Below are 114,347 nucleotides of genomic sequence, written 5' to 3' on the forward strand. Positions count from 1 at the left end.
CGGAGATGGAGAATACGTCTTCGATTGGCAGCAGGAATGGCTTGTCAATCGCACGCTCTGGTTCTGGGATGTAAGAATCCAGGTAGCCAGCCAGTTCGATGATTTTCGCTTCCCACTCTGCATCGCCTTCCAGCGCTTTCAGCGCGGAACCACGAACGATTGGAGTGTCGTCGCCTGGGAAATCGTACTGAGACAGCAGTTCACGAACTTCCATCTCTACCAGTTCCAGCAGCTCTTCGTCATCAACCATGTCGCACTTGTTCAGGAACACGATGATGTAAGGAACGCCTACCTGACGACCCAGCAGGATGTGCTCACGAGTCTGAGGCATAGGGCCATCAGTCGCAGCAACAACCAGGATCGCGCCGTCCATCTGCGCAGCACCGGTGATCATGTTTTTAACATAGTCGGCGTGGCCTGGGCAGTCTACGTGTGCGTAGTGGCGAGTCGGGGTGTCATACTCAACGTGAGAAGTGTTGATGGTGATACCACGAGCTTTTTCTTCTGGTGCGTTATCGATCTGGTCGAAAGCACGAGCAGCACCGCCGTAGGTTTTAGCCAGTACGGTAGTGATTGCAGCGGTCAGCGTTGTTTTACCATGGTCAACGTGGCCGATAGTACCGACGTTAACGTGCGGTTTTGTACGTTCAAACTTTTCTTTAGACATCGATTGTCCCTCTAAGACACGGATAAATCGGTGATATCACCACATCAACCAGGCGAAAATGCCTGAACTGTTGAATACATTTACATTGAAACAGAGAGAAAGGGAGGGAGAAGTGAAGTGGTGCTGATACCCAGAGTCGAACTGGGGACCTCACCCTTACCAAGGGTGCGCTCTACCAACTGAGCCATATCAGCACGTATTGGAGCGGGCAGCGGGAATCGAACCCGCATCATCAGCTTGGAAGGCTGAGGTAATAGCCATTATACGATGCCCGCATCCTGAAACTCGGCTACCCAGTTCTTTCTGTAACAAAAAAAGAGATTTCTCTCTTTTCTGTTCGAGCTGGTCAATTTTTCCAACCAGCTCCGGCGGCGTTGACGCTGCCAGAAAGTGGTGGTGGGGGAAGGATTCGAACCTTCGAAGTCTGTGACGGCAGATTTACAGTCTGCTCCCTTTGGCCGCTCGGGAACCCCACCGGACTTGATGGTGCCGACTACCGGAATCGAACTGGTGACCTACTGATTACAAGTCAGTTGCTCTACCTACTGAGCTAAGTCGGCATCAAGTAGCGCGCATTCTATGGAGACCTGCGCAGTCATGCAACTAAAAAATTGCATAAAACGTTCTTTCGCTCACATTTTATTCGAAACCAGGGCTAACCGCTGTAAATTCATCCGCTCACGGTTAAAAATTCAACATGAACGCCTGATTTCGGCACGCTATAGCCCCACGTGATACCTGCCCGGTTAAGCATCGCTTTCCCATATTTTTTCTTATTATTCCTCTCATCTGGTGTTAACCTCCTGCCCATTGTCCAAAATTAATTATGTGATGAGCCCGCACCCGCCGTTTCGTGATGGTTCACAGAAGCATGCTTATGAGCAAAAAAGAGCAAACGTTAATGACGCCCTATCTTCAGTTTAACCGTAGCCAGTGGGCAGCCCTGCGTGACTCCGTCCCTATGACACTGACGGAAGGTGAAATCGCACGGCTAAAAGGGATAAACGAAGATCTCTCCCTGGAAGAGGTGGCAGAAATCTATCTCCCCCTCTCTCGCTTGCTTAACTTCTATATCAGCTCCAATTTGCGTCGTCAGGCCGTCCTGGAACAGTTCCTCGGCACGAACGGTCAACGTATTCCTTATATCATCAGTATTGCGGGCAGCGTGGCAGTGGGTAAAAGTACCACCGCGCGCGTGCTTCAGGCGCTGCTGAGCCGCTGGCCGGAACACCGCAGCGTGGAGCTGATCACCACAGACGGCTTCCTGCATCCCAACGAGGTGTTGAAAGAACGCGGCCTGATGAAAAAGAAGGGCTTCCCGCTCTCTTATGATATGCACCGCCTGGTAAAGTTTGTTTCAGATCTAAAATCGGGCGTACCTCACGTTACCGCGCCGGTTTACTCGCATCTGATCTACGACCGCATCCCGGATGGCGACAAAACGGTTGTGCAGCCCGACATCCTGATTCTGGAAGGCTTAAACGTCCTGCAAAGCGGGATGGATTACCCTCACGATCCGCATCATGTGTTTGTCTCTGACTTTGTCGATTTCTCAATTTATGTCGATGCGCCGGAAGATTTGCTGCAACGCTGGTATATCAACCGCTTCCTGAAGTTCCGCGAAGGGGCGTTCACCGACCCGGATTCCTACTTCCACAACTACGCCCAGCTCTCTGAAGAAGAGGCTATCAGCGTGGCGACCGGGCTGTGGAATGAGATCAACTACGTCAACCTCAAAGAGAACATCCTGCCGACGCGCGAACGCGCAAGCCTGATCCTCACCAAGAGTGAGAAACACGCCGTCGACCAGATTCGTTTACGGAAGTAGACCTCAGACGTAAAAAAACCGGCTTATCGCCGGTTTTTTTATTTATGCATGCGGCTTTTCGCCGTTTTCATCCTGATCGACCGCGAAGCAGGCCACCAGCTGTCCACCATAATCCTTTAGCTGTGGCTGCAACTGCGTACACGGACCGAAGCGGCGACGGCAGCGGGCGTTAAACGCACATCCCGGCGGCGGGTTAAGCGGGCTTGGCAACTCACCGGTCAGCTTAATGCGCTCACGGCGGTCATCCGGGTTCAGCCGCGGCGTCGCAGACAGCAGTGCCTGGGTATACGGATGACGCGGGTTAGTAAAGATCTGATCTTTCGTCCCCTTCTCCACGCAGCGTCCCAGATACATCACCATCACCTCATCGGCAATGTGCTCGACCACGGACAGGTCATGGGAGATGAAGACGTACGACAGTCCCAGATCCTGCTGTAAATCCATCATCAGGTTAAGCACCTGCGCGCGAACGGACACGTCAAGCGCTGAGACCGGCTCATCGGCAATCACCACATCCGGGTCAAGCATCAGCCCACGAGCGATGGCAATACGCTGACGCTGACCACCAGAGAACATATGCGGGTAGCGATCGTAATGCTCGGTTTTAAGCCCCACCTTCGCCATCATCGCCAGCGCTTTTTCACGACGCTGCTCTTTGCTCAGATTGCTGTTAATCAGCAGCGGTTCTTCCAGAATCTGCCCCACTTTTTTACGCGGGTTTAAAGAACCGTACGGGTTCTGGAACACAATCTGGATTTTCTGGCGACGCAGCTTCTGCGCCTGCGGATCGTGCTTGAGCAGATCCTGGCCCTGATAGTAAAGCTCGCCGCCGGTTGGCGTTTCAATCATCGTCAGCAGACGGCCCAGCGTGGATTTCCCACAGCCCGACTCCCCGACGACCGCCAGCGTTTTACCGCGTTCAAGGCTGAAGGAGACGCCGTCCAGCGCTTTTACCAGGCGCTCAGGAGCAAAAATCCCCTTCTTCACCGGGTAATGTTTTTTCAGGTCGATAGCCTGCAACAGCGGCTGTTGCGTGGTGGCCTCGTGCGTACTCATAGTGTTGGCCTCCCGGCATCATCGAGTGGGTAGTGGCATTTTGACTGCCGACCATCGGCCAGCAGATTCAGCTCTGGCTCCTCGGCGCGGCATTTATCTGTCGCATACGGGCAGCGCGGATTCAGCAGGCAGCCCTGCGGACGGTCATATTTACCCGGAACCACACCCGGCAGTGACGCCAGACGCGCTTTGTCCTGGGCAAACTCCGGCAGCGCACGCAGCAACGCCTGCGTATACGGATGACGCGGCGCGCGGAAGATATCGTGCGAACTTCCGGTCTCCACCACCTGACCCGCGTACATCACGATGATTTTGTGCGCCGCTTCCGCCACCAGCGCCAGATCGTGCGTAATCAGCACCAGCGCCATGTTCTCTTTCTGCTGCAGCTCCAGCAGCAGCTCGATGATCTGTGCCTGGATGGTCACGTCAAGCGCCGTCGTCGGTTCATCCGCAATCAGCAGCTTTGGCCGACAGGCAATCGCCATGGCGATCATCACGCGCTGGCTCATCCCGCCTGAAAGCTGATGCGGGTAAACGTCCAGACGCGATGCTGGGTCAGGTATCCCCACCTGGTTCAGCAGATCGATAGCACGCTGGCGACGGGTTTTCTTATTCCCACCCTGATGCACCTTAATCGCTTCCATAATCTGGAAACCCACGGTGTAGCATGGGTTCAGGCTGGTCATGGGGTCCTGGAAGATCATCGCCACTTCCGCGCCCACCAGCTGGCGGCGCTGTTTTTCGGAAATACGCTTCAGATCCTGACCGTTGAACTCCAGATTTTCCGCCATCACGCGGCCGGGGTAGTCAATCAGCCCCATAATCGCCAGCGAACTCACTGACTTACCGGAGCCCGACTCTCCTACAATCCCGACCACTTCGCCCTGATTAACGCTGTAGCTGATACGGTCCACGGCGCGAAACGGTGTGCCTTCGTCGCCAAAGTGCACGGATAATTTATTTACATTTAATAACGCCATCTCGTGCCTCTTACTGCTTCAGTTTGGGATCAAGTGCATCACGCAGACCATCACCCATCAGGTTAAATGCCAGCACCGTCAGCAGAATCGCCAGACCCGGGAAGGTGACGACCCACCAGGCGCTTTGCGCGAACTGCAACACGTCGGAGAGCATGGTGCCCCACTCCGGTGTTGGCGGCTGCGCACCCATGCCAAGGAAGCCAAGAGCGGCCATATCAAGAATGGCGTTAGAGAAACCGAGCGACGCCTGAACAATCAGCGGCGCAAGGCAGTTTGGGAAGATATTGATAAACATCTGACGCATCGCACCGGCACCCGCCACGCGAGAGGCGGTAACGTAGTCGCGGTTCACTTCCACCAGCACCGCCGCACGGGTCAGACGCACATAGTGCGGTAGCGCAACAAACGTCAGCGCAAGCGCGGCGTTACCAATCGACGGACCGAAGATCGCCACCAGCACCAGCGCCAGCAGCAGGCTTGGCAATGCCAGCATAATGTCGACGACGCGCATGATGATGTTATCAACAATGCCGCCGAAGTAGCCTGCCACCAGGCCGAGTACGATCCCCATGATCAGCGACAGTACGACAACGAGGCAGCCAACCAGCAGCGACAGGCGTGCGCCGTACATCAGGCGCGAAAGCACATCGCGACCCACGTCGTCGGTGCCCAGCAGGTGCGCCAGGCTTCCGCCGTCCTGCCATGCAGGAGGTGCCAGCAGCGCATCGCGGAACTGATCAGCCGGGTTATACGGCGCAAGGACGTTCGCAAACACCGCAATCAGGATCATGATGGAAACATACACCAGCCCGACGACCGCGCCTTTGTTGCGCTTGAAGTAGTGCCAGAATTCCTGCATCGGCGTCATTGGCACCGGTGCGGTGACCACTTTATTTTGAGTAACTTGTGACATGATGGCCCCTTACTTCTTATGACGAATACGCGGGTTCACCACGCCGTACAGCAAATCGACCAGCAGGTTGACGAGAATAATCATCGTCGCGACCAGCAGTACACCGCCCTGCACAACCGGATAGTCACGGCGTTGCAGCGCATCAATCAGCCAGCGTCCAAGACCCGGCCAGGAGAAGATGGTTTCGGTCAGGATCGCCCCCGCCAGCAGCGTACCGACCTGCAAACCGATAACGGTTACCACCGGCAGCATAGCGTTTCGCAGGGCATGAATGATGATGACGCGCATACGGGTCAGGCCTTTAGCGCGGGCAGTACGAATATAATCCTCGCCCAACACTTCCAGCATGGAGGAACGGGTCATACGCACGATCACCGCCAGAGGGATGGTGCCCAACACCATTGCAGGCAGGATCATGTGCGCAACCGCATCAATGAAGTTGCCCTCTTCGCCCCAGATCGCTGTATCAATCAGCATAAAGCCGGTTAACGGATTGGTGTCGTCAAGGAAAACCATATCGCTGACGCGTCCGGAGACCGGCGTCAGGTTCCACTGCACCGAGACCAGCATGATCAGCATCATGCCCCACCAGAAGATAGGCATGGAGTAGCCGGTCAGTGCCAGGCCAACAGCGGTGTGGTCAAAAATAGAGCCACGTTTAACGGCAGCCAGTACGCCAACGGGGATCCCTACCGCGGTCGCGAAGATCATGGCGCAGATACCGAGTTCCAGCGTCGCTTTAAAGCGAGGTACGAACTCGTCCCACACCGGAAGACGGCTTTTCAGTGAAATCCCTAAATCGCCGTGCAACACGCCCCAGATATAGTGGAGATACTGCTGCCACATCGGCTTATCAAGGCCGAGTTCAGCCAGCAGTTGCGCATGACGTTCAGGGGAGATACCACGCTCGCCCGCCATAATCATCACCGGATCACCCGGGATCATATGGACGAAGGCAAAAGTGAGAAGGGTGATACCGATAAACGTCGGGATAACCAGTCCCAGACGTCGGAGGATGAACTGCAACATAACCCGGATTCTCTCTGATGACGCACACTCAGTGGCGTGACGTCTGTATTGCTCACAAATGTAAATTCCCTCTCCCTGTGGGAGAGGGTTAGGGTGAGGGGGTGCATGCACGCCCCTCACCCCTGCCCTCTCCAGGAGGGAGAGGGAGAACACCCTACTTATTATTCAACAGACACGTTTTCGAAGTGGTGTTTGCCCAGTGGATCGACCACGTAGCCCTTCACTTCTTTACGCACTGGCTCGTACACGGTGGAGTGAGCAACAATCAGCGCCGGAGCCTGATCGTGCATGACAACCTGCGCTTGCTTATACAGTTCGATACGTTTGTTGTGATCGTCGGTCGCACGCGCCGGCTGGATCAGATCTTCAAACGGCTTGTAGCACCAGCGAGAATAGTTAGAACCGTCTTTCGCTGCCGCACAGCTGAACAGGGTCGCGAAGAAGTTGTCCGGATCCCCGTTGTCACCGGTCCAGCCCATCATGACCGCCTGGTGTTCACCCGCTTTGGCGCGCTTCAGGTACTCGCCCCACTCGTAGGTCACAATCTTGGCCTGTACGCCAATCTTCGCCCAGTCAGCCTGAACCATTTCCGCCATACGGCGTGCGTTCGGGTTGTAAGGACGCTGTACCGGCATCGCCCACAGCTCAACGGTAAAGCCTTTGTCCTGGCCCGCTTCTTTCAGCAGCGCTTTCGCTTTCTCAGGATCGTAGGTGTAGTCCTTAATGTCGTCGTTATAGCCCCACATGGTTGGTGGGATCAGGTTCTTGGCCGCAACGCCTGCGCCCTGGTAAACGGCTTTGATGATCGCTTCTTTGTTCACCGCGTAGGTCAGCGCCTGACGCACTTTCACGTCATCGAACGGTTTCTTCTCGGTGTTGAAGGAGAGATAACCCACGTTCAGGCCCGCCTGCTCCAGCAGGTTGATATTTTTGTCCTGCTTCATGCGCGCGATGTCAGCCGGGTTTGGATACGGCATCACCTGACATTCGTTTTTCTGCAGTTTTGCGTAACGCACGGATGCGTCAGGCGTGATGGAGAAGACCAGACGGTCGATCTGCGGCTTGGTGCCCCAGTAGCCCGGGAAGGCTTTATACAGAATACGGGAATCTTTCTGGTACTGAAGCAGCTGGAACGGGCCGGTACCGATTGGGTTCAGGTCCACTTTTTCCGGAGTGCCGGCTTTCAGCATGTTGTCCGCATACTCTTTAGAGAGAATCGAGGCGAAGTCCATCGCCAGGTCAGCCAGGAATGGCGCTTCCGGACGCGTCAGCACAAACTGGACGGTTTTATCGTCCACTTTTTTCACTTCAGCGATCAGGTCTGGCAGACCCATCCCTTCGAAGTATTCATAGCTGCCGCCAGACACTTTATGGTACGGGTTCTGGGCATTTTTCTGACGGTCGAAGGAGAACACAACGTCGTCGGCGTTAAAGTCGCGCGTAGGTTTAAATTCTTTGCTGTCCTGCCACTTCACGCCCTGACGCAGGTGGAAGGTATAGGTTTTACCGTCTTCGCTGATATCCCACTTTTCAGCCAGGCCAGGAATCACTTCCGTGGTGCCGGTTTTAAATTCAACCAGACGGTTATAGATCGGTACAGAGCTTGCGTCGTAAGTCGTACCAGAGGTAAAGAGCTGTGGGTTAAAGCCTTCCGGAGAGCCTTCAGAACAGTAAACCAGGGTTTTTGCCTGTACGCTTGCTGCAACGGTCATGGCCACCAGGCTCAGACCAAGCTTCAGCATCCCTGACTTCTTCAAGGAAATACTCATTATTGTGCTCCAATGTGATGTTTTGCTTTGTTGTGTTACGCCGCCTGACCTTTATTTATTTTTTACCCGGTCCGGTCGGTGATGCCCGAAGGCGTTAAAAGGGATAGAGAATCCTTTCAGAAGAGCGTTTGAGTTGCAGCGCAGATCCTCCCTGAAATGCCCCTCGTGCCCTACAATCTGTCAACAGAATGTGAAAACGTCAATACAGGTGGCGGGGATTTACGTGGAGTGTGAGAAACCGCAAACAAAGATTAAAAAAACCCTGACCGTGAGTTTTCAGCAGAGAAATTTATGCTACTCGCCATGATGCAGCACAATTATCTTCATATTTCGCAACACTCAGTGATTAAGTTTTATTCAGAATGGGTAAATTTTCTTACAGGATGGTGATTATCTGAGCACTAAATACCGCGAACGTTAAAACGCACAGCGAAAAATGCTGAGGTTATCCATAAGCAACGCGAAAAAAGATCAAACTATATATAAAAAAATACAATGGATTATGTCACAAAACCGCAAGCAGGCAGGGGGAAGCAGGGCTAAGGGGTATTTTGAGGACTCGTGCGGGGTAACGCGTTAATGCAAAAAGGGCTAACCTTGCGGTTAGCCCTTTTTAGAATGTGGTCGGCGAGAGAGGATTCGAACCTCCGACCCACTGGTCCCAAACCAGTTGCGCTACCAAGCTGCGCTACTCGCCGAATGCGGAGCGCATCTTACTGCTGAGGTGCGCCCCCGTCAATCCCTTATTTTCAAAAAGCCATTCAACTGGCGATATTCTCGCCAGACCAGCTACTGCGCGGCTTTTGTGGTGTTATCAGGGAGTTTACACCAGTTGTTGTTTTCGTTAATCCCACCGTTCGGTGAGGTATAGCCGAGACAGCCCATAATGGTGTCGTACAGCTCAACGTGACGGCGCGGTACCTTGATCTCTGCCTGCTGTTTCAGATGGGCAAACATTTTGGCTTTGTCCGGATTTTCCAGGTACTTATCCGACATCCACATGATCATCGGCACGCGGAACTGCTCAGGCGGGGCCAGCTTACGCGGCGTACCGTGTAAATGCTCTTTCTCGTTGATGGACTCGCCGTGGTCGGCCGCGTAGATCACAATCGCTTTCTTATCGCGAAGCTGGTCGATCACCCGACTGAGGAAGGTATCCACATACAGAATCGAGTTATCATAGGCATTGATCAGCTCCTGCTTGCTACAGTTCTTGTTAATGCCGACGCACTCAGGCGTCCATTTGGCGAAATCGCGCGTGTAACGCTGATAGTAGCTGTAGTGTGACCCTTTGGTATGCAGAACAATAAGATGCTTACCCTGCGGATGGTTTTTCAGTGACTGTTCCATCTCAGAGAGCAGCAGCATGTCATCAACGTTCTTTCCGCGGTTACGCGGCTCGGCGCCAATCTGCTCGCGGTAGGCGATGTTATCCGCCATGGTGTTGGTGTAGAACCACATCTCACTTTGCATGGCGAACAGATCGGAGCTAAATCCAAGCTGCTTCAGAACAGCAAACACGTTTTGCTCTTTGAGAGTGCGCTGAGGATTATCACTCGCACCGCCCTCACGAACAAACATACAGCGCAACGAGAGCTTCGTGGCGGTATCGCAGGAGTAGCCGCGGTAAGCTACAAGATTCTTTTCCTGCGCCAGTTTCGGGGTGGTATCGCGGTCATAACCGAGGATACCCATATGATCCCAGCGCGTCGTTTCGCCGATAACGAAGACCACGTAAGTATCATCCAGCCCTTCAGCCGGAGCCTGGTAGGTGAACTTTTTGGTTGGGTTAATCAGCGATTTCACATCGCTGGATTCGTCCGCCTGAGCCCAGGCATAAAGACCTAACGCCGACAGCCAGTTAGACGGCAGATACGAGTTAGCCACCACGCCGCCGTAGCTTGGCATATCCACGCCTGTCGCTTTTTCGATCCTTTTTTGCTGTTTTTCCATCAGGCGAATAGGCGCCCACACCAGCAGACCCGCCAGAAGAACGACGGCGACGTTGCGGATGCGCTGTCCCCGGGTACGCAGCTGGCGTAACAGGGTGTAGCGGCAGGTGTTACTCCAGATAAAGAAGAGCGGGATCAGGCAGGTCAGAATCGTCCACAGGATGAACCCTTGACCCACCACCTCTTTCGAGAGGTCGATGTCCGTGGTCATCACCGAGGCCACAATACCGTAGCCAATGACCACATTCATGAATGTCATGTAATAGCTTGCGGCGGCGGAGATAATCACCACCAGCGAGGCCAGAACCTGCCATGTACGTCTGCCAAAAAGCGAGAGCAGACGTAGCAGGAAGAAGGTCGCCAGAATTGAGCCAAACACTTCAATCGCGGCAAAAATTCCATTTCTTACAGTGAGGTGTTCGAAATAACCTTCCACTCGTCTGAACAGCACCGCGCCATTCAGAAACAAACCGATATAGACAGCCAGCATCAGACACAATCTTTGCTGGGTAAGAGACCTAATATATTTCATGCAAACAACCCTGGGGGAAGGGGTATAAAGACCCGCCGAATCTCAGTGAGAAAGCTGACAGAGTAAGTAGATGCGAGAGCAACCGTTATCAGAAACGTCTACAAGCGCGATAAGTAGACCACAGCAGGAAAGAAAAGTGGCAGCAGAGAATGTGAATCGATGAAGATTTTTACAAAATAGCAAGTCCGGAAGCGATTTAGAAATAAATAAAAGAGGCCCTGCGGCCCCTTTTTATCGAATCATGCATGCGCTTCTTTATATACCTCGCGCTGCGGCTGACGAATCGTGGTGGACAGCGCCAGCGAAATAATCAGCAAGGCAAATATCACGCAGAATGTCACGTAGAAGCCACCAAACAGCGAGGCAATCAGTGAACCGCAAATACTGCCGATACCGAAGCCGAGATAAATCACACCGTAGTTTTTCGCCAGGTTGTTCAGGCCGAAGAACTCGCTCACCAGCGACGGGAAGACGGTAATAGTGCCGCCAAAGTTAAAGGCTACGCAGGCTATCGCCGCAAAGAATGTCGCCTCGTTCAGCGGAGCGAACAGCAGTGCTGCCATACCCACCAGGGAGATCACCTGCCCCAGCGTAATCACGCGGATCCGGGCGATTTTGTCAGACAAGATACCCAGTACCAGACGACCCGAGAGGTTAGCGATGGAGATGATCGTTACGGCGTTCGCCGCCGTCGCCGCGTCCAGTTTTACCATTCCCTGCGCGATATCTTTCGCCACACCGATGACATACAGACCGCTCATGCAGGCCGTCAGGAACATCACCGCCAGCATCCAGTACTGCGGCTTACGCATGGACTGAGCGAGGGTGAAATCGTTCTCCACCACGCCGTTAACGGTTTTCACTTCCTGCTGCGGCGCATCTTTCATCAGCGTGGCGCCGAAGAGGATCATTACCAGCACAATCACGCCCCAGATCATAAAGGTTTTCTCAAGCCCAACCGAGGCCAGCAGATGCGCATCGATGAATTTGAAGCCGAGGCTGCCCAGGCCATATGAACCAATGGCAAATGCGGAGATAAGCCCTTTACGCTCCGGGAACCACTTCACGCAGTTAGACAGCGTCAGCAGATAACCTGCGCCGTCCGCCAGCCCCACCAGCACCCCGGCGCTCAGCCACAGCATCATCAGGTTGTTAGAATATGCCGTCAGGAAGAATCCCAAGCCCAGCAAGATCCCAGATGCCATGGTTACACGCTTCACGCCGAAACGTTCCTGAAGTTTGCCCGCCACGGAAGAGGAAATTGCTAACCCAAGACTCAGCAAGCCGAAGGAGAATGCCACCTGGCTTATCGGCGCGCCGAGCTTATCGGACAGGGCGCTGTTAAACAGGCTCCAGGTATAGACCGATCCCAGTGCGAACTGGGTAACGATGGTGCCGAATAGCGTCAGCCAACGCGTGCGGTTATAAGTTGATGTGTTCATGGCAGTGTCCTGCAAGATAAATTAAGGAATTTCGCTGAGGACAACGATAAACAAAACCTTTATAGCGTTGGGGAAAAACGGAATGAAATGCAGGAGAGAAGGAATGAAATGCCTGGGATCTGGAATGAATGACCTTGCCGGGGAATGAAGCGCTGTTCTGTTAGTGGGCACTATCGCTCCAGACCCCGTCATAATTGTATTAAATATGTTATCGTATCGTTTAAAAAAATAACAACCCTTAAAATTTGGCGCTCAATCCCAGCGTATATAAATATTCTTCTTCAGTTTGCTGGTTATAGCTGATCTTCGCCCAGGGGTGTAAATCACCATACTGCGTATCAACACGCCAACCCAATGAGTTCACGCTGGCATGCCAGAGGGGATCGGTAAGCGACTGCGTGGTGGTTGTATCCTCAAACGCATTCACCGTTACAGGGGGGGCGCCATCAGTGCGCCACGCCATGACGGGCCCGGTGGTGAAATGTCCCGCCACGGGAAAATTCCAGCCAACGCTCAGAACGGTTTCCGCATCCGAACCGGAGGGATCGTTCAGGGTAAACCCCGTAGCATTCTGCGTGCGGTTAATACGCTCCGCGAGAATATCTTCATAACGAGGTTGGTGATCGGCATCCCATGTATAACGTTCCGTCGTATTACTTTGTGCATCTGAAACGATATATTCCTGTTGCCACGCAAAAGCGGTGTGACAAAAAAGCAGGCAGACTGAAACACCCACCAGGCCAGAAGCAGCATGGCGACCACTGATTTTTTTTATCATCATCAAAGCGACTCCAGAAAGAGCCGAGTTCGGCGATATATGTCATTGTTCGAAGAGGTATTAGGGCGTATAGCCCTGTATTAACTATTGTCTCTTTAGCAGACACGTCAAGCCGGGCAGATTGAAATTTTTGCGTTTACCGTATCAGGAAGGGAGATGACCTATGCAACGTTGCGGCTGGGTAAGCCAGGATCAGCTTTATATCGATTATCACGACAAGGAATGGGGCGTACCGGAAACCGACGGTAAAAAACTATTTGAAATGATTTGCCTTGAAGGCCAGCAGGCCGGGCTGTCGTGGATCACCGTTCTGAAAAAGCGTGAGAACTATCGCAAAGCCTTCCACCAGTTCGATCCGGCTGCGATTGCCGCCATGACCGACGACGACGTACAAAAGCTGGTTCTGGATACCGGTATCATCCGCCATCGCGGTAAAATTCAGGCCATTATTGGTAACGCGCGTGCTTATCTGGCGATGGAGCAAAATGGCGAACCCTTTTCAGCATTTGTCTGGTCGTTTGTGGATAACGAGCCGAAGGTGACGCAGGCCGCCACGCTTGCAGAGATCCCAACGTCGACCCCCGCCTCAGATGCCCTGTCGAAAGCGCTGAAAAAACGCGGCTTTAAGTTTGTGGGCACCACCATCTGTTACTCCTTTATGCAGGCCTGCGGGCTGGTCAATGACCACATTACGGGCTGCTTCTGCCATCCGGAGGGCCACCATGATCCGCAAATGGCAAAGTGAGAACACCGCGCCGCTTTTGAGTCTGTGGCTGGAGAGCACCACCGAGGCGCATCCGTTTATCGACGCAAGTTACTGGCAAGCGAATGAAGCGGTAGTGCGGGATGAATACCTTCCCGCCGCCGAGACCTGGGTCTGGGAAGAAAACGGTACCCTGTGCGGTTTTATCAGCGTCATGCAGTTCCAGTTCGTGGGGGCGCTGTTTGTCGCCCCGGCGTTCATCGGAAAGGGGATTGGGCGTGCGCTGCTGAACCACGTTCAGCAGCACTACCCGTATTTAACCCTGGAGGTGTACCAGAAAAACGTGCGGGCGGTGAATTTCTATCATGCTCAGGGTTTTCGCATCGAAGACAGCGCCTGGCAGGATGATACCCAACACCCGACGTGGATCATGAGCTGGCAGGCGGATCAAACGCCGTAAGGGTAAGCGCCGGCCCCTCATATTTCTCCACCCATGCCAGCGCCGTATTCCCCGCGCAGCCATTCCCCAGCTTCGAGCTGGGGAGATCTTTGGTCAGCACGTTTACGGCGCCGTTCTTACAAATACCGCCCTCGTCCAGCGCCAGATCCGGCCATGCGCCCTGATGAATGCAGAAAACGCCAGGGCGGATCCCGTCACTCACCACGGCGCCTGCCAGCACCTGCCCGCGCGCGTTCCAGACCCGAACGAGATCGCCGTCGTTAATCCCCCGCGCCTTTGCATCGTCGCTATTCAGCGCGATCGGCTCACGACCCGCCACCGCATACTGCTCGCGCAGAGCCGAATAGTTGAGCTGGCTGTGCAGACGATGGGCAGGATGGGCAGACAGCAGCTGAAGCTGCCCCGGCTGCGCATTGCCATGCCATTCGTCCGGCTCCAGCCACGCCGGATGCGGCGGACAGTCCGCGTAGCCAAAGCTGGCGATGCGTTCGCTGTAGATCACAATCTTCCCGCTTTCGGTTTTTAACGGGTGATTCTCCGGATCGCGACGGAAGTCAGCAAAGCGCACAAACCGCGCGTTCTGCTCGCTTTCCGGCATTTCGAAGAGTTGATTCGCCTCCCAGAACTCAGCAAATGGCGGCAGGGATACGCCCTGCGCAGCCCCGCGCTGGCTGGCAATCTGGTAAAATGTTTCCAGCCATTGCAGATCCGTTTTGCCCTCGGTGAAACGCTCCCGCCCGCCCGCTTCCCACATTTCACTCAGGTCGGCAAAGACGTCGAAATCATCCCGCGCTTCATCCCGGGGAGCCACGACGCGCTTCATCGGCACCATATGCTGGTTGCTGTAATCCCCCGTCATGGTGAGATCGTTACGCTCGAACGAGGTCGTGGCAGGCAAAACGATATCGGCATGTTTCGCTGACGCAGTCCAGAAGCACTCCGAGATCACCACCAGCTCCGGTTTCTGCCAGGCGCGGATTAGGCGGTTGGTATCCTGGTGATGGGTGAAATTGGCCCCACCCGCCCACCAGATAAACTTAATATCCGGGAAATGGCGATCCTGACCGTTGTGCTGATAAAACCCGCCGGGGTTCTCCAGGGCTTCAACAATGCGTGCCACCGGAATTTTTTCCACAGCGTCCACGCCACCCTGCACCGAGCCCTGCATGGACGCCAGCACCGCGGCTTTACGCGTCGGGTTGCCGCCGTTGGCAAAGTGATAGGAAAGACCAAAACCGCCGCCGGGTGTGCCAATCTGCCCAAGCATCGCGGCGAGCGTCACCAACATCCAGTGCTTTTGCTCGCCAAACTGCTGGCGCTGCATCCCCCAGCCGGACATGAGCATCGTGACATGGCTATGGAATAACGCCGCCAGTTCGCGGATTTTAACGGCATTAACGCCGCAAATCGCCGCGGCCCACTCTGCGGTTTTGGCAATACCGTCGCTTTGTCCCGTCAGATAGTCGGCAAATTTATCGAACCCCGTGGTACAACGCGCCAGAAATTCCGTGTCGTGCCAGCCGTTCTCCACCAGGGTGTGGGCGATGCCCAGCATCATCGCCACGTCGGTGCCCATATGCGGCGCGATCCACTCGGCGCTGTCGCCGAAGAAATCCAGGGTTTCAGAGCGCATCGGATCGATACAGATGATGCGCTTGCCGCTTTTGCGCAGCGCATCGAAGTAGGAAACGCCCTGCTCGTCAGACGCATTCCAGGCAATTTTCAGGGTATTGAGCGGGTTGGCGCTCCACAGCACCACCACCTCTGTATGCTCCAGCACCAGCGGCCAGCTGGTCTGCTGTTGATAAACCTCATTCCCGCCCACGACATACGGCATGATCGCCTGCGCCGCGCCGGTCGAGTAATCACCCAGATGGCCGGTATATCCTCCGGCCAGGCTCATATAGCGTTGCAGCAGGGTTGCAGCCTTATGCAGCACGCCGTTTGAGCGCCAGCCATAGGAGCCGGCAAAAATGGACGACGGGCCATAGCTGTCGCGGATGCGTTTATGCTGCGTATGGATCAGCGCCAGCACATCGTCCCAGCTCACGCGCACGAACTCATCCTGCCCGCGAATACCCTGCGGTTTATCCGGTGACGCCAGAAAGCCTTTACGCACCATCGGCCAGCGGACGCGGGTCTTGCTGTGTACCTGATCGCGAACGACGGTCTGTAAAGAGTTGAGATGGCGCGAAGGCAAAGCCCCGCGAGACGACAGCACAGTGTCGCCATCGGTTTCGACCAGCATCGGCCCCCAGTGGGCGGCGGTCAGAATGGTTTTTGTTGAGGTGCTCAAAGCGTGCGCTCCTGGTTGCGTGCAGGTGTTTCGGCCTTTCATTGAGGCAATTTATCGTTTGTGACAAATTTCAGAGTTATACACTGAATTTTCTCCGTATCCGGACGTCATAATCCACTGCCACGTCCGTCGTGGCAAAGAATAAAAAGGATTAAGGAAATAAGATGAAAAAACGCGTACTCGTTATTGCCGCTCTGGTGAGCGGCGCACTGGCTGTTTCAGGCTGCACAACCAACCCTTACACCGGTGAACGCGAAGCGGGCAAATCCGGCATTGGCGCGGGTATTGGTTCCCTGGTAGGCGCTGGCGTTGGCGTACTCTCCTCCTCCAAGAAAGACCGCGGCAAAGGCGCGCTGATTGGCGCAGCGGCAGGCGCAGCCCTGGGCGGCGGCGTGGGTTATTACATGGATGTGCAGGAAGCAAAACTGCGTGACAAAATGAAAGGTACGGGCGTGAGCGTGACGCGCAGCGGTGACAACATCATCCTGAACATGCCAAACAACGTGACCTTTGACAGCAGCAGCGCGACGCTGAAACCCGCAGGCGCGAACACCCTGACCGGTGTGGCCGCAGTGCTGAAAGAGTACAATAAAACTGCCGTGAACGTGATTGGTTACACCGACAGCACCGGCAGCCAGGATCTGAACATGCGTCTGTCGCAGCAGCGCGCCGATTCCGTGGCCAGCTCGCTGATCACCCAGGGCGTAGAAGCGAACCGCATCCGCACCAGCGGCATGGGTCCGGCTAACCCGATCGCCAGCAACAGCACGGCGGAAGGCAAAGCGCAGAACCGCCGCGTTGAAATTACGTTGAGTCCTGTGCAGTAGGTAAAAGCAAAACGGCAACCCCGTTGCCGTTTTAGTATTTGCGCCCTCTCCTGTAGGAGAGGGTTGGGGTGAGGGCATCAGACCGCCACCCGGCAAATTGCTTGATTCGCCAGATTTTCCCGCTAAGGTATTCTCACTAAATTCAGGGAAATCAGCGATGATCAAACCAACCCGGGCCACCATCAGCGACGTGGCGAAAGCCGCCAAAACCGGTAAAACCAGCATTTCACGCTACCTCAACGGCGAGAAACACCTGCTGTCCGATGCGCTGCTGGCGCGGATCGAACAAGCCATTGCCGATCTCGACTACCGTCCCAGCCTGATGGCGCGCGGCCTCAAGCGGGGTCGCACCCGCCTGATTGGGCTTATCATCGCCGATATCACTAACCCCTACTCCGTTAACGTACTCAGCGGCATCGAAGCGGCGTGCCGGGAAAAAGGCTTTACCCCGCTGGTCTGTAACACCAATAACGAAGTTGATCAGGAGTTGCATTACCTCGATCTGCTGCGCAGCTATCAGGTGGAAGGGATCGTGGTCAATGCCGTCGGGATGCGCGAAGAGGGGCTAAATCGTCTGCAACAATCGTCTCTCCCGATGGTGCTTATTGACCGCAAAATCCCGGAATTTGCCTGCGATGTGGTCGGACTGGATAACACCCAGGCGGCCACCACTGCCACCGAGCACCTGATTGAACAGGGTTTCGAAGCCATTCTGTTCCTGAGCGAACCGCTGGGTATGGTTAACACCCGCCGCGACCGCCTGGCTGCATTTCGCGCCACGCTGGCGCGTTATGCCGGTGTGATCGCCGAAAATGCTGAAATCCCCCTCCATGAAGCCGGACAGCTGGATAATACCCTGCGCCAGTTCCATACCCGCCATCGGGGAATGCGTAAGGCGGTGATCTCCGCTAACGGGGCGCTGACGCTTCAGGTTGCCCGCTCGCTTAAACGCATTGGCCTGCACTGGGGCAGCGACATCGGCTTGCTCGGCTTTGATGAACTGGAGTGGGCTGAACTTGCTGGCGTAGGCATTACCACCCTCAAACAACCCACCTGGCAGATCGGCTATGCCGCGGTTGAACAAGTGGTTCGCCGCATTGAAGGCACCCGCGACGCCGTACGCGAGCAGGTTTTTTCTGGCGAGCTGATCGTTCGCGGCTCTACTGCCCGTTAATTTCCCCTTCGTGACAGCGATCATAAATTCAGCATCCCGATCTTTTCTTTGGAACCGGTTCCATCTAGCGTAATACTATCGATTACGCTCTGGAGTCAGGAAATGAGCAGGAAAATTATGGTGGTCACCGCCGCGTATGGTGCGGATCAGGTGCGACAGGCAGGCGGTCAACGGGCAATGCTTCCCGTTATTGCCGGCGCAGGAGCTGATGGCGTTGAAATCCGCCGAGAGCTCTTCAGCCACGACGAGTTAATGGCCCTGCCTGCGCTGGGCGAGTCCATTGAACTGCTGGGTTTACTGGCGTGCTACTCCGCCCCGGCCCCCCTGTTTATGCCCGATGGAACCCTCAACCCGGATCTTCCGCGCTACCTTAGCGAAGCCAGCGCACTGAACGCGCTGTGGCTTAAAGTTTCGCTGGGTCATTTCAGCGACAAACAACCGCTTGAAGCCCTGCGCGCACTGCTGGATGAAAGCGGCATGACGCTGGTGGTGGAAAACGACCAGACCGACTGCGGGCAGCTCGCGCCGATGCAGCGCTTCAAAGCCGCCTGCCGGGTAATGGCGCTGCCGGTCACACTGACGTTCGATATGGGCAACTGGCTGTGGGTTGGCGACTCCCCGGAAGAGGCTGCACGACAGCTGGCTCCCGCCGTGAGCTATATTCATGTGAAGGCCGCAGTCCCGCATAAGGCGCAGTTCCGCGCCGTCGCGCCGGATCAGACCGATTCTCGCTGGCGGGATCTGCTTAATCAACTGCCTGCCGACGCGCCGCGCGGTATCGAATTTCCGCTCGAAGGGACGGATCTCACCGCCGTCACCCGCCATTACGTCAACCTGCTGCGCGAGGAGTAAACCATGCACAAGACGCTGGACGTTATCACTATCGGCGAGGCCATGGCGATGTTTGTCGCCACCGAAACGGGCGAGCTGAGCGCAGTGGAGCACTTTATCAAACGCGTGGCAGGCGCCGAATTGAATGTCGCTACCGGCCTTGCGCGGCTGGGGCTGAATGTCGGCTGGGTGAGCCGCGTGGGCAATGACAGCTTTGGCCATTTCGTTCTCGACTCGCTGAAAAAAGAGGGCATTGATGCCGCAGGCGTCACGCTCGACGGACGCTTCCCGACGGGCTTTCAGCTGAAATCTAAAGTTGAAAATGGAACCGATCCCATCGTGGAGTATTTCCGCAAAGGCTCAGCGGCAAGCCATCTCTCCGTGGATGATTATCACGCCGCGTATTTCTCCTCCGCGCGCCACCTGCACCTGAGCGGCGTGGCGGCGGCGCTCTCGGCCAGCTCGTACGATTTACTCGATCACGCGGCTTCGGCAATGAAAGCGCAGGGCAAAACGATCTCCTTTGATCCGAACCTGCGCCCGGTACTGTGGAAAAGCGAAGCGGAGATGGCTGAGAAACTCAACCGACTGGCGTTTCAGGAGGACTGGGTTCTGCCGGGCATAAAAGAGGGAATGATCCTCACTGGCGAAAGCACGCCCGAAGGCATTGCTGATTTTTACCTCAACAGAGGGGTAAAAGCCGTGGTGCTGAAAACCGGTGCCGACGGCGCATGGTTTAAAACTGCCGACGGTGAGCAAGGCGCTGTCGCTGCGGTAAAAGTCGACAACGTGGTCGATACCGTGGGCGCGGGCGATGGGTTTGCCGTCGGGGTCATCAGCGCCCTGCTGGAGGGCAAACCGCTGTCGCAGGCCGTGGCGCGAGGCAACAAAATTGGTTCGCTGGCGATTCAGGTGCAGGGCGACAGCGAAGGATTACCAACACGAGCAGAGCTCGGCGTCTAAATTCCCTCTCCCCGTGAGAGAGGACCAGGGTGAGGGCAGCAATCCGCACCAGATAATTAAGCCACCGTGTACCCTACAGACAACGGCGGCAACAACCTCAACAACAGAGGCAAGCCTATGAACAGTTCGACCAATGCAGTAAAACGCTGGTGGTACATCATGCCAATCGTGTTTATCACGTACAGCCTGGCGTACCTGGATCGTGCCAACTTCAGTTTCGCATCCGCCGCCGGGATCAACGAAGACCTCGGGATCACCAAAGGGGTCTCGTCCCTGCTGGGCGCCCTCTTCTTCCTGGGGTATTTCTTCTTCCAGATCCCCGGCGCGATTTACGCTGAACGCCGCAGCGTGCGAAAGCTCATTTTCATCTGCCTGATCTTATGGGGTGCCTGTGCGTCGCTTACTGGCGTGGTGAATAACATTCCTGCTCTGGCGGCTATTCGCTTTATTCTCGGCGTGGTTGAGGCGGCCGTCATGCCAGCAATGCTGATTTACATCAGCAACTGGTTCACAAAATCTGAGCGTTCACGTGCTAATACGTTCCTGATACTCGGTAACCCGGTCACCGTGCTGTGGATGTCGGTGGTTTCCGGCTATCTGATCCAGTCCTTCGGCTGGCGCGAGATGTTCATCATCGAAGGCGTTCCCGCGATTATCTGGGCCTTCTGCTGGTGGGTGTTGGTGAAAGATAAGCCAGCACAGGCGAAATGGCTTTCTGAAGACGAAAAAGCCGCACTCCAGGCGCAGCTGGATAAAGAGCAGCAAGGGCTTAAAGCGGTGCGTAACTACGGCGAAGCCTTCCGCTCCCGGAACGTTATTCTGCTGTGCGCACAGTATTTTACCTGGAGTATTGGCGTGTACGGTTTTGTGCTGTGGCTGCCGTCGATTATCCGCAGCGGCGGTGAAAACCTTGGCATGGTGGAAGTGGGCTGGCTGTCATCGGTGCCTTACCTGGCTGCGACCATCGCGATGATTATCGTCTCCTGGGCATCGGACAAGCTGCAAAACCGTAAGCTGTTCGTCTGGCCACTGCTGCTGATCGCTGCTTTTGCCTTCATTGGCTCCTGGGCCGTAGGCGCGAACCACTTCTGGGTCTCGTACACTCTGCTGGTGATTGCGGGTGCGGCCATGTATGCCCCGTATGGTCCGTTCTTTGCCATCATCCCGGAAATGCTGCCGCGTAACGTCGCAGGGGGCGCGATGGCGTTGATCAACAGTATGGGTGCGCTGGGTTCGTTCTTTGGCTCGTGGTTTGTGGGCTATCTTAACGGTGCCACCGGCAGCCCGTCGGCCTCTTACATCTTTATGGGGGTGGCGCTTTTTGCCTCGGTATGGCTTACTCTGATTGTTAAGCCTGCTAATAATCAACAGCTACCCGTCGGCGCACGCCACGCCTGAATCCTTTTAAAATCAACGGAGATTAGCATGAAGCCGTCCGTCATTTTGTACAAAGCACTGCCTGAAGATCTGCAAAAACGCCTGGAGGAACACTTTACCGTTACCCGGGTAAAGAACCTCAGCCCGGAAACCGTGGCACAGCACGCCGACGCGTTTGCCAGCGCCGAGGGCCTGCTGGGTTCGAGCGAAAAGGTGGATGCAGCGCTGCTGGAGAAAATGCCGAAGCTTCGTGCTACCTCAACCGTTTCGGTGGGATACGACAATTTCGACGTGGATGCGCTAAACGCGCGCAACATCCTGCTGATGCACACGCCCCATGCCCTGACGGAAACCGTCGCCGACACGCTGATGGCGCTGGTGCTTAGCACCGCCCGTCGTGTAGTGGAAGTGGCCGAGCGCGTGAAAGCGGGCGAATGGACCAAAAGCATTGGCCCGGACTGGTTCGGCGTGGACGTTCATGGCAAAACGCTGGGGATTGTTGGGATGGGCCGTATCGGTCTGGCGCTGGCACAGCGCGCGCATTTTGGCTTCAACATGCCCATTCTGTATAACGCGCGCCGTCACCACAGTGAAGCTGAAGAACGTTTCAACGCCCTTTATTGCGAGCTTGATACGCTGTTGCGGGAAGCCGACTTTGTCTGCCTGATCCTGCCGCTGACGGATGAAACGCGTCATCTCATCGGCAAAGCGGCGTTTGAAAAGATGAAGAAATCGGCCATTTTCATCAACGCGGGTCGTGGTCCGGTGGTCGATGAGAAGGCGCTGATTGAGGCACTGCAAAACGGTGAGATCCACGCCGCTGGTCTGGACGTGTTTGAACAAGAGCCGCTGCCGGTGGATTCTCCGCTACTGACCATGCCGAACGTCGTCGCCCTGCCTCACATCGGCTCTGCAACTCATGAAACACGCTACAACATGGCGGCGACCGCCGTGGATAACCTGATTGCCGCGCTCGGCGGTAAAGTGGATAAGAACTGCGTTAACCCGCAGATACAACAGTAGAAACGAAAAAACCCGCCAGAAGGCGGGTTTTTGAATTTAGTGCTACTGGGCTGGAAGCTTACAGGCTTACAACGTTACCAGCTGCTGGGCCTTTAGCGCCGCTTTCGATGGTGAAGGAAACTTTCTGACCTTCATCCAGAGATTTGTAGCCATCGTTCTGGATAGCAGAGAAGTGTACGAACACGTCTTTAGAGCCATCGTCAGGTGTGATGAAGCCGAAACCTTTATCAGCGTTGAACCATTTTACCAGACCAGTCATTTTAGCAGACATAGAAATTACCTTATTAACAAATATATTGTGCCTTCCGGCTTGATGGATTGCGTTACAGATTTTTAAGCGATGAAGGAAGGGTCACTACGAAGGGTATCTATGGATAACAATCTGGACTGCTTTACTAAACTGCTTTAGGTCTGTGTAACAAACCGACGAACATAGTTATACCGATGTGGTAGATGAATGACAAGCGTTATTTTCATCAAGCATAAAAAAACCCCGCCGAAGCGGGGGTTTTTCTTATTCCGTAGCAGCGACCGCTGCGCTCCAGGCCTGGCTAAAGGCCTGATGCTGGGACGCGAGCGGACCGATCAGCGCGTTATACTGGCTCGCCTGCTGGGAGGTCGGGAACTGGATACCGTTAGAGACAAAGCTCACCTGCGTACCTTGTTCACTAATAAAGTCACCCACCTGGACCAACTGCTGAGTAAAGACCTGCGCCGCCGGGATCAGCGGTTGCAAAGCGTTTGACGGCTTGGTCACGACTTTCTCATACACCTGGTCATAGACCGGTTTAAGATCCTCGCCCTGCTTCAACGCGGAACGCGACGCATCAGCCTGCATTTTGGCATTTTGCAGCTGCTGGCTCAGTACCCCAAGCGCGCCATTTGACTGGCGTAGCGGTTCGCGCTGGGTCATATAATCCTGTGGAACACGGATGGCATTCACGCTATCCACTACCGGGCGAATACCGGAATCCATCGCCTGGCTTACCTGCTGTGAATAGCCATACAGAATGGCGTAATCCGACACGAATGGACCAAACTGTTTTTTCTGATCCGCAGTCAGCGTTGGTAAACGCTCGCCGCTACGCATCACTGTATTCTGTAGAAAATCGATAAACGCTTTGCGCTGATCGCCTTCTTTATCGAAACACCCACTCAGGCTAACAACCATCAATAACGCCGCAATAGGCGCAAACCAGCGAGAGCAGGACTTTCCTGTCGCCATTTTATTACTCCTTTCACCCAAAAAGCGCACACCGGCACACGCGTGCCCAACGCTGACAAGGATAGTCCAGGTCAGCCTTGCAAGATAGAGTTTTCATGCAAAACGGGTATTCCCGTTTTTGTACTGACTATTTACAAAAAAATACCTGTGAATCCCTACATATGACTAATCAGGTAATTAGCATAACTATCCATATAGCTGAAACGTGTAAAGCGATCGTTATCGCACAATTAATCACAGCCGTGACGATCCTGTGTCTGGTTTAGGGACTATTCTTAACAGGCTCTCTGATGTTCATGATCCCGATGTGTGATTTATGAGGAGTTCTCAATGGAATTAAAAGATCCTGAGTTTGAGCTGCTGAGCAGCCTGGAACAGATTATTTTTAAAGATGTACCGCCGACGGTTACCCTGAATCAAAAGTCCAATCCTTTTAGTGAATTTGAGCGTTTACGCAAAGGATCGGGCCTGAAAACAGATGAATTCGCAAGAGCGATGGGTGTCAGCGTAGCAATGGTGCTGGAGTGGGAGTCAAAACGTGAAAAACCTACCCCAGCCGAGCTAAAGCTGATGCGCCTGATCCAGGCAAACCCTGACCTTCGCAAGCAGTTAGCCTGATAAAGTTTGTTTGCCCCCGCCCTTGCGGGGGCTTGTGTTTACAGGCTTTCACATCGCCATCCCGTCTCTTCCCACACCAGTTCATGCGTCAGCTTCAGCCCTGCCAGAAAAGCTTCATCGTGCGACACCACCAGCAGCGCGCCGGGATAATCGGCCAGGGCCGCTTCAATGGCCTGAACAGAGGCCAGATCAAGATGGTTGGTCGGCTCATCCAGAAGCAACAGCTGCGTTGCCGCTTCACGCCACAATACGCAGGCCAGCGCGGCCTTCAGGCGCTCGCCGCCACTCAGTTCGGCCAGTGGTAGTGTCACTTTCTCTGCGCCCAGTTGAAGCTGCGCTAAACGGGTACGCAGCGCCCCCTCTTCGAGCGGCGTATTGCCCAGGCTAAGGTGAGTCATCACCGACTGCGACAGATCCAGCCGGGAAAGATGCTGATCGAGATAAGCACACCTGACAGAGACCTTACAGATTCCCGTAACAGGGGCGGTTTCGCCCAACATCACTTTCAACAGCGTGGATTTTCCACAGCCGTTCGGCCCGCGTAGCGCCACGCGCATCGGGCCATCCATTCGCCAGTTTATCGGTGGGACAGGCACGTGCGGAAGCACCAGTTCTTCCAGCACCAGCACCTGTTTCCCTTCCGGGATTTCACTGCCCGGCAGGGTAAACATCACCGCATTATCCTCTTCAACCCGCTCGCGTGCCTGGTTGACCGCAGCGTTCAAAGCATGGTTTTGATCGCTATGCTGTTTTTTCCAGGAACCAATACGCTCTTTCGCCGCCCCTTTGTATTTGACCCGTTCAAACGAGGCGATGTTAAGGCTGTCGACCGTGCGAAGCGTTTTGGCTGAACGCCGCAGGCTGTCGTCATGCTCTTTATGCATACGGGCGCGGGTACGCTTGCGCTCGGTGGCAGCATGCTCCAGCGCGGCGCGGGCAGCCAGCTGTTCAGCATCACGCTGGGTTCGATAGTCAGCATAATTCCCACCGTAGCTGCGCAAGCCCAACGCGCTCAGTTCAAGGATTCGCGGTACCTGGGCCAGCAACTCACGGTCGTGAGAGGCCACCAGCACCCCGCCCTGATACCTGGAAAGCTGCTCGTAGAACCACTTGCGGCCTTGCCTGTCGAGGTGGTTGGTCGGTTCGTCCAGCAGCAGGTAGTCAACATCCGCGGTGAATGCGCTGCACAGCAAGGCACGAATGCGCTCGCCACCGCTCAACTCTGCCGCGCGTTTACTCGGGTCAAAAGGGGGAAATTTTGCAGCGATAAAAGCCTGGCTCAGCCGTTCAGCCAGATCCCAATAACCGTCGAGCGTGTCGAGATCGTCGGGTTCATAATGACCGCTGTCGATGCGCGTGCGCGCCGCAAAGATCGCGTCGTAACCAAGCAGTTCGGCAAGCGTGGTATCCGCAGAAATATCCTGCTGCTGCGCCACGTAGACGTGTGTACCAAAGCGTTCAATATGACCGCTGGCGGGTTCATCAACTCCTGCCAGCAACCGGAGAAGGCGTGTTTTACCGCTGCCGTTGCGGCCAACCAGCGCGCACACTGACGCATCCAGAGAAAGATTCAGTGGACCAAAAAGGATATCGCCCGTCGCAAACTGACAGGTGACCTGATGCAAAATAAAAGAGGGGGACTGCGCAAAATGAGCCATAAGCACTCCTGAATGAAATCAAAACATCCCCTGCCGACGCGATGCGTTGAGCAAGGATCGAAATTCATCAGTCGTGTTTGTTCATTTTTGGGGGGCGCTCCTGAGGGCGAAATTTAACGGGAACAAGAATAACGGCAATGCGCCGCCCATTTCAAGGTTAAATTTTCACCAGGCTATTGCCCGAGCATAAAAAACCCGCCGAAGCGGGTCTCTCAATCAGATAAACGCAAACGCATCGCCAAACAGACGATCTTCCCGCGCGTCACGCTCGTTGCAGAACAGGTCGCGGGCAATTTTTGCCATTTCAAAGCGACCGGCAATGTAGATATCGTGCCCGGCCAGCGTCCCGTGATCCTGCAATACCGCAGTCAGCACCGTACCGCTGCGCCCGCGCCAGCCCTCTTCCGGCTGCTCGACAACCGGCTCAATGCGCAGGTTTGGATGATTTACGCTCAGCGCCTCCAGCTCAGACAGATCGTAAAGGTGCTTCTCTTCACGGCCGCCCCAGTAGATGGTGATATCGCGATTTGGATTACGCGCCAGCGCCGTCAGCAGAATAGAGCGGACATAGGAGAAGCCCGTGCCACCGGCAATCAGGATCAGCGGACGGTCTTCGTCTTCACGCAGCCAGGCCTCGCCATGAGGAATATCGACCACGATTTCACGCTCTTTCAGGATGCGGTCCATCACGGCCATCGCGTACAGGTTAAGCTCAGACGCACCAATATGCAGCTCAATAAATTCCTTCTCTGCTGGCGTTGAGGCCATAGAGAAAGGACGCTTATCACGCTCGTCCATCACGACCATCAGGTACTGACCGGCACGGAATGAGAATGCCGCTTCAGGAACCAAACGGACGCGATATACGGTGTCGGTAATAGCATCTACCGACGTCACTTTACAGCTTAAGGTTGTCATTCGCTCTCTCTGTCGGGAAGTCTATAGGGCTAAACGGTCTTATTCTGCCTTACCGTTATTCATTATGGCCAGCTCGTCCCAGATCGCGTCAATTCGCGCGGTCACGGCAGGATCTTTTTCGATCGGGCGACCCCATTCACGGTCGGTTTCGCCAGGCCATTTGTTCGTGGCATCCAGTCCCATTTTTGAGCCAAGTCCGGAAACCGGCGAGGCAAAATCCAGGTAATCAATCGGCGTGTTTTCCACTAACACCGTATCACGCGCCGGATCCATACGCGTGGTGATGGCCCAGATAACGTCATTCCAGTCGCGGGCATTGACGTCATCATCGCAGACAATCACAAACTTGGTATACATAAACTGGCGCAGGAAAGACCATACGCCCATCATCACGCGCTTAGCGTGACCGGCATACTGCTTCTTCATCGTCACCACCGCCAGGCGATACGAACACCCTTCCGGCGGCAGATAAAAATCAACGATTTCCGGGAACTGCTTTTGCAGGATCGGCACGAACACTTCGTTCAGCGCCACGCCCAGTACCGCCGGTTCGTCGGGTGGACGGCCGGTATAGGTGGAGTGATAGATGGCATCTTCACGCTGGGTAATGTGGGTGACGGTGAACACCGGAAAGTTATCCACTTCGTTGTAATAGCCGGTGTGGTCGCCGTACGGCCCTTCGGGTGCCAGCTCGCCCTGTTCAATGTAACCTTCCAGCACAATCTCTGCGCTGGCCGGTACTTCCAGGTCATTGGAGATGCACTTCACCACTTCGGTTTTGGTGCCGCGCAGCAGCCCTGCAAAGGCATATTCAGACAGCGTATCAGGAACAGGCGTCACCGCGCCCAGGATGGTTGCCGGATCGGCACCCAGCGCGACGGAAACCGGGAAGCGTTCGCCCGGATGGGCCGCGCACCACTCCTGGAAATCCAGCGCCCCGCCGCGATGGGACAACCAGCGCATGATGAGCTTATTTTTGCCAATCAGCTGCTGGCGGTAAATGCCGAGGTTTTGACGCTCTTTATGCGGCCCACGCGTCACGGTGAGGCCCCAGGTGATCAGCGGTGCGGCATCTTCAGGCCAGCACTGCATGATGGGAATTTTGGTCAGATCCACCGCATCGCCTTCCAGCACTTTTTGCTGGCACGGCGCACCGCGCAGGCGTTTGGTGGGCATATTCAACACCTGCTTAAACTGCGGCAGTTTGTCGAACAGGTCGCGGAACCCTTTTGGCGGCTCCGGCTCTTTCAGAAAGGCCAGCAGTTTGCCCACTTCACGTAACGCCGTGACATCTTCCTGCCCCATCCCCAGCGCCACGCGGCGAGGTGTGCCAAACAGGTTGCACAGCACCGGCATGGTGTAGCCTTTTGGGTTTTCAAACAGCAACGCCGGGCCGCCCGCGCGCAGGGTGCGGTCAGCGATTTCTGTCATTTCCAGATACGGATCAACAGGAAGCGTAATGCGTTTGAGTTCGCCCTGCTTTTCCAGCAGCGCCAGGAAGTCGCGTAGATCGTGGTATTTCATGCAGTTAATCATGGCCTCTCTGTAAGCGCTTCATTATACGGCGTAAGACCGCGTGATGCTGTAATTTTGTTAAATTAGCGTGAACTTCCACGACTTACTCTCTTTTTCGCCATTATAATCACCTTAGCGATCCCGCCAGGGTTTTGGTATGCTTGCGCCCCGAACAATGGGAAGAGTGATTATGCAGGCCTGGTATTTACTGTATTGCAAACGCGGGCAACTTCAGCGCGCGCAGGAACATCTTGAACGTCAGTCTGTTAACTGCCTGACACCCGTGATCACGCTTGAAAAAATGCAGCGTGGAAGACGCACGACCGTCAGTGAGCCTCTGTTCCCGAATTACCTGTTCGTCGAATTCGACCCCGAAGTGATCCACACCACGACGATCAGTGCCACGCGCGGCGTCAGCCATTTTGTGCGTTTTGGCGCCCATCCGGCAAGAGTACCGTCATCGGTTATTCATCAGCTTTCTGTCTACCAGCAGCCTGAAGATATTACCGATCCGGAAACCCCTTATGCCGGCGACAGCGTGGTGATCACCGAAGGCGCCTTTGAAGGCTTACAGGCCATCTTCGCTGAGCCGGACGGTGAAGCGCGCTCCATGCTGCTGCTCAACCTGCTGAACAAAGAGGTGTTGCAGAGCGTGAAAAACACCGATTTCCGCAAAGTTTAGAACTGCACGCCGAACAGACGACGCACGTTATCATCGGTTTGTGCTGCCAGCCACTGCACATCTTCTCCCCGCCAGTGCGCCACTCGCTCAGCAATATGCCCCAGGTAGGCCGGTTCATTACGTCGTGATGGCGGTTTGGGCTGCATATCCCGGGGCAACAGATACGGCGCATCCGTTTCCAGCAGCAAACGATCGGCCGGGATAACGGGTAACAGCTCACGCAGTTCCAGCCCACGACGCTCATCGCAGACCCAGCCCGTGATACCCAAATAAAGCCCGCGGTTCAGGCAATCCAGCGCTTCCTGACGGGAGCCCGTAAAGCAGTGCAACACCGCGCCCGGCAGTTTCTCCAGCCAGGGTTCCAGTAGCGCCATAAAACGTTCATGCGCATCGCGACAGTGCATAAACACCGGCATCTCCAGCTCTGCTGCCAGCGCAAGCTGGGCGGTAAATGCCTTCTCCTGCTCTTCAGGCGTCGAGAAGTTACGGTTGAAATCAAGCCCGCATTCGCCAATGGCAACCACTTCTGGCGTTTGTGCCAGACGATGAAGCGCCTCAGCGCTTTCATGCGTCCACTGGCTGCTGTCATGAGGATGCACGCCTGCGGTGGACCAGCAGTGTTGATAGCGTTGCGCCATCTGCCGTGCCTGCTCACTCTCATGCAGATTCGTTCCCGTCAGTAGCAGCCCACCCACGCCGGCGGCAAAGGCGCGCGCCACCACCTCATCGTGGTCTTTCGCAAACTGGGCGCTGGTGAGGTTAAGCCCGATATCAAACATACGTATCCCCATATGACAACCGCCCTGACGGGCGGTTGGTTTTATTCTTTCGTGGTCTCTTCAGACGGCTCGTCTTCTTCGTCCCGGGTACGCCCCTTTCCGACGTAGAAACGAGCGAAGAATACGCCGACTTCAAACAGGCAGTACATCGGTATCGCCAGTAAGGTTTGCGAGAAGACGTCCGGTGGCGTTAACAGCATACCTACAACAAATGCCCCCACCAGGATGTACGGGCGCTTCTTACGCAGATCGTCAGGCGTGGTCACCCCTACCCAGCAGAGCAGGACAATCGCTACGGGCACCTCGAAGGCGACACCAAAGGCCATAAACAGCGCCATGACGAAGCTGAGGTAGCTGGCGATGTCCGTCGAAACCTGTACCCCTTCCGGCGCGGTATGCGTCAGGAAGCCAAAGGCCAGCGGGAAGACAACGAAGTAGGCGAACGCCATGCCGATGTAAAACAGCAGCGAACTGGACACCAGCAGCGGAATAACCAGCTTGCGTTCATGCCTGTACAGCGCGGGCGCCACAAATGCCCAGACCTGATACAAAATGACCGGTGCAGATGCAATCAACGATACCCAGAAGGTCAGCTTGATGGGGGTAAAGAACGGTGAAGCAACGTCCGTTGCAATCATCGTCGCGCCCAGCGGCATCTGTTTAATCAGCGGCGCGGAAACCACCTGATAGATATCGTTGGCGAAATAGACCAGACATAAAAAAATGAGGAAAACCGCAATAATGCAGTTTAACAGGCGCTTACGCAGCTCAATGAGGTGCGCAATCAGCGGTTGAGTATCATCTACTGCCATGTTTACGCTTTATCACTCGACGAGGGGGATGATTCGGAAACGGGCGCGGCGGGTTTTACCTCAGCCGTTTTGACCACGGGCTCTTCCGGCGGCACCTGCTTTTTCACTTCGGGCTCCTGCGGCGATTGCTCTGGCGAAGCGGCCTGATGCTCCGCGCTGGAAGGCGTCACACCCTCGCGCTGCTCTTCGCTGCCCTTCACCACCGGATTATGGATGGTGTTTGCTTCATCGCTCGCCTTCTCAGGATCGTTAATGCTGTATGAGCGCTTCATGGATTCAGCCGCTTCGCGTAACTCATCCATTGATGCTTTCAGCTCCGGCGTCAGGTTATCCATGCTCGCCTTTTCAACCTTTTTCAGGCTGTCCTGAAATTCCTGAAGCTTCAGCTCCTGTGCCAGCTCGTTCTGCACGGTAGCTGCCAGCGAGCGAAGTGCCCGCACCCAGCCCACGACGGTTTTCACCGCAACGGGTAAACGCTGCGGCCCCAACACAATCAGACCAATCACAAAGACCAGCAGTAACTCACCAAAACCAATGTCGAACACGAATTACACCTGCTCTTTATCGTGACGTTTAGCCTCTTCCTTTTTGGCTTCGTCCTGCTTATCGGCGATGGATTTAGCGGTAAAATCAGCATCCTGACTGGTTTTTTCCTGCTTATTCTCATCATCGCTCATGGCTTTCTTGAAGCCTTTGATTGACGCGCCCAGGTCGGAACCAATCGATCCGAGTTTTTTCGTGCCAAACAGCAGCACAACGATGACGGCAATGATCACTAACTGCCAGATACTGATACCACCCATGCGTGTTCCCCAGTGATAGATGATTAATTAGTCAGATCGCATTATACGTATGCAATCTCTCGATAGCGACGCTAATTCAGCGCGTTTTTCGCCAGCCAGCAAGCCAGACAACCACACCGGCAGCCATAATCCAGGCTGGCATCATTTCCCAGTCCGGACGATTGATCAACAGCAACGTGCCGCTTATCAGCAGCGTCGCGCCAATTCCGAAGAGATAGCGGGACTGCCCCTGACGCACGCGACTGGATTGAAGCTCGTGCGCGATTTTATCCATGCTGTGCTGAAGGTTCTTGCTCTGACGCAAACTGTCGTAAACCAGTTCAGGAATTTCAGGCATTTTTTCAATCCAGAACGGGCCTTTCTCTTTAAGCGAGCGAACCAGGGCTGGAATACCGACCTGATCCTTAATCCAGGATTCGAGGAACGGTTTCGCGGTTTTCCACAAGTCTAACTGAGGATAGAGCTGGCGGCCTACGCCCTCAACGTAAAGTAATGTTTTCTGAAGTAAAACTAATTGTGGCTGCACTTCCATATTGAAACGGCGTGCGGTGTTGAACAGGTTGAGAAGGACGTGTCCGAAAGAGATCTCCGAGAGCGGCTTTTCAAAAATCGGCTCACAGACGGTGCGGATCGCAAATTCAAACTCTTCCACGTTGGTATCTGGCGGAACCCAGCCTGAATCCACGTGCAGCTCGGCCACCTTACGGTAGTCGCGATTGAAGAAAGCGATAAAGTTCTCGGCGAGATAACGCTTATCCTCTTTATTCAGCGAGCCGACAATACCGCAGTCGATGCCGATGTATTTAGGATCTTCCGGGTGCTCATAGCTGACAAAAATGTTGCCCGGATGCATGTCAGCATGGAAGAAGCTGTCGCGGAAAACCTGAGTAAAGAAGACCTGCACGCCACGTTCGGCCAGCAACTTCATGTTGGTGCCCTGTTTTTCCAGCGCCGTCACGTCCGAGACCGGAATACCGTAGATACGTTCCATCACCATCATGTTCTGACTGCAATAGTCAGAATAGACTTCAGGAACATACAGCATCGGGCTGTCTTCAAAGTTTCGACGCAGCTGAATGGCGTTCGCCGATTCACGCAGCAGGTTAAGCTCATCAATCAGCGTTTTTTCGTATTCCCGTACCACTTCCAGCGGACGCAGACGGCGGCCATCCGGCAACAGACGCGGCACCCAGCGAGCCAGGCGATAAATCAGCTTCATGTCTGCTTTGATAACCGGCAGGATATCCGGACGTATCACTTTAATGACCACCTCTTTGCCATTTTCCTTCAGGCGCGCAGTATGAACCTGCGCAATAGAGGCAGAGGCCAGAGGCTGAATATCGAAATCATCAAACCAGGTCTCGATGGGGATATTGCCCATCGCTTCTTCGATTTGTTTCTTCGCTCTCTCTCCGTCAAACGGAGCGACGCGATCCTGCAATAGTGCGAGCTGATCGGCAATCTGCGGTGGAAAAAGGTCGCGACGTGTTGAGAGCATCTGCCCAAACTTGATCCAGACCGGTCCCAGCTCCTGCAACGCAAGACGCAGGCGTGCGCCCAGCTCCTGATCCTTATGGCGATTCGGCATCCAGAACAGCGTGCGACGCCAAAGCCGAAGCGGCAGGGTGATACGCATTCTGGGGATAAGCTCGTCGAGCCCGTAGCTCAAAAAGGTGCGAACGATAAAATAGAGGCGCCGAATTTCACCAGGCGTCATTTGCCCTCCAGTTTTTCCAGCCGTTTGGTTAACGCATCAACTGCGCGCTCAACTGCCGCGGTCTCTTCTGCAAACCAGGCGACTTCTAAAGGCCCCGGCGCCATACGCCACTCTTCGGTCAGCACCTCGGCAGCATAGCGCTGTTGACGGAGCAGACCTTTACGCAGGAAAGCGGATCCCGTGCGCAGCGTTTTGCTTATCCCTTCAGCCGCGATGTCGCCGATATAGGGCGCCAGCAGTTCCGCCGGGTCGAATTCAGCCTGATCGCTGAGTGCAACGAAGTTCTGTACCACCTGAATATCGCCTTCGACCTCCAGCTCACCGCTGCGAATAAGCGCCGTCATCTGCTGACGGTCACGCAGTTTTGGTAAGACGCTCATGTGCGTAATTACCGAGCAATCAGCTTCGCCTTCCCACTCCCCCAGAACGTCAAGCTGGCGTTCGCTGAAGACCAGCACAAGCGGCGTCGAGAACTCCTTTAACACGATGCGCAGCACCTTTCCGTTAAGCCGCTGACGTGCGGTTTTCAGCGCCGGAGCGCGATACAGAAAGGCATTCAGTACATTCTCGATGCCTGCGGTGACTAAGGGTTTAATGGGCACGGGAAACCTCCACTCAGAACTTGTAACCACGATGCAGCGCGACGACACCCGCCGTCATATTGAAGTATTCCACGTTTTCAAACTCGGCATCCTGCATCATCGCTTTCAGCGTGTCCTGATCCGGGTGCATTCGGATGGATTCGGCCAGATAACGGTAACTTTCTGCATCGTTTGCCACCAGCTCGCCGATGCGCGGCAGAACGTGGAAGGAATAGGCATCGTAAGCTTTGCTCAGCGGGTCGATAATCGGTTTAGAAAACTCGAGAACCAGCAGTCGGCCGCCCGGCTTCAGCACGCGGTACATGGAGCGCAGCGCTTTATCTTTATCGGTCACGTTACGCAGACCGAAAGAGATGGTGATGCAGTCGAACGTATTATCCGGGAACGGCAGCGCTTCGGCGTTGGCCTGAACATATTCAACGTTGCCTACCACGCCGATGTTACGCAGCTTTTCGCGTCCCATTTTCAGCATGGAGTCGTTGATATCCGCCAGCACCACGCGGCCGGTTTCGCCAACCAGACGGGAGAATTTAGCGGTCAGATCCCCTGTGCCTCCGGCTAAATCCAGCACCGTTTGTCCACGGCGCACGCCGCTGCAATCAATAGTGAAGCGCTTCCACAAGCGATGAATGCCGAATGACATCAAATCATTCATCACATCGTACTTCGCCGCCACGGAATGAAATACGTGGGCCACCATGTCAGCTTTCTGCGCTTTGGCGACAGTCTGAAAGCCAAAGTGCGTTGTGTCTTGTGAATCGTCAACCATCTCAGAGCCTGCTAATCAGTCAAATGTTCGTGAAGTGTAACAGATTGGGCGCATTTGCCCTACGTTTCAACCACCGTGAAAGAAACGTGCCGGCTGCGCTTCGGGGGATAAACTCGCCGCTAAACCGTTGTCTTCATTGCGGCTATTTTGCTCACCGTCGCCTTCACGCAGACGAAACTCTTCGTCCTGAGCGGTAGCCTGCTCCACCAGTTCCGGATTAATCTCGCGTTTAACTTCCACCCCCAGGCTGCGAAACGCCTCCGCCTGCGCCAGCAAATTGCCGCGCCCGGAGGAGAGTTTTTTCATCGCCTGGCGGTAGTTATCCTGCGCGCGATCCAGGCTTTGCCCTACCGAGGACATATCGTCCACAAACAGCCGCATTTTGTCGTACAGCTTGCTGGCGCGATCGGCAATCTGCTGCGCGTTACGGCTTTGGTGCTCATAACGCCACAGGTTGGCAATGGTACGTAACGCCACCAGTAGCGTGGTGGGGCTGACCAGCATAATGTTATTTTTCAGCGCTTCGGTGATCAGTTCGGGCTGTCTGTCGAGCGCCAGCAGGAAGGCTGGCTCAACCGGAATGAACATCAGCACATAATCCAGCGATCGCAGCCCCGGCAACTGCTGATAATCTTTTCTGCCCAGCAGACGGATATGGTTACGCACGGAGGCGATGTGCTCCTGCAACGCTGTTTCGCGGGTGTAGTCATCTTCCGCGTTGAAGTAGCGCTCATAGGCCACCAGCGTCATTTTGGCGTCGATAACCACATCTTTGCCCTGTGGCAGACGAACAATGACATCCGGCTGCATCCGCGAGCGCGCATCGTTTTCAATGCTGACCTGCGTTTCGTATTCGTATCCTTCGCGCAGGCCAGAGGCCTCCAGCACGCGCGTCATGACCACTTCGCCCCAGTTTCCCTGCGCTTTGTTATCACCTTTCAGTGCGCGCGTCAGGTTAACCGCCTCCTGCGCCATCTGCGCATTCAGCTGCTGGAGATTACGAATTTCATGCGCCAGCGTGTGGCGCTCGCGGGCCTCCTGACCAAAGCTGTCCTGTACCTGACGTCGAAAGCCGTCCAACTGCTCACGCAGGGGCGTCAGCAGGCTGTTCAGGCTCTGACGGTTCTGCTCATCCACGCGACGATTGCTGTGCTCAAAAATGCGGTTCGCGAGGTTCTCAAACTGCTCGCTAAGACGCTGCTCGCTGTTGATCATCTGACGGATTTTGTCTTCGGCGTGCAGTTGGGTGGACTCAAGACGGGTGGTCACTTCACGGAGATCGGCCTCCAGCGAGGTATTGATATCACGCAGATTGCGCAGTTCGTTATTGAGCAGTTCGCACTCGTCGCGCCAGTGGTCACTCAGCGCAAGCTGTTGTTTCGTTGCGCTGAGTTCGGCGACGATCTCTTCGCGCTCTGCCAGCTGTTCGGCTTTCTGCTGCGCATGCTGGTAGCCGGAAATGAGCCAGCCAATCCCCACGCTCACCAGCGCAACTACCGCATAAACCAGGATTGAGATATCCACAATGCCCCCTGCATCCACGTCTAACCCGCACAAAATAGAATTGTGCTGTATGAACGTCCAGTTTGAAAGGGTTTTCCTGCGAGGCGTTACGCAAAAATAAAAGGCCGAGCATGTCGGCCTTTTAGCACTGAAGAGAGAATTAGATCAGGCGGCGCGCCGCTTCAACCACGATTTTCACCGCATGGCTTTCAGTCTGCTTCATGGTTTCAGCGTTCGGGATCTCCTGTTGGGTACGGTTGACGATAACGCCCGCCACCATACCGGCACGCAGACCCTGGCTCGCGCACATGGTCAGCAGCGTCGCAGATTCCATTTCGTAGTTCATGACGCCCATCGACTGCCACTCTTCCATGGAGCCTTTGAAACGGCTCACCACGCGACCAGAGAAGGTGTCGTAACGCTCCTGGCCCGGGTAGAAGGTATCGGAAGAGGCAGTTACGCCCACGTGGGTGGTGGCGCCCACGGATTTCGCGGCTTCAACCAGCGCGGTGGTGCATTCGAAATCAGCCACTGCCGGGAATTCCATCGGTGCAAAGTGCAGGCTTGCCCCGTCCAGACGCACGGATGCGGTGGTAACCAGCACGTCGCCCACGTTGATGTGCGGCTGAATGGCGCCTGTGGTGCCGATGCGCAGGAAAGTACGAATGCCCAGCTGCGCCAGCTCTTCAACGGCGATAGAGGTAGACGGGCCACCAATACCGGTAGAGCACACGATCACCGCTTTACCGTCCAGCTCTGCGCGCCAGGTGGTGAATTCGCGATGCGCTGCCAGCTTAACCGGCTTATCCATTAGCGCGGCGATCTTTTCCACACGCTCTGGATCGCCAGGGACGATAGCAAGCGTAGCCCCTTGTAAATCGTTTTTAGTGAGGCCGAGATGAAAAACATCAGACTTAGACATAGGTGACTCCTCTGTGGGTCGGTTTGTCAGAAGAAGTAAAACGGTACTTTACAGAAGCAATGTGCATTATTTCGTGACACACCTCACCATGAATGAAAATGATTGCAGTTAATTTCCATAAAATAGTGATTCACATCACATTAACAAGTTATATCGCCGGGTGCTGCACAAAAGATAGACGCTATAAGGCACTGTGGGTTGTTAACCTGGTGTCTATATTTATCTTTGCGCTAATCCATTCATTGGTACGGAGAATGCCATGACTGAAAAAACCGGTTTTGCACCTGCTGCGGCCCCGCACGCTTCAACCATCGTCTCAACCCCTGAAGAAGCCATTACCGCAGGCGAGACCTCCATTCCCTCCCAGGGAGAGAACATGCCAGCGTACCACGCGCGGCCAAAATCTGCCGATGGCCCGCTGCCCATCGTGATCGTGGTGCAGGAAATATTTGGCGTTCATGAACATATTCGCGACCTCTGCCGCCGTCTGGCGCTGGAAGGTTACCTGGCCGTTGCGCCGGAACTCTATTTCCGTCAGGGCGATCCGAATGATTACAGCGACATCCCGACGCTGTTCAGCAACCTGGTCAGCAAAGTGCCGGACGCGCAGGTACTGGCCGATCTCGACCACGTTGCCAGTTGGGCGGCGCGCAACGGTGGCGACCCGCACCGTCTGATGGTGACCGGCTTCTGCTGGGGCGGACGCATTAGCTGGCTGTATGCCGCGCACAATCCGCAGTTGAAAGCGGCCGTGGCCTGGTACGGCAAACTGGTGGGCGAAAAGACGCTGAACTCGCCGAAACATCCGGTTGATATCGCCACCGATTTAAATGCCCCGGTGCTAGGGCTGTATGGCGGTCAGGATACCGGCATTCCGCTTGATACCGTCGAGACCATGCGCCACGCGCTGCGGGCGGCAAACGCGAAGGCCGAAATCGTGGTGTACCCGGATGCGGGACACGCGTTTAATGCCGATTATCGTCCGAGCTATCACGCGGAATCCGCAAAAGATGGCTGGCAGAGAATGCTGGCGTGGTTCAGCCAGTACGGCGGGAAGAAAGCGTAATACCAAAAGCCCGGTGGCGGCTACGCCAACCGGGCAATCCAGCCCCACTACGCCTGACGCAAATTCTGCGCCGCCTGCACCATGTTCGCCAGCGCCGCGCGGGTTTCAGGCCAGCCGCGAGTTTTCAGGCCGCAGTCCGGGTTTACCCACAGACGTTCCGCCGGGATGCGCTGGGCCGCTTTTTGCAGCAGCGATTCAATCCACTCCACGCTTGGCACGTTAGGGGAGTGAATGTCATACACGCCCGGCCCGATTTCGTTCGGGTAGTCGAACTCTTCGAACGACTCCAGCAGCTCCATGTCTGAACGCGAGGTCTCGATGGTGATCACATCGGCGTCGAGCGCGGCAATGGAGTCCATGATGTCGTTAAATTCGCAGTAACACATGTGGGTGTGGATCTGCGTGTCGTCCTTCGCGACGGCCGCGTTGAGGCGGAACGCCTCCACGCCCCACTGTAAGTAAGCATCCCAGTCGCTGCGACGCAGCGGCAACCCTTCACGCAGCGCCGGTTCGTCGATCTGAATGATGCCAATCCCCGCCGCTTCCAGATCCGCCACTTCATCACGCAGCGCCAGGGCGATCTGTTTGGCGATGGTTTCCCGGGAAACATCTTCACGCGGGAACGACCAGCAGAGAATGGTCACCGGCCCCGTCAGCATGCCTTTTACCGGTTTGTCGGTCAGAGACTGGGCATACTTCGCCCACTCCACGGTGATCGCTTCCGGGCGGCTGACGTCGCCGATCACCACCGGCGGCTTCACGCAGCGGGAACCGTAGCTCTGGACCCAGCCGTTCTGGGTAAAGACGAAGCCGTCCAGGTGTTCACCGAAGTATTCCACCATATCGTTACGCTCGGCCTCTCCGTGCACCAGCACGTCCAGACCCAGACGTTCCTGCTCGACGATCGCCTGTTTGATGTGTTCCGCAATGCCGGTGCGGTAGTGATTCGCATCCAGATTGCCCTTTTTGAAGTCCAGGCGCAGGCCGCGGATCTCGGTAGTCTGCGGGAAGGAGCCGATGGTTGTGGTCGGCCACGCGGGCAGGTTAAAGCGCGCACGCTGGGCTTCGGCGCGCACTTCATACGGGCTCTGGCGCTGGCTGTCCCGGGCGGTGATGGCCGCCAGACGTTTTTCCACCACAGGGTTATGCACGCGCGTCGAGTGACGGCGCGCCTGGATCGGAGCGCTCCAGTCGGTAATCGCTGCCGTGTCGCCGCTGTTTAGCGCGTCGCGCAGCAGAGCCAGCTCCTCACACTTTTGCAGAGCAAAGGCAAACCAGCTTTTCACCTCAGGGTCGAGTCGGGTCTCCACGCTCAGGTCGATCGGGCTGTGCAGCAGGGAACAGGAAGAGGCTACCCACAATTCACGTTTACCGACAATGTCCTTAATTTGTGCATATTTCTCGGTGAGATCGGCACGCCAGACGTTACGACCATTCACCAGACCGGCAGAGAGCAGCCACTCCGCAGGCAGACGCTTGTGCAACTCTGCCACATCGTCTTTGCCGTGAACGAGATCAACGTGCAGACCCTGAACCGGCAGCGCAGTAATGGTGTCGAGGTTAGGCGTTACGCCCTCGAAATAGGTGGTCAGCAGCAGCTTCACCTGGCCCGTGAGCGCGTCATACGCCGGTTTGAAGGCATCCAGCCACGCCTGCGGCAGCTCAAGCACCAGCGCCGGTTCATCGATTTGCACCCACTGAATACCGCGCTTACCCAGCTCAATCAGCACCTGCTTATAAACCGGCAGAATATCGTTCAGCAGGCTGAGGCGGTCGAACTGCTCACCTTTCACTTTGCCCAGCCACAGGTAGGTGACCGGCCCCAGCAGCACGGGTTTCACCTGGTGACCCAGCGCCAGCGCTTCGTCCACTTCATCCAGAAGCTGGGTCCAGGTCAGTTTGAACTGCTGGCCCTTAACGAACTCCGGCACCATATAGTGATAGTTGGTGTTAAACCACTTGGTCATTTCCGCCGCTGCCGCTGGCTCACCCGTTGGCGCGCGGCCACGGCCGATGCGGAACAGGGTATCGATATCCACCGATCCATCGTTGTTCTGATGACGAGCCGGCACGTTGCCAAGCAGCAGGCTGGTGGTCAGAACATGGTCGTACCAGGCGAAATCGCCCACCGGCAGCAGGTCTACGCCCGCCTGTTTTTGCTGATCCCAGTGACGCGCGCGCAGCTCGCGTCCCACCGCCAGCAGTTCTTCGCGGGTGGCGTTACCCGCCCAGTAGCTTTCTTGCGCTTTTTTCAGCTCGCGACGCAGACCAACGCGAGGGAAACCGAGAGTGTGAGTGCGGATTGTCATGGCATACCCCTTGTAGAAATTCGTTATTTAGACGTCCAGATGTTTACACTTCTATAATTGGCAGGTACTGTATATTCCTCAAGCGCAAAATGTTCATGCCGAAGTGAAGGACTTTCATGATCGAGATTAAACACCTGAAAACGCTACAAGCGTTGCGGAACTGCGGTTCTCTTGCGGCGGCAGCGGCCACGCTGCACCAGACTCAGTCTGCCCTTTCTCACCAGTTCAGCGATCTGGAACAACGCCTCGGCTTTCGTCTTTTTGTGCGTAAGAGCCAGCCTTTGCGCTTTACGCCGCAGGGCGAAATTTTGCTTCAGCTGGCGAACCAGGTGCTGCCGCAGATTGCCAGCGCGTTGCAGTCCTGCAACGAGCCGCAGCAGACCACCCTGCGCATCGCCATTGAGTGTCACAGCTGTATTCAGTGGCTGACCCCCGCGCTTGAGAACTTCCGCCAGAAGTGGCCGCAGGTAGAGATGGACTTCAAATCCGGCGTCACGTTTGATCCGCAGCCGTCGCTTCAGCAGGGTGAGCTGGATCTGGTGATGACCTCAGATATTCTGCCACGCAGCGGTCTGCACTATTCGCCAATGTTTGATTTTGAGGTGCGTCTGGTGCTGGCCCCGGACCATCCGCTGGCCGCCAAAACGCGTATCACGCCGGAAGATCTGGCAACGGAGACGCTGCTGATTTACCCGGTACAGCGCAGTCGTCTGGATATCTGGCGCCATTTCCTGCAACCCGCAGGCATCAGCCCACAGCTGAAAAGCGTGGATAACACGCTGCTGTTAATTCAGATGGTGGCGGCCAGAATGGGAATTGCGGCGCTGCCGCACTGGGTGGTCGAGACGGTTGAACGCCAGGGTCTGGTGGTCACCAAAACCCTGGGTGAAGGACTGTGGAGCCGGCTGTACGCCGCCGTGCGCGATGGCGAGCAACGTCAGCCAATTACGGAAGCGTTTATTCGCTCAGCGCGGAACCACGCGTGCGACCATCTTCCGTTTGTGCGGAGCGCGGAGCGACCCAGCGGCGATGTACCCACAGCGAAGCCAGGATCACCGTTCCCCCAATAAGGAAACTCGGCCAGTGCGGCTGCTCCTGCCAGATGGCGAGGTTCACCAGTAGCCCTGCCGGCACGTGCACGTTGTTCATGATCCCCAGCGTTCCGGCGTCTACCTGCGTCGCGCCGTAGTTCCACATAAAATAGCCCAGCCCCGAGGCCACCACGCCCAGCCAGACCAGAACGCTCCACTGCACGGGGGTGGTCGGCAGCTTTTGCGGGTTGCCGAGCATAAACCATGCCGCAATCGCGACAATCGCCGCGCCCATATAGAACCACGCAAACGCGTTATGCTGCGGCATCGGGCGGGTCTCCATCAGGCGTTTGTAACCCACCATCCCGATGGCAAAGCTGATATTAGCGAGCTGGACGAACATCAGCCCGGTCCAGAAGTGATCGCTCACCTTGTCATAGCGAATTATCGCCGCGCCAATGACTGCCAGCGCCGCGCTCAGCAGATATCCCCAGCGCAGGCGGCGCCTGCTGAGCAGGTCGTAAATCAGCGTGATATAGAGCGGCGTGAGCACGGTAAAGAGCAGAAATTCCGAGACGGACAGGTAGACGTAAGCCCGGAAGCTGAACAGGTACATGATGCCGAGCTGCATCGCGCCTACCAGCATGTACAGCAGAATGGTTTTTAGCGATTGCCCGCGGGTACGCAGGAACGGCAGGAACACCAGTGCCGCCAGCCCCACGCGCATCAGCACCGAAAAGTAGCTGTCGACCGATCCGGCAAGGTATTCGCCAATCAGACTAAAGGAGAAGGCCCACAGGATAGTCGTGATAATGAGTAGCGCCACAATGCTTGTCTCTCAGAAAGAAGGAGAGGCATTGTAGCGAACTCTTTAGTTGACATCTGAACAATAAACAATCAAATGAAGATTATTCAAGGAACAGTTTGCGCAGATACTTAGGTACCGCGTTGTCTGCGTTCGTGCCAATCACTTCCAGCTCCGGGTGCAGATCTTTCAGGCGCTGGTGCGCGTTCTGCATGATGCAGCCTTTACCCGCCATGGAGAGCATCTCGGCATCGTTCATGCCATCGCCAAAGGCGATACAGTCTTTCAGATCAAAACCCAGCCGTTTCGCTACCGCTTCCAGCGCGTGACCTTTGGACACCCCGCCCGCCATCACTTCCAGACAGGTCAGCGTGGAGAAGCTCACGTTCACGCGGTCGCCCCAGCGGGCGTTGATCGCCTGCTCCAGCGGAAGCAGCGCTTCGTGACTTTCGCAGGTAAAGAACACCTTGCTGATCCCTTCAGGATCCAGCAAACCCGGCTCATACAGGGAGTAGTTGAAGACGGCTTCCTTGAAGAAACGCATTTCGTCCGGGCGATGGCGGTTCATAAACCACTCGTCGTCGCGGTAAACGTTAGTCACGATATCCGGGTTGTTATGCACAATGCCGAACAAATCGGTGGCGATGTCACGATCGAGATTATGGGTAAAAATCAGGTTGCCGTCCGTGTCATGTACGCGCGCACCGTTAGAGGTGATCATGTACGACTTGATCTCCAGGTTATCGCGGATCTGCCCCACGTCCACGTGGTGGCGGCCAGTGGCGAACACGAAGTTCACGCCACGGGCAGTCAGGAGTTTTAGGGTCTCTTTCGCATAAGGCGACAGGGTGTGGTCGGGGGAAAGCAGCGTGCCATCTAAATCAGATGCAACAACCTGGTACATAGGGATTTCAACCTCTGGTGGAAAACAATAATCAGTTATGCCTGTTGAAAAATTCAACAATGGCGTTGAGCGCGACTGAGCGCATAGCGTCCTTTTCAAAAAGGATCTCATGGTACGCACCGTTGATGACCAGCGGTTTACCCCCTTCACAGGGATGGCCCGCAGCGGCGCGAAGTTCACAATAGCGGTCATGCATGCGGTTATCCACCACACGCTCTTCTTCCGCCTGGATCAGGAGCGTCGGCGTGTCATCATCGCCTACGCCTGCCAGCACCTGTTCACCGGCATGAATACCTTCCCGCACCCAGTGCCAGGTGGGGCCGCCGACCCGCAGACGCGGTTCATCGGCATAAAAACGCAGGTTGCGCCGATAACGCTGCCGACTGTGGGTTAACACGTTGATGGCAAACGGTAACGCCCGCCAGCGTCCTGTTCCGATGGCATAGCCTTCTCGAATGCGCTGATGGCCCTCAGCCCAGTCGAGAAGATGGCGCACCATCCAGTCAGGAAAACGTATCACAATGCCGTACATCGGCGCGGTCAGCGCAATGGCGTCGCACTGGTGCTTATGGCGCTGCAAAAACAACGTCGAGATCGCGCCCCCCATGGAGTGGGCAAGAATATAACGCTTGCGCCACGGTCCGGGCTGCACTTCCTGCTGCCAGAACGCGGCCAGATCGTCGACGTAATCGCTGAAGTTATCCACGTGGCCGCGATGGGTATCCGGCAACATCCGGCCGGAAAGCCCCTGCCCGCGATGGTCGATAATTAACACATCAAAGCCCAGATGGAACAGGTCATACGCCAGCTCGGCATATTTAATATAGCTTTCGATGCGCCCGGGGCAGACCACAATCACCCGGTCATTTTTTTCATCACGGAAACGAACGAAGCGTACCGGGATTTCCCCGACGCCCATAAACTCATCTTCCTCACGCTGGCGCCAGAAATCGGTCAGCGGCCCCATGGAGAAAGCAGCAAATGCGTTTTCTCGTGTTTCCCAGTCCTTTTTCTGCTGAAACATTGGGTTTCCACCCCCCGTAATTCAGGGAATATCGTTTTTTTCGTCACCGGTCACAAAATGACTCAACAATAGCGTATTGTGGCATAAAAACAGACGATCCGGGAGTTTCAAATGACCTTCGAGTGGTGGTTCGCCTACCTGCTGACATCCATCATCCTCAGCCTTTCACCTGGCTCGGGCGCAATCAACACCATGACCACCTCCATTAATCACGGCTATCGCGGCGCGGTGGCGTCAATCGCCGGTTTACAGACCGGGCTTGGCATTCATATTGTGCTGGTGGGGATTGGTCTGGGCACGCTGTTCTCCCGTTCGGTGCTGGCCTTCGAGGTGCTGAAATGGGCTGGCGCAGCGTATCTTATCTGGCTGGGCATTCAGCAGTGGCGCGCCGCTGGCTCGATTGATCTGCATACGCTCTCCCGGACGCAAACACGCGGCCACCTGTTTAAGCGCGCGGTGTTCGTTAACCTGACCAACCCGAAAAGCATCGTGTTCCTCGCCGCCCTGTTCCCGCAGTTTATCGTGCCGCATCAGCCACAGGTGATGCAGTACGTGGTGCTGGGCGCGACCACCATTATTGTCGATATCATTGTGATGATTGGTTACGCGACGCTGGCGCAGCGAATTGCGGCGTGGATCAAAGGGCCTAAACAGATGAAGGCCCTGAACAAAGTCTTTGGTTCGCTGTTTATGCTGGTTGGCGCGCTGCTTGCGTCAGCGCGTCATGCTTAGCGAGAAATGATGAGATGAATGCCGAAGCCGGCGAACAACGCGCCGGCGAAGCCGTCGATCCACTTCGCGATGCGCTGGTAGCCGCGACGCATCGCCGGTAAGGCAAACAGGCTTGCCACAACGGTAAACCAGGCGAACGTTTCCACAACGATCAGCAGGAAGATCCCCCAGCGCGCGCCCGCGCCGACGTTATCCCCCACAAACAGCGAGAATACCGAGCCGAAGTAAATAATTGCTTTCGGGTTCGCCAGGTTGGTCAGTAGCCCTTTCACAAAGCTACGGCCGCCCGTTGCCAGCTCAACCTTTGGCTCTTCCGGCTTGCTCTCTTCTTTCTTCAGCGCTCCGCGCAGCATCTGGTAGCCCATCCAGCACAGGTACAGACCGCCGCCAACCATAATGATGTTATGCAGCCACGCCATTTTCGCCAGGATCAGGTTCAGACCGAGCAGCGCAACCGCCGCCCAGACCATGACGCCCATGGTAATACCGAGCACACCCATCATCGCCTCTTTGCGGGAGCGGCTGACGGCCGTTTGCGACACGAAGAAAAAATCAGGGCCTGGGCTCATCAGCGCAACGATGTGCACTAACGCCACGGTGAGAAATAGCATTAACATAATTAGCTCGCGGGGAAATAATACAGTGAGTCACCATCCTGGCACTTTTTCGCCCGGCTGACTACTCCTCATCATCACCATCAGCGTGGGAACGGATGAGCGCCATAAACTCTTTACCGAAGCGCTCCAGCTTGCGCGTGCCGACGCCGTTGACGCTGAGCATCTCGCTGGCGCTGAGCGGCATTTGCTCGGCCATCTCGATCAGCGTCGCGTCGTTGAACACCACGTATGGCGGGATGTTCTCTTCATCGGCAATAGCTTTACGCAGCTTACGCAGCTTGGCGAACAGCTTGCGGTCGTAGTTACCGCCGTAGGATTTTTGCATCACGCGCGGCTTCAGGGCGACGACGCGCGGAACGGCGAGCTTCAGTTCAACCTCGCCACGCAGGACAGGTCGCGCCGCTTCGGTCAGCTGAAGCGCAGAATGCTGGGCAATATTTTGCGTGGCAAAGCCGAGGTGGATCAACTGGCGGATAATACTCACCCAGTGCTCATGGCTCTGGTCTTTCCCGATGCCGTAAACAGGCAGCTTGTCGTGACCCATATCGCGGATACGCTGGTTGTTAGCCCCGCGCAGCACTTCAACGACGTAGCCCATCCCAAAGCGCTGGTTCACGCGTCCGATAGTCGAGAGCGCTTTGCGCGCGTCCATCAGGCCATCGTACTGCTTCGGCGGGTCGAGGCAGATATCGCAGTTGCCGCACGGCGCCTGACGCCCTTCACCAAAGTAGTTGAGTAACACCAGACGGCGGCAGGTTTGCGCTTCGGCGAAGGCCCCCATCGCGTTAAGCTTGTGGCGTTCGATATCCTGCAACTGCCCCTGCGGTTTCTCTTCCAGACAGCGGCGCAGCCACGCCATATCCGCCGGGTCGTAAAACAACATCGCTTCCGCAGGCAGACCATCACGCCCGGCGCGGCCGGTTTCCTGATAGTAGGATTCGATATTGCGCGGAATGTCGAAATGCACCACAAAGCGCACGTTGGGCTTGTTGATCCCCATCCCGAACGCCACCGTTGCGACCACGATTTGCAGGTCGTCGCGCTGGAATTTTTCCTGAACATCGGCGCGGATGTGGTTCTCTAACCCGGCATGGTATGCCGCCGCGCTAAAGCCGCGATTTTGCAGACGCGCAGCGGTGTCTTCCACCTTTGCGCGGCTGTTGCAGTAGATGATGCCGGACTTGCCGCGCTGCTCCTGCACGTAGCGCAGGAGCTGATCCAGCGGCTTGAACTTTTCCATCAGCATATAGCGGATGTTCGGGCGGTCGAAGCTGCTGACCTGAATATACGGGTCGTTCAGTCCCAGCAGGCGAACGATGTCCTGACGCGTGGTGTCGTCCGCCGTGGCGGTAAGCGCCATAAACGGCAGCTCGGGGAAGCGCTGACGAAGCTGGCCGAGGGCGGCGTATTCCGGGCGGAAATCGTGCCCCCACTGGGAGATACAGTGCGCTTCATCCACCGCCAGCAGCACCGGGTTCCAGTGCGCCAGGTGGTCGAGGAAGTTGTCCAGCATCAGGCGCTCTGGCGCGATATACAGCAGGCGAACCTGTCCGGTGCGGCACCCGGCCATCACCTCTTGCTGCTGCTCGCGAGTTTGCGTTGAGTTAAGACAGGCCGCCGCCACGCCGTTGGCGAGCAGCTGGTCGACCTGGTCTTTCATCAGGGAAATAAGGGGTGATACCACAACCGTCAGGCCATTAAGCACCAGCGCGGGTACCTGATAGCAGAGCGATTTACCGCCGCCGGTCGGCATGACCACCAGGCAATCGCGGCCTTCCAGCACGGTTTCAATGATGGTTTCCTGGCCAGGACGGAACTGCTGGTAGCCAAAGGTTTCATGCAAAACCTGTTTAGCCAGCGATTCCTGATTCAATACTTCCGCCTGCGCCACGTTAACCCCATATGCCAGAAATGAAACAGGCGCTATTTTCAGCGCCTGAGAGAGAAACTTCAACGTTTAACGCAAAAACATTCGAGCAGCTTAGAAAATATCGTTCAGCATGACGCCCACACCGACACGGGTCTGGTTGAAGTTGTAGTCGATCAGCGATTCGCCATACCCGCTATACACCTGAGTATAGAGACGAACGTGTTTCGTTACCGGGTAGCTCAGGCCCAGCTCTGCACCGCCGTAGCCGGTATTCCAGTTGTACTGGCCTTTGGCACTTAGCACCGCGTCACCCAGCTGATAGCCCACTTTAAGCTGATAGTAGCCCATATATTTGGTGATATCCGGGTTGTCATCGGTGCTGCCTACTACGTACCACGGCTTCACTTCCACCATGAAATTGCCGTTCTGCGCCATCAGACGCGTATAGATGCGGTTCCAGCTGCGTGAGGTTGGGTCGGAACGACCGTTGGAATCGTGGTTATAGCCCACCTCCACGTCTCGCAGCGTCCAGCCTGCAAACTCATAATCGGTGGCGAAACCGAGGAACAGCTGCGGTTCATAGTTGGTTTCGCGGAACGGTGATGATTCCCCGCTGTTGGAGAGCTGCCACCATGACTTCTGCGTGTAGGACGCGCCAAGTACCGAGTTCGGCCCCAGGATGCCGCGCCAGAACGGGAAGGCGAGGCTGAGCTGGAACTTCACCTCATCTTTACGCGCATTATCAGACCAGTTATAGGAGCTTATCGCCTCTTTGTTGAGATCGCTGGTCTGGGTGTAGATCACGTAGTTTGTGTCATACGGGTACAGCGTGAACGGATTGTCATGCTCCTGAAGCATATTGGCGATGATGCTACCCTTAACAGCAGGTTTATCATGCACCTCTTTGATCGTCGCTTCCTGCGCATATGCTGTGAGGGGCAGCGCAACCGCCGCCAGTAACCAACCCAGATACGTCCGCATCGGTGGTGTTCTCCTGAAATGGTGACATTTAATGAATAGTTTTGTCCGGGCATTCTACAGACTTCTGCGATAACTTCCGCTTCCTCGTTTCTTAAAGTGGCATTCCTTTATCCTGAAGCATAAAATCAACATTTTGTTAACAACAAGGATGCCACGTCAGATGTCAGCCACACTCACCGCCGAAGAAACCTTAAAGCTCGTGGGCGAGATTTTTGTGTACCACATGCCGTTCAACCGTGCACTGGGTCTTGAGCTGGAGCGATACGAAAAAGACTTCGCTCAGCTGAGTTTCAATAATCAGCCAATGATGGTCGGTAACTGGGCGCAAAGCATTTTGCACGGCGGGGTAATTGCCTCCGCGCTGGACGTGGCGGCCGGTCTGGTGTGCGTGGGCAGCACGCTGACGCGCCACGACACCATCAACGAAGATGAATTACGCCAGCGCCTGTCGCGCATGGGCACCATCGATTTACGCGTCGACTACCTGCGCCCAGGACGCGGAAACCGCTTCACCTGTACCAGCAGCCTGCTGCGCGCCGGGAATAAAGTTGCCGTCGCCCGCGTTGAGCTGCATAACGAGGAGCAGGTTTATATCGCCAGCGCAACCGCCACTTATATGGTGGGTTGAGACGGCAAATTCGGGTAAAATTACTTCACTTTTTTGTAACGGATTTTCCCGATGGATGCTAAACAGACGCGGCAGGGCGTTTTACTCGCCCTTGCCGCTTATTTTATTTGGGGTATAGCACCGGCGTACTTCAAACTTATCGCCTATGTCCCGGCGGACGAGATCCTCACTCACCGCGTCATCTGGTCGTTTTTCTTCATGATTGCGCTGATGAGTATCAGCCGTCAGTGGTCAGGCGTCAAAACGCTGCTGAAAACCCCGAAGAAGGTCTTCCTGCTCGCCCTCTCTGCGGTGCTGATTGGCGGAAACTGGCTGCTGTTTATCTGGGCGGTGAATAACCATCACATGCTCGAAGCCAGCCTGGGCTACTTTATTAACCCGCTGGTCAATATTTTGCTGGGGATGATTTTCCTCGGCGAGCGCTTTCGCCGGATGCAGTGGGTGGCAGTGATTCTGGCCTTCTGCGGCGTGCTGGTACAGCTGTGGACCTTCGGCTCACTGCCGGTTATCGCCCTGGGGCTGGCGTTCAGCTTTGCCTTCTACGGCCTGGTGCGTAAAAAAATCGCCGTGGAAGCGCAGACGGGAATGCTGTTTGAAACCCTGTGGCTGCTGCCTGTCGCCGCGATCTACCTGTTCGGTATTGCCGACAGCGCCACCAGCCACATGGGCAGCAACCCATGGTCGCTGAACCTGATGCTGATAGCCGCGGGCGTGGTCACGACGATTCCCCTGCTGTGCTTCACCGGCGCGGCAACGCGTCTGCGCCTCTCCACGTTGGGCTTCTTCCAGTACATTGGCCCGACGCTGATGTTCCTGCTGGCGGTGGTGTTTTACGGCGAGGTGCCGGGTGCGGATAAGATGGTGACGTTCGCCTTTATCTGGGTGGCGCTGGCCATCTTTGTTGCGGATGCGATTTATACCCAGCGCAGGGTGCGCAAAGGGCTGTGATGTTGCCCTCACCCTAACCCTCTCCCACAGGGAGAGGGAATTCGATCGTAGGGCGGGTAAGCGCAGCGCCACCCGCCAGATTTTTACAGCCAGTTCTTCCGCTTAAAGTACAGATACGGCGCCAGCCCGGCGAGGATCATAAAGATAATCGCCCCCGGGTAGCCAAAGCTCCACTTCAGCTCCGGCATAAACTCGAAGTTCATCCCGTAGCTGGACGCCACCAGCGTCGGCGGCAGGAACACCACGGACACCACCGAGAAGATCTTGATGATGCGGTTCTGCTCGATGTTGATAAAGCCCATCGCCGCCTGCATCAGGAAGTTGACCTTCTGGAACAGGGATTCGTTGTGCGGCAGCAGGGATTCGATATCGCGTAAGATCTCACGCGCCTGCTCCAGCTGACCGCCCGGCAGACGCGCCTTGCGCACCAGGAAGTTCAGCGCGCGCTGGGTATCCATCAGACACAAACGCACCTTCCAGCCGATATCTTCCAGCTCAGCCAGCGTGGACAACGCTTCGTCGTACTCATCGCCCTGATGGCCTTCCATGATCACGCGGCTCAGCTTTTCCAGGTCGCTGTAGATGTTTTCGATTTCATCCGCCAGCTGTTCGATTTTGGTTTCGAACAGATCCAGCAGCAGCTCATAAGCGTTGCCGTCCATCATCGCCTGGCTGCGGGCACGCATACGGTAGAGACGAAACGCAGGCAGTTCGCGCTCGCGCAGGGTGAACAGGCGGCCATCGCGGATGGTAAACGCCACGGTGGAGTTCCCCGCGTGGTCTTCGGCATCCTCGAAAAAGAAGAAGGAGTGAATGTGCAGGCCGTCTTCGTCTTCAAAAAAACGGGCGGATGCTTCGATGTCTTCCAGTTCCGGGCGTGTCGCCAGGCTTTGCCCCAGTTCAGATTGTACGCGAAGGCGCTCATCGTCGTCCGGCTCGACCAGATCCACCCATACGGCATCAATGAGGGGCTGTGACTCTTCGGCTTCAAGCCGAGTCAGTCGGTTATTTTCGAGTTGAAATGCGCTCAACATGACCGGGACTCCCAATGCAAAAAATATCGGACAGTTCGGTGGGCACACAGAAACAAATTGGGTTTCAGACCATTAAACAGCCTGACTCAGCGCGACGGGAATGATGCAGTCGCTGACAACCACTAAGGCCATCAGCAAGAGGAGATAGCCTTAGGAGTTGTTCCTGGATGACAGGGAATTGAGCCAGTATCTACTGGGTGTGTCCAAGGCGAATGTCCTCTTAGCGTAATCGTGCGCGCATGTTACGCCAGCAATAACTGTGGCGTCAACACGCAACGGAACGCTGAAGGGCATTAATTGACCTTCAACGTATAAGGCTAGCAGATTATTACAAAATAGTGATATTTTTCTGAAAGTTACACACTTTCCAGCTTGGCATAGGCTGCCACCAGCCATTTGATCCCCTGCCCCTGGAACGCTACCTGCAAACGGCTGTGCTCGCCGCTGCCTTCCAGGTTGACGATGGTGCCTTCGCCAAACTTCGAGTGGCGCACGCGCTGGCCCAGCTTGTAACCGGTGTCGGTTTCAGAGATCGGCGAGCCCATACGCTGATGGCTGACCGGACGGCTGATGCTGGCGCGCAGGCGCACCTCTTCCACGCACTCCTCCGGCAGCTCGCCGATAAAGCGCGACGGACGGTGATACACCTCTTTCCCGTACAGGCGGCGGGTTTCCGCGTAGGTCAGAGTCAGTTTCTGCATCGCACGGGTCACGCCCACGTAGGCCAGACGACGCTCCTCTTCCAGACGCCCGCCTTCATCCAGCGACATCTGGCTCGGGAACATCCCCTCTTCCATCCCGACGATGAACACCTGCGGGAACTCCAGACCTTTCGCGGAGTGCAGGGTCATCAGCTGAACCGCATCCTGCCAGGTATCGGCCTGCCCTTCACCCGCCTCCAGCGCGGCGTGAGAGAGGAATGCCTGCAACGGCATCAGGTCTTCGTCTTCTTCGTTGTAGCTGAACTGGCGCGTTGCCGTCACCAGTTCCTCTAAGTTCTCAATACGGGTCTGGCCCTTCTCGCCTTTTTCCTGCTCGTACATGGTGCGCAAGCCGGAATCTTTAATCACCCGGTCGGTCTGGACGTGCAGCGGCATGTCGGCCGTTTCCTGCGCCAGCGCGTCGATTAACTCCAGGAAGCGCTGCAATGCGCTGGCGGCGCGCCCGGCAAGGGCTTTTTCCTGTAACAGCTCGCGGCATGCCTGCCACAACGTGAGCTGACGATCGCGCGAGGCCTGACGCACCACGTCCAGCGTACGATCGCCGATGCCGCGCGTCGGTGTGTTCACCACGCGCTCAAATGCCGCATCGTCGTTACGGTTGGCAATCAGACGCAAGTACGAGAGCGCATCTTTGATCTCCTGACGTTCGAAGAAGCGCATACCTCCATAAATGCGGTACGGCATGCTCACCTGCAACAGCGCCTCTTCCAGCACGCGCGACTGGGCGTTGCTGCGATAGAGAATGGCACACTGCTCCAGCGCGCCGCCGTTCTCCTGCCAGGTTTTAATGCGGTTCACAACGAAACGGGCTTCGTCGAGCTCGTTGAAGGCGCAGTAAATCGAAATCGGTTCGCCGTCGACGCCATCGGTCCACAGCTTTTTACCCAGGCGCCCGTTGTTGTTCTCAATCAGGGCGTTGGCCGCGCTCAGAATGTTGCTGGTAGAACGGTAGTTCTGTTCCAGACGGATGGTTTGCGCGCCGGGGAAATCGTTGAGGAAGCGCTGGATGTTCTCCACCTGCGCGCCGCGCCAGCCGTAGATAGACTGGTCGTCATCGCCTACGATCATCACCTTGCCGGTATCCCCGGCCAGCAGGCGGATCCAGGCGTACTGGATGTTGTTGGTATCCTGGAATTCGTCCACCAGGATGTTGGTAAAGCGTTCACGGTAGTGTTGCAGGATATGCGGTTTGTTCAGCCACAGCTCGTGGGCACGCAGCAGCAGTTCGGCGAAATCCACCAGACCGGCGCGATCGCACGCTTCCTGATAGGCCTTGTAGACGTTCTGCCAGGTCTGCTCGACCGGGTTACCGAAGCTCTGAATATGATGCGGACGCAGCCCTTCGTCTTTCTGACCGTTGATGTACCACATCGCCTGACGCGGCGGCCACTGCTTCTCGTCGAGGTTCATCGCCTTGATCAGGCGTTTCAGCAGGCGCAGCTGATCTTCGCTGTCGAGGATCTGGAAATCCTGCGGCAGGTTAGCGTCCATATGGTGCGCGCGCAGCAGACGGTGCGCCAGGCCGTGGAAGGTGCCAACCCACATGCCGCCCTGGCTGGTGCCCATCAGCTGTGCGATACGGTGGCGCATCTCCGCCGCCGCCTTGTTGGTGAACGTCACGGCCATAATCGAGTACGGCGAGCAGTTCTCCACGCTCTGTAGCCAGGCGATACGGTGAACCAGCACGCGCGTCTTACCACTGCCCGCTCCAGCCAGTACCAGCAGGTTTGTACGCGAGGCGGCAACCGCGTCACGCTGTTTATCATTAAGGCTGTCGAGCAGGTAAGAAACGTCCATTGGCACCGTCACGTCATGGCGGGCAGGCAAATGTTTCCATTCGCCAAAACCCTGTTAATTTATACAGAACAATTGATGATTATATCAGCGTCGTGAGGGATGCCAACCGTGAAATTTCCACGTGCGGCAGAAGACGGCTATCCGGGGTAGTCATCAGATCGGCATTTTCCGGCTTGATCCAGCAGGCCTGCATGCCGCAGCGGATCGCCCCGGCGACGTCCGTGGTCAGGTCGTCGCCCACGTGCAGGATCTCACCGAGCGGCAAATCCAGTTTTTCCGCTGCCAGATGATACATATCGTTGAACGGCTTCGAGCGTCCGTGCGGGCCCGCGCGCAGCACGAACTGAAAATAGTTCCCCAGACCAAACAGTTCAGGCTGAGCGTTGCCGTTGGTGATGGCCACCAGCGGCCACTTTTCGGCGAGCTTCGCCAGCGTGTCGTGGGTCTCCTGCGGCACGTCGATGCGACTGCGCCATTTGGCGAAGTTTTCCATGGCCGCTTCGGCACCCGTGGCCGCGTCCTGCGCGCTCAGGCCGGCATTGAGCATCGCCTGCTCAACCGCACGGCGGCGCCATTCGGTCACGTCATGATAAATTTCCGGCTCGGTTTCCCGCAGGGACTGACGCAGCTTCTGGAAATCTTTGTTCTGCATTGTTTTCAGCGCAGGATGGTAGTTCTGCACAAACGCCAGCGACTCCTGCTCGGTACGCAGGATCACCGGACGATTGTCGTAAAGGGTGTCATCAAGATCAAACGTCAGGGCTGAGATCTGACCAAGTGGGCGGTAAAAACGCATTATTTCCCCCGTTTGGCGCGTGGATGCGCCGCGTCATACACCGAGGCAAGGTGTTGGAAGTCTAAGTGGGTATAGATTTGGGTGGTCGACAGATTCGCGTGACCAAGCAGCTCCTGTACGCCGCGCAGGTCGCCGCTTGATTCCAGCATGTGCGTCGCAAAAGAGTGGCGCAGCTTGTGGGGGTGAACGTGGCTGTTCAGCCCCTGCTTAATGCCCCACTCCGCAAAGCGCTTCTGCACGTTACGCGCCGAGATCCGCTTGCCGAGTTTCGACAGGAACAGCGCATCTTCGTCGGCGCCAAACAGCCCGCGCAGATCCAGCCAGTGCTCAATCCAGGAGACCGCATTGCGGCCGATCGGCAGGCGGCGCTCTTTGCTGCCCTTGCCCATTACCCACACCTCGCCGGATTCCAGATCGAGGTGCTTCAAGTCGAGGTTCACCAGCTCAGAGAGACGCAGGCCCGCGCCGTACATCACCTCCAGCATCGCGCGGTCGCGCACGGCCAGCGGATCGTTAAGATCGATATCCAGCAGGCGGTTTACGTCGTCGACGTCGATATTTTTCGGCAGATGACGCGGGGCTTTCGGCGTGGCGATCCCTTTTGCCGGGTTGGCTTTCAGACCGCCCTGACTGACCAGCCAGTCGAAGAAACTGCGCAGGGCAGAGAGCCGGAGCGCCAGGCTCGCCGGGCTGAGATCTTTTTTACGGCTACGCACGACGAACCCGCGTACCGTGGCGGCGTCACATTGTTGCCAGCTTTTCAGGCCGATTTCATCGGCAATCTGCATGATGGCATCAAGCTGACGCTGATAGTTGAGCAGCGTAATAGGGCTGAGCTGGCGTTCTACGCCCAGATAGCGCAGAAAGCGGATGACGTCAGTGGCGAGCAGTCCGTCCGTCATACGCGCTCAATCCAGCGCTCCAGCAACTCAGGCAACATCAGGGCGATCTCCTGCAACAGTTGCGTACCCTGCCCCTGTTCATAGTGATGCGCGTCGCGGCTGGTAAATAACATCACGCCCAGGTCACCATCGCGCCCCATCAGCGACATCGCCACCGAGCCGATAGCTTTGGCTTCCGGCAGCACCACCAGCAGTTCTGGCCCGTTGAGCGGCCCCAGATAATGGTGCTCATGGCCCAGACGCTGAATGCGCAGCGGCTCAAACGCCTGACGGCTCAGCGCCAGATGGGTAAACCCGGACGGCGCGCCAATGCGCCAGCGGTCAGGGAAGAGACGGATCGTCGCGCCTGCCAGCCCCAGCTCGCGCGCCCAGCGGTGGAAGCGGTTGAGGAACTCTTCGAGACTGTGTGCGGAAGCCAGACGCGCCTGAAGGTGCAGAAGACGGTAGAACAGGCTTTCGTTATTGCTGGCCTGCTCCATCAGCAGCGTCATGTTCTCTTCGAGCTGATTGATGTGGTTGCGCGAGCGCGCCATGTGCCATTCAACCAGCGACACGGTCTCGCGAACCGGATGCGGCACGCGCATCCGTTCGACGACGCGTGCATTGCGGATAAAAAACTCAGGATTGTGCAGCAGATAATCCACAACAGTGCTGTCGTCCAGCTCTGTTACAGGTTCCCGCAGTTCTTCCCCTGGTTGCTTCATAGATGGATAAACCCGTCATAAACATGTGTCGCCGGGCCAGTCATGTACAGTGGATGACCCGCTCCTTTCCAGGCGATATCAAGCCGACCGCCTGGTAATTCCACGCGAACCTCTTCTGCCAGTAACCCCTGTGAGATACCGACGGCCACCGCCGCACAGGCACCGCTTCCGCAGGCCTGGGTTTCGCCCGCGCCGCGCTCGTAAACCCGCAGGCGAATATGTTCACGCTTCACCACTTGCATGAAACCGATGTTCGCCCGCTCCGGGAAGCGCTCGTGGCTTTCCAGCACCGGGCCGAGCGTTTCAACCGCCGCGGTTTGCACATCATCCACCTGAATCACGCAGTGCGGGTTACCCATTGAGACGACGCCGCACAATACTGTCTGCTCGGCGGCACGCATGATATAGGTCTTTTCCGCTTTGTTGGCGCGAAACGGCACGGCAGAGGGTTCGAAGTTCGGCTCTCCCATGTTCACGCGCACCAGTTCGTCGTCGGTGACGCTGAGCACCATCCGGCCATTGGCGGTGCTGACGCGGATATCGCGCTTGTTGGTCAGCCCTTTCAGCCGAACAAAGCGGGCAAAACAGCGCGCGCCGTTGCCGCACTGGGAAACTTCGCTGCCGTCGGCGTTAAAAATGCGATAGTGAAAGTCCAGGTCAGGATCGTAAGGCGGCTCCACCACCAGCAGCTGGTCAAACCCCACGCCCACGTGTCGATCCGCCAGACGACGGATCAGTTCCGGGGAGAAAAAGACATTCTGCGTTACCGCGTCGACGACCATAAAGTCGTTGCCAAGGCCATGCATTTTAGAGAACTGCATCATTTGCTCCATTGCGCGGGTACAGAACGTAATTGTCAGAGATTGACCTGAGTCGGGCCGCCGTTATTGCCGCGATCGTTGGTATCCGGCGTAGATGACTCGATACCACTTTGCACCGGTTTTGTCGGCGGTGGTGCGTTTTTATCCTCTGGCGGGAAGTACAGTGGTCCCTTCAGTCCACAGCCGGTCAGGCTAAACAGAGTGACAAGAACGACAAGCGTTCGGAAGACGTTTTTCATGTAGAGGTTGCCCGTAAGTTCAAATCTGTTTCTATCATCGCAGGAGAAGACACAAAAGCAAGAGTTTGCCGCTTTCCTGCAACGGGAATTATTTAGCGTTATACTGCCGCCATCACGAAAAACAGGAATAAAACCATGAACGACAGTGAATTTCATCGCCTTGCCGATACCCTGTGGATGACCATCGAAGAGCGTATCGACGACTGGGACGGCGACAGCGATATCGATTGTGAAATCAACGGCGGGATCCTGACCTTAAGCTTCGAAAACGGCAGCAAGATTATTATTAACCGTCAGGAGCCGCTTCACCAGGTGTGGCTGGCGGCGAAACAGGGCGGCTATCACTTTGATCTGAAAGGTGACGAGTGGGTCTGCGACCGCAGCGGCGAAACGTTCTGGGATCTGCTGGAGCAGGCGGCGACCGCGCAGGCGGGTGAGGACGTGAGTTTCAGGTAGTTTTGTTGCCCGGTGGCGGCTACGCCTTACCGGGCCTACAGCGGCTCGAACCGTAGGCCGGGTAAGCGATAGCGCCACCCGGCGAAAAGCCTCAGGAAAAATACTGCTGCAACAGCGGCGCAGTTTCCTGGTTAGCGGGCGCCGCAGTGGTAATCGCCTGCGTACGGAACGGGATCACCTGCGCTCGCCCATCCACATTCACAATCTGGTAGAACTGCGGCAGGTTGAAGTTGATAAAGCTTGAGCCGTAGGTAAAGCGATCGTGCGAAGACGAATAGAAGCGGCTGACGTCGCGCACCAGCTCCTCTTTGCTGCCTTCACAGTGGTGATACACCTCGGCACGGTTGGTTTCATCCAGAATGTAGATGTTAAACCCGGCATTATCGCCCGACTCTTCGAAGAAGAACTGAATAATCCCTTCACTCGCAAAGCCATCCACCACCTGCGGCAGCTTAACGTGGTTGGTTTCCACCTGAACCGACAGGCCATGCAGTTTGTTGTGTGAAATCGCGCCGTAGAATTCAATGGCGTTCTCCAGCTTCTGCACCGACACGTTCAGGCGCTCAAAGAACAGGCCCCAGGTCTGGCCGGAGACGCGCAGCGCTTTAAAGCGCCCGGTTTCCTGACGGGTGCTGGAGAGACGCAGTTCGATGCACTCAGACACCAGCTGCTGCACGCGGGTACGAATCAGGCCGCGCAGGTGCTGGCTGTAGCAGAACACCTCCACGCTGTCCGGGGGTGCGGCGTCCTGGTGCATCTTGCCGAGGATCGTTTTCAGCGCCTCGATCATCGCCTGCTCGCCGTTAAAGTGTAAGGTACGCACTTCGTTCCACGAGTTGCGGTACAGCAGATCCACGCTACCCACCAGGCAGTTTTGCTGCTCGCCGAAGCTAAAGACGTCCAGCTTGCGGAAGTCAAAGTGAACCACCTGATTGCGGAAGGCCGCCGTCGGGTCGTATTCCAGGTTGACGATGATCGCCAGATGGCGGATCTCACACGGGCTGTAGAGCGCCTTTGGCGTCGGAGCAGGCAGACGCAGTGGGAAGTGGTGCGAGACATCCGCCACCATCTCCTGCAACTTGGCTAAATCGACCACCTCGTTACCCTTGATAAACAACCGGGTGCGTGAGGTGAGAAGGCCGTTAAACCAGGCCCAGGCCACCAGCTTGTTCAGATAGCGGTTATATTCCAGCGGCTGATGGCTGATGATCGAATCCATGCTTGGCGCACGGTTGTACAGATACCACCCGGTGCGGTTTGCGCGGCCCGGCGGCACGTAGATAAAGGTCAGATTCGGCTCAGACAGGTCAGGCGAAATCTGTGGGTTAACCAGCGTAACCTTGCCCGGCAACGCTTCAAACGCGGCGTACAGTTTACGGGTCAGCACCCCGATATCCTGTGGGCTGGCAGAAACGCTAAGGTTGTTACGGCGGGCAAAGCGGATCAGGTTGCGGTAGCTCTGCATCATCGCATCAAGCAGTTCGTTGTGCGCCTCGCGCACCTGATCGATTTTCCAGTTGGCGCGGTTGTCCAGCATGGCGAGACGCGCTTCGTCCCATCCCCACTCTTTGACTAACTGGCTGACGACTTCACGACGCCAGCCCACGCAGGCGCGTTCGCGGCTCAGTTTTTCACAAACTTTGAGATAGAAACATCGACGCACCAGGTCAAGACGCGTGGCGTCCTCAATGGCTGTCAGGTATTCGGTGACGCGTTCCAGCATCATGCAGTAGGCATCAAGCCCGTAGGAGACGATCTCCCCGTCGTGCAGACGCTGTTTAATATCTTTCGCCAGCAGGCGCGGCGTGGGGTATTCCCAGGAGTAAGCTTCCAGCAGCAGGGTTTTCAGCACCGCTTTGTACGGTGAATCAATGCTCTTATAAAGCTGCCAGAGGCTTGCGCCAAAGTACTCTTCGGCGGACAGGGAGCTCAGGCCGCCCAGATCCAGCCACTCGTTTGGCGTCAGAACGCCCTGCGAGTAAAGCGACATGACGTAGTCGTCATAATTCTCTTCTTCATCGCACGGCACCATATTCCACAGAATACGTTTCCCGGCCAGGCGAACGGCAGTACGGTAAAACTCATCCAGCAACAGGATGTGCTGAGTCGAGCCGCAGTCTTCACCACCCAGACTGCCGCTTTCGTTATGGCGGAAACGGTTTTCATCAATCAGGAAGAAGCTCACTTCCACGCCGAGCGACGCCGCCCAGCTCTCCAGCAGGCTGCATTTACGCTGCAACAGCTGGCGCTCTTCATTGTCGAGCCAGGACTGATGGCAGACCCAGATATCCAGGTCAGAAGAGCAGCTTTGCCCAACCGATGATGTGCTGCCCATGGAGTAAACCCCGGTAATCGGCAGCTCGCCTTTCGGCGAATCCTGCGGCGGCATACCACGGTAGAGTTCAAGTTCAGTCAGGTAATGCTGTTGGGTTTCATCAGGCGTGAAGAGGCAAATGCCCTGGGGAACGTTACCATCGAGGTAACCCGGCATTAGCGGATGGTGATAGTGCAACAATGTCGGCAGAAGACTGTATACCTGCTGGAAAGCAGGGCCCATGGCAGCAAGCGCGCGATCCACGCGCAATTGATTGATGGCATCCAGTCTCTGTTTCAGAGTCTCAATATAGAGGTACAAGACGTATCGCCTGATGTTTCCGGGTGTCGCATGCCAGTCAGAACAGAAAAAGCAGCGGACCCGCAGTATTTCAAAAAATAACCGTTACCCTTTTTTCGCCTTTTGCTTTTCTGGTGGTACAGACGAAAAAATGGTCTAAAACGTGATCAATTTAACACCTTGCCGGTTGACCGTAAAGAAAGATGCGCTACATACAAGTGTAGCACCGTTCTGTACGTGTAAATTCCTGAATACGGCGATGGCTGACGAATACGCCGCCCTGTCCCTCTCACTCTTCATCAACCGTAAAACTGCCATCCGAGTGTCAACAATGTTAGGATGGTTAGCGATTGATAATGACGGTAACAAGCATGTTAGACAATGTTTTGAGAATTGCCACACGCCAAAGTCCTCTTGCACTCTGGCAGGCACATTATGTTAAGCAGCGCCTGGAAGCCTGCCACACCGGATTACGCGTTGAGCTGGTGCCAATGGTTACGCGTGGCGATGTCATACTGGATACGCCGCTGGCCAAAGTGGGCGGAAAAGGTCTGTTTGTCAAAGAGCTGGAGCTGGCATTGCTTGAGAACCGCGCCGATATCGCCGTGCATTCGATGAAGGATGTGCCCGTTGAGTTCCCGGAAGGGCTGGGGCTGGTGACCATCTGCGAGCGCGAGGATCCGCGCGATGCGTTTGTCTCTAATCGATATGACTCGCTCGATGCGTTGCCGGCAGGCAGCGTGGTCGGCACGTCAAGTTTACGCCGCCAGTGTCAGCTGGCTGAACGTCGCCCGGATCTGGTGATCCGTTCGCTGCGCGGGAACGTCGGCACACGCCTTGGCAAGCTGGATAACGGCGACTACGATGCCATTATTCTTGCGGTTGCGGGCCTGAAACGCCTGGGGCTGGAAAAACGCATTCGCGTGGCGTTGCCGCCGGAGCTGTCGCTGCCCGCCGTCGGCCAGGGCGCCGTCGGCATTGAGTGTCGTCTGGATGATGTGCGCACTCAGGCACTGCTGGCGCCGCTGAATCATGACGATACCGCCGTTCGCGTAAAAGCCGAGCGCGCGATGAATACACGCCTCGAAGGAGGCTGTCAGGTGCCAATTGGCAGCTATGCTGAATTAACTGACGGTGAACTGTGGCTGCGTGCGCTGGTTGGCGCGCCGGACGGCTCGCATATGGTTCGCGGTGAACGTCGCGGCAAACCGCAAGATGCCGAGGCGCTTGGCGTATCGCTGGCGGAAGAGCTGCTAAATAACGGCGCACGTGAAATTCTGGCCGAGGTCTATAACGGAGAGCCCCCTGCATGAGCATACTTGTCACCCGCCCTTCTCCCGCAGGAGAGCAGTTAGTGAGCCGTCTGCGCGCACTGGGGCAGGTGGCCTGGAGTTTTCCGCTGATTGAATTCTCCCCCGGTCGCGAGCTGCCTGAGCTCGCTGACCAGATGCGTCTCTTGCAGGAAGGCGATCTGCTCTTTGCGCTGTCGCAGCATGCCGTGGAGTTTGCCCATGCGCAGCTGCAACAACAGGGCGTTTGCTGGCCTCACGCCCCCCGCTATTTCGCCATCGGGCGCACTACGGCGCTGGCCTTACATACCGCGAGCGGAATCGATGTTCGTTACCCGTTAGATCGGGAAATCAGCGAAGTCTTGCTACAATTACCTGAATTACAAAACATTGCCGGAAAGCGCACACTTATTTTGCGCGGCAACGGTGGCCGCGAACTGCTGGGCGAGACGCTGCGCGAACGCGGCGCAGACGTGACGTTTGTGGAGTGCTATCAGCGCTGTGCAAAACACTATGATGGCGCGGAAGAAGCAATGCGCTGGCACGCCCGCGGTATTAATACGCTGGTGGTCACCAGCGGTGAAATGTTACAACAGCTTTGGTCGCTGATTCCGCTTTGGTATCGCGAAAACTGGTTACTCCGCTGTCGGCTTCTGGTCGTCAGTGAGCGTCTGGCGAACCACGCCCGGGAACTGGGCTGGCAGGATATTCGGATCGCTGAAAACGCCGACAACGATGCGCTGCTGCGCGCATTACAATAACTCTCAAATGGGAAGCCATAATGACGGAACACGAAAAATCCTCCGCCGTGGTTGAAGAGACCAGGGAGACTGTGGACACCACGTCACAGCCAGAGACGACAGACAAAACCGTTGAGAAGAAAAACGGCAGCAATAAAACCAGCCTCACGCTGAGCGTGATTGCCATCGCGATTGCGCTGGCCGCAGGCGTGGGTCTCTACGGGCTGGTGAAGAAACAAGGCACCAACCAGACGGCCACCAGCGACGCGCTGGTTAACCAAATCACTGCCCTACAGAAAGCGCAGGAGACGCAAAAAGCTGAGCTGGAAGGTGTGATCAAACAGCAGGCTGCCGCTCTCGCCGACGCGAACAGCAAACGTGAAGAGTTGACCAAACAGCTGAGCGAAGTGCAGGAAAAAGTCGCCACAATTTCGGGAACCGATGCCAAAACCTGGCTACTTTCACAGGCCGATTTTCTGGTGAAACTAGCCGGGCGCAAGCTCTGGAGCGATCAGGATGTCACCACCGCCGCCGCGCTGCTGAAAAGCGCCGACGCAAGCCTGGCTGATATGAACGATCCGAGCCTCATCAACGCACGCCGCGCTATTACGGAAGATATCGCCAGCCTGTCCGCGGTTTCTCAGGTCGACTACGACGGTATCATCCTTAAGGTGAATCAGCTCTCGAACCAGATTGATAACCTTCAGCTGGCCGATAACAACGACGATGACTCTCCGATGGATTCCGACGGTACCGAGCTGTCCAGTTCCCTGAGCGAATGGCGTATCAACCTGCAAAAGAGCTGGCAGAACTTTATGGACAGCTTTATTACCATTCGCCGCCGCGATGAAACTGCCGTGCCGCTGCTGGCACCGAACCAGGACGTCTATCTACGCGAAAACATTCGTTCCCGCCTGCTGGTCGCGGCGCAGGCCGTGCCGCGTCACCAGGAAGAGACCTACAAACAGGCGCTGGATAACGTTTCAACCTGGGTACGTGCTTACTACGATACCAATGATGCAACCACGACCGCGTTCCTTGAGGATATCGACAAGCTGAGCCAGCAAAACATCACCATGAACGTACCGGACAAGCTGGAAAGCCAGCCGATTCTGGAGAAGATCATGCAGACGCGCGTGCGTAACTTGCTGGCCCAGCCGGGCGTTCCGGCAGAGCGTCCGGCTGAAGCACCTGCCGCCGCGCCAGCGCCTGAAAGCGCGCCGCAAGGAGAGTAATGATGCTAAAAGTCTTCTTACTCTTCATCCTGCTGATCGCCGGGATTGTACTGGGGCCGATGCTTGCGGGTCACCAGGGTTACGTATTGATCCAGACCGATAACTACAACATCGAAACCAGCGTAACAGGGCTGGTGATTATCCTGATCCTGGGTGTGGTCGTTCTGCTGGCAGTGGAGTGGCTCCTGCGTCGTATTTTCCGTACCGGCGTACATACGCGCGGCTGGTTCGCTGGCCGTAAGCGCCGTCGCGCCCGTAAGCAGACCGAGCAGGCATTGCTGAAGCTGGCCGAAGGTGACTATCAGCAGGTTGAAAAGCTAATGTCGAAAAATGCCGACCATGCAGAACAGCCGGTTGTTAACTATCTGCTGGCCGCTGAGGCGGCGCAACAGCGAGGCGATGAGGCCCGCGCCAATCAGCATCTTGAACGCGCGTCTGAGCTCTCTACTAAGGATCCGATTCCGGTTGAGATCACCCGCGTTCGTCTGCAACTGGCGCGCAATGAAAACCATGCCGCACGTCACGGCGTTGACCGTCTGCTGGAAATTACCCCTCGTCATCCGGAAGTGCTGCGTCTTGCTGAGCAGGCATATATTCGGACCGGTGCATGGGGCTCGCTGCTGGACATTATCCCTTCCATGGCGAAAGCCGACGTGGGTGATGATGAACATCGTGATGAACTTCAGCGTCTGGCCTGGATTGGCCTGATGGATCAGGCGCGCGCCGATCTCGGCAGCGACGGCCTGAAAACCTGGTGGAAAAACCAGAGCCGCAAAACGCGCCAGCAGGTTCCTCTTCAGGTTGCGATGGCAGAACATCTGATTGAGTGTGACGACCATGACACCGCGCAGGAGATCCTCCTCGACGGTCTCAAGCGACAGTATGATGACCGCCTGGTGATGGTCATCCCGCGTCTGAAAACCAACAATCCGGAACAAATTGAAAAAGCACTGCGCCAGCAGATCAAAACCGTGGGCGATCGTCCGCTGCTGTGGAGTACGCTGGGCCAGTCTCTGATGAAACACGGCGAGTGGCAGGAGGCGAGTCTCGCCTTCCGCGCCGCGCTGAAGCAACGCCCGGACGCATTTGATTACGCCTGGCTTGCTGATTCGCTGGACAAGCAGCACAAGCCGGAAGAGGCCGCAGCTATGCGCCGTGATGGGCTGTTATTGACGTTGCAAAATAACGGAACGCAGCAGTAATTAAAAGGAGGCCAGATGGCCTCCTTTTTTTATCTCATTTCTCCTGCTACATTCTTTTAACACTCACCTGCAAACGAACCCGCCAATGTAACGATGTCTTTTCCTTAACCTTTTTTGCACACGCGCTTACCCGCGTGGAATAAACCGTTTCTGAAAGGATATCGTCATGAACTCGCTTTTATATGCGCTTTTCGAAGCGCTGCGGTGCCATCGCTGGCTCCGCCTGCTGGCCTGCGCCTTTATCTTTAGCTCCCTGGGTAATGGCTTAACTCAGGTTGTTGTTTTCGGATTATTGTTACAGTGGTCAGCCCCGTCAGCGCTGTTAACCCTCGCCTTCCTTTTTGCTACGGTGCCCGGTTTTATCGGCAGCCTGATTGGTGAAAAGCTGTGCCAGCGGTTTTCACCTCTCTACCTGTTGATGCTGACCGAATGGCTGGGCTTGCTCGCCCTGCTCTTTCCCCTTTCAGGCGCACATTACCACAGCATACCGGCGCTGCTTGCGGTGCAATCCACAGAAGCGTTGCTGAGCGGGATGAGCTGGCCTGCGTTAACGCTTCTGTTTAAACGCGGACTGCATGAGGCAGAACTGCCTGCGGCAACGTGTCTGGAAAATGTGATTTTTGCCTCCCAGGTTTTGTTAGGAACCGGGCTGGGTGTAGTGTTGTTCCAGCGCATCCCGGTCTTCGCCTTACTGGTCATCGACGCCGCCAGTTTTATGGGATCGCTGGTCATGCTATTTCTCGCAGAACGCCAGTATGTAGCGCGTCCAGCACCGTTGCCTGTCGGGGACCCTCAACCTGTGGCATTGCGCTGGCAAACTCTGACCCTTCGACAAAAACGCAGTTTGCTGATTTTGCCTGCCCTTGCTGCCGTAGGCTCGCCTGCAATGGCGTTGCTGCCAGCACTGGCGCAGCAGATCAACCCCGAGAATGCCGCTGGGCTTGCGCTGCCCTTGCTTTTTGCCAGAAGCCTGGGACAGCTTTGTGGCCCCTTGCTGCTCAGAAAAGAGAGTCTGACGCGCTTTGCAGCAAGAACGCCTTTGCTACTTAGCTGTCTTGCTCTTTTTCTGGCAGCCTATGGGTTGCTTCCGTTTTTATCCGCATGGGTCGTGCTTGCGCTGGGGATGATCTTTATCGCGCATCTGGCGTCGAATATCGTTTTTGCGGCGGGTACGTTTGGGGTACTGAGTAATTTTCAGGCTATACAGATATCCGCTGCCAGCGGTAAGGCCTGGCGCTGGCAAACGTTGAGCGCTTCCCTTTTTACGGGCCTCGCCGCAATGACGGCGACGATATTGGGAGCGGCTCAGACGCTATATGCTGTCTCTGCTATCGCACTGCTGTTGGTGGCGCTGGTCCTGGCCCATTATCGTGAATAAGGCATAAAAAAACGCCTGCTATAAAAGCAGGCGTTAAAACAGGTCTGTAAGACAACATATTTGGTGCTTCACTCAACGTTGTGTCCATGGTGTCTGATGAGGCCGAAGCGACATCTGTCAGTGGACGATAAGCACCGTAAACGGCTCTGCGTCATTCCTGAGTTTATGAGGCCTTAAGGCGAACATAAGAGATGGAATGAGCATCTACACGCATATTATTGCATGTAATGTGCCAGGTTTACACGCAGAACTTTTACATCGCGCAACATTTTAAGATAAAAGGAAATTATGCTGTTAAGAACCGCCTGAAGCCATACAACATCGCGCTAAAGTCGGTGATCTGTCGCCACAAGGAGACAGGTTAAGAGGTAAAATAATAAATACTTAAATATTAATGGTTTATATGTCGCTGAATCGCGACAAGGATGTGGGGTGTTGTCGGGAAATGACTACAGGATAAAAAAACGCAGAAAACAAAAAACCCCGCCGAAGCGGGGTTCAAAATTGGTCGGCGAGAGAGGATTCGAACCTCCGACCCACTGGTCCCAAACCAGTTGCGCTACCAAGCTGCGCTACTCGCCGATGTACTGCTTTTTTGAATTTTTAGTTCAACTCATTAAAAGTCGTGGTGCGAGGGGGGGGACTTGAACCCCCACGTCCGTAAGAACACTAACACCTGAAGCTAGCGCGTCTACCAATTCCGCCACCTTCGCAATTCACAACTCTTTCAATAATGGGGTGGCTAATGGGATTCGAACCCACGACAACTGGAATCACAATCCAGGGCTCTACCAACTGAGCTATAGCCACCACTGTATTCTTTCACGCGGTTCTGACTACTTCTCAGACCACCGCAGCTCTAGCGCCGGGACTAAAATGGCGCGCCCGACAGGATTCGAACCTGAGACCTCTGCCTCCGGAGGGCAGCGCTCTATCCAGCTGAGCTACGGGCGCTTAGCGCCGTTGCGGGGCTGGATATTACGTACCTCCGTCCCCGCTGTCTAGTGCTTTTTTGAAAAAAATGCGCGTTTGGTTATGGTTTGCACATTTTGCCGCTTATTCCTCCACTTTATGGGCGGAGCCACGGCGACCCAGGCCAAAAAGTTTATATGCAGCTGTGACGGCAGCCAGGAAGATCATCCCGACAAACAGCGACATGCGGGTATCTTCATTAAAGTACATTCCAATTAATACGCAAATCAGGAACGCCATCGTCAAATAGTTCGCATACGGGAACAGAATGGAGCGGAACGGATGGCTGGCGATCGCTTTTTTGTGCGCCTGCCGGAAACGCAACTGGCTAATCAAAATGACAAACCACGGTACCATCCCCGGCAGCACGCTGGCGCTATAGACGTAAACAAACACGCGCTGCGGATTTGGGATGATGTAGTTCAGGCAAGAGCCAATCAGCAAAATCACAATCGACACCGCTACGCCCGCCACCGGTACACCTACGCGGGAGACTTTGCCCATCACAGCCGGCAGCTGTTTGTTTTGCGAGAGCGCGTAAAGCATACGCCCACAGCTGTACATTCCGCTGTTACAGCCGGAAAGCGCCGCCGTCAGTACCACAAAGTTGATAATGGCGGCTGCCGCCGTGATGCCAATCTTAGCGAAAGTTAAGACAAACGGGCTGCCGGTGGTGCCGATCTCGTTCCATGGGAAAATGGTCACGATAACGAAGATCGCGCCCACATAGAAAATCAGGATACGCCACAGCACCTTGCCTACCGCGCTACGCAGTGTGACCTGCGGGTTTTTCGCCTCACCGGCGGTAATGCCGATCAGCTCAACGCCCTGATAGGAGGCGACAACGATACAGAGCGCCGTCAGAAAGCCCTTCCAGCCACCCGCAAAGAAGCCGCCGTGCCCGGTCAGGTTACCGAAACCGACAGCGTGCCCGCCGTTACCGAAGCCAAAGAAGATGACACCCAGACCCACAACAATCATCACGATGATGGTGGTAACTTTGATCATCGCAAACCAGAATTCGATTTCACCGTAAAGACGAACGGCGGCAAGGTTCGCCAGCGCCACTAGCCCTACGGCAATAAGCGCGGGTATCCACTGGGCCATCTCCGGGAACCAGAACTGCACGTAGACCCCGATGGCGGTGATCTCCGAAATCCCGACGGCCATCCACATAAACCAGTACGACCAGGCCGTGAGATAACCAAAGAACGGGCTCATATACCGGTGGGCGTAAACAGCGAAAGAGCCCGTTACCGGCTCCAGGAACAGCATTTCGCCCATTGAGCGCATGATGAAGAAGACGAACAGTCCGGCAATAATATACGCCAGCAGGACGGAAGGCCCCGCCCATTTCAGCGTGCTTGCCGAGCCCATAAACAGGCCAACGCCGATAGTCCCGCCCAGCGCGATCAATTCAATATGTCGAGCTTCCAGCCCACGCTGAAGCTCCGGTTTTTTCTCTGCCATAATTCCTCGGTTGTGTTTGCTGTTTCCCGACTTATTGCCGGGTATTGTTTTTGAGGGGTACTGAAATACGGAGCGAATGGTTTCTTAAATTCTGGCAAATGGCAAACAATGCATTAAAAAAATGAATGCATTGCACAGAAATTCAGCAGCTTTGCAGGGGGCGTTGCAGCGCGAACAGCAGATCGCGCTGCATATTGATTACATTTTCCCGGTGTAGTGCCAGGCGAGGTAGCGCAGAAGACGAATCTGTCGTTTGATTCGTGTCGGTTGAGAAAGCAGGCGGTAGAGCCACTCCAGCCCCAGGTTTTGCCAGACTTTGGGCGCACGCTTAACGTGGCCGGTAAAGACGTCGTAGGTGCCGCCGACGCCCATATAGAGCGCATCCGGGCTGACCAGACGGCAATCGCGCATCAGAATTTCCTGCCGCGGCGACCCCATGGCGACAGTGACAATTTTCGCCCCGCTGTCGCGTACGCGCTCATATAACGCCTGGCGATCTTCCGGCCTGAAATAGCCATCCTGACTGCCCACGATGTTAACATTCCACTGGTTACGCAGCTTTTGTTCGGTCTGCGCCAGCACCTCTGGCTTGCCGCCGATCAAAAATACCGGCGTGCCTTCAGCGCCTGCGCGTTCCATAAGCCGCTCCCAAAGGTCAGCTCCCGCCACGCGAGACACATTAGCGTCTGGAAACTTTTTACGAATTGAACGCACCACGCTAATACCGTCTGCGTATTTAAACTCCGCGGCTTCAATCAGGCTTTTCACTTCCGCATTATCTTCAACCGCCAGCATTTTTTCTGCGTTGATGGCCACCAGCGTGCCCGATTTCATCTGCCCGTCCGCGAACAGAAAATCCAGCGCGTGCTGCATGTCTCGCCAGCCAATCAGCTGTAGCCCGCGCAGCGTATAACGCGGGGCTGAAGTTGTATCCGTCATGATAATCCCTACTCAGACTTGCGACAGCGTTGTGCTGCCCTGTGGCTCACGTCTGTGCACAAGCCCTGCACTGTCAAACAACCAGTACAGCAGTTTTGCCAGCAGCAGACAGAGTCCGAAAACGACCATAAAGAACACCACGCGTGAGACGAATGAATCCAGCCCCTCGCGCGCCAGAACGATCATATTGAAAATGGCACCGAAACAGAAACTGTGCAAAACAGCGGCTTTGTAGCGGTTGGTCTCTTCATTACCCAGCGTATATAGCCAGTCGAACCATTTTATTATCAGCCCGACCGCGATCGCGCCCGGCAGGATAAACCACGTTCCGCCCATCACTACCAGCGAGCCAATCAGGGTTGGGGAAATCGCCAGGCCCGAATGGTTGTTCAGCACTTCCCAGGTAAAGTAGTTCGCCGTGTTCAGGACAATACCGGGACGGTCGGGCCACAGCCACGTCGGTATAAAGACATAGAAATCGCGAACAATCGGCGCCACCCCCTGGAATTCGATTTTGTCGTAGTTTTGCAGCAGCAATGCCAGGTTTTCCCACGGCGAGAAGGTGTCGCGCGTCAGATACAGGAAGGTATAAAACGCTTCGTCGCCCGCCACGTTCAGTCCGTAGCGCTTCAGCGCCAGCCAGAACATCCCCACAATGCCAAAGACGCCTGCCGCCGCCAGCATCCACAGCGAGATCCAGCCGCGAATAATGCCAATAAACAGGAAAATCGCGAAGGCGATAATGATGTTGGCACGGGTGCCGCCGACGATCATGTAGGTCAGAATGCCAAATGCGACGGTGCTGACCAGGAAGAACAGCCAGGCTTTGCTGTCCTGACGCAGGAAAAAGACCACCAGCATCGCCGGAATGAAGAAATAGAAGAAACGCTTGAGCGCGACACCAGAGACTTCGGCGGAGAAAATCTGGCTATAGGACTGTAACTTAAACAGTAAAAAGCCGTTATGCATGAAGAAAATCGCCACGCTGACGAGGGCGATGGTCATCAGCATAACCCACGTCAGATGGGTTTCTACCCGGTTCATGGTAAACAGCGCACGACGGGGTGCGGTGTCTTTCGCCGCGCGCAGGCGCGTTTTATAGGTGACGTAATACACCGCGTAGAAGCAGGTCGCAGAGAGCAGTGCCTGCAACAAGATTTCCGGCGGAGCGACGCCAACATCAAAGCGGAACACGAGGATGCTGGTCAGCGGGAAGCCAAAGAAAAAGGTCAGCAAAAACAGCAGCGAGAAGAAAACGTTGAAGTTAAAACGTACGCGCCGGAACTCAAACCAGGTGAGCGTGGCGATAAACAGCGTGCTCAGCAGCCAGACCACCAGCAAGCCGCTAAATTGCAACTGGCTCATGCGTTGTCTCCTGAAGCAATACGCAGCGCGTGGTGCCACGGCGTGAGGTAGTTCGGGCTGAAAAAGTCGATGCTATTTTTATCCACCAGCGTGAGCTGACGCTGCGCTTCCCGTACTACCTCGACATTAAGCGTGTCAGAGGTAAACAGCACAGGAATATGCTGTTCGGCCATGTCCTGCCAGAACGGGTTTTCGCGGTTGAGCACGCACGGTACGCCCGCCTGAATCAGCAGACACAGCGTACCAATCCCCTGCTGACGGGCAAAAATGAAATAGCCCAGATCGCATTTTCGCAGGAGCGCGAGATAGTCATCAAATTCCAGCTTATCGTTGAGAATGTGCAGATTTTCCGCGCTAAACAGCGCAAGCCCCTGCTGGCGAACGTCATTGATGTAGGCGTCGTTATTGGCGGGATAGCCCATCGGCACCACTACGTTCACCGTATCGCCAAACTGCTGATGTACCGCCCGCAGCGCCGCGACATGCTCGTTACTGCGATCGCCGGAATTTCCCACCAGGATGGTCAGTTTGCCCTCACGAATCGCGTCATTCGCCAGGGTGTTCAGCGCCGGATCCATACGGGTCGGAAAATAGAGCAGCTCCCCGCGAACCTTCGGGTGCTGTTTAGCAAAATAGTTGAGATCGCCACGGGTAGCAAAAACGCAGCCCACGCGCGCCTGGGCCAGACGACGCAGCGGATAGAAAAGACGGAACTTCCAGCCACGGGAGACTTCGTAGAGATCCGCTCCCCAGATATGCCAGCTGAACTGGGAAGGTTTGATCCCGCCGCTTAACAGCGCCAGCCACAGGCCGGTGTTGAACTGTCCGTGGAAGAAGAAACGCTGGCTTCGGTCCGCTTTGGCTTTCGCGACAACGGCTTTGGTCAGCGCCGCTTTGTCTGGCCAGAAGGTGATGTGCAATGCCGGACACGCCGCGCTCAGACCGTTATCGCGTCCAACGACCATAAACTCGCGCGCATCGGGCGTGCCGGATGCCAGTTCATCATTGAAGAAACGTAGAACGGTCTGGTTGTGATGCGGGATATCCGATCCCAGTATGTGTATCAGTGCAGTCATGCGCGTTTACGCCAAAGTAAAAATACGCCGCAACAGGCAGCGAAATAAACGATATAAGTTGCCATATAGGCCTGAGCCGCCCCCAGCGCACCGTGGGTGGGGATCAGCCAGTGAGAAAATGCCGTCAGCAGCGCAAACTGGCCGATCTCTGCCAGGATATACAACCGCAGCGAAGCCTTCGCAATCACCAGATAGCCGAAAACGTATGCCCCCACTTTCAGCACATCGCCGACCAGTTGCCAGGCAAACAGATCGCGCATGGCGGTAAACTTCGCCGAAAACAGCAGCCAGATGGCGAAATCACGCAGTAACCAGACGGTAAAGCTGGCGATCGCAACCGCCGGCAATACAAAACGCAGGGAGCGAAAAATCTCGCGGGTAATATCCTGCCTGGAAGTCAGGCGCGATAAGGTTGGCAGTAAATAGACGCTAAAGGAAGCCGTAATAAATTGGAGGTAAGCATCTGAAATGCCGCTCACGCCCTGCCAGATCCCCACTTCATCCCAGCTGTAATGCGCTGCCAGCAGGTTTCGCATCATCACGTAGGCAACGGGAAGCGTTACCGAAGTGATGAGCGCCATCAGGGTAAACTTACCGAGCTGCCCCGCCAGTATCTTGTCCCACTGCGGTTTCAGGTAACTCAGCGGGACATTGCCTCTGCGCATCAGCATAAACGCAGCCGGAATGACAACGAGCGCAGGCACCAGCGCCAGCCCCAGCAGCGCGCCTTCATAGCCGCCCAGCCGATAACAAAAGTAGTAGGCGATAACGCCGATGATGCTGCCGAGGATCAGCGCCAGCGCATTCCCGGCGGCATCACGGAAGCCTTTCATCAGCGCCAGCAGCAGGTTCGCCCAGGCGATCCCCATCTGAACCAGCGCCACCAGGCGCACCAGCCCCTGATAATGCGTGTGTCCGAACAGCCCCTGGCTGATGGGTGCCGCCGCCAGCAAAAAGACGACGGCCAGCAACGTAGAGAAGCCCAGCACCATAGCCGAGGAGGTGCCCACCACCGTGCGGAGCTTTTCGGCATCGTCATGATGCTGCGCGACGTATTTGGTGACGCCATTGAATATCCCGGCTCCCGCCAGCACGCCAAGCACCGTGACCAGCTGGCGGAAGTTCCCTGCCAGCCCAACGCCTGACGGACCAAATGAGACGGCCAGCAGCTTGACGACCAGTAACCCGGCGCCAATTTTTACTAGCGTGGACGCTGCCGTCCACACCGACGCTTTTGCCAGAGACATATCAGGCGAAATAACTCAGAAGCGAATTGATCACCGTACGCTGGTTCACCGGCGCGAGGTTGTAGAACAGGGGCAGGCGGAGCAGACGTTCGCTCTCTTTGGTGGTGTAGCGGTCTTCACCGGCAAACATCCCGAAGGCTTCGCCAGCCGGGCTGGAGTGCAGCGGAATATAGTGGAATACCGCCATAATTTCCGCCTCTTTCAGCCAGGCAATCAGCTTGCTGCGATCGTCGTTATCGCGCAGCTTGATGTAGAACATGTGAGCGTTGTGGATGCAGTCTGCCGGAACAGTCGGCAGTTCAATACGTCCGGCTTTTGCCAGCGGCTCCAGCGCGTCGTAGTAGGTTTGCCACAGGGAGAGGCGTTGCAGATTGATGCGCTCTGCCGCTTCCAGCTGCGCCCAGAGATACGCGGCCTGCAAATCCGCCATCAGGTAGCTTGAGCCGATATCGCGCCAGGTATACTTATCCACCTGACCGCGGAAGAACTGGCTGCGGTTGGTCCCTTTTTCACGGATCACCTCCGCACGCTCCACCAGGGCACGATCGTTAATCAGCGTCGCGCCGCCTTCGCCGCCTGCGGTGTAGTTTTTGGTTTCGTGGAAGCTAAAGCAGCCGATATGACCGATGGTGCCCAGCGCGCGACCTTTGTAGGTGGACATCACGCCCTGCGCGGCGTCTTCCACCACAAACAGGTTGTGCTTTTTGGCGATGGCCATGATGGTGTCCATCTCACAGGCCACGCCCGCGTAATGCACCGGCACAATCGCCCGCGTTTTGTCAGTGATCGCCGCTTCAATCAGCGTTTCGTCGATGTTCATGGTATCCGGACGGATATCCACAAACACGATTTTCGCCCCGCGCAGGACAAACGCGTTCGCCGTGGAGACGAAGGTGTAGCTCGGCATGATCACTTCATCGCCAGGCTGGATATCCAGCAGCAGCGCCGCCATCTCGAGCGATGCGGTACAGGACGGCGTCAGCAGCACCTTGGCACTGTGAAAACGTTGCTCCATCCACTGCTGGCAGCGGCGGGTAAAACCGCCGTCGCCACAGAGCTTGCCGCTGCCCATAGCCGACTGCATGTAATCAAGTTCAGTGCCCACAACGGGAGGCGCGTTAAATGGAATCATCTTGTCACCTGTATAACCAGTAGGCGGTGGCGTCGATGCTGGCACCACTCGCAATATAACGTTTAAGCGCAGCGGTGTTGCCCATCTGGGTTGCGACCCGCAGCGTCGATACCTGTTGTTGCTCCGCCCAGTGCAGCGCCGCCTGCATGAGTTTCTCGCCCATGCCGCGCCCGGCTAACAATCCGATGCGCGCCTCGTGCTCGGTGAGCCTGCGAAGCGAAACAAAACCCTGAATCTGTCCCCCGTCAGTACGGAACACCAGACAGACGTGGTCAAACGTGCCTTTGACCGCATTCTCTATCCACTGAGCATAAAAGCGACCGCTGTCATCGGGCGCATACCAGGGCGCCCGGAAACGGCTCTGAGCGAAGGCCAGCGCCGCCATCTTGCGCAGCGTGGGGATATCCTGCTCCGTTGCAATTTCCGCGCCCGGTGAGGCGTAGCGAGCCACGGTAACAGAGAGATCAACCTCGCCCTCGACCAGCCGGAATCCGTGCTGCTGGAGGGCGTCCAGCAGATCGGCGCGGTCCGCCGGGATCTTAGCCTGTACGCGCTGCCAGGCGCTGAAGTCTGCGTCCTGCAACGCAGGGGCATTGTCGCGCAGACGCACTATCGCTGAGGGACGCGCAAAAAATGCGCTTTCCCACTCAAGGGACTCCAGCACGCCGTTGAGGATACTCAACGCCACACGCCTTTGGTATCAACAACATACTGCTGACGTACGGCATCACCGGAGACCGCTTTAAACGCATTGTGATCCACCAGCAGCACCAGCACATCCGCCGTCGCCAGCGCGTCATCCAGGGCGGTAAGGGTGCAGTGACCGGCAAGTTTTGCCGGCAACGCATGAATATTCGGCTCAACCACCAGCGTTTCACCGCTGTGCCAGGCAGCGATCATTTCGGCAATTTCCATCGCCGGGCTTTCGCGCAGATCGTCAATATTCGGTTTGAATGCCAGACCAAAGCAGGCAATTTTCAGCTCACTGGCGCGTTTGCCGCTGTCGGCCAGGCAATCCGCGACCGTGGCTTTGACCTGGTTGATAACCCAGTGCGGTTTATGGTCGTTTACTTCGCGCGCGGTGCGAATCAGGCGTGCCTGTTCCGGGTTCTGCGCCACGATAAACCACGGATCGACCGCGATGCAGTGCCCACCCACGCCCGGCCCCGGCTGAAGGATGTTCACGCGGGGGTGACGGTTGGCAAGGCGAATAAGTTCCCAGACGTTAATCCCCTGATCGGCGCAAATCAACGACAGTTCATTCGCAAACGCGATGTTAACGTCGCGGAAACTGTTTTCGGTCAGTTTGCACATCTCGGCGGTGCGGGAGTTGGTCACCACACATTCGCCTTCAAGGAAAATTTTATACAGCTCGCTGGCGCGCGCGGAGCAGACTGGCGTCATGCCGCCAATCACGCGGTCATTTTTAATCAGTTCCACCATCACCTGGCCTGGCAGTACGCGCTCAGGGCAGTAGGCGATATTGATATCGGCCTGGTCGCCCACCTGCTGGGGGAAGCTAAGATCGGGACGCGCCTCGGCCAGCCACTGTGCCATCTGCTCGGTTGCCCCAACAGGTGAAGTAGACTCAAGGATAACCAGCGCCCCTTTCTTCAGCACAGGCGCAATAGATTTTGCCGCCGCCTCGACGTAAACCATGTCAGGCTCATGATCGCCTTTAAAGGGCGTTGGAACCGCAATCAGGTACGCATCGGCTTCTACCGGCGTGGTGCTGGCGCGCAGGAAGCCACCGTCCACCGCCTTTTTCACCACGCGATCGAGATCGGGCTCCACGATATGAATTTCGCCACGGTTGATGGTTTCCACCGCGTGCGCGTTGATATCTACGCCAACGACCTGCTTTTGACGAGAGGCAAAGGCCGCCGCAGTAGGCAGCCCGATATAGCCAAGACCAACAACAGAGATGGTAGTAAAACTCATAGCGTTACCCGATTGTGTTTAAGTGCGTGCAAAATACGACCACAAGCCTGCCCGTCACCGTACGGATTGTGGGCCCGGCTCATCGCCTGATACTCTTCATCGTCATGCAGTAAGCGCGTGACCTCTTCGACAATACGACGCGGATCCGTTCCCACCAGACGTACGGTACCAGCAGTGACCGCTTCCGGGCGTTCGGTGGTTTCACGCATCACCAGTACCGGCTTACCGAGTGAAGGCGCCTCTTCCTGAATGCCGCCAGAATCGGTCAGGATCAGCCAGGCGTGGTTCATCAGCCAGACAAATGGCAGATAGTCCTGCGGCTCGATCAGGAGCACGTTTTCCACGTGACCCAGGATACGGTTGACCGGTTCGCTAACGTTCGGGTTGAGGTGCACCGGATAGACAATCTGCACATCCTCGTTCTGCGCGGCGATTTCAGCCAGCGCGTGGCAGATTTGCTCAAAGCCACGGCCAAAGCTTTCGCGGCGGTGGCCCGTCACCAGAATCGTTTTCTTGCCGTTGTTCAGGAACGGATAGCGCGCAGCAAGTTCTGCCTGAAGCTCGCTGTTAGCCAGCACGCGGTCACGCACCCAAATCAGCGCATCAATGACCGTATTGCCGGTGACGAAGATCTTGCTGTCGCTGATATTTTCGCGCAGCAGGTTTTGGCGTGAGTTCTCGGTTGGCGCAAAATGGTACATCGCCAGGTGACCGGTGAGCGTACGGTTGGCCTCTTCCGGCCACGGGGAATAGAGATTGCCGGTACGCAGACCCGCTTCAATATGACCAACGGGGATACGCTGATAGAACGCGGCCAGGCTGGTTGCCACGGTAGTGGTGGTGTCGCCGTGCACCAGCACTACATCCGGCCTGAACGACTCCAGAATAGGCTTTAATTCTTGCAGAATACGGCAGGTTATTTCCGTCAGTCCCTGTCCCGGTTTCATTATATTGAGATCGTAATCCGGGACGATAGAAAAGAGGGTTAAGACCTGATCGAGCATCTCACGGTGCTGGGCAGTCACGCACACTTTCGCTTCAATATCAGGATCTCTGGCCAGCGCATGAACCAGAGGCGCCATCTTGATGGCCTCCGGCCTGGTGCCAAATACGGTTAGTACTTTCACATCGATTCTCTTCGATTAGACGATGAAGGCCACAGCCTTCATCGTAGACGGCGTTCTTAGTTTGTGCGGCGACGCAATAACGCTACGCCAGCGCCAGTCAGTGCGCCCACAATCCCCCACATGATCATCAGGAATGCGCGACGCGGACTATCGCGTTTTACAGGCTCTTCAGGCGTTCTTAAATAACGATAGGTCTGAAAACGCGGGTCCAGCGTTGGACCGACGTTGAGCGTATTGAGCATGGCGCGGTTTTGGTCGTAATCAAGGTCAAAGTCAGGGCCTACGGCCTGGATATTTTCCAGACGAGCCTGAAGCATTGGGCGACCAAGAAGGAACATTTCTGAATCCGGGAGTTCGTCCGCCGGAACATCCGTTTCGCTACGGGAAATATTGTGCTGTTCCGCAATCTTCAGCGCCTGCTCAAGATTATGCACGCGACGGGCGAAGATGGCCTTAGCGACCTCTTCCTGGCGTTTGACCTGCGCTTTCATCTGGATAGTGCGCGCAGCCCAGGCGCCTTTCAGCTCGTCATTCAAATGACTGGCCGCGCGCTGGCTGGCAAAAGCAACGTACTGACGCAACAGGTTATTGGCGTCCGGCGCCGTTTCCGCAATCAGCTTCACGCTGTCGCTAACGTTACGAAGCACATCGCCAGGCATAAACTGAATGTTATTAATCAGATCATCCAGCAGCGCGGCATCCGCTTTGCTGTTACCGACCATGCGCTGCTTGTAGTAGTCCGTCTGGGACCAGAAATCGCGACGTGTATCCCACGACGCCAGCTGCATCACAAACTCTTTGTAGGATTCATCCATCACCGAGGCCTGATCCGGGGTCGCCAGATTGGCCTTGATATCAAGATTACGCAGGAATTGCTGCTGGGAGTAATAGCCTCCAAGCATATTCACCGTTGGTCGGTCTGTGATCGCCGTGGCGCTCCACTCTTGTTTTGCAAAGAAGGTGTAAGCAAGCGCTAACAGCGCGAACCCCAGGGCAATCCCTACAATCCACAGTTTGCCCTGCCATAACACGCGAAACAAACCACGAATATCCAGCTCGTTCTCAGTGCCCACTGATTTCGCTCCCGCCAACGGTTGAGTCATCATAGTCCCGGTTTTACTTAGTTAATGTTGTGTTTTTGCCACTGTTCCGACGCATCCTGCGTTTTAAACGTTTAATAAAACGCGCGACTTTCCATGCACGCTTGATGCAGTAACCGTACATGAAAAATGCTAGCAAGAATAATACCAACATTACCCATTCAGGAATGAAATGTGCGTATTCCGCGGCAACGCCAATCGCAGCCAGAATAGCAGCCGCAAGCGTAATCAACACAAATGCCTGACGAGACGTGAAGCCGGCGCGCATAATCAGGTGGTGAATATGCTGCCGATCGGGAGAAAACGGGCTCATCCCTTTACGCAGACGGCGGTACATAATAGCGACCATGTCCATCAGCGGGATGGCGATAATCCAGAGGGCCGTTACCGGGCTGATAGGGTGCGTTTTACCCTGCGTGGTTTCCAGCAGGACCCAGATAACCGTAAAGCCAATCAGGGTACTGCCCGCATCGCCCATAAAGACTTTATAGCGACGCCCTAACACACCCAGGTTCAGGCAGATGTATGGCAGGATGGCGGCAATCATAGCAAAGCACCACATTGACAGGCTGTACTGGCCGTCAAACCATAAGATGATGCCGATCGCGCCAAACGAAACAGAGGACAGCCCACCAAGCAGACCGTCTATACCGTCAACCATGTTAAAGGCGTTGATAGCCGCCCACACGGCAAACAGCGTCAGGAAGAAGCCGAATGGCCCAAGCACCAGCTCCCAGGGACCAAACACGTAGCCCAGGCTTCTGAGATAAAGGCCGCCTACCACCATCATAATGATGCCAATGGCCGCCTGTACCGTCGCGCGGAACTTCACGCTGATATCAAAACGATCATCAAGGGCGCCGACCAGTACCAGCACACCGGCACATGCCAGATAGAGTGCGGCATGGGGGATATAATAATCCGCGATCCCGAATGTGAAACAGATGCCTGCGTATACCGAAATGCCGCCCACCAGCGGAATAAGCCCCTGATGACGTTTACGGAAGTTCGGTTTGTCCACTAACCCAATTCTTTTTGCTACCTTGCGCGCAATGAACAAAAAACAGGTTGTGAATAAAAAAATACTGATCAGCTCAGTTACTGCAGTGAGTAGATTCACAATGGATTGCTCTCAACAAATGTTAGTCCCGGAAGTATAACCATGAAGCCTCTGCCTCAGAAGGATTAAAGATGGCTTCTCACAACTCCCTTTGTATGTTTTTCAATCAATTATTTCTTTGACTGTGCAAACATTCTTATTGTCGCACCGACAGGTCAAAATTGGGAGTGTGTGGTAATAGCGTATAGTCCATAAATAAAAAACGCCACGTAAAAACGTGGCGTTTACTGGGATTATTTGCGTTACGAGCGTTTCATCATGTCGAAGAAATCGTCGTTCGTTTTGGTCATCGCCAGTTTGTTGATGAGGAATTCCATTGCGTCGATTTCGCCCATTGGATGGATGATTTTGCGCAGGATCCACATTTTCTGAAGCTCTTCCTGAGTGGTAAGCAGCTCTTCTTTACGGGTACCGGAACGGTTGTAGTCGATCGCCGGGAAGACGCGTTTTTCTGCGATTTTACGAGAAAGGTGCAGTTCCATGTTGCCTGTACCTTTGAACTCTTCGTAGATAACTTCGTCCATTTTGGAGCCGGTATCGATCAGCGCCGTCGCGATAATGGTCAGGCTACCGCCCTCTTCCACGTTACGCGCCGCACCGAAGAAACGCTTCGGACGATGCAGGGCGTTGGCATCCACACCACCGGTCAGTACTTTACCGGAAGCCGGCACCACGGTGTTGTAGGCACGCGCCAGACGGGTGATGGAGTCGAGCAGGATGATCACATCTTTCTTGTGCTCAACCAGGCGTTTCGCCTTCTCGATAACCATTTCCGCAACCTGAACGTGGCGGGAAGCAGGCTCGTCGAAGGTAGACGCAACCACTTCCCCTTTCACCAGACGCTGCATCTCGGTCACTTCTTCCGGACGTTCGTCAATCAGCAGCACCATCAGCACACAGTCTGGGTGGTTGTAAGCAATGCTCTGCGCGATGTTTTGCAGCAGCATGGTTTTACCGGCTTTTGGCGGCGCTACAATCAGACCACGCTGGCCACGACCAATTGGCGATGCCAGATCCAGCACACGCGCGGTTAAGTCTTCAGTAGACCCGTTACCACGCTCCATGCGCAGGCGAGAGTTCGCGTGCAGCGGCGTTAAGTTCTCGAACAGGATCTTATTGCGGGAGTTTTCCGGTTTGTCGTAGTTGACTTCGTTAACCTTCAACAGCGCAAAGTAGCGTTCACCCTCTTTTGGAGGACGAATCTTACCTGAAATGGTGTCACCAGTGCGGAGGTTGAAACGGCGGATTTGGCTAGGGGATACGTAGATGTCGTCAGGGCCGGCGAGGTAGGAGCTGTCTGCGGAGCGGAGGAAACCAAATCCGTCTTGCAGTATCTCCAGCACACCGTCGCCAAAGATATCTTCGCCACTCTTAGCGTGCTGCTTCAGGATGGCGAAAATGATGTCCTGCTTGCGCATACGAGCCTGGTTTTCCAGTCCCATATTTTCGCCGAGAGTGATCAGCTCAGAAACCGGCGTATTCTTTAATTCGGTAAGATTCATAATGGTGTGGGTTCTTAAACTCGGGGTGATTCTCGAACTTAATGTTGTGAATGGTATGGCAGGGTCATCCATGCCTGTTTAGCGGCCATCACCTCATGTCTGTTCGCTGTCTGGTCACAGGGAAAGAACGCAGAACTGAAACGACAAGACGGATTGAGTGACAAGCCCGGAATCTAGCAACTTCACGCACTGTTTATGTTAACAACGGGAAGTATCGGGTAAAACAAGATTCAAACAACAAGATATGTTTAAAACGTAGTCATAGCTAACTTAGCACGACTAAAGCCGGGCGTCCAGATCTCGCCGTTAATTAGGCGCTCTGGACGCTCAGCTGAGAAACCTTACGCCAGGTTAGCGTCCAGGAACTCTTTCAGTTGACCTTTGGACAGTGCGCCCACTTTGGTCGCTGCCACGTCACCGTTCTTGAACAGCAGCAGGGTCGGGATGCCACGGATACCGTATTTTGGCGCGGTGCCCGGGTTCTGGTCGATGTTCAGCTTGGCAACGGTCAGTTTGCCCTGATATTCGTCAGCGATTTCATCCAGAATCGGAGCGATCATTTTGCAAGGACCACACCATTCAGCCCAGAAATCAACGAGGATCAGCCCGTCAGCTTTAAGTACGTCCGTGTCAAAACTGTCGTCAGTCAGGTGAATAATTTTATCGCTCATATATAACTCCACAGGAATAAGCCTGGTACGTTGGTTTTGTCTCCACCAACGACGTGTTGATGTCGCATTAACCAACTAAAGGTTGACTTTATTTCACCGGATACGCTTTCGTAAAGCAATAGTAAGCTGATATTCTACCACACTATGAGCAAAACACATTTAACAGAACAGAAGTTTTCCGACTTCGCCCTGCACCCAAAGGTGATCGAAGCCCTTGAAACTAAAGGGTTTCATAACTGCACGCCCATTCAGGCTCTCGCCCTGCCGCTGACGCTGGCCGGTCGCGATGTTGCAGGGCAGGCGCAAACCGGTACTGGCAAAACGATGGCGTTTTTAACGTCAACGTTTCATTATTTACTTTCTCACCCAGCGATTGCAGACCGCAAAGTTAACCAGCCGCGCGCGCTAATTATGGCCCCGACGCGAGAACTGGCGGTACAGATCCACGCAGACGCTGAGCCCCTGGCGCAAGCCACCGGCCTGAAACTTGGCCTGGCCTACGGCGGCGACGGCTACGATAAACAGCTGAAAGTGCTGGAAAGCGGCGTCGATATCCTGATTGGGACCACCGGCCGTCTTATCGACTACGCCAAACAGAACCATATCAACCTCGGCGCAATCCAGGTCGTGGTGCTGGATGAAGCAGACCGCATGTACGATCTGGGCTTCATTAAAGACATCCGCTGGCTGTTCCGCCGTATGCCTGCGGCAAACCAGCGTCTGAACATGCTGTTCTCCGCAACCCTGTCATACCGCGTACGTGAACTCGCATTCGAGCAGATGAACAATGCGGAATATGTGGAAGTAGAACCGGAGCAGAAAACCGGGCACCGCATTAAAGAAGAGCTTTTTTATCCTTCTAATGAAGAGAAAATGCGCCTGTTGCAAACCCTGATCGAAGAAGAGTGGCCGGATCGCGCGATTATCTTCGCGAACACCAAACACCGCTGTGAAGATATCTGGGGACACCTGGCGGCAGATGGTCACCGTGTGGGTCTGCTGACCGGCGACGTGGCGCAGAAAAAACGCCTGCGCATTCTCGACGAATTTACTCGTGGCGACCTTGATATTCTGGTCGCGACCGACGTGGCGGCCCGTGGCCTGCACATTCCAGCCGTGACGCACGTCTTTAACTATGACCTGCCAGATGACTGTGAAGACTATGTACACCGTATCGGTCGTACTGGTCGTGCAGGCGCAAGCGGTCACTCCATCAGCCTTGCGTGTGAAGAGTATGCGCTGAACCTTCCGGCCATTGAGACCTACATCGGTCACTCTATTCCACAGAGCAAATACAATCCGGAAGCGCTGTTAAGCGAGTTGCCGCCACCTAAGCGCCTTACACGTCCACGCTCCGGCAATGGCCCGCGTCGTTCCGGCGGTGCACCGCGTAATCGTCGTCGTTCAGGTTAAGAAAATATGCTCAGCTCCACCTCGCTTTATGCGGCAATTGATCTCGGTTCGAATAGTTTTCATATGCTGGTTGTGCGCGAGGTGGCGGGAAGCATACAAACGCTGACGCGCATTAAGCGCAAGGTCCGCCTCGCGGCGGGCCTGAGCAGCGATAATCATCTCTCCCCGGAAGCCATGGAACGTGGCTGGCAGTGTCTGCGTCTGTTTGCAGAACGTTTACAGGATATCCCGCTCAGTCAAATTCGCGTTGTTGCCACGGCGACCCTACGTCTTGCGGTTAACGCTGGCGATTTCATTGCCAGAGCACAGGAAATTCTGGGCTGTCCGGTGCAGGTCATCAGCGGTGAAGAAGAAGCGCGTCTGATTTATCAGGGTGTGGCGCATACGACCGGCGGCGACGATCGTCGTCTGGTGGTCGATATCGGTGGCGCCAGTACCGAACTGGTCACGGGCACAGGCGCGCAGGCGACGTCGCTCTTCAGCCTGTCAATGGGCTGTGTGACCTGGCTGGAACGCTACTTTACCGATCGAAACCTTGCCAAAGAGAATTTTGACGAGGCGGAAAACGCGGCGCGTGCGGTCCTGCGCCCGGTCATGGACGAACTGCGCTATCACGGCTGGAAAGTGTGTGTCGGCGCGTCCGGAACCGTGCAGGCGTTGCAGGAAATCATGATGGCACAGGGGATGGACGAGCGGATCACGCTTGCCAAACTCCAGCAGCTTAAACAGCGCGCCATCCAGTGTGGTCGTCTGGAAGAGCTTGAAATAGAAGGGCTGACGCTTGAACGCGCGCTGGTTTTCCCCAGTGGGCTCGCCATACTGATTGCCATTTTCACCGAGCTTAATATCCAGTGTATGACCCTGGCAGGCGGTGCGCTGCGTGAAGGTCTGGTCTACGGAATGCTGCACCAGTCGGTCGATCAGGACATCCGTAGCCGTACGCTGCGTAACGTTCAACGCCGCTTTATTGTGGATACCGACCAGGCGCAGAGAGTGAGTCAACTGGCGTCACAGTTTGCCGATCAGGTGAAAAAAAGCTGGGATATTGAACCGTTAAGCCGCGATCTGTTGCTAAGCGCCTGTGCGCTACATGAAATTGGTCTCAGCGTGGAGTACAAGCAGGCACCGCTGCACGCGGCCTGGCTGGTGCGTAATCTCGATTTGCCGGGTTATACGCCCGCCCAGAAGAAGCTGCTGGCCACCCTGCTGCTGAATCAGACTAACGCCGTCGATCTCTCTTCCCTTCACCAGCAGAACGCTGTGCCGCCGCGCGTGGCGGAGCATCTGTGTCGTCTGCTTCGGCTGGCGATCCTGTTTGCCAGTCGGCGTCGAGATGATTTGCTGCCAGCCATTACGCTGGCGGCAGACGATGAGAAACTGACGCTGACGCTACCGGAAAACTGGCTTGAGGATCATCCGCTTGGGGCGGAACTGATTGAGCAGGAGTACCAGTGGCAGAGCTATGTGCACTGGGCGCTTGATGTGAAGTGACCCTTGAAGCGTGCCGGGTGGAGGCTTCGCCTTACCCGGCCTACAAATAGTTATCCCTTCTCTTTGGCTTTTGCCAGCATCGCGCGAATGTTTGCCACGTTTGCCTGCCCTTTATGCATACGCTCTTCAGCGGTAATGACTTTACGCTCCTGCTCCCAGATAAGATCGTCCTGAGGCAACTCCAGCAGAAAACGGCTCGGCTCCGGGCGCACCAGCTCACCATACTGACGGCGCTCTTTGCACAGCGTAAACGTCAGCTCTTTCTGCGCACGGGTGATCCCAACGTAGGCCAGACGGCGCTCTTCATCGACGTTATCTTCATCAATGCTGCTCTGGTGCGGCAATAGGCCCTCTTCCATCCCCACCAGATAGACATAAGGGAACTCCAGCCCTTTCGAGGCATGTAACGTCATCAGCTGAACCTGATCGGCCTCTTCTTCGCTTTCCCCGCGCTCCATCATATCGCGCAGCGTGAAGCGGGTGACCACCTGCGTCAGGGTCATGGGCTCGTCAATCTCAGATCCTTCAAGCATTTCGGTCATCCAGCTGAAGAGCTGGTTAACGTTTTTCATGCGCATCTCTGCCGCTTTCGGGCTGGCGGAGGTTTCATACAACCAGGATTCGTAATCAATGCCGTGGATCAGATCGCGTACTGCCGCCACAGGCTCGCGCTCAGCCAGACGCTGCACCTCACCCAGCCAGTGGGTAAAGCGGGTTAAGGCCTCATAGCCGCGCCCGGTCAGGGTCTGGCTCAGCCCCATATCGAAGCTGGCGGTGAACAGGCTTTTGTTGCGGGTCATCGCCCATTCACCCAGCTTTTGCAGCGTCGCAGAGCCAATCTCGCGCTTCGGCGTATTTACAATGCGCAGGAAAGCGCTGTCGTCATCCGGGTTGGTCAGCACGCGCAGATAGGCCAGCAGATCCTTGATTTCCGGACGCGAAAAGAACGACGTACCGCCGGAGATTTTGTAGGGGATGCGGTTCTGCATCAGCATCTTTTCAAAGACGCGCGACTGGTGGTTACCGCGATAGAGGATCGCGTAATCCTTGTATTCAGTTTTGTTGACGAAGTGATGGGCAATCAGCTCGCCGGTTACGCGCTCCGCTTCGTGCTCTTCGTTATTGGCGCTGAGCACTTTCAGCTCGGTCCCGTAACCCAGTTCAGAGAACAGGCGCTTCTCAAAGACGTGCGGGTTGTTGGCAATCAGGATGTTCGCCGCCTTCAGGATACGCCCGGAAGAACGGTAGTTCTGCTCCAGTTTAATCACCTGCAACGCCGGGAAGTCTTTGCTCAGCAGCACCAGGTTTTGCGGACGTGCGCCACGCCAGGAGTAAATCGACTGATCGTCATCGCCTACAACGGTAAAACGCGCGCGCTGTCCTACCAGCAGCTTTACCAGCTCGTACTGGCTGGTGTTGGTATCCTGGTATTCATCCACCAGCAGGTAACGAATTTTGTTCTGCCAGCGCTCGCGCACCTCTTCATTCCGCTGAAGCAGCAGCGTCGGCAGCAGGATCAGATCGTCGAAATCCAGGACGTTACAGGCTTTCATATGCGCGTCGTACAGACCGTAGCAGTGGGCAAAGATGCGGTCGCGCTCGCCTTTGGCACTTGCCGCTGCCTGGGCCGGCGTCATCAGATCGTTTTTCCAGTTCGAGATCGTCGAGATCAGCTGTTGCAACAGCACTTTGTCATCTTCGATCAGCCCTTCCGTTAGCTCTTTAAGCAGCGCCACCTGGTCGGTGTCATCAAAGAGAGAAAAGTTGGACTTCATGCCCAGCGCCGCGTATTCGCGCTTGATAATATCCAGACCCAGCGTGTGGAAGGTGGAGATCATCAGCCCGCGCGCCTCTTTACGGCCCAGCGTCTGGCCGACGCGCTCTTTCATCTCACGCGCCGCTTTGTTGGTAAAGGTGACCGCCGCGATATGGCGCGCCTGGTATCCACAACCCCGAATTAAGTGGGCGATTTTGTTGGTGATCACGCGTGTTTTACCGGATCCCGCTCCCGCCAGCACCAGGCAGGGTCCGGTGACGAATTCGACAGCTTGTTGTTGTCCGGGGTTTAAACGCATAAATGATCACTCAATGAAAGTCGGGAGAGGAGGAAAAACGCGTGGTAGTATACCGACCGTAAACTAGTCGACTCAAGGCACGATCATGGCAAAAACAGCAGCAGCACTGCATATCCTTGTTAAAGAAGAGAAACTGGCACAGGATCTGCTCGAACAGATTAAAAACGGCGCCGACTTCGGCAAACTGGCGAAGAAACACTCGATTTGCCCGTCAGGCAAACGCGGTGGTGACTTAGGCGAGTTCCGCCAGGGCCAGATGGTCCCGGCATTTGATAAAGTGGTTTTCTCCTGCCCGGTGCTGGAGCCAACCGGCCCACTGCATACGCAGTTCGGCTATCACATTATCAAAGTGTTATACCGCAACTAATCAAAAGCCCGGTGCATTGACTCACCGGGCTTTTTTATTTGGCTGTTCCGGCGTTCAGATGCCGTCGCCGTATTCGAAGGTGTGGTGAATACCGTTGAAGTGCTGATCCATATCCATCGACGGCTTATCGCTGTCTGGCTTACCGACGATGCGCGCCGGGACGCCAGCGGCGGTGGTGTGCGGCGGTACAGGCTGGAGCACAACCGACCCCGCGCCAATCTTCGCGCCGCGTCCGACTTCAATATTGCCGAGGATTTTAGCACCCGCGCCAATCATCACCCCTTCACGAATTTTCGGATGGCGATCGCCGCTGGTTTTACCGGTACCGCCCAGCGTAACGGATTGCAGGATCGACACGTCATCTTCGATCACCGCCGTTTCACCGACAACAATGCCGGTGGCGTGGTCGAGCATGATCCCACGGCCAATTTTCGCCGCCGGATGAATATCGACCTGGAAGGTCACGGAAACCTGGTTTTGAAGAAAGATGGCCAGCGCGCGGCGTCCCTCATTCCATAACCAGTGGCCGATGCGGTACGCCTGTAAGGCGTGGAATCCTTTGAGATACAGTAGCGGCGTGGAGTATTTATCCACCGCCGGGTCACGCGTACGCACGGCCTGAATGTCGCAGGCGGCAGAAGCAATCATCTCCGGATCTGCGGCGTAGGCCTCTTCAACCACCTCGCGAATGGCAATAGCAGGCATGATAGGGGAAGCCAGTTTATTGGCGAGCATATAGCTCAGGGCGCTGCCGAGATTTTCGTGCTTAAGTAGCGTCGCGTGATAGAAACTGGCCAGCATGGGCTCACAGTCGGCCAAAGCTCGGGCTTCGGCTTTAATATTATTCCAGACGATATCCAGTTCTTCACACGGCATTGCTTGCTCCAGACGATAGTTAATGACCAGCCAGTTCTGCGCTGGCTGGGTCATTCAGGTGACGATACTTCCCGGCTAATTGCTGCTGCGCTCGTCCTTGCGCGCACGACCTAATAAGGTCAATGCTGCCTCGCGCGCATTTTTTCCGCAATACAATACCTGATAAATTTCCTCGGTTATTGGCATTTCGACACCGAAACGGTGCGCCAATTCGCGAACTTCTTTGGTATTGCGATAGCCTTCAACCACCTGACCAATCTTCTCCTGCGCGCTTTTTACATCGCTGCCCTGTCCGAGCATCATGCCAAAGCGGCGGTTACGCGACTGGTTATCGGTGCAGGTCAGCACCAGGTCGCCCAGCCCAGCCATTCCCATAAAAGTGGCCGGATCGGCACCCAGCGCTTCGCCCAGGCGGGACATTTCGGTCAGACCACGGGTGATCAACGCCGTACGCGCATTCGCGCCGAAACCGATGCCGTCAGACATCCCGGCCCCGATGGCAATGACGTTCTTCACCGCGCCGCCCAGCTGCACGCCGATAAAATCGGGGTTGCTGTACACGCGGAAGCTTTTGCCGCAGTGCAGCAGTTGCTGAAGATCGTCTGAAAATGCCTGGTCGGTGGACGCCAGCGAGATCGCCGTCGGCAAGCCCGCAGCCAGCTCTTTGGCAAAGGTCGGCCCCGAGATCACCGCCAGCGGGATCGCTGTTCCCAGCGCTTCGCGGGCAACGTCCTGCAACAGACGTCCGGTTTCCGCTTCCAGCCCCTTCGTCGCCCACACAATACGCGCATCCGCACGCATCAGCGGCTTAATCTGACGCAGGACTTCGCCAAACACGTGGCTTGGCACCACAATCAGAATATTGCGGCTGGCCGCCAGCGCGGTCGCGAGGTCGCTTTCCAGATAGAGAGAGTCAGGGAACGGAACGTCCGGGAGAAACGCCACGTTGCAGCGGTCGTGTTGCAACGTCGCGATATGTTTTGGATCGTGGCCCCACAGGACCACGTCGTGACCATTTCTTGCCAGCGTGATGGCAAGAGCGGTGCCGTAAGAGCCGGCACCGATCACAGTCATTGACGCATTAACAGTGCTCATCAGGCATCCTGATGTTGTTCGGCACCTTCGCCAGCCTGCTGCTGTAGATAGTTCATGAACAGCGCATCAAAGTTTACTGGCGCGAGGTTCAGTTGCGGGAATGTACCGCGAGAAACCAGGCTGGTGATGCATTCACGCGCATACGGGAACAGGATGTTCGGGCAGTATGCACCCAGGCAATGCGCCATCTGGTTACCTTCGATGCCGCCGATGGAGAAGATACCGCCCTGCTGAACTTCGCACAGGAACGCAGTTTCTTCGCCCAGAGAGGCGGTCACGGTGACACGCAGTACGACTTCATACACATCATCCGCCAGCTGGGTGGATGCGGTATCCAGATCAAGTTTAACCTCTGGCTGCCAGTCTTTCTGGAAAACGTGCGGCGCATTTGGCGCTTCGAAAGAGACATCCTTGGTGTAGATGCGCTGGATCTGGAAAGTCATCTCGGTGTTATTTTGTTCTGACATGGAAAAACCCTTTTTAATTGTCCTAAAGTCTCTAGCTCAGCAGCGGATCGAGTCCACCACGGGCGTCGAGCGCATACAAGTCATCACAGCCGCCAATGTGCTGCGCATCAATAAAAATCTGTGGAACCGTTGTGCGACCACTGCGTTGGATCATCTCTTCGCGTTTAATCGCGTCACCATCGATCGGCAATTCCTTGAACGTTACGCCTTTGCTGGACAGCAGCGCTTTCGCTCGGTGGCAGAACGGGCACGTTGCTTTGGTGTAGATCTCAATATTGGCCATCACTTAACTCCTTATTTACCGCGCACTAAAGGAAGATTCTCCCCGCTCCAGCCGGAGATGCCTTCTTTCAGCACCGTTACGTTTTCAAAGCCTGCTTTATGCAGTGCGTTGGCAGATTCCTGCGCCTGCATGCCAGTGCCGTCAACAACAATAATCGGCTGGGCTTTATGCTTCTCCAGCTCACCAATGTTGTTCGCTTTAATTTCCGCTGGCAGCAGGTTGATAGCACCTGCAATATGGCCCTTGCGGAAATCGTCGCGCTGACGCAGATCGACAACCACGGCGTCCTCTTTGTTGATCAGACGTGTCGCTTCACCGCGGGTGATCACCTTAATTTTAGACGTCAGTCCCTTAAATGTGGTGAACAGTACAGCGACCAGCAGGCCAATCCACGCGATGCTCAGAACCGGGTGGCGGCTAACGAATTGCATAATTTCTTGCATGGGGGGTAACAACTCCCGACTAAGTGATTAAAAAAACCAGGACAGGAGTATACCTGTGCGCTGTGGCAAATACAGCCAGCGACATAAAGCTAATCTATTTTCTGCGGCATGCCACGTAAAAAAAGCCTCAAAATGGCCTGAGAACAGCCTTGCCCCCGCGCTTTCTTTGATCTTCTGCGGCTATTTTATCGATTCAGCTGTAGTAAAATTACGCAAATTTTTTGTCTCTTGAGCATGAGGTTGTCGCAATGTCGGTTTCTAAAAAACCTATGGTACTGGTGATTCTGGATGGCTATGGCTACCGTGAAGATCAACAGGATAACGCCATTTTCAACGCCAAAACCCCGGTTATGGATGCGCTATGGGCAAAACGTCCCCACACCCTGATTGATGCGTCTGGCCTGGAAGTGGGTCTGCCGGATCGTCAGATGGGCAACTCAGAAGTGGGTCACGTTAACCTGGGTGCGGGCCGTATCGTTTATCAGGACCTGACACGCCTGGACGTTGAAATCAAAGAACGTACATTCTTTGTCAACCCAACTCTCACCGGAGCGGTTGATAAAGCCGTTGCCGCAGGCAAGGCCGTTCACATTATGGGTCTGCTCTCTGCGGGCGGTGTTCACAGCCACGAAGATCACATCATGGCGATGGTAGAACTGGCCGCTGAGCGCGGTGCGGAAAAAATCTATCTGCACGCCTTCCTGGATGGTCGCGATACGCCACCACGCAGCGCAAAAGGTTCTCTTGAAGCGTTTGAAGACAAATTTGCCGCACTGGGCAAAGGCCGCGTGGCGTCCATCATTGGTCGTTACTATGCCATGGACCGCGACAACCGCTGGGACCGCGTTGAGCAAGCCTATGATCTGCTGACCCTGGCAAAAGGCGAGTTCCAGTTCCCGACCGCCGTTGAAGGCCTGGAAGCGGCTTACGCGCGTGATGAAAACGACGAATTTGTGAAGGCAACCGTGATCCGCGCTGAAGGCCAGGCCGATGCCGCCATGGAAGATGGCGATGCGCTGATCTTCATGAACTTCCGTGCCGATCGCGCGCGCGAAATCACCCGCGCCTTCGTCAACAGCGATTTCGACGGTTTCGCCCGTAAGAAAGTGGCGAAAATTGATTTCATCCAGTTGACCGAATATGCAGCGGATATCAAAGCCCCATGCGCGTATCCACCCGCCTCGCTGGCAAACACCTTCGGCGAGTGGATGGCGAAAAATGACAAAACGCAGCTGCGCATCTCCGAAACTGAGAAGTATGCGCACGTGACATTCTTCTTTAACGGCGGCGTAGAAGAGCCGTTTAAAGGCGAAGACCGCATCCTGATTAACTCACCGAAAGTCGCCACTTACGATCTCCAGCCAGAAATGAGCTCTGCGGAGCTGACCGAAAAACTGGTGGCCGCGATCCAAAGCGGTAAATACGACACCATCATCTGTAACTATCCGAATGGCGATATGGTGGGCCACACCGGCGTGATGGAAGCAGCCGTTAAAGCGGTTGAAGCGCTGGACCACTGCGTTGAGCAGGTTGCGAAAGCGGTTGAATCCGTAGGCGGCCAACTGCTGATTACCGCTGACCACGGTAACGCAGAACAGATGCGTGACCCGGCAACCGGTCAGGCACATACCGCCCATACCAACCTGCCTGTTCCACTGATTTATGTGGGTGATAAATCAGTGAAAGCAGTGGAAGGCGGCAAGCTTTCCGACATCGCGCCAACCATGTTGTCGCTGATGGGTATGGAAATCCCTGAAGAGATGACTGGCAAGCCGCTGTTCATCGTGGAATAATCGCTCCCCATGAGGGGAAAGGCGATTTTTTCAATCACATGGGTCGTGAAGCCGCTTCGGTTATCAGTCAGACCTCTGCTTTGCGCCAGCGCACTCAGCGCTGGCGTATTGCTGTGCGCCGCATCCGCCCATGCGGATGACCGCGATCAGCTTAAATCCATTCAGGCCGATATCGCCGCCAAAGAGCGTGCAGTACGTCAGCAGCAACAGCAGCGCGCCACCCTGCTCGCCCAGCTTAAAAAGCAGGAAGAGGCCATTTCCGCCGCCGCGCGTAAGCTGCGTGAAACACAAAACACCCTTGCCCAGCTCAATAAGCAAATCGATGAAATGAACGCGTCGATTGCGAAACTGGAGCGTCAGCGCGATGCCCAGGAGCGGAACCTTGCTGCACAACTTGATGCTGCTTTCCGTCAGGGTGAACACACAGGCCTTCAGCTGATCCTCAGCGGTGAAGAGAGCCAGCGAGGTCAGCGTTTACAGGCCTATTTCGGCTATCTTAACCAGGCGCGTCAGGAGACCATTGCGCAGCTGAAACAGACGCGCGAAGAAGTCACCACGCAAAAAGCCGAGCTGGAAGAGAAGCAGAGCCAGCAGCAAACGCTGCTCTACGATCAGCAGGCGCAGCAGGAGAAGCTTGAGCAGGCGCGCAATGAGCGTAAGAAGACGCTCGCCGGGCTGGAGTCCTCTATCCAGGCAGGACAAAGCCAGCTGAGCGAAATGCGCGCCAACGAATCGAGACTGCGTAACAGCATTGCCCGGGCAGAAGCCGCGGCCAAAGCGCGCGCCGAAAAAGAAGCGCGCGAAGCGCAGGCGGTGCGTAATAAGCAGCAGGAAGCCTCCCGGAAAGGCACCACCTACAAACCGACTGAAAATGAACGTTCCCTGATGTCCCGTACCGGCGGCCTCGGCTCCCCGCGTGGTCAGGCTTACTGGCCCGTTCGCGGTACGATCCTGCATCGCTATGGCGAACAGTTGCAGGGTGAGCTACGTTGGAAGGGGATCGTTATCGGTGCGTCTGAAGGTAGCGAAGTGAAAGCCATCGCCGATGGCCGCGTGATCCTGGCCGACTGGCTACAGGGTTATGGGCTCGTGGTGGTGGTTGAACACGGTAAAGGCGACATGAGTCTTTACGGCTACAACCAGAGTGCGCTGGTCAGCGTTGGCACTCAGGTGCGCGCGGGTCAACCCATTGCCCTTGTGGGCAGCAGTGGCGGTCAGGGCCGCCCGTCACTCTATTTCGAAATTCGTCGTCAGGGTCAGGCGGTCAATCCACAGCCGTGGTTGGGAAGATAAGTTTTGCTTCAATTTCGTCGAATTGTTTTTTCCGTAGTCAGCGCACTGGCGCTGGCTGCACCGGTTTATGCAGGCAAACTCGCGATTGTGATTGATGACTTCGGTTATCGACCACACTATGAAAATCAGGTGCTGGCGATGCCGTCAGCCATCTCTGTCGCCGTCCTGCCTAATGCGCCTCACGCGCATGAAATGGCGACCAAAGCTCACAATGGCGGCCATCAGGTCCTTATCCATCTGCCGATGGCCCCCCTCAGCAAGCAGCCGCTGGAAAAAGATACCCTGCGCCCGGACATGAGCAGCGACGAGATCGATCGCATCATCCGCGATGCATACAATAAAGTGCCGTATGCCGTGGGTCTGAATAACCATATGGGCAGCGCGATGACCTCCAGCCTGTACGGTATGCTGAAAGTGATGCAGGCGCTGGAGCGTTACAACCTCTATTTCCTCGACAGCATGACCATCGGCAACAGCCAGGCGATGCGTGCCGCTCAGGGAACGGGCGTGAAAGTCATCAAGCGCAAAGTATTCCTGGATGACTCCCAGAACGAAGCGGATATCCGCGTCCAGTTCAACCGCGCGGTACAGCTGGCGCGCCGTAACGGTTCGGCGATTGCCATTGGGCATCCGCATCCATCTACCGTTCGCGTTTTGCAGCAAATGTTGCCGGGCTTACCCGCCGATATCACGCTGGTGCGTCCGAGCGATCTGCTCAATGAACCTCAGGTGGATACTTCCCGTCCGGGTAGCGCGCAACCACCCGCAACGCGGCCACGTAATCCATTCCGCGGCGTGAAGAACTGCACGCTGAAACAGCCGCCTGAACCGGTCTATGCAACCCGCTTCTTCACGGTGATTGGCGAAAGCATCAGCAGCAGTACGCTGGTTAAATACGTCCAGCAACAGTGGCAGGGTTGGGGAAAAAAAGCCTGATCGGCTAACGCCTATTCTGCCAGATAAGAGTCCGACTGCTCTTTTGCAACGGACTCTTTCTTTTCCCGATTCTGATACCAGGCCTTGAAATACTTCAAAAAACTGTACGCCGTGGCATAAAACCCTGTCACCACACCCACTTTTCCCTGACGCCAGGCACCACTAAACAGATACCATTTGAAAAATGCGCCGATAGCGCTGATCGCTCCGCGACCAAGAGAGGGACGTATCGTCTGATATTGAACCAGGCGAGTGGTATATCCGTTTAATTTATTGAAAAGTTCATGCAGTGAATAAAACGTATCGTGTCTGACATAGCCAGGAATACGTTCAGAACGGAGAAAACCTTCGACCTGATCGTCTACTGGCCGGTTATTAAACCGCGACTGCGTACGGTTAAAAAGACGCACAGGATAATCCGGTGATGAGACGGGATAAATCGTTCGGACATTTTCTCCCAGAACAAACCAGTGACGACATATCCGCCACGCCATATCCGGTTCGGGTTCATCGCCCATTTTTAATTTTAAAATAGCATCAACGGTTTCTTGATCGAGTATTTCGTCGCTGTCCATGCACAGCACCCAGTCGTTGTGCGCATGGGATACGGCATGGTTCATCTGCTCGCCGTGCCAGCTATATTTTTTGAATATGGGCGACAATCCATAACTCTGGCAAATATATATCGTTGCGTCTGTACTTCCGGAATCAACTACAACGAATTCATCCGCTATTTTTAAAAGAGGAGGAATAACATCGTGCAACGTTCTTTCGGAGTTAAACGTTAATAAGCAGACCGTTATTTTAAACATTTTCTCACTCTCTCAATAACAACATAAATATTTTCGCTAATAGTATCTAATTGAGAAGAGGCGATTAAAGTCTTAAATCACACTTTTAAAATAAGCGTGTTTAAAACGTTTTCTTATAAAAAGACAAAGAAATACAAAAAATCTATTTTATTTCAACAAATTCTTTATAATGCGGTCAGATGAAGGGTAGCATACGGATTCAGACATGCCGCAAAAACGTAAAATCCTCCTCCTGGACACGGGCAAAGAATGGGGGGGAGGTACCAACAGTATGCTTGAGCTTCTGAAGCGAATCAACCGCGAAAAATTCGACATTACTTGTTGTTTTTACAGTGATTATAGTCGTGCTGAAGGTGAAACGATAGGCCAGGTGCTCAATAGCATTGGGATACCTCTACTCGTTATCCCTCAACGTAAGCAACCGGCATGGGCAAAACTCCTGAAAGAAGCGGGACGTGGTCTGCTGTTTTTCTCGCGTTCAGCGCGCAAAGCATTTACGCGGCATATCGATACCCTGTGGCGCATTCGCCCCAACGTCAGCAAGATCGAGACCATTTTCAGGGAAGGTGGATTCGATACGCTGTATATGAACAACCAGCCAGGCTCTAACGAAGAAGGGTATCTGGCGGGCGCAAACCTGCATGCGCGGATAATCCAGCACTGCCGGATTGAACCGGTGCTAACCCCGCCGCTGGTGAAGCTGGTGAATACCCATGCCACAAAAATCATCGCCGTCTCGCACGGCGTTGAACGTGTGCTACTTCAGCATGGCGTCCGGCCAGCGCTGTGTACCACGGTCAACAATGCCATCGACATCCACCAGCCTTTGCCCGACCGACGCGCGATGCGCCAGCGCCTGAACATTGATGATGACACGTTTGTGTTCGGCAGCGTTGGCTCGTTAATCCCTCGCAAGGCCAATCATCACACGCTGGAGGCGCTGGCCCAGTTCAACCAGAGGCACCCGCAGGCAAAATGGAAGATGGTGCTGGTCGGTGAAGGGGCTGAGCGCGGCGCGCTGACGGCACAGGCTGACGCGCTGGGGATTGCTGAACACGTGATTTTTACCGGTTTCCAGAACACGCCTTTTGACTACCTTGCTACCTTTGACGCGTTTATTCTGGCCTCGAAGAGCGAAGGTCTGCCGCGCGTCGTGCTGGAGGCAATGCTGCTGAACATCCCAGTGATTGGTTCAAAGGTGACCGGCACGGCAGAATTGATCGACCACGAGTCGACCGGCCTGCTGTTTCCGTGGAGCGACGTGTCGCAACTTGCTCAACATCTGGATAATATCTGGCAGGATCCTGCTCTGCGCGCCCGGCTCGCCGCTGCCGCACACCAGAATGTCTGCAACATGTATGCCATTGAAAGCTATGTTAACGGTGTCGAGGCCGTTCTTGGCGCGCAATAACCAAACGAGAAGAACATGTTTAAATTCCTGAATGCTCGCTACCGCCACATTACCGGGCGTCATAACATTCCCTACGCTTCCCTTCCGGTCACGCGCAATCTCGTTGCGGTTGATTCCATCGTGATCCCTTGTACGGGCGCGGATTTCGTCGAAGAGGCGTTATTATCAGCGACCTTTGCAGAGCGTTACGCCACCGACGTCAGCGAGATTGTTATCGTCAGCGATCAGCCTGAATCCGCTTTCGGCGAGCTGCCGCTAAAAACCCGCGTTGTCACCCTCACGCTTCCAAAACGTGAAGAGGGGTACCGCTATAAGCAGATCTACCTCAGTCGTCTGGTGAAGCTTAATGCTCCGTTGCAGGCGCGCGGTGAAGGGGTGCTGATGATCGACTCCGATCTCAACCTGCTTAAAATGCCAGAGATCAACATGGCGGATATGCACATCTACTCCAGCTTCCGTCAGGGCAAAATGATTGCCAAGCTGGACGGTGCGCCAGCGGAGAAAGTGCCGGCATATTACAAAGAAACGGTGCGCCCGTATCTGGTCGATCACGTTAACGGCGCGTTTCTTGCGGCCACCAAAAAGACCTGGCGCCGTATCTGCCCGCTGTGGCTGACGCTGTTCCAGGATACCTGGGAGCTGATGGACGATACGCAGCCGCCGACCGATCAGCTGCCGCTCGCTGCGCTGCTGGACATGCTGGATGTAAAAACGGTTAACCTGGGCGACTGGATGAACTGGCCGGTCTCCAAGAAGATCGGCGGTCAGGAAGCCGTTGTGCCGAAAGAGGTGATTGGCGCGCACGGTGGTTTCCCGCTTTCCGAGTGGCAGAAGTATCTGGAATCGCCGGATAACAAACTGCTGTTCAAAGGTCAGGACTACACCCGCAAGGTGCGTTACCTGACGGACGAAGAGAAAAAGAATCAGTAAAAAAAGGGGCCGCTGGCCCCTTTTTCATTATTTATCCCAGCTCAGGATCACTTTCCCTGACTGGCCGGAACGCATCGCGTCAAAGCCCTGCTGGAACTCATCGATGGAGAAACGGTGAGTGATAATCGGGGACAGATCCAGACCAGACTGGATCAGCGCGGCCATCTTGTACCAGGTCTCAAACATCTCGCGGCCATAGATGCCCTTAATGAATAGCCCCTTGAAGATGACTTTGTTCCAGTCGATGGACATATCTGACGGCGGAATACCCAGCATCGCGATACGACCACCATGGTTCATGGTGTCGAGCATGGTGCGGAACGCGGGTGGCGCGCCGGACATCTCCAGACCCACGTCAAAGCCTTCGGTCATGCCCAGCTCTTCCATCACGTCGGTCAGGCTCTCTTTCGAGACATCCACCGCGCGGGTGACGCCCATTTTGCGCGCCAGCGACAGGCGGTATTCGTTCACGTCGGTGATCACCACGTTGCGCGCACCCACATGCTTCGCCACGGCTGCCGCCATAATACCGATGGGGCCTGCGCCGGAGACCAGCACGTCTTCCCCCACCAGGTCGAAGGAGAGCGCCGTATGTACCGCGTTGCCGAACGGGTCGAAGATGGAGGCCAGATCGTCAGAGATATTGTCCGGGATTTTGAACGCGTTAAACGCCGGGATCACCAGGTATTCCGCGAAGCAGCCCGGACGGTTCACGCCCACGCCGACGGTGTTGCGGCACAGGTGGGTACGCCCACCGCGACAGTTGCGGCAGTGACCACAGGTAATGTGGCCTTCACCGGAGACGCGGTCGCCAATGTTGAAGCCTTTCACTTCCTGGCCGATGCCGACTACTTCGCCGACATATTCGTGGCCGACTACCATTGGCACGGGAATAGTTTTTTGCGACCACTGGTCCCAGTTGTAGATGTGAACGTCAGTACCGCAGATGGCGGTTTTACGAATTTTGATCAGCAGATCGTTATGACCGACTTCCGGCTCCGGTACGTCGGTCATCCAAATCCCTTCTTCCGCTTTCAGTTTGGATAACGCTTTCATCACACGTCCTCAGGCAATTACGCCCAGCTGTTTGCCGATGCGGGTAAAGGCTTCCACCGCACGTTCAATTTGTTCAGGCGAGTGCGCCGCAGACATCTGGGTGCGGATACGCGCCTGACCTTTTGGTACCACCGGGAAGAAGAACCCGGTCACGTAAATCCCTTCTTTCTGAAGCTCACGAGCAAATTGCTGTGCGACAACCGCGTCACCCAGCATCACCGGAATGATCGCGTGGTCAGCACCGGCCAGGGTGAACCCTGCTGCGCTCATTTTTTCACGGAACAGGCGGGCGTTAGCCCACAGACGCTCGCGCAGTTCAGCTCCTGATTCCACCATCTCCAGCACTTTAATAGAGGCAGCCACAATCGCCGGCGCCAGGGAGTTGGAGAACAGGTACGGGCGGGAGCGCTGACGCAGCCACTCAACCACCTCTTTACGCGCAGCGGTATAACCGCCAGACGCGCCGCCGAGCGCTTTGCCCAGCGTACCGGTGATGATGTCCACGCGGCCCATTACGTCACAGTATTCGTGGGAGCCGCGACCGTTTTCGCCGACAAAGCCAACCGCGTGAGAGTCATCCACCATCACCAGCGCGTCGTATTTATCCGCCAGATCGCACACGCCCTTCAGGTTGGCGATCACGCCATCCATGGAGAACACGCCGTCGGTGGCGATCAGCACGTGGCGGGCACCGGCTTCACGGGCCTCTTTCAGGCGGGCTTCCAGCTCAACCATGTCGTTGTTGGCGTAGCGGAAACGCTTCGCTTTACACAGGCGAACACCGTCGATGATGGAGGCGTGGTTCAGGGCGTCGGAGATAATCGCATCTTCTGCGCCGAGCAGGGTTTCAAACAGACCGCCGTTGGCGTCGAAGCAGGATGAGTACAGAATCGCGTCTTCCATTCCGAGGAAGTTCGCCAGCTTTTGCTCAAGCTGCTTGTGGCTGTCCTGGGTACCGCAGATAAAGCGAACGGAGGCCATACCGAAACCGTGGGTGTCCATGCCGTTTTTCGCCGCGGCAATCAGCTCAGGGTGATTCGCAAGACCTAAGTAGTTGTTCGCGCAAAAGTTGATCACATGGCTGCCGTCGGCAACGGTGATGTCCGCCTGCTGGGCAGACGTGATAATACGCTCTTCTTTGAACAACCCTTCCGCACGTGCGGTCTCGAGGTCGCTGTTTAACTGTTTGTAAAAATCACCACGCATTGCAATTCTCCAGACTCGGCAAATTTTGGCACATATTACCCAAACCAATAGTTCATGACGAGATGACGCAGTATCTCTTCTCGTTTTTGCAGCATAAATCACGCGTACCCCTGCTGCATATCGGTGAATGGCTGAAGCCTGAGCATTGTGATGATATGATAAAGAGATTAGCGTTCGGGATATTCCCCGACTCATACTTCAAAGGTTACAGTTATGATCATCGTTACTGGCGGCGCGGGCTTTATCGGCAGCAATATTGTTAAGGCCCTCAATGACAAAGGCATCACCGACATTCTGGTGGTGGACAACCTGAAAGACGGCACCAAGTTCGTGAACCTGGTGGATCTGAACATCGCTGACTACATGGATAAAGAAGACTTCCTTATCCAGATTATGGCGGGTGAAGAGTTCGGCGAGATCGAAGCCATCTTCCACGAAGGTGCATGCTCCTCCACCACCGAGTGGGACGGCAAGTACATGATGGATAACAACTATCAGTACTCCAAAGAGCTCCTGCACTACTGCCTGGAGCGTGAAATTCCGTTCCTGTATGCCTCTTCCGCGGCAACCTACGGTGGGCGCACTTCAGATTTCATCGAATCCCGCGAATATGAGCAGCCGCTGAACGTCTACGGTTACTCCAAATTCCTGTTTGATGAGTACGTGCGTCAGATCCTGCCAGAAGCGAACTCGCAAATTGTCGGCTTCCGCTACTTCAACGTCTACGGGCCGCGCGAAGGCCATAAAGGCAGCATGGCGAGCGTGGCGTTCCACCTGAACACCCAGTTAAATAACGGCGAAAGCCCGAAACTGTTCGAAGGCAGCGACGGCTTCAAGCGTGACTTCGTCTACGTGGGCGACGTGGCGGCAGTGAACCTGTGGTTCCTGGAAAATGGCGTGTCCGGCATTTTCAACCTGGGCACCGGCCGCGCGGAATCCTTCCAGGCGGTGGCAGACGCGACGCTGGCGTACCATAAGAAAGGCAGCATCGAGTACATTCCGTTCCCGGATAAGCTGAAAGGCCGCTACCAGGCATTCACTCAGGCGGACCTGACTAACCTGCGCGCCGCAGGCTATGACAAGCCGTTCAAGACCGTTGCCGAAGGCGTAACGGAATATATGGCCTGGCTGAACCGCGACGCATAAGTATGAAAATTCTGGTGATCGGCCCGTCATGGGTGGGCGACATGATGATGTCGCAAAGTCTCTATCGCACGCTCAAGGCGCGTTATCCCCAGGCGATAATCGACGTGATGGCACCCGCATGGTGCCGTCCGCTGTTATCGCGTATGCCGGAAGTGAACGAGGCGATCCCGATGCCGCTCGGCCACGGGGCGCTGGAAATCGGTGAACGCCGCAAACTCGGCCACAGCCTGCGCGAGAAACGCTATGACCGCGCCTACGTGCTGCCTAACTCCTTCAAATCTGCCCTTGTGCCCTTCTTTGCGGGCATCCCGCATCGTACCGGCTGGCGCGGTGAAATGCGCTACGGCCTGCTGAACGATGCCCGTGTGCTGGATAAAGAGGCCTGGCCGCTGATGGTCGAGCGCTACGTGGCGCTGGCCTACGACAAAGGCGTGATGCGCAGCGCGAAAGATCTGCCGCAGCCGCTGCTGTGGCCGCAGCTCCAGGTAAGCGATGGGGAGAAATCCCACACCTGCAACGCATTTGGCATTTCGTCCGAACGCCCGATGATTGGGTTCTGCCCTGGCGCGGAGTTTGGTCCGGCAAAACGCTGGCCGCACTATCACTATGCAGAGCTGGCGAAACAGCTTATCGATGAAGGCTATCAGATTGTGCTGTTTGGCTCGGCGAAAGATCATGAGGCGGGCAATGAAATTCTCGCCACGCTCAGTACCGAGCAACAGGCCTGGTGCCGAAACCTGGCCGGGGAAACGCAGCTCGAGCAGGCGGTTATTTTGATTGCCGCCTGTAAAGCCGTGGTGACGAACGACTCCGGTTTAATGCACGTCGCCGCCGCGCTGGATCGTCCCCTGGTTGCGCTGTATGGCCCAAGCAGCCCGGACTTCACGCCGCCGCTGTCGCACAAGGCGCGCGTGATCCGTTTAATCACCGGCTACCACAAGGTGCGTAAAGGCGATGCCGCAGAAGGCTATCATCAGAGCCTGATCGACATCACGCCGCAGCGCGTCCTTGAAGAACTCAACGCATTGCTGTTGAGCGAAGAAGGATAACGGATGCGGGTATTGATCGTTAAAACCTCCTCAATGGGTGATGTTCTGCATACGCTGCCGTCGCTGACGGACGCCATGCGGGCCATTCCCGGCATCCGTTTTGACTGGGTGGTGGAAGAAGGCTTCGCGCAGATCCCCACCTGGCATGAAGCGGTTGATCGCGTGATCCCGGTGGCCATTCGCCGCTGGCGCAAAGCGTGGTTCTCCGCACCGATTAAAGCCGAACGCAAAGCCTTCCGCGAAGCGGTGCAGGCCCGGCGTTACGACGCGATCGTCGACGCCCAGGGGCTGGTGAAAAGCGCCGCGCTGGTCACGCGTCTGGCGCACGGCGTAAAGCACGGCATGGACTGGCAAACCGCCCGCGAACCGCTGGCGAGCCTGTTCTATAACCGTCGACACCATATTGCGAAACAACAGCACGCCGTGGAGCGCACCCGCGAGCTGTTCGCGAAAAGCCTGGGCTATGCAAAACCTGAAGCCCAGGGTGACTACGCTATTGCACAGCATTTTTTGCGCGAGACGGAGGAGCATGCCGAGCCGTATCTGGTGTTCCTGCATGCCACAACGCGCGACGATAAGCACTGGCCGGAAACGCACTGGCGAAGGCTGATTGAACTAATGCAACCTTGCGGTATCCATATTAAACTCCCGTGGGGCGCTGAACATGAGCGTCAGCGTGCGGAGCGTCTGGCAGCCGGTTTTTCCCATGTCGAGGTGCTACCCAAACTCACGCTGGCGCAAGTTGCCGCACAGCTGGCGGGCGCAAACGCCGTCGTTTCTGTGGATACAGGGTTAAGCCATTTAACCGCCGCACTGGATCGACCTAATATCACGATTTTCGGCCCGACCGATCCGGGGTTGATCGGGGGTTACGGTAAAAACCAGCATCAGATGGTCAGCCCTACGCAACAAACGAAGGATATTAGCGCAGATGCTATTTTTTCATTTTTACAGGGCAGCCATCGGCTTTCCAACAGGGATATTTAACCCATGAGTTATGTATTTCTGCTGATTTTACTCTTTCCGGTGAAACTCATCCGGAAGCTGTTTCGAAAGGACACGGGCAAGAACCTTGTCATTCAAACAGCCAAAATCGGTGACTTTATTAATGCGACGCCTCTTCTGGCCTGGCTGCAAAAAAGCGATGTGTTGATCAGTCGCAGCGTTGGCGCGCTGGCGAAGCATGATGAGACTATCGAGCAGATCTATTTTATTGAGCAGCATAAGCGCAACCTGTGGCGTAAACTGTGCTTCGCGTGCAGGATCATGAACCGCTACGACAACGTCTACCTGCTACAGCCCAACAGCGTGAACCTCTTTTTTGCCGCCGTCTGCAATGCCAAAAACAAACAATTTTTAAGCATTTACACGCGCAGGTGGTATCACGGGATTTTCTATCTCGCGGCCGACGGTACCGTTGAGCATGGCAAAAAAACGCTTTCGGTGACGAACTACCTGAAACTGGCCGACCGCTCGCTCACATGGCAAGACTCTCCCAAGCACGCCACAAAGCCGCTCTTCAAGCCGACGACCTGGCCGGCTATTCTTGATAAACCTGACGTTATCCGCATCGGCATCAGTATTGCGGCAGGCAATAAAGCCAAAACCGTCCCTCCGGTTATCTGGAAGCGGATTGTTGATCAACTCGCTGATTTACCCTGCGAGTTTTATGTCTTCGGCGCGCCAAACGAACAGTCGTGGATGGATGATATCACCCGCCTTTACGGTGAAATCCCTAATTTTATTAATCTTATTGGCAAAATTTCGCTAGAAGAGCTTCCCTGGGCCATTTCAAAGATGGACTGCTATATCGCGTCTGACTCGGGGAATGTCTACATCGCAGACGCCGTCGGCGTGCCGGTGGTCCTGCTGTTTGGACCGTGTTGTCATTACGAACAGCGTCCGCTTGGCAATGTGATGCTGATCGGGAATGACGACAACATTTGTTCTTATGTGTTTGAAACGCGCTATTACTTCCCGCAAGAACGGGAAGCGCTATTCTCTGTCACTGACTCCGCGTTACACGATCTTCAGCAGTTTGTCCGTACATTACCCAAAGCCCGCTCACTGGCTAGCGCTACCGACGCTCAAGGAAACTAATTTTTATGGCTTTTTTAAGCGTCATTATTGCTGCGCATAACGCTGAAGCTACGCTGCACGCCACGCTTTCAAGCCTGCTGGCAGCAATCGGTCAGGACACTGAAGTCATTATTTTCAATGACAGTTCTGAGGATGCCACGCAGGCAATAATTGAAGAGTGGTCGCCGAAATTTCCTCAGATCATCACGCGCACCGTGAACTTTCGTAACGTAGGCCGGGTACGAAACAGCGCTGTCGCGCTGGCATCTGGAGAGTATATTACGATGCTCGACAGTGACGATTGCTTAAAGCCGGGCAGCCTCGGGGACGCAATGACCTTTCTAAAAGCGCAACGTCCGGACATGTTACTGACACGTTTGCTTGAGATTCGCGATCCCCGGAAAATGACTTCAGACTGGCAGGGATTTAATCCTGTGCCATTGCCACGAAATGAAGCAGTCGCTCGTTTCTTACGCCATAAAGACTTTCAGGCACATCTCATTGGCCAGTTTATTCATCGTAGCCTGTACGAGAGTAACCCTATTCCTCCGATGTTATGTTATGAGGATTTCGCTGTCTTCCCTGGAATGCTGATGCAATCGAACAAAATAGTCTATCAACGCCAGGGGCATTATTATTACATCAAGCGTCGCGACAGTTTGTCGAGCACTCTGGACGCCAGCAAAATTTCAACGCTTGTCGAATGCACGTTACAGATGGAAAGAACATTTCCGTCAAGCTACAAGCATCTCGTCAATTGCCACTGGTTTGATATTTACAGCAACCATCGGTCCTGTCTGACAGACCAACAATTGCAGCTCGTGAAACAACGCGTAAAGGCCATGTATACATTGTCTTTTTTCCTCTCCACCGATGTTCGTTTTAGCTATAAAAAAAGGGTTATTGAGGCATTATGGAAAAAATAAAACCACGGCTCTATCAACTGACGATCGCTTTGAGCCTCATCTCTTTGATACTGGCTTTAGTCAGTTCAGGGAAGCAAAGAGAGTTTTTCTATATTGCTATTTACGTCAGTATTATTGGCCTGGCTTTCGAATATAAAAAAATCACTCTGCGACCTTTTACTATAGCGCTGCCCATTCTGCTGATTGGATTACTTAACCTCGGCTGGTATTTACTCTATGAGTATCATAACGAGGGACTCAACCTTTACAGCGACTATCTCGGTGCCAGCAAAAAATTAATTTTAGCGAGTGTCCTGATTTTCTATATTGACCGCTTTAAGTTTTATATCGATAAGGACACCTTCAGGAAATTTTTCTTCTTCGCAACGGCCTTAGGGTTTGTGCTCGCCACAGGGTATGGCTTGTGGCAGGCCTCACAAGGTATGACTCGCGTTGAGATGGCAATTAACCGTGCCACCGTTTCAGCCTATGTTTATTCTGTCCTGTCACTGGCTTTCGTATACAGTCTTTACCTTCAACAGAACGTGAAGCTGTATGTTGTTGCGGGCTTCACTATATTAATCTCTTACTTCGTCATACTGTTGACGGGGACCCGTGCTGCGATGGGTTTATATCTGCTTCTGGCAATTGTGCTCACGCTTTATCATTTCAGAAAGATTCATCTTAAATCCGCCCTCATCTTTCTATGCATTGTTGCAGGCGTTGTAATCGTTAGCTACAAGCCATTGATTTCGCCGAAAATTAAACAAACCCAACGTGAGGTTGAACGTTATCAACAAGGTTTTGACCGCACGTCATTGGGCGCACGTTTTTCGATGTGGACTGTCGGGATCGAGAATGGTCTTGCGCATCCGTTAGGGCAATCGCTGGAACAGCGTGAAGCGTGGACGCGGCAGTATATTAAAGACGGACATCCGCACCTTGGCAGTGCACTCGAATACATCAAAGTTCATCTGCATAATGAATTTATTGAGAAATACTCTTTGCAGGGGATCCCCGGCGTAGCGGTAATGCTCTTTTTCTTCGTTTCGATGATTGCGTATGCCCTACGAAACAGAAACGCGCTGCTGCTAACGTCAATGCTTCTTTTGCTTTTGTATGGACTGACGGATGTCATACTGCTCAGTTCAGAAGCCTTAATCTTCTTTATGATTTTGTTTGCGTTAAGTACACCTTTCTCACAAACAAAGCAGCAATAACAAATATGCCCGCCTGGCGGGCATAACTATTTTTTGTACTGGTAAAACTCCGCAAGCGTCATCCCCACGGTCTTATCTGATAACCAGGTAAAGAGCTGCTCCAGATCCTGATACAGTCCCTCAATCGCGGCCTGGTCTTTAAAAGTAGGGCTGCCGCCAGGCATAAATTCCGACGAATGCAGCATGAACTCTACGTAGTCATTCCCCTGAGCCAGGCACTGCTGCGCAACCTTAATCATCTCCTGCGCGTTACCTCCGGACGGGCGTAACCAGTTAACTGACGGAGAACGGTATTTACCGCGCAGACGATCGTAACCCTGCTTCAGGGAATTCAGCCATGCCGGGTGTTTATACTGGATACTCATCGGCACTTCGAGGAGAGGGCTGTTTCCCGGCCGGGAAATGTCGTCTACGTCCAAAAAATAGGCGCGATCGGGAAAATGCTGGTAATTCGTTCCGCCATTACCCTGCGGGGCACCTTTCGCGTTGCGCCAGTTCACGCGCGGCGTAACGGAACAATCTACCTGATACCCCAGCTCAATCAGCAACCGGGCGTAACGGCTGTCGAATGCCCAGCGCCCGGCGCGATGGCTGAGCATTTTTGTCTGGAAAGTCTCTTCCAGTAAGCGGGTCATGAACAGCACTTTCTCACGCATGACCTCGTCTGAAAACTCAATCAGATAAGGCTGCCAGCGCCAGTCATCACCGGTCAGATCGTGCTCCGGAGGGCTATTCCAGGCATGGAGATGCATTCCCACCTCACCCTGGCCGCGGGCTATGACCTCTTTCGCGAACTCAATGAATACCGGTTCGACGGCCATCTCGTAGTTGGTCAGCCAGACGGGCTTAAAGCCGAAGCGTTCACAAAGCGCCTGAAACCGCGCCAGGTAGCGCGCGTTTTCCGTTTTGATCACCCGGTGGTTCTGCCAGAGATTATCCCCTTCGGTATCGATCGTGATGATAAACGCTGGTTTTTTCATAATAAGTCCGCAAGACAAAATAGTTAGCGCTATGTTACGCACGCCCGAAAGCAGGAGTAAACCCTTCCAGGGAAATTCCTGACATTATGGAGAAAGAGTGCAAGTCGTTACCAGGTCTATTAGAATTGCCAATAGTACAACGCCGATAAGATGATGATGAATAACTTACCTGACACGCCTGATTTGCGCATTTTACTGATCAAACTTCGCCATCATGGCGACATGTTACTCACCACCCCCGTCATCAATTCATTACGCCAGAAATGGCCTGAAGCCCAAATCGACGTGCTTCTCTATGAAGAGACGCGAGACATGCTCGCCGCGCATCCGGCAATCGGGACGATCTATGGTATCGATCGTAAATGGAAGCAGCTGGGGACGCTGAAGCACCTGCAAAAAGAGTGGCAGTTGCTTCGTGCTTTACGCGCTCAGCATTATCATCTTGTGATCAATCTTGCCGATCAGTGGCGCAGCGCGATTGTCACCCGCTTCACCGGCGCACCGGTTCGGCTCGGGTTCGCTTTTAACAAGCGCAATAATGCCTTCTGGCGTTTTTGTCACAGTGAACTGGTCTCGGTCGCCAGCCATCAGTCGCTGCACACCGTTGAACAAAATCTCTCCATACTGTCAGCGCTGCCGGTAATGGCCAACCCTACCGTCACCATGGCTTACAGCGCGGATGACTGGCGCCATGCTCACCAAAAGCTGACGCAAAAGGGCGTGGGAGACCGCTACATCGTTATTCAACCCACGTCACGCTGGTTCTTTAAGTGCTGGGACGAAGGCAAAATGGCGAAAACTATCGCCGCGTTGCAGCAGGACGGCCACACTATCGTCCTTACGGCGGGACCGGATAAGAAAGAGCTGGCGATGATTGACCGCATTCTTGCCGCCTCCCCGCAGACGGGTGTTGTATCGCTGGCAGGGCAGTTAACCCTGCGCCAGCTGGCCTCGCTAATCGATCACGCGATCCTGTTCATTGGCGTTGACTCCGTACCCATGCACATGGCCGCCGCCCTTCAGACGCCCTGCGTGGCGCTGTTTGGCCCGTCAAAATTGACGTTCTGGTCGCCATGGCAGGTTAACGGCGAGGTCATCTGGGCAGGTAACTACGGCCCGCTTCCCAACCCTGACGCCATTGATACAAAAACGACGGAACGTTATCTCGACGCCATCCCCGTTGATGCTGTCGTCTCCGCCGCAAGGAGATACCTGCAATGAAGCTTCATCGTCTGGCCATTGTGCGCCAAAAATATCGTCCGGATGGAGGAGCAGAACGTTTTGTCTCCAGGGCACTTACCGCGCTGAGCAATCAAAATCTTGAGCTCAACGTCATCACCCGCGAGTGGCAGGGCGAAAAGCAGGACGACTGGCATATTCATATTTGCGATCCACGAAAGTGGGGCCGCATCAGCCGTGAGCGCGGCTTTGCACACGCCGCACGCGCGCTGTGGCAGCAACAGCAGTTTGATATTGTCCAGAGCCACGAACGTATTCCGGGCTGCGATATTTACCGCGCCGGGGATGGTGTACATCGACGCTGGCTGCTACAGCGTACGCGTATTCTTCCCGCCTGGCGTGCGAAGCTGCTTATGCACGATCGTTATCACCGCTACGTGATGAACGCAGAACGTGAAATGTACCAGGCTCCCGAGTTGAAAGCCGTTATCTGTAATGCGGAGATGATCAAACGCGAAATCGTCGAAGACTTTGATATTGACGCAAAAAAGATACATGTGATTTATAATTCAATAGATTCCAGCCGCTTCGTTCCGGCAGAAGAGAGACAACGCGCTGTACTGCGTCAGCAATTTGGCTTACCCGCTGATGCCGTCATTTTCTGCTTCGTGGGTTCAGGGTTTGAACGCAAGGGGCTGGCAAGCGCTATTCGGGCTATAGCAGGAACATCGGCATGGCTGGTTGTGGTCGGTCAGGATAAAGCGGAAAGCCGTTATCGCGACCTCGCCCGTTCATTAGGCTGTGAGGGGCAAATCCGTTTCCTGGGGATGCAAAAAGAGACGCTGCCATTTTATCAGCTTTCTGATGGTTTACTGCTGCCGACGCTGTATGATCCTTTCCCTAACGTCATACTTGAAGCAATGGCCTGTGGATTGCCCGTCATTACGTCAGAGAGTTGCGGTGGTTCAGAATTTATTGAGCAAGGCCAGAACGGGTTTTACTGTGATGCACTTGATATCCACACATTGAAGGAGGCCGTCATGTCCATCCCTTCACTGGAAAAAAATAATAATATGGGGCTTGCGGCGCGTGAACGCGTCAGAGAAGCAACCCCTGAAAAACTATCAAGTCAGCTTATTTCGCTTTATCAAAAATTACTGGATTAATAATGCGCATCCTAATGATTATTGATGGTTTACCCGGTGGAGGAGCCGAAAAAACGGTTCTCACCCTCTCCAGCGGACTGACAGAACTGGGGCATCAGGTCACCCTTTTCTCCTTACGGAAGGTGTGCGACTACGCCATTCCGGAAGGCATCGATTTTCAGATTGTGCAGGATACCTGTAAAAAACCCTGGCGGAAGCTGACCGAGATCCCGCGTCGCGCCCGTTTGCTGGATCGCGCCATCGAGAAGGCAGAACGCAGCGGTAAATTTGACGTCGTGTTCTCGCATCTGCATAAAACCGACCGTATCGTGGCGCACAGCCGCGTGCTGGATCGGGATAAGGTCTGGTTCTGCGTTCACGGGATGTTCTCCTTCTCCTATTTGCGCCATCGCAGCGGGCTTTCTCGCTGGTTTAAGCATTATAAAATTCGGCATACCTATGAAAACCGCAACGTGGTGGCGGTTTCCGGCGCCGTGCTGCACGACCTCTCTGAAGTACTCGCGATCCCCCTGCGGCGCAAAGCGGTTATCCATAACCCCTTTGATATCCCTGAAATTCAGCGTCTGGCGGAAGCGCCCTTTGAGATGCAGGGGCAGGATTACATTATCCACGTTGGCCGTTTTCATGAACACAAACGTCACGACCGGCTGCTGCGGGCGTTTGCGCTGAGCAAGATCGACGCATCGCTGGTGTTGATGGGCAAAGGTTCTGACGCGAAAATAAACCAGCTCAAACAGCTTGCCGCTAAGCTGGGAATTGAAAACAAGATCGTCTTCCGCCCGTTCGAAACCAACCCCTACCCGTGGATCAAAGGGGCACGCCTTTTAGTGTTAAGTTCCGACTGCGAAGGTTTTGGTAATGTACTGGTAGAGTCCATTATCTGTCAGACCCCACCGGTGAGTACAAACTGCCCTGGCGGTCCTGCTGAGATCCTTACTGGCCCCCTGGCGCGAGGTCTGACAGCGTTAACCGACGAATCACTGGCGAAAACACTGGCAGAATTGTATGCCTCTCCGCCAGTTGTTGATCGCGAAACAATCGCATCGTTCGGTATTAACGCCATTTGCCAGCAATACATTGCTTTGGTCGACAACCAAAAATAATCAGGTTTCATATGCAAAATTCAGCGCCTTTATTAAGCGTGGTGGTTGCCGTTTATAACGGTGAAGCTTTTCTCGATCAGTTCTTTACCTGCCTTGTAAATCAACACATCGACAGTATGGAAGTCATCATCGTGAATGACGGCTCCACTGACCGCTCGATGCAGATTGTCGAAAAATGGCGCGAAAAGCTGCCACAGATGCGGGTTATTGAACAACCTAATCAGGGCGTGTCTATCGCGCGTAATACCGGCCTGGCGGTTGCGACCGGGCAGTATCTCTCTTTCCCGGATATTGATGATGTCTTCAAACCCGGCATGTACCAGCGTCTGCTGGATATGGCCGTCACGCAGAACCTGGATGTCGCCACCTGCAATGGCAACTACGTCTGGGAAAATAACAAAAAACCGTCTCGCCCTATCTTCCCTGAAGATAAGCTCGCCTCGACGGGCGTCATGAATGGTGCGGTATGGTTAAAAAAGGCGCTAGATTCACGTAAGTTCCTGCATGTGACCTGGCTGAATATCTATCGTCACGATTTTATTCGTCAGCACGGCTTCCGTTTCGAGCCTGGCCTGCGCCATCAGGATATTCCGTGGACGACTGAGGTGCTGCTTGCCGCGGAACGCGTTCAGTACACCAGCGAACGCTTTTACGACTACTACATTCACTCCGCCTCGGTATCGCACACCCCGGATAATGACGACACGCTGATTCGCTCTGCGCGCCATTACATGAAGATACTGAAGATGCTTGATGCCATTAACCAGCGCTACCCGGATAAAGTGAAAAATATCCCGGCCTGCCACTGGCAAATCGCCAAAGAGGGTCTGGGAATTATTCATACCTTCGACAACATGAAGGATGAGGCGAAGAAAGCAATGATAATCAAAGAGTTCTTCGACACCGGGATCTGGAAGCTCATCTGGAAAAGTGCCAAAAGCCCGCGTTTGCGCTGGCGCCTGGGCCGACGCTACTTCCGTTTAAAACGGTATCTGGCATAAGAGATAGCTTTAGCACGCTTAAATGCTTAGAATTTCCCGGCCGAAACTAAAAAAACGGATAATCGCTTGGAATTGTTGTATACCGCCCTGCTCTACATCATTCAGCCACTGGTTTGGCTGCGACTGTTGCTTCGTAGCCGTAAAGCGCCTGCGTACCGTAAACGCTGGGCCGAACGCTATGGCTACTGCCGCAATAAAGTGGCGCCGGACGGTATTCTGCTGCATTCCGTGTCAGTCGGGGAAACGCTGGCCGCCATTCCACTGGTGCGTGCCCTGCGCCACCGTTATCCGTCACTGCCCATCACCGTCACCACGATGACGCCAACCGGCTCAGAGCGCGTGATGTCTGCCTTCGGTAAAGACGTGCATCACGTCTACCTGCCGTACGATCTCCCCTGCGCCATGAACCGTTTCCTGAATACCGTGCGCCCTAAACTGGTGATCGTCATGGAAACCGAACTGTGGCCGAATATGATTTCCGCCCTGCATGCCCGTAAAATTCCTTTGGTTATCGCCAACGCGCGTCTGTCGGAACGCTCGGCTAAAGGGTACGGCAAGCTGGGTAAATTTATGCGTCGCCTGCTCAGCAAAATCACGCTGATCGCCGCGCAGAACGAAGAAGATGCCGCGCGCTTTATCGCCCTCGGCCTGAAGCGCAACCAGCTTGCGGTCACGGGTAGCCTGAAGTTCGATATTTCCGTCACCCCTGAACTCGCCGCCCGTGCGGTAACGCTGCGTCGTCAGTGGGCGCCGCGTCGCCAGGTCTGGATTGCCACCAGCACCCATGATGGCGAAGAAGCCATTATTCTTCAGGCTCACCGCCAGCTGCTGGAAAAATTCCCTGATTTACTGCTGATTCTGGTTCCTCGCCATCCTGAGCGTTTTAAAGATGCCCGCGAGATGGTGCAAAAAGGCGGTTTCAGCTTCACCCTGCGCAGCAGCGGCGAAATCCCCTCTGGCAGCACGCAGGTGGTGATTGGCGATACGATGGGCGAACTGATGCTGCTGTACGGCATTGCAGACCTCGCCTTTGTTGGAGGTAGCCTGGTGGAGCGAGGTGGTCATAACCCGCTGGAGCCGGCAGCCCACGCCATTCCCGTGCTGATGGGTCCACACACGTTTAACTTCAAAGATATCTGCGCGAAATTGCAGCAAGCCGATGGCTTAATCACCGTGACCGATGCGGACTCGGTGGTCAAAGAGGTCTCAACCCTTCTGACTGACGAAGATTACCGCCTGTGGTACGGTCGTCACGCCGTTGAAGTCCTGCATCAGAACCAGGGCGCACTGACCCGTCTGCTGCAACTTCTGCAACCTTATCTGCCGCAGCGGAGCCACTAATGTCAACGCGTCTGTCGGTCGTGATGATCGCCAAAAACGCCGCCGACCTGCTTCCGGATTGCCTGGCCTCTGTTGCCTGGGCTGACGAAATCGTCATTCTCGACTCCGGAAGTACGGACAATACGGCGGACGTTGCCCGTGCAGCCGGGGCAAAAGTCTTTACCGACACCGACTGGCAGGGCTACGGTATTCAGCGTCAGCGTGCGCAGGGTTACGCCACGGGCGATTACGTGTTGATGATCGATACCGATGAGCGCGTCACCCCAGAACTCCGACAGGCCATTCAAACGGTGCTTGCCGCGCCACAGCCTGGCGCGGTCTACAGTATCGCGCGTCGTAACTATTTCCTGGGCCGCTTTATGCGCCACAGCGGCTGGTACCCCGACCGCGTGATGCGCCTCTATGCCCGCGAGCGTTATCAGTACAACGACAACCTGGTCCATGAATCTCTGGCCTGCGATGGCGCTCAGGTCATCCCCCTGACGGGCGATCTGCTTCATCTGACCTGCCGCGATTTCGCCAGCTTCCAGCGTAAACAGCTGAACTATGCCACCGCCTGGGCACAGGAGCGGCATGCGCGCGGCAAGAAGGCCACGCTGACCGGCATCTTCACCCACACGCTGGGCGCGTTTCTGAAAACGCTGCTGCTGCGTGGCGGCGTGCTGGACGGCAAACAGGGCTGGTTACTGGCCGTAGTGAATGCCCAGTATACTTTTAACAAATACACCGAGCTGTGGGCGCTGAACCGCGGCTACTCAGAGAAAACGTGAGCCATGAGCACAAAAGCGATTTATCCGGGTACCTTCGATCCGATCACTAACGGTCATCTTGATATCATCACCCGAGCGGCGTGTATGTTCGACAAGGTGATTCTGGCCATTGCCGCCAGCCCGAGCAAAAAGCCGATGTTCGACCTGAACGAACGCGTGCAGCTTGCCACCGATGCGATTTCGCATCTGTCGAATGTTGAGGTCGTCGGATTCAGCGACTTGATGGCAAACTTTGCCCGTGACCGGCATGCCAATATCCTGATCCGCGGTCTTCGCGCGGTAGCAGACTTCGAATATGAGATGCAGCTGGCACACATGAACCGCCATCTGATGCCGGAGCTGGAGAGCGTATTCCTGATGCCCTCCAAAGAGTGGTCCTTCATCTCTTCTTCGCTGGTGAAAGAGGTGGCGCGCCATCACGGGGACGTTACCCACTTCCTGCCGGTTAACGTCCACCAGGCGTTGATGGAAAAGCTAAAGTAACCCTACTTCTGGCACTGACGGCAGTAAAACGTGGCGCGCTGAGCGTGCTTCGTGGCAATAATCGGCGTCCCGCAGGCTCTGCACGGCTCACCCTTACGGCCATAAACCTGCAACTCCTGCGCAAAATAACCCGGCTTCCCGTCGCTTTGCAGGAAATCCTTCAGCGTCGTCCCGCCCTGCTCAATTGAGCGCAGCAGTACCGCTTTAATAACTCTGACCAGCAGCTCGCACTCCTGCGCCGACAGCGAGGAGGCCAGCCGATCGGGATGGATCCCGGCGGCAAACAACGATTCGCTGGCGTAGATATTCCCCACGCCCACCACCAGCTTGTTATCCATCAGCCAGGGTT

107 protein-coding genes and 9 tRNA genes (1 of these 116 running past the window's edge) are annotated in these 114,347 nt (G+C 55.3%); 43 read left to right on the plus strand and 73 right to left on the minus strand.

What is annotated here, in order from left to right; all coding sequences use genetic code 11:
• The 5 genes from ACOTX1_RS10540 to ACOTX1_RS10560 form a co-directional block, all read right to left on the minus strand.
• The coding region (locus ACOTX1_RS10540) for a GTP-binding protein (RefSeq protein WP_074174211.1) at positions 1–667 on the minus strand (667 nt) is incomplete at its 3' end.
• A 118-nt stretch (positions 668–785) separates the two neighbouring features.
• A tRNA-Thr gene (locus ACOTX1_RS10545) sits at positions 786–861 on the minus strand.
• A gap of 6 nt (positions 862–867) precedes the next feature.
• Positions 868–942, minus strand: a tRNA-Gly gene (locus ACOTX1_RS10550).
• A 116-nt stretch (positions 943–1,058) separates the two neighbouring features.
• Positions 1,059–1,143 (minus strand) — tRNA-Tyr (locus ACOTX1_RS10555).
• Between the two features lie 8 nt (positions 1,144–1,151).
• Positions 1,152–1,227 (minus strand) — tRNA-Thr (locus tag ACOTX1_RS10560).
• 317 nt (positions 1,228–1,544) lie between these two features.
• Between ACOTX1_RS10560 and coaA the strand changes: the two genes are divergently transcribed.
• Positions 1,545–2,495, plus strand: coding sequence for a type I pantothenate kinase (gene coaA, locus ACOTX1_RS10565; RefSeq protein WP_015569977.1), 951 nt, complete (start codon positions 1,545–1,547; stop codon positions 2,493–2,495).
• A gap of 42 nt (positions 2,496–2,537) precedes the next feature.
• Here the strand turns inward: coaA and dppF are convergent, their stop codons facing one another.
• From dppF to ACOTX1_RS10610, 9 genes are all read right to left on the minus strand, one after another.
• On the minus strand, positions 2,538–3,551 hold the full coding sequence (gene dppF / locus ACOTX1_RS10570; RefSeq protein ID WP_023315202.1) for a dipeptide ABC transporter ATP-binding subunit DppF: 1,014 nt from the start codon (positions 3,549–3,551) through the stop codon (positions 2,538–2,540).
• Positions 3,548–4,531: a dipeptide ABC transporter ATP-binding protein gene (gene dppD, locus ACOTX1_RS10575; protein WP_022650197.1), complete on the minus strand. Its 984-nt coding sequence runs from the start codon at positions 4,529–4,531 to the stop codon at positions 3,548–3,550. Before dppD ends, dppF begins: the two co-directional genes overlap by 4 nt.
• Before the next feature lie 10 nt (positions 4,532–4,541).
• Entirely contained in the window at positions 4,542–5,444 is a 903-nt protein-coding gene (gene dppC, locus ACOTX1_RS10580) for a dipeptide ABC transporter permease DppC (protein WP_003862349.1), read from the minus strand.
• Positions 5,445–5,453: 9 nt separating this feature from the next.
• Positions 5,454–6,473: a dipeptide ABC transporter permease DppB gene (gene dppB / locus ACOTX1_RS10585; protein ID WP_006810536.1), complete on the minus strand. Its 1,020-nt coding sequence runs from the start codon at positions 6,471–6,473 to the stop codon at positions 5,454–5,456.
• 161 nt (positions 6,474–6,634) lie between these two features.
• Complete coding sequence (gene dppA, locus ACOTX1_RS10590) at positions 6,635–8,242, minus strand: dipeptide ABC transporter periplasmic-binding protein DppA (protein ID WP_003860756.1); 1,608 nt, start codon at positions 8,240–8,242, stop codon at positions 6,635–6,637.
• A gap of 621 nt (positions 8,243–8,863) precedes the next feature.
• Positions 8,864–8,940 (minus strand) — tRNA-Pro (locus tag ACOTX1_RS10595).
• Positions 8,941–9,031: 91 nt separating this feature from the next.
• On the minus strand, positions 9,032–10,726 hold the full coding sequence (eptB, locus tag ACOTX1_RS10600) for a kdo(2)-lipid A phosphoethanolamine 7''-transferase (protein ID WP_023315201.1): 1,695 nt from the start codon (positions 10,724–10,726) through the stop codon (positions 9,032–9,034).
• A 239-nt stretch (positions 10,727–10,965) separates the two neighbouring features.
• Positions 10,966–12,168, minus strand: coding sequence for an L-lactate MFS transporter (locus tag ACOTX1_RS10605; RefSeq protein WP_023315200.1), 1,203 nt, complete (start codon positions 12,166–12,168; stop codon positions 10,966–10,968).
• 238 nt (positions 12,169–12,406) lie between these two features.
• Positions 12,407–12,949, minus strand: a complete 543-nt coding sequence (locus tag ACOTX1_RS10610; RefSeq protein WP_022650194.1) for a lipase — start codon at positions 12,947–12,949, stop codon at positions 12,407–12,409.
• A 160-nt stretch (positions 12,950–13,109) separates the two neighbouring features.
• Between ACOTX1_RS10610 and tag the strand changes: the two genes are divergently transcribed.
• The gene (gene tag / locus ACOTX1_RS10615) at positions 13,110–13,691 is read left to right on the plus strand and encodes a DNA-3-methyladenine glycosylase I (RefSeq protein ID WP_023315199.1); all 582 of its coding nucleotides are present in this window, start codon (positions 13,110–13,112) and stop codon (positions 13,689–13,691) included.
• Positions 13,669–14,109 carry an N-acetyltransferase gene (locus tag ACOTX1_RS10620; protein ID WP_022650192.1) on the plus strand — a complete coding sequence of 147 codons (441 nt, stop codon included), beginning with the start codon at positions 13,669–13,671 and terminating at the stop codon, positions 14,107–14,109. The genes tag and ACOTX1_RS10620 overlap by 23 nt, the downstream gene beginning before the upstream one ends.
• Here the strand turns inward: ACOTX1_RS10620 and ACOTX1_RS10625 are convergent.
• Positions 14,078–16,447 carry a molybdopterin guanine dinucleotide-containing S/N-oxide reductase gene (locus ACOTX1_RS10625; protein ID WP_050595452.1) on the minus strand — a complete coding sequence of 790 codons (2,370 nt, stop codon included), beginning with the start codon at positions 16,445–16,447 and terminating at the stop codon, positions 14,078–14,080. The two genes, ACOTX1_RS10620 and ACOTX1_RS10625, sit on opposite strands and share 32 nt — an antisense overlap.
• 122 nt (positions 16,448–16,569) lie before the next feature.
• Between ACOTX1_RS10625 and ACOTX1_RS10630 the strand changes: the two genes are divergently transcribed.
• The 6 genes from ACOTX1_RS10630 (at position 16,570) to ghrB (ending at position 22,600) form a co-directional block, all read left to right on the plus strand.
• On the plus strand, positions 16,570–17,232 hold the full coding sequence (locus ACOTX1_RS10630) for an OmpA family lipoprotein (protein WP_022650190.1): 663 nt from the start codon (positions 16,570–16,572) through the stop codon (positions 17,230–17,232).
• Positions 17,233–17,389: 157 nt separating this feature from the next.
• Complete coding sequence (locus ACOTX1_RS10635) at positions 17,390–18,406, plus strand: LacI family DNA-binding transcriptional regulator (protein WP_023315197.1); 1,017 nt, start codon at positions 17,390–17,392, stop codon at positions 18,404–18,406.
• Between the two features lie 102 nt (positions 18,407–18,508).
• Positions 18,509–19,258 carry a sugar phosphate isomerase/epimerase family protein gene (locus ACOTX1_RS10640; RefSeq protein ID WP_032608229.1) on the plus strand — a complete coding sequence of 250 codons (750 nt, stop codon included), beginning with the start codon at positions 18,509–18,511 and terminating at the stop codon, positions 19,256–19,258.
• Positions 19,259–19,261: 3 nt separating this feature from the next.
• Positions 19,262–20,200, plus strand: coding sequence for a sugar kinase (locus ACOTX1_RS10645; protein WP_421766824.1), 939 nt, complete (start codon positions 19,262–19,264; stop codon positions 20,198–20,200).
• Positions 20,201–20,317: 117 nt separating this feature from the next.
• Entirely contained in the window at positions 20,318–21,598 is a 1,281-nt protein-coding gene (locus ACOTX1_RS10650; RefSeq protein WP_017694735.1) for an MFS transporter, read from the plus strand.
• A gap of 27 nt (positions 21,599–21,625) precedes the next feature.
• On the plus strand, positions 21,626–22,600 hold the full coding sequence (gene ghrB / locus ACOTX1_RS10655; protein ID WP_023315194.1) for a glyoxylate/hydroxypyruvate reductase GhrB: 975 nt from the start codon (positions 21,626–21,628) through the stop codon (positions 22,598–22,600).
• Between the two features lie 58 nt (positions 22,601–22,658).
• Here ghrB and cspE read toward each other — a convergent pair whose 3' ends face one another.
• Both cspE and ACOTX1_RS10665 read right to left on the minus strand, forming a co-directional pair.
• The gene (gene cspE, locus ACOTX1_RS10660) at positions 22,659–22,871 is read right to left on the minus strand and encodes a transcription antiterminator/RNA stability regulator CspE (RefSeq protein ID WP_003860775.1); all 213 of its coding nucleotides are present in this window, start codon (positions 22,869–22,871) and stop codon (positions 22,659–22,661) included.
• A 243-nt stretch (positions 22,872–23,114) separates the two neighbouring features.
• Positions 23,115–23,825, minus strand: coding sequence for a DUF3053 domain-containing protein (locus tag ACOTX1_RS10665; RefSeq protein WP_017383576.1), 711 nt, complete (start codon positions 23,823–23,825; stop codon positions 23,115–23,117).
• 330 nt (positions 23,826–24,155) lie between these two features.
• On the opposite strand from ACOTX1_RS10665, the gene ACOTX1_RS10670 reads away from it, so the two are divergent.
• A complete protein-coding gene (locus ACOTX1_RS10670; protein WP_003860776.1) occupies positions 24,156–24,443 on the plus strand; it encodes an HTH-type transcriptional regulator in 288 nt (95 codons plus the stop codon).
• A gap of 38 nt (positions 24,444–24,481) precedes the next feature.
• On the opposite strand, the gene ACOTX1_RS10675 is transcribed toward ACOTX1_RS10670, so the two are convergent.
• From ACOTX1_RS10675 to ubiD, 3 genes are all read right to left on the minus strand, one after another.
• Positions 24,482–26,101: an ABC-F family ATP-binding cassette domain-containing protein gene (locus ACOTX1_RS10675; protein WP_023315193.1), complete on the minus strand. Its 1,620-nt coding sequence runs from the start codon at positions 26,099–26,101 to the stop codon at positions 24,482–24,484.
• A gap of 216 nt (positions 26,102–26,317) precedes the next feature.
• Positions 26,318–27,019 carry an NAD(P)H-flavin reductase gene (fre, locus tag ACOTX1_RS10680; RefSeq protein ID WP_003860778.1) on the minus strand — a complete coding sequence of 234 codons (702 nt, stop codon included), beginning with the start codon at positions 27,017–27,019 and terminating at the stop codon, positions 26,318–26,320.
• Between the two features lie 39 nt (positions 27,020–27,058).
• Complete coding sequence (ubiD, locus tag ACOTX1_RS10685) at positions 27,059–28,555, minus strand: 4-hydroxy-3-polyprenylbenzoate decarboxylase (RefSeq protein WP_022650184.1); 1,497 nt, start codon at positions 28,553–28,555, stop codon at positions 27,059–27,061.
• A gap of 169 nt (positions 28,556–28,724) precedes the next feature.
• On the opposite strand from ubiD, the gene rfaH reads away from it, so the two are divergent.
• Positions 28,725–29,216, plus strand: a complete 492-nt coding sequence (gene rfaH, locus ACOTX1_RS10690) for a transcription/translation regulatory transformer protein RfaH (protein ID WP_003860779.1) — start codon at positions 28,725–28,727, stop codon at positions 29,214–29,216.
• On the opposite strand, the gene tatD is transcribed toward rfaH, so the two are convergent.
• The 9 genes from tatD to udp all read right to left on the minus strand — a co-directional run bounded on the left by tatD (position 29,213) and on the right by udp (position 37,123).
• Positions 29,213–29,995 carry a 3'-5' ssDNA/RNA exonuclease TatD gene (gene tatD / locus ACOTX1_RS10695; RefSeq protein WP_023315192.1) on the minus strand — a complete coding sequence of 261 codons (783 nt, stop codon included), beginning with the start codon at positions 29,993–29,995 and terminating at the stop codon, positions 29,213–29,215. The two genes, rfaH and tatD, sit on opposite strands and share 4 nt — an antisense overlap.
• Before the next feature lie 41 nt (positions 29,996–30,036).
• Positions 30,037–30,807, minus strand: coding sequence for a Sec-independent protein translocase subunit TatC (tatC, locus tag ACOTX1_RS10700; protein WP_023315191.1), 771 nt, complete (start codon positions 30,805–30,807; stop codon positions 30,037–30,039).
• A 2-nt stretch (positions 30,808–30,809) separates the two neighbouring features.
• On the minus strand, positions 30,810–31,352 hold the full coding sequence (gene tatB, locus ACOTX1_RS10705; protein ID WP_023315190.1) for a Sec-independent protein translocase protein TatB: 543 nt from the start codon (positions 31,350–31,352) through the stop codon (positions 30,810–30,812).
• A 3-nt stretch (positions 31,353–31,355) separates the two neighbouring features.
• Complete coding sequence (gene tatA / locus ACOTX1_RS10710) at positions 31,356–31,610, minus strand: Sec-independent protein translocase subunit TatA (RefSeq protein ID WP_003860787.1); 255 nt, start codon at positions 31,608–31,610, stop codon at positions 31,356–31,358.
• A gap of 76 nt (positions 31,611–31,686) precedes the next feature.
• Positions 31,687–33,327, minus strand: coding sequence for a ubiquinone biosynthesis regulatory protein kinase UbiB (gene ubiB, locus ACOTX1_RS10715; protein ID WP_022650180.1), 1,641 nt, complete (start codon positions 33,325–33,327; stop codon positions 31,687–31,689).
• Positions 33,324–33,929 (minus strand): ubiquinone biosynthesis protein UbiJ, encoded by a 606-nt coding sequence (gene ubiJ / locus ACOTX1_RS10720; protein ID WP_003860788.1) that lies wholly within the window; start codon positions 33,927–33,929, stop codon positions 33,324–33,326. The genes ubiB and ubiJ overlap by 4 nt, the downstream gene beginning before the upstream one ends.
• Before the next feature lie 13 nt (positions 33,930–33,942).
• A complete protein-coding gene (ubiE, locus tag ACOTX1_RS10725; RefSeq protein WP_003860790.1) occupies positions 33,943–34,698 on the minus strand; it encodes a bifunctional demethylmenaquinone methyltransferase/2-methoxy-6-polyprenyl-1,4-benzoquinol methylase UbiE in 756 nt (251 codons plus the stop codon).
• A 66-nt stretch (positions 34,699–34,764) separates the two neighbouring features.
• On the minus strand, positions 34,765–36,222 hold the full coding sequence (gene rmuC / locus ACOTX1_RS10730; protein WP_023315189.1) for a DNA recombination protein RmuC: 1,458 nt from the start codon (positions 36,220–36,222) through the stop codon (positions 34,765–34,767).
• A 139-nt stretch (positions 36,223–36,361) separates the two neighbouring features.
• Positions 36,362–37,123, minus strand: a complete 762-nt coding sequence (gene udp / locus ACOTX1_RS10735; RefSeq protein ID WP_003860792.1) for a uridine phosphorylase — start codon at positions 37,121–37,123, stop codon at positions 36,362–36,364.
• A gap of 259 nt (positions 37,124–37,382) precedes the next feature.
• Between udp and ACOTX1_RS10740 the strand changes: the two genes are divergently transcribed.
• Positions 37,383–38,189, plus strand: a complete 807-nt coding sequence (locus ACOTX1_RS10740; protein WP_003860793.1) for a dienelactone hydrolase family protein — start codon at positions 37,383–37,385, stop codon at positions 38,187–38,189.
• A 47-nt stretch (positions 38,190–38,236) separates the two neighbouring features.
• On the opposite strand, the gene metE is transcribed toward ACOTX1_RS10740, so the two are convergent.
• Positions 38,237–40,498, minus strand: a complete 2,262-nt coding sequence (gene metE / locus ACOTX1_RS10745; protein WP_023315188.1) for a 5-methyltetrahydropteroyltriglutamate--homocysteine S-methyltransferase — start codon at positions 40,496–40,498, stop codon at positions 38,237–38,239.
• A gap of 116 nt (positions 40,499–40,614) precedes the next feature.
• Here metE and metR point away from each other — a divergent pair, with 116 nt between their 5' ends.
• Positions 40,615–41,568, plus strand: a complete 954-nt coding sequence (metR, locus tag ACOTX1_RS10750; RefSeq protein ID WP_015570000.1) for an HTH-type transcriptional regulator MetR — start codon at positions 40,615–40,617, stop codon at positions 41,566–41,568.
• Here metR and ACOTX1_RS10755 read toward each other — a convergent pair.
• From ACOTX1_RS10755 to pldB, 3 genes are all read right to left on the minus strand, one after another.
• Entirely contained in the window at positions 41,456–42,355 is a 900-nt protein-coding gene (locus ACOTX1_RS10755; protein WP_003860795.1) for a carboxylate/amino acid/amine transporter, read from the minus strand. The genes metR and ACOTX1_RS10755 overlap by 113 nt on opposite strands.
• Positions 42,356–42,437: 82 nt before the next feature.
• On the minus strand, positions 42,438–43,238 hold the full coding sequence (yigL, locus tag ACOTX1_RS10760) for a sugar/pyridoxal phosphate phosphatase YigL (RefSeq protein WP_023299050.1): 801 nt from the start codon (positions 43,236–43,238) through the stop codon (positions 42,438–42,440).
• 31 nt (positions 43,239–43,269) lie between these two features.
• Positions 43,270–44,262 (minus strand): lysophospholipase L2, encoded by a 993-nt coding sequence (pldB, locus tag ACOTX1_RS10765; protein WP_015570002.1) that lies wholly within the window; start codon positions 44,260–44,262, stop codon positions 43,270–43,272.
• Positions 44,263–44,373: 111 nt separating this feature from the next.
• Between pldB and rhtB the strand changes: the two genes are divergently transcribed.
• Entirely contained in the window at positions 44,374–44,994 is a 621-nt protein-coding gene (gene rhtB / locus ACOTX1_RS10770; protein ID WP_003860798.1) for a homoserine/homoserine lactone efflux protein, read from the plus strand.
• Here the strand turns inward: rhtB and rhtC are convergent.
• The 3 genes from rhtC to pldA all read right to left on the minus strand — a co-directional run bounded on the left by rhtC (position 44,991) and on the right by pldA (position 48,462).
• Positions 44,991–45,611, minus strand: a complete 621-nt coding sequence (rhtC, locus tag ACOTX1_RS10775; RefSeq protein ID WP_022650176.1) for a threonine export protein RhtC — start codon at positions 45,609–45,611, stop codon at positions 44,991–44,993. The two genes, rhtB and rhtC, sit on opposite strands and share 4 nt — an antisense overlap.
• A 61-nt stretch (positions 45,612–45,672) precedes the next feature.
• A complete protein-coding gene (gene recQ / locus ACOTX1_RS10780) occupies positions 45,673–47,502 on the minus strand; it encodes an ATP-dependent DNA helicase RecQ (protein ID WP_003860800.1) in 1,830 nt (609 codons plus the stop codon).
• Positions 47,503–47,592: 90 nt separating this feature from the next.
• The gene (pldA, locus tag ACOTX1_RS10785) at positions 47,593–48,462 is read right to left on the minus strand and encodes a phospholipase A (protein WP_003860803.1); all 870 of its coding nucleotides are present in this window, start codon (positions 48,460–48,462) and stop codon (positions 47,593–47,595) included.
• A 160-nt stretch (positions 48,463–48,622) separates the two neighbouring features.
• On the opposite strand from pldA, the gene yigI reads away from it, so the two are divergent.
• On the plus strand, positions 48,623–49,090 hold the full coding sequence (gene yigI / locus ACOTX1_RS10790; protein ID WP_006812366.1) for an acyl-CoA thioesterase YigI: 468 nt from the start codon (positions 48,623–48,625) through the stop codon (positions 49,088–49,090).
• A gap of 51 nt (positions 49,091–49,141) precedes the next feature.
• Complete coding sequence (gene rarD, locus ACOTX1_RS10795; RefSeq protein ID WP_023315187.1) at positions 49,142–50,038, plus strand: EamA family transporter RarD; 897 nt, start codon at positions 49,142–49,144, stop codon at positions 50,036–50,038.
• 83 nt (positions 50,039–50,121) lie between these two features.
• Here rarD and corA read toward each other — a convergent pair whose 3' ends face one another.
• The 8 genes from corA to lptM all read right to left on the minus strand — a co-directional run bounded on the left by corA (position 50,122) and on the right by lptM (position 57,053).
• Positions 50,122–51,072, minus strand: a complete 951-nt coding sequence (gene corA, locus ACOTX1_RS10800) for a magnesium/cobalt transporter CorA (protein WP_003860807.1) — start codon at positions 51,070–51,072, stop codon at positions 50,122–50,124.
• Between the two features lie 150 nt (positions 51,073–51,222).
• Positions 51,223–51,279, minus strand: a complete 57-nt coding sequence (gene ysgD, locus ACOTX1_RS10805; RefSeq protein WP_212743980.1) for a YsgD/CorL family protein — start codon at positions 51,277–51,279, stop codon at positions 51,223–51,225.
• A gap of 149 nt (positions 51,280–51,428) precedes the next feature.
• Positions 51,429–53,591, minus strand: a complete 2,163-nt coding sequence (gene uvrD, locus ACOTX1_RS10810; protein ID WP_017383586.1) for a DNA helicase II — start codon at positions 53,589–53,591, stop codon at positions 51,429–51,431.
• Positions 53,592–53,670: 79 nt separating this feature from the next.
• Positions 53,671–54,387, minus strand: a complete 717-nt coding sequence (gene yigB, locus ACOTX1_RS10815; protein ID WP_003860811.1) for a 5-amino-6-(5-phospho-D-ribitylamino)uracil phosphatase YigB — start codon at positions 54,385–54,387, stop codon at positions 53,671–53,673.
• On the minus strand, positions 54,387–55,289 hold the full coding sequence (xerC, locus tag ACOTX1_RS10820) for a tyrosine recombinase XerC (RefSeq protein WP_263522117.1): 903 nt from the start codon (positions 55,287–55,289) through the stop codon (positions 54,387–54,389). Before xerC ends, yigB begins: the two co-directional genes overlap by 1 nt.
• Positions 55,286–55,993, minus strand: coding sequence for a DUF484 domain-containing protein (locus tag ACOTX1_RS10825; RefSeq protein ID WP_003860814.1), 708 nt, complete (start codon positions 55,991–55,993; stop codon positions 55,286–55,288). Before ACOTX1_RS10825 ends, xerC begins: the two co-directional genes overlap by 4 nt.
• Positions 55,990–56,814 carry a diaminopimelate epimerase gene (dapF, locus tag ACOTX1_RS10830; protein WP_022646661.1) on the minus strand — a complete coding sequence of 275 codons (825 nt, stop codon included), beginning with the start codon at positions 56,812–56,814 and terminating at the stop codon, positions 55,990–55,992. The genes ACOTX1_RS10825 and dapF overlap by 4 nt, the downstream gene beginning before the upstream one ends.
• Before the next feature lie 35 nt (positions 56,815–56,849).
• Positions 56,850–57,053, minus strand: coding sequence for an LPS translocon maturation chaperone LptM (lptM, locus tag ACOTX1_RS10835; RefSeq protein ID WP_003860815.1), 204 nt, complete (start codon positions 57,051–57,053; stop codon positions 56,850–56,852).
• Between the two features lie 135 nt (positions 57,054–57,188).
• Here lptM and cyaY point away from each other — a divergent pair, with 135 nt between their 5' ends.
• Positions 57,189–57,509, plus strand: a complete 321-nt coding sequence (cyaY, locus tag ACOTX1_RS10840) for an iron donor protein CyaY (protein WP_003860816.1) — start codon at positions 57,189–57,191, stop codon at positions 57,507–57,509.
• Between the two features lie 91 nt (positions 57,510–57,600).
• Here cyaY and cyaA read toward each other — a convergent pair whose 3' ends face one another.
• A complete protein-coding gene (cyaA, locus tag ACOTX1_RS10845) occupies positions 57,601–60,144 on the minus strand; it encodes a class I adenylate cyclase (protein WP_023315185.1) in 2,544 nt (847 codons plus the stop codon).
• Between the two features lie 350 nt (positions 60,145–60,494).
• Between cyaA and hemC the strand changes: the two genes are divergently transcribed.
• The 5 genes from hemC (at position 60,495) to ACOTX1_RS10870 (ending at position 65,967) form a co-directional block, all read left to right on the plus strand.
• Positions 60,495–61,436 carry a hydroxymethylbilane synthase gene (gene hemC, locus ACOTX1_RS10850; RefSeq protein WP_032634371.1) on the plus strand — a complete coding sequence of 314 codons (942 nt, stop codon included), beginning with the start codon at positions 60,495–60,497 and terminating at the stop codon, positions 61,434–61,436.
• Complete coding sequence (gene hemD / locus ACOTX1_RS10855) at positions 61,433–62,173, plus strand: uroporphyrinogen-III synthase (protein WP_023315183.1); 741 nt, start codon at positions 61,433–61,435, stop codon at positions 62,171–62,173. The genes hemC and hemD overlap by 4 nt, the downstream gene beginning before the upstream one ends.
• A gap of 20 nt (positions 62,174–62,193) precedes the next feature.
• Complete coding sequence (gene hemX / locus ACOTX1_RS10860; RefSeq protein ID WP_022646657.1) at positions 62,194–63,387, plus strand: uroporphyrinogen-III C-methyltransferase; 1,194 nt, start codon at positions 62,194–62,196, stop codon at positions 63,385–63,387.
• Between the two features lie 2 nt (positions 63,388–63,389).
• On the plus strand, positions 63,390–64,589 hold the full coding sequence (gene hemY / locus ACOTX1_RS10865) for a protoheme IX biogenesis protein HemY (protein WP_032634368.1): 1,200 nt from the start codon (positions 63,390–63,392) through the stop codon (positions 64,587–64,589).
• A 166-nt stretch (positions 64,590–64,755) separates the two neighbouring features.
• The gene (locus ACOTX1_RS10870) at positions 64,756–65,967 is read left to right on the plus strand and encodes a hypothetical protein (protein ID WP_023315181.1); all 1,212 of its coding nucleotides are present in this window, start codon (positions 64,756–64,758) and stop codon (positions 65,965–65,967) included.
• Between the two features lie 505 nt (positions 65,968–66,472).
• Here ACOTX1_RS10870 and ACOTX1_RS10875 read toward each other — a convergent pair.
• The 17 genes from ACOTX1_RS10875 to trxA all read right to left on the minus strand — a co-directional run bounded on the left by ACOTX1_RS10875 (position 66,473) and on the right by trxA (position 81,629).
• A tRNA-Pro gene (locus ACOTX1_RS10875) sits at positions 66,473–66,549 on the minus strand.
• Positions 66,550–66,593: 44 nt separating this feature from the next.
• Positions 66,594–66,680, minus strand: a tRNA-Leu gene (locus tag ACOTX1_RS10880).
• Positions 66,681–66,701: 21 nt separating this feature from the next.
• A tRNA-His gene (locus ACOTX1_RS10885) sits at positions 66,702–66,777 on the minus strand.
• A 67-nt stretch (positions 66,778–66,844) separates the two neighbouring features.
• A tRNA-Arg gene (locus ACOTX1_RS10890) sits at positions 66,845–66,921 on the minus strand.
• A 102-nt stretch (positions 66,922–67,023) separates the two neighbouring features.
• Positions 67,024–68,409, minus strand: coding sequence for a bifunctional threonine/serine APC transporter ThrP (thrP, locus tag ACOTX1_RS10895; RefSeq protein ID WP_023315180.1), 1,386 nt, complete (start codon positions 68,407–68,409; stop codon positions 67,024–67,026).
• Positions 68,410–68,607: 198 nt separating this feature from the next.
• Entirely contained in the window at positions 68,608–69,348 is a 741-nt protein-coding gene (gene wecG, locus ACOTX1_RS10900) for a lipopolysaccharide N-acetylmannosaminouronosyltransferase (protein WP_023315179.1), read from the minus strand.
• Positions 69,349–69,360: 12 nt separating this feature from the next.
• Complete coding sequence (wzyE, locus tag ACOTX1_RS10905) at positions 69,361–70,713, minus strand: ECA oligosaccharide polymerase (RefSeq protein ID WP_023315178.1); 1,353 nt, start codon at positions 70,711–70,713, stop codon at positions 69,361–69,363.
• The gene (locus tag ACOTX1_RS10910) at positions 70,710–71,789 is read right to left on the minus strand and encodes a TDP-N-acetylfucosamine:lipid II N-acetylfucosaminyltransferase (protein ID WP_022650167.1); all 1,080 of its coding nucleotides are present in this window, start codon (positions 71,787–71,789) and stop codon (positions 70,710–70,712) included. The genes wzyE and ACOTX1_RS10910 overlap by 4 nt, the downstream gene beginning before the upstream one ends.
• Complete coding sequence (gene wzxE / locus ACOTX1_RS10915) at positions 71,786–73,036, minus strand: lipid III flippase WzxE (protein WP_023315177.1); 1,251 nt, start codon at positions 73,034–73,036, stop codon at positions 71,786–71,788. Before wzxE ends, ACOTX1_RS10910 begins: the two co-directional genes overlap by 4 nt.
• 1 nt (position 73,037) lies before the next feature.
• A complete protein-coding gene (gene rffA / locus ACOTX1_RS10920) occupies positions 73,038–74,168 on the minus strand; it encodes a dTDP-4-amino-4,6-dideoxygalactose transaminase (RefSeq protein WP_022650166.1) in 1,131 nt (376 codons plus the stop codon).
• A 4-nt stretch (positions 74,169–74,172) separates the two neighbouring features.
• A complete protein-coding gene (gene rffC, locus ACOTX1_RS10925; protein ID WP_022650165.1) occupies positions 74,173–74,850 on the minus strand; it encodes a dTDP-4-amino-4,6-dideoxy-D-galactose acyltransferase in 678 nt (225 codons plus the stop codon).
• Entirely contained in the window at positions 74,847–76,109 is a 1,263-nt protein-coding gene (wecC, locus tag ACOTX1_RS10930) for a UDP-N-acetyl-D-mannosamine dehydrogenase (RefSeq protein WP_022650164.1), read from the minus strand. Before wecC ends, rffC begins: the two co-directional genes overlap by 4 nt.
• Positions 76,106–77,236: a non-hydrolyzing UDP-N-acetylglucosamine 2-epimerase gene (gene wecB / locus ACOTX1_RS10935; protein WP_032608211.1), complete on the minus strand. Its 1,131-nt coding sequence runs from the start codon at positions 77,234–77,236 to the stop codon at positions 76,106–76,108. Before wecB ends, wecC begins: the two co-directional genes overlap by 4 nt.
• A 56-nt stretch (positions 77,237–77,292) precedes the next feature.
• Entirely contained in the window at positions 77,293–78,339 is a 1,047-nt protein-coding gene (gene wzzE / locus ACOTX1_RS10940) for an ECA polysaccharide chain length modulation protein (RefSeq protein WP_017383601.1), read from the minus strand.
• A gap of 13 nt (positions 78,340–78,352) precedes the next feature.
• Positions 78,353–79,456 carry a UDP-N-acetylglucosamine--undecaprenyl-phosphate N-acetylglucosaminephosphotransferase gene (wecA, locus tag ACOTX1_RS10945; RefSeq protein WP_001050933.1) on the minus strand — a complete coding sequence of 368 codons (1,104 nt, stop codon included), beginning with the start codon at positions 79,454–79,456 and terminating at the stop codon, positions 78,353–78,355.
• A 242-nt stretch (positions 79,457–79,698) separates the two neighbouring features.
• Entirely contained in the window at positions 79,699–80,958 is a 1,260-nt protein-coding gene (rho, locus tag ACOTX1_RS10950) for a transcription termination factor Rho (RefSeq protein ID WP_001054528.1), read from the minus strand.
• Between the two features lie 341 nt (positions 80,959–81,299).
• On the minus strand, positions 81,300–81,629 hold the full coding sequence (trxA, locus tag ACOTX1_RS10955; RefSeq protein WP_006812392.1) for a thioredoxin TrxA: 330 nt from the start codon (positions 81,627–81,629) through the stop codon (positions 81,300–81,302).
• 144 nt (positions 81,630–81,773) lie between these two features.
• Between trxA and rhlB the strand changes: the two genes are divergently transcribed.
• The gene (gene rhlB, locus ACOTX1_RS10960) at positions 81,774–83,042 is read left to right on the plus strand and encodes an ATP-dependent RNA helicase RhlB (RefSeq protein ID WP_003860827.1); all 1,269 of its coding nucleotides are present in this window, start codon (positions 81,774–81,776) and stop codon (positions 83,040–83,042) included.
• A 6-nt stretch (positions 83,043–83,048) separates the two neighbouring features.
• Entirely contained in the window at positions 83,049–84,533 is a 1,485-nt protein-coding gene (gene gppA, locus ACOTX1_RS10965) for a guanosine-5'-triphosphate,3'-diphosphate diphosphatase (protein ID WP_003860828.1), read from the plus strand.
• Positions 84,534–84,583: 50 nt separating this feature from the next.
• On the opposite strand, the gene rep is transcribed toward gppA, so the two are convergent.
• Complete coding sequence (gene rep, locus ACOTX1_RS10970; RefSeq protein ID WP_003860830.1) at positions 84,584–86,608, minus strand: DNA helicase Rep; 2,025 nt, start codon at positions 86,606–86,608, stop codon at positions 84,584–84,586.
• An 85-nt stretch (positions 86,609–86,693) separates the two neighbouring features.
• Here rep and ppiC point away from each other — a divergent pair, with 85 nt between their 5' ends.
• Positions 86,694–86,975 carry a peptidylprolyl isomerase PpiC gene (ppiC, locus tag ACOTX1_RS10975; RefSeq protein ID WP_006812396.1) on the plus strand — a complete coding sequence of 94 codons (282 nt, stop codon included), beginning with the start codon at positions 86,694–86,696 and terminating at the stop codon, positions 86,973–86,975.
• Between the two features lie 54 nt (positions 86,976–87,029).
• Here ppiC and cysE read toward each other — a convergent pair whose 3' ends face one another.
• From cysE to ACOTX1_RS11000, 5 genes are all read right to left on the minus strand, one after another.
• Complete coding sequence (gene cysE / locus ACOTX1_RS10980) at positions 87,030–87,851, minus strand: serine O-acetyltransferase (protein WP_022646641.1); 822 nt, start codon at positions 87,849–87,851, stop codon at positions 87,030–87,032.
• 75 nt (positions 87,852–87,926) lie between these two features.
• Entirely contained in the window at positions 87,927–88,946 is a 1,020-nt protein-coding gene (gpsA, locus tag ACOTX1_RS10985) for an NAD(P)H-dependent glycerol-3-phosphate dehydrogenase (RefSeq protein ID WP_006812398.1), read from the minus strand.
• Positions 88,946–89,413: a protein-export chaperone SecB gene (gene secB, locus ACOTX1_RS10990; protein ID WP_003860835.1), complete on the minus strand. Its 468-nt coding sequence runs from the start codon at positions 89,411–89,413 to the stop codon at positions 88,946–88,948. The genes gpsA and secB overlap by 1 nt, the downstream gene beginning before the upstream one ends.
• A gap of 31 nt (positions 89,414–89,444) precedes the next feature.
• On the minus strand, positions 89,445–89,696 hold the full coding sequence (grxC, locus tag ACOTX1_RS10995; RefSeq protein WP_003860837.1) for a glutaredoxin 3: 252 nt from the start codon (positions 89,694–89,696) through the stop codon (positions 89,445–89,447).
• An 11-nt stretch (positions 89,697–89,707) separates the two neighbouring features.
• Positions 89,708–90,139: a rhodanese-like domain-containing protein gene (locus ACOTX1_RS11000; RefSeq protein ID WP_003860840.1), complete on the minus strand. Its 432-nt coding sequence runs from the start codon at positions 90,137–90,139 to the stop codon at positions 89,708–89,710.
• A 248-nt stretch (positions 90,140–90,387) separates the two neighbouring features.
• Here ACOTX1_RS11000 and gpmM point away from each other — a divergent pair, with 248 nt between their 5' ends.
• Genes gpmM through ACOTX1_RS11015 form a run of 3 tightly spaced genes read left to right on the plus strand, consistent with a single transcriptional unit; the run spans position 90,388 to position 94,161 of the window.
• A complete protein-coding gene (gene gpmM, locus ACOTX1_RS11005; protein ID WP_023315176.1) occupies positions 90,388–91,932 on the plus strand; it encodes a 2,3-bisphosphoglycerate-independent phosphoglycerate mutase in 1,545 nt (514 codons plus the stop codon).
• Positions 91,933–91,965: 33 nt separating this feature from the next.
• A complete protein-coding gene (gene envC, locus ACOTX1_RS11010; RefSeq protein WP_026094345.1) occupies positions 91,966–93,225 on the plus strand; it encodes a murein hydrolase activator EnvC in 1,260 nt (419 codons plus the stop codon).
• 3 nt (positions 93,226–93,228) lie between these two features.
• Entirely contained in the window at positions 93,229–94,161 is a 933-nt protein-coding gene (locus tag ACOTX1_RS11015; protein ID WP_032634365.1) for a divergent polysaccharide deacetylase family protein, read from the plus strand.
• 11 nt (positions 94,162–94,172) lie between these two features.
• Here ACOTX1_RS11015 and ACOTX1_RS11020 read toward each other — a convergent pair whose 3' ends face one another.
• Complete coding sequence (locus ACOTX1_RS11020) at positions 94,173–94,973, minus strand: glycosyltransferase family 2 protein (protein ID WP_032667170.1); 801 nt, start codon at positions 94,971–94,973, stop codon at positions 94,173–94,175.
• A 205-nt stretch (positions 94,974–95,178) separates the two neighbouring features.
• Here ACOTX1_RS11020 and ACOTX1_RS11025 point away from each other — a divergent pair, with 205 nt between their 5' ends.
• Together ACOTX1_RS11025 and ACOTX1_RS11030 are read left to right on the plus strand one after the other, a co-directional pair.
• Complete coding sequence (locus ACOTX1_RS11025; protein WP_023315174.1) at positions 95,179–96,384, plus strand: glycosyltransferase; 1,206 nt, start codon at positions 95,179–95,181, stop codon at positions 96,382–96,384.
• Positions 96,385–96,399: 15 nt separating this feature from the next.
• Positions 96,400–97,314 carry a hypothetical protein gene (locus ACOTX1_RS11030; RefSeq protein ID WP_023315173.1) on the plus strand — a complete coding sequence of 305 codons (915 nt, stop codon included), beginning with the start codon at positions 96,400–96,402 and terminating at the stop codon, positions 97,312–97,314.
• A gap of 27 nt (positions 97,315–97,341) precedes the next feature.
• Here ACOTX1_RS11030 and tdh read toward each other — a convergent pair whose 3' ends face one another.
• Both tdh and kbl read right to left on the minus strand, forming a co-directional pair.
• Positions 97,342–98,370, minus strand: coding sequence for an L-threonine 3-dehydrogenase (gene tdh / locus ACOTX1_RS11035; protein WP_017383610.1), 1,029 nt, complete (start codon positions 98,368–98,370; stop codon positions 97,342–97,344).
• Positions 98,371–98,379: 9 nt separating this feature from the next.
• A complete protein-coding gene (kbl, locus tag ACOTX1_RS11040) occupies positions 98,380–99,576 on the minus strand; it encodes a glycine C-acetyltransferase (RefSeq protein WP_023315172.1) in 1,197 nt (398 codons plus the stop codon).
• Between the two features lie 213 nt (positions 99,577–99,789).
• Between kbl and rfaD the strand changes: the two genes are divergently transcribed.
• Genes rfaD through ACOTX1_RS11070 form a run of 6 tightly spaced genes read left to right on the plus strand, consistent with a single transcriptional unit; the run spans position 99,790 to position 105,975 of the window.
• A complete protein-coding gene (gene rfaD / locus ACOTX1_RS11045) occupies positions 99,790–100,722 on the plus strand; it encodes an ADP-glyceromanno-heptose 6-epimerase (protein WP_003860858.1) in 933 nt (310 codons plus the stop codon).
• A 2-nt stretch (positions 100,723–100,724) separates the two neighbouring features.
• Positions 100,725–101,771 carry an ADP-heptose--LPS heptosyltransferase RfaF gene (gene rfaF, locus ACOTX1_RS11050; protein ID WP_003860863.1) on the plus strand — a complete coding sequence of 349 codons (1,047 nt, stop codon included), beginning with the start codon at positions 100,725–100,727 and terminating at the stop codon, positions 101,769–101,771.
• A 3-nt stretch (positions 101,772–101,774) separates the two neighbouring features.
• Positions 101,775–102,758 (plus strand): lipopolysaccharide heptosyltransferase RfaC, encoded by a 984-nt coding sequence (gene rfaC, locus ACOTX1_RS11055; RefSeq protein ID WP_022646632.1) that lies wholly within the window; start codon positions 101,775–101,777, stop codon positions 102,756–102,758.
• A gap of 3 nt (positions 102,759–102,761) precedes the next feature.
• Positions 102,762–103,871 carry a glycosyltransferase family 9 protein gene (locus ACOTX1_RS11060; RefSeq protein WP_022650153.1) on the plus strand — a complete coding sequence of 370 codons (1,110 nt, stop codon included), beginning with the start codon at positions 102,762–102,764 and terminating at the stop codon, positions 103,869–103,871.
• Positions 103,872–103,876: 5 nt separating this feature from the next.
• Entirely contained in the window at positions 103,877–104,776 is a 900-nt protein-coding gene (locus ACOTX1_RS11065) for a glycosyltransferase family 2 protein (RefSeq protein WP_023315171.1), read from the plus strand.
• Positions 104,764–105,975 carry an O-antigen ligase family protein gene (locus ACOTX1_RS11070; RefSeq protein WP_023315170.1) on the plus strand — a complete coding sequence of 404 codons (1,212 nt, stop codon included), beginning with the start codon at positions 104,764–104,766 and terminating at the stop codon, positions 105,973–105,975. The genes ACOTX1_RS11065 and ACOTX1_RS11070 overlap by 13 nt, the downstream gene beginning before the upstream one ends.
• A 26-nt stretch (positions 105,976–106,001) precedes the next feature.
• Here the strand turns inward: ACOTX1_RS11070 and ACOTX1_RS11075 are convergent, their stop codons facing one another.
• The gene (locus ACOTX1_RS11075; protein ID WP_022650150.1) at positions 106,002–106,955 is read right to left on the minus strand and encodes a polysaccharide deacetylase family protein; all 954 of its coding nucleotides are present in this window, start codon (positions 106,953–106,955) and stop codon (positions 106,002–106,004) included.
• Between the two features lie 150 nt (positions 106,956–107,105).
• On the opposite strand from ACOTX1_RS11075, the gene rfaQ reads away from it, so the two are divergent.
• The 7 genes from rfaQ to coaD all read left to right on the plus strand — a co-directional run bounded on the left by rfaQ (position 107,106) and on the right by coaD (position 113,998).
• Positions 107,106–108,176 carry a putative lipopolysaccharide heptosyltransferase III gene (gene rfaQ, locus ACOTX1_RS11080; protein ID WP_023315169.1) on the plus strand — a complete coding sequence of 357 codons (1,071 nt, stop codon included), beginning with the start codon at positions 107,106–107,108 and terminating at the stop codon, positions 108,174–108,176.
• Positions 108,173–109,300: a glycosyltransferase family 4 protein gene (locus ACOTX1_RS11085; RefSeq protein ID WP_023315168.1), complete on the plus strand. Its 1,128-nt coding sequence runs from the start codon at positions 108,173–108,175 to the stop codon at positions 109,298–109,300. Before rfaQ ends, ACOTX1_RS11085 begins: the two co-directional genes overlap by 4 nt.
• Before the next feature lie 2 nt (positions 109,301–109,302).
• Complete coding sequence (locus ACOTX1_RS11090; RefSeq protein ID WP_022650148.1) at positions 109,303–110,403, plus strand: glycosyltransferase; 1,101 nt, start codon at positions 109,303–109,305, stop codon at positions 110,401–110,403.
• Positions 110,404–110,414: 11 nt separating this feature from the next.
• A complete protein-coding gene (locus tag ACOTX1_RS11095) occupies positions 110,415–111,404 on the plus strand; it encodes a glycosyltransferase (RefSeq protein ID WP_023315167.1) in 990 nt (329 codons plus the stop codon).
• Positions 111,405–111,470: 66 nt separating this feature from the next.
• Positions 111,471–112,745: a lipid IV(A) 3-deoxy-D-manno-octulosonic acid transferase gene (gene waaA, locus ACOTX1_RS11100; RefSeq protein ID WP_003860874.1), complete on the plus strand. Its 1,275-nt coding sequence runs from the start codon at positions 111,471–111,473 to the stop codon at positions 112,743–112,745.
• Positions 112,745–113,515: a glycosyltransferase family 2 protein gene (locus tag ACOTX1_RS11105; RefSeq protein WP_023315166.1), complete on the plus strand. Its 771-nt coding sequence runs from the start codon at positions 112,745–112,747 to the stop codon at positions 113,513–113,515. The genes waaA and ACOTX1_RS11105 overlap by 1 nt, the downstream gene beginning before the upstream one ends.
• Before the next feature lie 3 nt (positions 113,516–113,518).
• Positions 113,519–113,998 carry a pantetheine-phosphate adenylyltransferase gene (coaD, locus tag ACOTX1_RS11110; RefSeq protein ID WP_023315165.1) on the plus strand — a complete coding sequence of 160 codons (480 nt, stop codon included), beginning with the start codon at positions 113,519–113,521 and terminating at the stop codon, positions 113,996–113,998.
• Between the two features lie 2 nt (positions 113,999–114,000).
• Here the strand turns inward: coaD and mutM are convergent, their stop codons facing one another.
• Positions 114,001–114,347, minus strand: partial view of a bifunctional DNA-formamidopyrimidine glycosylase/DNA-(apurinic or apyrimidinic site) lyase gene (mutM, locus tag ACOTX1_RS11115; protein WP_003860879.1) — the 3' end only. 463 nt of this gene lie beyond the right edge of the window; only the last 347 of its 810 coding nucleotides appear in the window; its start codon lies beyond the right edge, outside the window; the stop codon is at positions 114,001–114,003.

This window comes from Enterobacter cloacae complex sp. IR5401 (assembly GCF_049238425.1).
GTDB classification, from domain to species: Bacteria; Pseudomonadota; Gammaproteobacteria; order Enterobacterales; family Enterobacteriaceae; genus Enterobacter; species Enterobacter hormaechei_C.

Excerpts from the sequence above, each read along its gene's own strand:
- coaA (WP_015569977.1), top strand. The coding sequence starts at position 1,545 with ATGAGCAAAAAAGAGCAAACGTTAATGACGCCCTATCTTCAGTTTAAC.
- dppF (WP_023315202.1), bottom strand. The coding sequence starts at position 3,551 with ATGAGTACGCACGAGGCCACCACGCAACAGCCGCTGTTGCAGGCTATC.
- dppD (WP_022650197.1), bottom strand. The coding sequence starts at position 4,531 with ATGGCGTTATTAAATGTAAATAAATTATCCGTGCACTTTGGCGACGAA.
- dppC (WP_003862349.1), bottom strand. The coding sequence starts at position 5,444 with ATGTCACAAGTTACTCAAAATAAAGTGGTCACCGCACCGGTGCCAATG.
- dppB (WP_006810536.1), bottom strand. The coding sequence starts at position 6,473 with ATGTTGCAGTTCATCCTCCGACGTCTGGGACTGGTTATCCCGACGTTT.
- dppA (WP_003860756.1), bottom strand. The coding sequence starts at position 8,242 with ATGAGTATTTCCTTGAAGAAGTCAGGGATGCTGAAGCTTGGTCTGAGC.
- eptB (WP_023315201.1), bottom strand. The coding sequence starts at position 10,726 with ATGAAATATATTAGGTCTCTTACCCAGCAAAGATTGTGTCTGATGCTG.
- ACOTX1_RS10605 (WP_023315200.1), bottom strand. The coding sequence starts at position 12,168 with ATGAACACATCAACTTATAACCGCACGCGTTGGCTGACGCTATTCGGC.
- ACOTX1_RS10610 (WP_022650194.1), bottom strand. The coding sequence starts at position 12,949 with ATGATGATAAAAAAAATCAGTGGTCGCCATGCTGCTTCTGGCCTGGTG.
- tag (WP_023315199.1), top strand. The coding sequence starts at position 13,110 with ATGCAACGTTGCGGCTGGGTAAGCCAGGATCAGCTTTATATCGATTAT.
- ACOTX1_RS10620 (WP_022650192.1), top strand. The coding sequence starts at position 13,669 with ATGATCCGCAAATGGCAAAGTGAGAACACCGCGCCGCTTTTGAGTCTG.
- ACOTX1_RS10625 (WP_050595452.1), bottom strand. The coding sequence starts at position 16,447 with ATGAAAGGCCGAAACACCTGCACGCAACCAGGAGCGCACGCTTTGAGC.
- ACOTX1_RS10630 (WP_022650190.1), top strand. The coding sequence starts at position 16,570 with ATGAAAAAACGCGTACTCGTTATTGCCGCTCTGGTGAGCGGCGCACTG.
- ACOTX1_RS10635 (WP_023315197.1), top strand. The coding sequence starts at position 17,390 with ATGATCAAACCAACCCGGGCCACCATCAGCGACGTGGCGAAAGCCGCC.
- ACOTX1_RS10640 (WP_032608229.1), top strand. The coding sequence starts at position 18,509 with ATGAGCAGGAAAATTATGGTGGTCACCGCCGCGTATGGTGCGGATCAG.
- ACOTX1_RS10645 (WP_421766824.1), top strand. The coding sequence starts at position 19,262 with ATGCACAAGACGCTGGACGTTATCACTATCGGCGAGGCCATGGCGATG.
- ACOTX1_RS10650 (WP_017694735.1), top strand. The coding sequence starts at position 20,318 with ATGAACAGTTCGACCAATGCAGTAAAACGCTGGTGGTACATCATGCCA.
- ghrB (WP_023315194.1), top strand. The coding sequence starts at position 21,626 with ATGAAGCCGTCCGTCATTTTGTACAAAGCACTGCCTGAAGATCTGCAA.
- cspE (WP_003860775.1), bottom strand. The coding sequence starts at position 22,871 with ATGTCTGCTAAAATGACTGGTCTGGTAAAATGGTTCAACGCTGATAAA.
- ACOTX1_RS10665 (WP_017383576.1), bottom strand. The coding sequence starts at position 23,825 with ATGGCGACAGGAAAGTCCTGCTCTCGCTGGTTTGCGCCTATTGCGGCG.
- ACOTX1_RS10670 (WP_003860776.1), top strand. The coding sequence starts at position 24,156 with ATGGAATTAAAAGATCCTGAGTTTGAGCTGCTGAGCAGCCTGGAACAG.
- ACOTX1_RS10675 (WP_023315193.1), bottom strand. The coding sequence starts at position 26,101 with ATGGCTCATTTTGCGCAGTCCCCCTCTTTTATTTTGCATCAGGTCACC.
- fre (WP_003860778.1), bottom strand. The coding sequence starts at position 27,019 with ATGACAACCTTAAGCTGTAAAGTGACGTCGGTAGATGCTATTACCGAC.
- ubiD (WP_022650184.1), bottom strand. The coding sequence starts at position 28,555 with ATGATTAACTGCATGAAATACCACGATCTACGCGACTTCCTGGCGCTG.
- rfaH (WP_003860779.1), top strand. The coding sequence starts at position 28,725 with ATGCAGGCCTGGTATTTACTGTATTGCAAACGCGGGCAACTTCAGCGC.
- tatD (WP_023315192.1), bottom strand. The coding sequence starts at position 29,995 with ATGTTTGATATCGGGCTTAACCTCACCAGCGCCCAGTTTGCGAAAGAC.
- tatC (WP_023315191.1), bottom strand. The coding sequence starts at position 30,807 with ATGGCAGTAGATGATACTCAACCGCTGATTGCGCACCTCATTGAGCTG.
- tatA (WP_003860787.1), bottom strand. The coding sequence starts at position 31,610 with ATGGGTGGTATCAGTATCTGGCAGTTAGTGATCATTGCCGTCATCGTT.
- ubiB (WP_022650180.1), bottom strand. The coding sequence starts at position 33,327 with ATGACGCCTGGTGAAATTCGGCGCCTCTATTTTATCGTTCGCACCTTT.
- ubiE (WP_003860790.1), bottom strand. The coding sequence starts at position 34,698 with ATGGTTGACGATTCACAAGACACAACGCACTTTGGCTTTCAGACTGTC.
- udp (WP_003860792.1), bottom strand. The coding sequence starts at position 37,123 with ATGTCTAAGTCTGATGTTTTTCATCTCGGCCTCACTAAAAACGATTTA.
- ACOTX1_RS10740 (WP_003860793.1), top strand. The coding sequence starts at position 37,383 with ATGACTGAAAAAACCGGTTTTGCACCTGCTGCGGCCCCGCACGCTTCA.
- metE (WP_023315188.1), bottom strand. The coding sequence starts at position 40,498 with ATGACAATCCGCACTCACACTCTCGGTTTCCCTCGCGTTGGTCTGCGT.
- metR (WP_015570000.1), top strand. The coding sequence starts at position 40,615 with ATGATCGAGATTAAACACCTGAAAACGCTACAAGCGTTGCGGAACTGC.
- yigL (WP_023299050.1), bottom strand. The coding sequence starts at position 43,238 with ATGTACCAGGTTGTTGCATCTGATTTAGATGGCACGCTGCTTTCCCCC.
- pldB (WP_015570002.1), bottom strand. The coding sequence starts at position 44,262 with ATGTTTCAGCAGAAAAAGGACTGGGAAACACGAGAAAACGCATTTGCT.
- rhtB (WP_003860798.1), top strand. The coding sequence starts at position 44,374 with ATGACCTTCGAGTGGTGGTTCGCCTACCTGCTGACATCCATCATCCTC.
- rhtC (WP_022650176.1), bottom strand. The coding sequence starts at position 45,611 with ATGTTAATGCTATTTCTCACCGTGGCGTTAGTGCACATCGTTGCGCTG.
- pldA (WP_003860803.1), bottom strand. The coding sequence starts at position 48,462 with ATGCGGACGTATCTGGGTTGGTTACTGGCGGCGGTTGCGCTGCCCCTC.
- yigI (WP_006812366.1), top strand. The coding sequence starts at position 48,623 with ATGTCAGCCACACTCACCGCCGAAGAAACCTTAAAGCTCGTGGGCGAG.
- rarD (WP_023315187.1), top strand. The coding sequence starts at position 49,142 with ATGGATGCTAAACAGACGCGGCAGGGCGTTTTACTCGCCCTTGCCGCT.
- corA (WP_003860807.1), bottom strand. The coding sequence starts at position 51,072 with ATGTTGAGCGCATTTCAACTCGAAAATAACCGACTGACTCGGCTTGAA.
- uvrD (WP_017383586.1), bottom strand. The coding sequence starts at position 53,591 with ATGGACGTTTCTTACCTGCTCGACAGCCTTAATGATAAACAGCGTGAC.
- yigB (WP_003860811.1), bottom strand. The coding sequence starts at position 54,387 with ATGCGTTTTTACCGCCCACTTGGTCAGATCTCAGCCCTGACGTTTGAT.
- xerC (WP_263522117.1), bottom strand. The coding sequence starts at position 55,289 with ATGACGGACGGACTGCTCGCCACTGACGTCATCCGCTTTCTGCGCTAT.
- ACOTX1_RS10825 (WP_003860814.1), bottom strand. The coding sequence starts at position 55,993 with ATGAAGCAACCAGGGGAAGAACTGCGGGAACCTGTAACAGAGCTGGAC.
- dapF (WP_022646661.1), bottom strand. The coding sequence starts at position 56,814 with ATGCAGTTCTCTAAAATGCATGGCCTTGGCAACGACTTTATGGTCGTC.
- lptM (WP_003860815.1), bottom strand. The coding sequence starts at position 57,053 with ATGAAAAACGTCTTCCGAACGCTTGTCGTTCTTGTCACTCTGTTTAGC.
- cyaY (WP_003860816.1), top strand. The coding sequence starts at position 57,189 with ATGAACGACAGTGAATTTCATCGCCTTGCCGATACCCTGTGGATGACC.
- hemC (WP_032634371.1), top strand. The coding sequence starts at position 60,495 with ATGTTAGACAATGTTTTGAGAATTGCCACACGCCAAAGTCCTCTTGCA.
- hemD (WP_023315183.1), top strand. The coding sequence starts at position 61,433 with ATGAGCATACTTGTCACCCGCCCTTCTCCCGCAGGAGAGCAGTTAGTG.
- hemX (WP_022646657.1), top strand. The coding sequence starts at position 62,194 with ATGACGGAACACGAAAAATCCTCCGCCGTGGTTGAAGAGACCAGGGAG.
- hemY (WP_032634368.1), top strand. The coding sequence starts at position 63,390 with ATGCTAAAAGTCTTCTTACTCTTCATCCTGCTGATCGCCGGGATTGTA.
- ACOTX1_RS10870 (WP_023315181.1), top strand. The coding sequence starts at position 64,756 with ATGAACTCGCTTTTATATGCGCTTTTCGAAGCGCTGCGGTGCCATCGC.
- thrP (WP_023315180.1), bottom strand. The coding sequence starts at position 68,409 with ATGGCAGAGAAAAAACCGGAGCTTCAGCGTGGGCTGGAAGCTCGACAT.
- wecG (WP_023315179.1), bottom strand. The coding sequence starts at position 69,348 with ATGACGGATACAACTTCAGCCCCGCGTTATACGCTGCGCGGGCTACAG.
- wzyE (WP_023315178.1), bottom strand. The coding sequence starts at position 70,713 with ATGAGCCAGTTGCAATTTAGCGGCTTGCTGGTGGTCTGGCTGCTGAGC.
- ACOTX1_RS10910 (WP_022650167.1), bottom strand. The coding sequence starts at position 71,789 with ATGACTGCACTGATACACATACTGGGATCGGATATCCCGCATCACAAC.
- wzxE (WP_023315177.1), bottom strand. The coding sequence starts at position 73,036 with ATGTCTCTGGCAAAAGCGTCGGTGTGGACGGCAGCGTCCACGCTAGTA.
- rffA (WP_022650166.1), bottom strand. The coding sequence starts at position 74,168 with ATGATTCCATTTAACGCGCCTCCCGTTGTGGGCACTGAACTTGATTAC.
- wecC (WP_022650164.1), bottom strand. The coding sequence starts at position 76,109 with ATGAGTTTTACTACCATCTCTGTTGTTGGTCTTGGCTATATCGGGCTG.
- wzzE (WP_017383601.1), bottom strand. The coding sequence starts at position 78,339 with ATGACTCAACCGTTGGCGGGAGCGAAATCAGTGGGCACTGAGAACGAG.
- rho (WP_001054528.1), bottom strand. The coding sequence starts at position 80,958 with ATGAATCTTACCGAATTAAAGAATACGCCGGTTTCTGAGCTGATCACT.
- trxA (WP_006812392.1), bottom strand. The coding sequence starts at position 81,629 with ATGAGCGATAAAATTATTCACCTGACTGACGACAGTTTTGACACGGAC.
- rhlB (WP_003860827.1), top strand. The coding sequence starts at position 81,774 with ATGAGCAAAACACATTTAACAGAACAGAAGTTTTCCGACTTCGCCCTG.
- gppA (WP_003860828.1), top strand. The coding sequence starts at position 83,049 with ATGCTCAGCTCCACCTCGCTTTATGCGGCAATTGATCTCGGTTCGAAT.
- rep (WP_003860830.1), bottom strand. The coding sequence starts at position 86,608 with ATGCGTTTAAACCCCGGACAACAACAAGCTGTCGAATTCGTCACCGGA.
- ppiC (WP_006812396.1), top strand. The coding sequence starts at position 86,694 with ATGGCAAAAACAGCAGCAGCACTGCATATCCTTGTTAAAGAAGAGAAA.
- cysE (WP_022646641.1), bottom strand. The coding sequence starts at position 87,851 with ATGCCGTGTGAAGAACTGGATATCGTCTGGAATAATATTAAAGCCGAA.
- gpsA (WP_006812398.1), bottom strand. The coding sequence starts at position 88,946 with ATGAGCACTGTTAATGCGTCAATGACTGTGATCGGTGCCGGCTCTTAC.
- secB (WP_003860835.1), bottom strand. The coding sequence starts at position 89,413 with ATGTCAGAACAAAATAACACCGAGATGACTTTCCAGATCCAGCGCATC.
- grxC (WP_003860837.1), bottom strand. The coding sequence starts at position 89,696 with ATGGCCAATATTGAGATCTACACCAAAGCAACGTGCCCGTTCTGCCAC.
- ACOTX1_RS11000 (WP_003860840.1), bottom strand. The coding sequence starts at position 90,139 with ATGCAAGAAATTATGCAATTCGTTAGCCGCCACCCGGTTCTGAGCATC.
- gpmM (WP_023315176.1), top strand. The coding sequence starts at position 90,388 with ATGTCGGTTTCTAAAAAACCTATGGTACTGGTGATTCTGGATGGCTAT.
- ACOTX1_RS11020 (WP_032667170.1), bottom strand. The coding sequence starts at position 94,973 with ATGTTTAAAATAACGGTCTGCTTATTAACGTTTAACTCCGAAAGAACG.
- ACOTX1_RS11025 (WP_023315174.1), top strand. The coding sequence starts at position 95,179 with ATGCCGCAAAAACGTAAAATCCTCCTCCTGGACACGGGCAAAGAATGG.
- ACOTX1_RS11030 (WP_023315173.1), top strand. The coding sequence starts at position 96,400 with ATGTTTAAATTCCTGAATGCTCGCTACCGCCACATTACCGGGCGTCAT.
- tdh (WP_017383610.1), bottom strand. The coding sequence starts at position 98,370 with ATGAAAGCGTTATCCAAACTGAAAGCGGAAGAAGGGATTTGGATGACC.
- kbl (WP_023315172.1), bottom strand. The coding sequence starts at position 99,576 with ATGCGTGGTGATTTTTACAAACAGTTAAACAGCGACCTCGAGACCGCA.
- rfaD (WP_003860858.1), top strand. The coding sequence starts at position 99,790 with ATGATCATCGTTACTGGCGGCGCGGGCTTTATCGGCAGCAATATTGTT.
- rfaF (WP_003860863.1), top strand. The coding sequence starts at position 100,725 with ATGAAAATTCTGGTGATCGGCCCGTCATGGGTGGGCGACATGATGATG.
- rfaC (WP_022646632.1), top strand. The coding sequence starts at position 101,775 with ATGCGGGTATTGATCGTTAAAACCTCCTCAATGGGTGATGTTCTGCAT.
- ACOTX1_RS11060 (WP_022650153.1), top strand. The coding sequence starts at position 102,762 with ATGAGTTATGTATTTCTGCTGATTTTACTCTTTCCGGTGAAACTCATC.
- ACOTX1_RS11065 (WP_023315171.1), top strand. The coding sequence starts at position 103,877 with ATGGCTTTTTTAAGCGTCATTATTGCTGCGCATAACGCTGAAGCTACG.
- ACOTX1_RS11070 (WP_023315170.1), top strand. The coding sequence starts at position 104,764 with ATGGAAAAAATAAAACCACGGCTCTATCAACTGACGATCGCTTTGAGC.
- ACOTX1_RS11075 (WP_022650150.1), bottom strand. The coding sequence starts at position 106,955 with ATGAAAAAACCAGCGTTTATCATCACGATCGATACCGAAGGGGATAAT.
- rfaQ (WP_023315169.1), top strand. The coding sequence starts at position 107,106 with ATGATGATGAATAACTTACCTGACACGCCTGATTTGCGCATTTTACTG.
- ACOTX1_RS11085 (WP_023315168.1), top strand. The coding sequence starts at position 108,173 with ATGAAGCTTCATCGTCTGGCCATTGTGCGCCAAAAATATCGTCCGGAT.
- ACOTX1_RS11090 (WP_022650148.1), top strand. The coding sequence starts at position 109,303 with ATGCGCATCCTAATGATTATTGATGGTTTACCCGGTGGAGGAGCCGAA.
- ACOTX1_RS11095 (WP_023315167.1), top strand. The coding sequence starts at position 110,415 with ATGCAAAATTCAGCGCCTTTATTAAGCGTGGTGGTTGCCGTTTATAAC.
- ACOTX1_RS11105 (WP_023315166.1), top strand. The coding sequence starts at position 112,745 with ATGTCAACGCGTCTGTCGGTCGTGATGATCGCCAAAAACGCCGCCGAC.
- coaD (WP_023315165.1), top strand. The coding sequence starts at position 113,519 with ATGAGCACAAAAGCGATTTATCCGGGTACCTTCGATCCGATCACTAAC.